The 115343-nt window shown below is 63.5% G+C and carries 99 protein-coding genes, 1 tRNA gene and 1 riboswitch (1 of these 101 running past the window's edge); of the genes, 54 read left to right on the top strand and 46 right to left on the bottom strand.

Translation table 11 applies throughout. The features are described from left to right. The first annotated feature begins 6 nt into the window (after window positions 1–6). Window positions 7–1473, top strand: a complete 1467-nt coding sequence (locus AB0I57_RS13325; RefSeq protein WP_358335545.1) for a nitrate/nitrite transporter — start codon at window positions 7–9, stop codon at window positions 1471–1473. 93 nt (window positions 1474–1566) lie between these two features. Here the strand turns inward: AB0I57_RS13325 and nhaA are convergent, their stop codons facing one another. Next, on the bottom strand, window positions 1567–2889 hold the full coding sequence (nhaA, locus tag AB0I57_RS13330; RefSeq protein WP_358335548.1) for a Na+/H+ antiporter NhaA: 1323 nt from the start codon (window positions 2887–2889) through the stop codon (window positions 1567–1569). A 900-nt stretch (window positions 2890–3789) separates the two neighbouring features. Here nhaA and AB0I57_RS13335 point away from each other — a divergent pair. Beyond that, window positions 3790–4071: a DUF2277 domain-containing protein gene (locus AB0I57_RS13335; RefSeq protein WP_358335551.1), complete on the top strand. Its 282-nt coding sequence runs from the start codon at window positions 3790–3792 to the stop codon at window positions 4069–4071. Here AB0I57_RS13335 and ipdC read toward each other — a convergent pair. From ipdC to echA20, 4 genes are read right to left on the bottom strand one after another with little or no spacing between them, the layout of a single operon-like run. Then, window positions 4063–5142, bottom strand: coding sequence for a (3aS,4S,5R,7aS)-5-hydroxy-7a-methyl-1-oxo-octahydro-1H-indene-4-carboxyl-CoA dehydrogenase (gene ipdC, locus AB0I57_RS13340; protein WP_358335554.1), 1080 nt, complete (start codon window positions 5140–5142; stop codon window positions 4063–4065). The genes AB0I57_RS13335 and ipdC overlap by 9 nt on opposite strands. After that, window positions 5139–5900, bottom strand: a complete 762-nt coding sequence (gene ipdB, locus AB0I57_RS13345; RefSeq protein ID WP_358335557.1) for a cholesterol ring-cleaving hydrolase subunit IpdB — start codon at window positions 5898–5900, stop codon at window positions 5139–5141. The genes ipdC and ipdB overlap by 4 nt, the downstream gene beginning before the upstream one ends. Continuing rightward, window positions 5897–6790, bottom strand: a complete 894-nt coding sequence (gene ipdA, locus AB0I57_RS13350; protein WP_358335560.1) for a cholesterol ring-cleaving hydrolase subunit IpdA — start codon at window positions 6788–6790, stop codon at window positions 5897–5899. The genes ipdB and ipdA overlap by 4 nt, the downstream gene beginning before the upstream one ends. 4 nt (window positions 6791–6794) lie before the next feature. Next, a complete protein-coding gene (gene echA20 / locus AB0I57_RS13355; RefSeq protein WP_358335563.1) occupies window positions 6795–7571 on the bottom strand; it encodes a (7aS)-7a-methyl-1,5-dioxo-2,3,5,6,7,7a-hexahydro-1H-indene-carboxyl-CoA hydrolase in 777 nt (258 codons plus the stop codon). Window positions 7572–7685: 114 nt separating this feature from the next. Here echA20 and AB0I57_RS13360 point away from each other — a divergent pair, with 114 nt between their 5' ends. Continuing rightward, the gene (locus AB0I57_RS13360; RefSeq protein ID WP_358335566.1) at window positions 7686–8462 is read left to right on the top strand and encodes an SDR family oxidoreductase; all 777 of its coding nucleotides are present in this window, start codon (window positions 7686–7688) and stop codon (window positions 8460–8462) included. On the opposite strand, the gene AB0I57_RS13365 is transcribed toward AB0I57_RS13360, so the two are convergent. Both AB0I57_RS13365 and AB0I57_RS13370 read right to left on the bottom strand, forming a co-directional pair. After that, window positions 8443–9012 (bottom strand): transposase, encoded by a 570-nt coding sequence (locus AB0I57_RS13365; RefSeq protein ID WP_358335568.1) that lies wholly within the window; start codon window positions 9010–9012, stop codon window positions 8443–8445. The genes AB0I57_RS13360 and AB0I57_RS13365 overlap by 20 nt on opposite strands. Window positions 9013–9048: 36 nt before the next feature. Next, window positions 9049–9651: a transposase gene (locus tag AB0I57_RS13370; protein WP_358335571.1), complete on the bottom strand. Its 603-nt coding sequence runs from the start codon at window positions 9649–9651 to the stop codon at window positions 9049–9051. 113 nt (window positions 9652–9764) lie between these two features. On the opposite strand from AB0I57_RS13370, the gene AB0I57_RS13375 reads away from it, so the two are divergent. The 5 genes from AB0I57_RS13375 to AB0I57_RS13395 all read left to right on the top strand — a co-directional run bounded on the left by AB0I57_RS13375 (window position 9765) and on the right by AB0I57_RS13395 (window position 14875). Continuing rightward, window positions 9765–10679 (top strand): SDR family oxidoreductase, encoded by a 915-nt coding sequence (locus AB0I57_RS13375; RefSeq protein ID WP_358335573.1) that lies wholly within the window; start codon window positions 9765–9767, stop codon window positions 10677–10679. Window positions 10680–10856: 177 nt separating this feature from the next. Next, the gene (locus AB0I57_RS13380; protein WP_358335575.1) at window positions 10857–11720 is read left to right on the top strand and encodes a TIGR03619 family F420-dependent LLM class oxidoreductase; all 864 of its coding nucleotides are present in this window, start codon (window positions 10857–10859) and stop codon (window positions 11718–11720) included. 88 nt (window positions 11721–11808) lie between these two features. Continuing rightward, entirely contained in the window at window positions 11809–13056 is a 1248-nt protein-coding gene (locus AB0I57_RS13385; RefSeq protein ID WP_358335578.1) for a glycosyltransferase family 4 protein, read from the top strand. Then, window positions 13050–13790, top strand: a complete 741-nt coding sequence (locus AB0I57_RS13390) for a class I SAM-dependent methyltransferase (protein ID WP_358335581.1) — start codon at window positions 13050–13052, stop codon at window positions 13788–13790. Before AB0I57_RS13385 ends, AB0I57_RS13390 begins: the two co-directional genes overlap by 7 nt. Next, window positions 13787–14875 (top strand): prenyltransferase, encoded by a 1089-nt coding sequence (locus tag AB0I57_RS13395; protein ID WP_358335584.1) that lies wholly within the window; start codon window positions 13787–13789, stop codon window positions 14873–14875. The genes AB0I57_RS13390 and AB0I57_RS13395 overlap by 4 nt, the downstream gene beginning before the upstream one ends. Here the strand turns inward: AB0I57_RS13395 and AB0I57_RS13400 are convergent. From AB0I57_RS13400 to AB0I57_RS13415, 4 genes are all read right to left on the bottom strand, one after another. After that, a complete protein-coding gene (locus AB0I57_RS13400) occupies window positions 14851–15513 on the bottom strand; it encodes a class I SAM-dependent methyltransferase (RefSeq protein ID WP_358335586.1) in 663 nt (220 codons plus the stop codon). The genes AB0I57_RS13395 and AB0I57_RS13400 overlap by 25 nt on opposite strands. 99 nt (window positions 15514–15612) lie before the next feature. Beyond that, complete coding sequence (locus AB0I57_RS13405; RefSeq protein ID WP_358335588.1) at window positions 15613–16278, bottom strand: GNAT family N-acetyltransferase; 666 nt, start codon at window positions 16276–16278, stop codon at window positions 15613–15615. A 101-nt stretch (window positions 16279–16379) separates the two neighbouring features. After that, window positions 16380–16871: a nitroreductase family deazaflavin-dependent oxidoreductase gene (locus tag AB0I57_RS13410; RefSeq protein WP_358335591.1), complete on the bottom strand. Its 492-nt coding sequence runs from the start codon at window positions 16869–16871 to the stop codon at window positions 16380–16382. Window positions 16872–16881: 10 nt separating this feature from the next. After that, window positions 16882–18045: a steroid 3-ketoacyl-CoA thiolase gene (locus tag AB0I57_RS13415; RefSeq protein ID WP_358335594.1), complete on the bottom strand. Its 1164-nt coding sequence runs from the start codon at window positions 18043–18045 to the stop codon at window positions 16882–16884. A gap of 163 nt (window positions 18046–18208) precedes the next feature. On the opposite strand from AB0I57_RS13415, the gene AB0I57_RS13420 reads away from it, so the two are divergent. Further along, window positions 18209–19468, top strand: a complete 1260-nt coding sequence (locus AB0I57_RS13420; RefSeq protein ID WP_358335597.1) for a cytochrome P450 — start codon at window positions 18209–18211, stop codon at window positions 19466–19468. Between the two features lie 109 nt (window positions 19469–19577). Here the strand turns inward: AB0I57_RS13420 and AB0I57_RS13425 are convergent, their stop codons facing one another. Genes AB0I57_RS13425 through AB0I57_RS13445 form a run of 5 tightly spaced genes read right to left on the bottom strand, consistent with a single transcriptional unit; the run spans window position 19578 to window position 24149 of the window. Further along, window positions 19578–19991, bottom strand: a complete 414-nt coding sequence (locus AB0I57_RS13425) for a nuclear transport factor 2 family protein (RefSeq protein WP_358335599.1) — start codon at window positions 19989–19991, stop codon at window positions 19578–19580. An 11-nt stretch (window positions 19992–20002) separates the two neighbouring features. Then, a complete protein-coding gene (locus AB0I57_RS13430) occupies window positions 20003–20866 on the bottom strand; it encodes a TIGR03619 family F420-dependent LLM class oxidoreductase (RefSeq protein ID WP_358335602.1) in 864 nt (287 codons plus the stop codon). 14 nt (window positions 20867–20880) lie between these two features. Further along, complete coding sequence (locus AB0I57_RS13435) at window positions 20881–22086, bottom strand: thiolase domain-containing protein (RefSeq protein WP_358335605.1); 1206 nt, start codon at window positions 22084–22086, stop codon at window positions 20881–20883. Further along, on the bottom strand, window positions 22086–23150 hold the full coding sequence (locus AB0I57_RS13440; RefSeq protein ID WP_358335608.1) for a thiolase domain-containing protein: 1065 nt from the start codon (window positions 23148–23150) through the stop codon (window positions 22086–22088). Before AB0I57_RS13440 ends, AB0I57_RS13435 begins: the two co-directional genes overlap by 1 nt. 12 nt (window positions 23151–23162) lie before the next feature. Next, the gene (locus AB0I57_RS13445) at window positions 23163–24149 is read right to left on the bottom strand and encodes an OB-fold domain-containing protein (RefSeq protein ID WP_358335610.1); all 987 of its coding nucleotides are present in this window, start codon (window positions 24147–24149) and stop codon (window positions 23163–23165) included. 73 nt (window positions 24150–24222) lie between these two features. Here AB0I57_RS13445 and AB0I57_RS13450 point away from each other — a divergent pair, with 73 nt between their 5' ends. Continuing rightward, window positions 24223–25260, top strand: a complete 1038-nt coding sequence (locus tag AB0I57_RS13450; RefSeq protein ID WP_358335613.1) for an LLM class F420-dependent oxidoreductase — start codon at window positions 24223–24225, stop codon at window positions 25258–25260. A gap of 154 nt (window positions 25261–25414) precedes the next feature. Here the strand turns inward: AB0I57_RS13450 and AB0I57_RS13455 are convergent, their stop codons facing one another. The 4 genes from AB0I57_RS13455 to AB0I57_RS13470 all read right to left on the bottom strand — a co-directional run bounded on the left by AB0I57_RS13455 (window position 25415) and on the right by AB0I57_RS13470 (window position 28714). Then, entirely contained in the window at window positions 25415–26272 is an 858-nt protein-coding gene (locus tag AB0I57_RS13455; RefSeq protein ID WP_358335616.1) for an Ig domain-containing protein, read from the bottom strand. Between the two features lie 211 nt (window positions 26273–26483). Continuing rightward, window positions 26484–26699: a hypothetical protein gene (locus AB0I57_RS13460; protein ID WP_358335619.1), complete on the bottom strand. Its 216-nt coding sequence runs from the start codon at window positions 26697–26699 to the stop codon at window positions 26484–26486. 137 nt (window positions 26700–26836) lie between these two features. Beyond that, a complete protein-coding gene (locus tag AB0I57_RS13465; protein WP_358335622.1) occupies window positions 26837–27754 on the bottom strand; it encodes a bile acid:sodium symporter family protein in 918 nt (305 codons plus the stop codon). Between the two features lie 135 nt (window positions 27755–27889). Beyond that, entirely contained in the window at window positions 27890–28714 is an 825-nt protein-coding gene (locus tag AB0I57_RS13470; RefSeq protein WP_358335625.1) for a crotonase/enoyl-CoA hydratase family protein, read from the bottom strand. A 79-nt stretch (window positions 28715–28793) separates the two neighbouring features. Between AB0I57_RS13470 and AB0I57_RS13475 the strand changes: the two genes are divergently transcribed. Both AB0I57_RS13475 and AB0I57_RS13480 read left to right on the top strand, forming a co-directional pair. After that, on the top strand, window positions 28794–30458 hold the full coding sequence (locus AB0I57_RS13475; protein WP_358335627.1) for an acyl-CoA synthetase: 1665 nt from the start codon (window positions 28794–28796) through the stop codon (window positions 30456–30458). Then, complete coding sequence (locus AB0I57_RS13480) at window positions 30459–31595, top strand: nitronate monooxygenase family protein (protein ID WP_358335630.1); 1137 nt, start codon at window positions 30459–30461, stop codon at window positions 31593–31595. It abuts the gene before it with no gap. Here AB0I57_RS13480 and AB0I57_RS13485 read toward each other — a convergent pair. Genes AB0I57_RS13485 through AB0I57_RS13495 form a run of 3 tightly spaced genes read right to left on the bottom strand, consistent with a single transcriptional unit; the run spans window position 31580 to window position 35483 of the window. Then, a complete protein-coding gene (locus tag AB0I57_RS13485) occupies window positions 31580–33151 on the bottom strand; it encodes a long-chain-fatty-acid--CoA ligase (protein WP_358335633.1) in 1572 nt (523 codons plus the stop codon). The genes AB0I57_RS13480 and AB0I57_RS13485 overlap by 16 nt on opposite strands. Beyond that, entirely contained in the window at window positions 33148–34269 is a 1122-nt protein-coding gene (locus tag AB0I57_RS13490; protein WP_358335635.1) for an acyl-CoA dehydrogenase family protein, read from the bottom strand. The genes AB0I57_RS13485 and AB0I57_RS13490 overlap by 4 nt, the downstream gene beginning before the upstream one ends. 11 nt (window positions 34270–34280) lie before the next feature. Next, window positions 34281–35483 (bottom strand): acyl-CoA dehydrogenase family protein, encoded by a 1203-nt coding sequence (locus AB0I57_RS13495; RefSeq protein ID WP_358335638.1) that lies wholly within the window; start codon window positions 35481–35483, stop codon window positions 34281–34283. Between the two features lie 247 nt (window positions 35484–35730). On the opposite strand from AB0I57_RS13495, the gene AB0I57_RS13500 reads away from it, so the two are divergent. The 12 genes from AB0I57_RS13500 (at window position 35731) to AB0I57_RS13555 (ending at window position 47688) form a co-directional block, all read left to right on the top strand. Then, window positions 35731–35922, top strand: a complete 192-nt coding sequence (locus tag AB0I57_RS13500) for a ferredoxin (RefSeq protein ID WP_358335641.1) — start codon at window positions 35731–35733, stop codon at window positions 35920–35922. A 103-nt stretch (window positions 35923–36025) separates the two neighbouring features. Further along, window positions 36026–36943: a 3-oxoacyl-ACP reductase gene (locus tag AB0I57_RS13505; protein WP_358335645.1), complete on the top strand. Its 918-nt coding sequence runs from the start codon at window positions 36026–36028 to the stop codon at window positions 36941–36943. 559 nt (window positions 36944–37502) lie between these two features. Continuing rightward, complete coding sequence (locus tag AB0I57_RS13510; RefSeq protein ID WP_358335648.1) at window positions 37503–38267, top strand: ABC transporter permease; 765 nt, start codon at window positions 37503–37505, stop codon at window positions 38265–38267. A 20-nt stretch (window positions 38268–38287) separates the two neighbouring features. Then, a complete protein-coding gene (locus AB0I57_RS13515) occupies window positions 38288–39139 on the top strand; it encodes an ABC transporter permease (RefSeq protein WP_358335651.1) in 852 nt (283 codons plus the stop codon). A 12-nt stretch (window positions 39140–39151) separates the two neighbouring features. Then, the gene (locus AB0I57_RS13520) at window positions 39152–40327 is read left to right on the top strand and encodes an MCE family protein (protein ID WP_358335654.1); all 1176 of its coding nucleotides are present in this window, start codon (window positions 39152–39154) and stop codon (window positions 40325–40327) included. Then, complete coding sequence (locus AB0I57_RS13525; RefSeq protein WP_358335657.1) at window positions 40324–41346, top strand: MCE family protein; 1023 nt, start codon at window positions 40324–40326, stop codon at window positions 41344–41346. The genes AB0I57_RS13520 and AB0I57_RS13525 overlap by 4 nt, the downstream gene beginning before the upstream one ends. Window positions 41347–41348: 2 nt before the next feature. Continuing rightward, complete coding sequence (locus AB0I57_RS13530; RefSeq protein ID WP_358335660.1) at window positions 41349–42404, top strand: MCE family protein; 1056 nt, start codon at window positions 41349–41351, stop codon at window positions 42402–42404. Next, window positions 42401–43684 (top strand): MCE family protein, encoded by a 1284-nt coding sequence (locus AB0I57_RS13535; protein ID WP_358335663.1) that lies wholly within the window; start codon window positions 42401–42403, stop codon window positions 43682–43684. Before AB0I57_RS13530 ends, AB0I57_RS13535 begins: the two co-directional genes overlap by 4 nt. Beyond that, window positions 43681–44943 (top strand): MCE family protein, encoded by a 1263-nt coding sequence (locus tag AB0I57_RS13540; RefSeq protein ID WP_358335666.1) that lies wholly within the window; start codon window positions 43681–43683, stop codon window positions 44941–44943. The genes AB0I57_RS13535 and AB0I57_RS13540 overlap by 4 nt, the downstream gene beginning before the upstream one ends. After that, window positions 44940–46358, top strand: coding sequence for an MCE family protein (locus AB0I57_RS13545; protein ID WP_358335669.1), 1419 nt, complete (start codon window positions 44940–44942; stop codon window positions 46356–46358). The genes AB0I57_RS13540 and AB0I57_RS13545 overlap by 4 nt, the downstream gene beginning before the upstream one ends. Further along, window positions 46325–47143 (top strand): hypothetical protein, encoded by an 819-nt coding sequence (locus AB0I57_RS13550; protein ID WP_358335672.1) that lies wholly within the window; start codon window positions 46325–46327, stop codon window positions 47141–47143. Before AB0I57_RS13545 ends, AB0I57_RS13550 begins: the two co-directional genes overlap by 34 nt. Continuing rightward, entirely contained in the window at window positions 47140–47688 is a 549-nt protein-coding gene (locus AB0I57_RS13555; protein ID WP_358335675.1) for a h domain protein, read from the top strand. The genes AB0I57_RS13550 and AB0I57_RS13555 overlap by 4 nt, the downstream gene beginning before the upstream one ends. 29 nt (window positions 47689–47717) lie before the next feature. On the opposite strand, the gene AB0I57_RS13560 is transcribed toward AB0I57_RS13555, so the two are convergent. Together AB0I57_RS13560 and AB0I57_RS13565 are read right to left on the bottom strand one after the other, a co-directional pair. Continuing rightward, the gene (locus AB0I57_RS13560; protein ID WP_358335678.1) at window positions 47718–49265 is read right to left on the bottom strand and encodes a trehalose-6-phosphate synthase; all 1548 of its coding nucleotides are present in this window, start codon (window positions 49263–49265) and stop codon (window positions 47718–47720) included. A 36-nt stretch (window positions 49266–49301) separates the two neighbouring features. Beyond that, window positions 49302–49472 (bottom strand): hypothetical protein, encoded by a 171-nt coding sequence (locus AB0I57_RS13565; protein WP_358335681.1) that lies wholly within the window; start codon window positions 49470–49472, stop codon window positions 49302–49304. Between the two features lie 167 nt (window positions 49473–49639). Between AB0I57_RS13565 and AB0I57_RS13570 the strand changes: the two genes are divergently transcribed. Further along, entirely contained in the window at window positions 49640–51343 is a 1704-nt protein-coding gene (locus tag AB0I57_RS13570; protein WP_358335684.1) for an ABC transporter ATP-binding protein, read from the top strand. Then, window positions 51340–53088 carry an ABC transporter ATP-binding protein gene (locus AB0I57_RS13575; protein WP_358335687.1) on the top strand — a complete coding sequence of 583 codons (1749 nt, stop codon included), beginning with the start codon at window positions 51340–51342 and terminating at the stop codon, window positions 53086–53088. Before AB0I57_RS13570 ends, AB0I57_RS13575 begins: the two co-directional genes overlap by 4 nt. A 40-nt stretch (window positions 53089–53128) precedes the next feature. On the opposite strand, the gene AB0I57_RS13580 is transcribed toward AB0I57_RS13575, so the two are convergent. After that, entirely contained in the window at window positions 53129–53674 is a 546-nt protein-coding gene (locus AB0I57_RS13580; protein ID WP_358335690.1) for an LpqN/LpqT family lipoprotein, read from the bottom strand. 281 nt (window positions 53675–53955) lie between these two features. Continuing rightward, window positions 53956–54891 (bottom strand): methionyl-tRNA formyltransferase, encoded by a 936-nt coding sequence (locus tag AB0I57_RS13585; RefSeq protein WP_358335693.1) that lies wholly within the window; start codon window positions 54889–54891, stop codon window positions 53956–53958. A gap of 109 nt (window positions 54892–55000) precedes the next feature. Here AB0I57_RS13585 and AB0I57_RS13590 point away from each other — a divergent pair, with 109 nt between their 5' ends. From AB0I57_RS13590 to AB0I57_RS13605, 4 genes are all read left to right on the top strand, one after another. Further along, window positions 55001–55804: an alpha/beta hydrolase gene (locus AB0I57_RS13590; protein ID WP_358335696.1), complete on the top strand. Its 804-nt coding sequence runs from the start codon at window positions 55001–55003 to the stop codon at window positions 55802–55804. A gap of 134 nt (window positions 55805–55938) precedes the next feature. Further along, the gene (locus AB0I57_RS13595) at window positions 55939–72717 is read left to right on the top strand and encodes an amino acid adenylation domain-containing protein (protein ID WP_358335699.1); all 16779 of its coding nucleotides are present in this window, start codon (window positions 55939–55941) and stop codon (window positions 72715–72717) included. A gap of 160 nt (window positions 72718–72877) precedes the next feature. Beyond that, window positions 72878–74227, top strand: a complete 1350-nt coding sequence (locus tag AB0I57_RS13600; protein WP_358335701.1) for a SidA/IucD/PvdA family monooxygenase — start codon at window positions 72878–72880, stop codon at window positions 74225–74227. Next, the gene (locus AB0I57_RS13605; protein ID WP_358335704.1) at window positions 74224–74463 is read left to right on the top strand and encodes an MbtH family protein; all 240 of its coding nucleotides are present in this window, start codon (window positions 74224–74226) and stop codon (window positions 74461–74463) included. The genes AB0I57_RS13600 and AB0I57_RS13605 overlap by 4 nt, the downstream gene beginning before the upstream one ends. 72 nt (window positions 74464–74535) lie before the next feature. Here the strand turns inward: AB0I57_RS13605 and AB0I57_RS13610 are convergent, their stop codons facing one another. Together AB0I57_RS13610 and AB0I57_RS13615 are read right to left on the bottom strand one after the other, a co-directional pair. Next, window positions 74536–76023: a threonine/serine exporter family protein gene (locus tag AB0I57_RS13610; RefSeq protein ID WP_358335707.1), complete on the bottom strand. Its 1488-nt coding sequence runs from the start codon at window positions 76021–76023 to the stop codon at window positions 74536–74538. A 1-nt stretch (window position 76024) separates the two neighbouring features. Further along, window positions 76025–76405: a nuclear transport factor 2 family protein gene (locus AB0I57_RS13615; RefSeq protein ID WP_358335711.1), complete on the bottom strand. Its 381-nt coding sequence runs from the start codon at window positions 76403–76405 to the stop codon at window positions 76025–76027. A gap of 89 nt (window positions 76406–76494) precedes the next feature. On the opposite strand from AB0I57_RS13615, the gene AB0I57_RS13620 reads away from it, so the two are divergent. Further along, window positions 76495–76566, top strand: a tRNA-Thr gene (locus AB0I57_RS13620). Window positions 76567–76730: 164 nt separating this feature from the next. On the opposite strand, the gene lpqV is transcribed toward AB0I57_RS13620, so the two are convergent. Together lpqV and AB0I57_RS13630 are read right to left on the bottom strand one after the other, a co-directional pair. Continuing rightward, window positions 76731–77177 (bottom strand): lipoprotein LpqV, encoded by a 447-nt coding sequence (lpqV, locus tag AB0I57_RS13625; RefSeq protein ID WP_358335714.1) that lies wholly within the window; start codon window positions 77175–77177, stop codon window positions 76731–76733. 171 nt (window positions 77178–77348) lie between these two features. Further along, entirely contained in the window at window positions 77349–77834 is a 486-nt protein-coding gene (locus tag AB0I57_RS13630) for a hypothetical protein (RefSeq protein WP_358335716.1), read from the bottom strand. A gap of 260 nt (window positions 77835–78094) precedes the next feature. Here AB0I57_RS13630 and AB0I57_RS13635 point away from each other — a divergent pair, with 260 nt between their 5' ends. Continuing rightward, complete coding sequence (locus AB0I57_RS13635) at window positions 78095–79315, top strand: helix-turn-helix domain-containing protein (protein WP_358335719.1); 1221 nt, start codon at window positions 78095–78097, stop codon at window positions 79313–79315. Window positions 79316–79515: 200 nt separating this feature from the next. Further along, window positions 79516–80328, top strand: coding sequence for a class II aldolase/adducin family protein (locus tag AB0I57_RS13640; RefSeq protein ID WP_358335721.1), 813 nt, complete (start codon window positions 79516–79518; stop codon window positions 80326–80328). Between the two features lie 53 nt (window positions 80329–80381). Here the strand turns inward: AB0I57_RS13640 and AB0I57_RS13645 are convergent, their stop codons facing one another. Then, window positions 80382–80717 carry a hypothetical protein gene (locus tag AB0I57_RS13645; protein WP_358335723.1) on the bottom strand — a complete coding sequence of 112 codons (336 nt, stop codon included), beginning with the start codon at window positions 80715–80717 and terminating at the stop codon, window positions 80382–80384. Window positions 80718–80788: 71 nt separating this feature from the next. Beyond that, window positions 80789–81103, bottom strand: coding sequence for a multidrug efflux SMR transporter (locus tag AB0I57_RS13650; protein WP_358335726.1), 315 nt, complete (start codon window positions 81101–81103; stop codon window positions 80789–80791). 10 nt (window positions 81104–81113) lie between these two features. Then, a riboswitch (guanidine-III (ykkC-III) riboswitch) is annotated at window positions 81114–81175 on the bottom strand. Window positions 81176–81297: 122 nt separating this feature from the next. Between AB0I57_RS13650 and AB0I57_RS13655 the strand changes: the two genes are divergently transcribed. Next, window positions 81298–82014: a response regulator transcription factor gene (locus AB0I57_RS13655; RefSeq protein ID WP_358335729.1), complete on the top strand. Its 717-nt coding sequence runs from the start codon at window positions 81298–81300 to the stop codon at window positions 82012–82014. 77 nt (window positions 82015–82091) lie between these two features. Continuing rightward, window positions 82092–83474 (top strand): HAMP domain-containing sensor histidine kinase, encoded by a 1383-nt coding sequence (locus AB0I57_RS13660; protein WP_358336427.1) that lies wholly within the window; start codon window positions 82092–82094, stop codon window positions 83472–83474. A 22-nt stretch (window positions 83475–83496) separates the two neighbouring features. On the opposite strand, the gene AB0I57_RS13665 is transcribed toward AB0I57_RS13660, so the two are convergent. Beyond that, complete coding sequence (locus AB0I57_RS13665; protein WP_358335732.1) at window positions 83497–83922, bottom strand: HIT family protein; 426 nt, start codon at window positions 83920–83922, stop codon at window positions 83497–83499. A gap of 129 nt (window positions 83923–84051) precedes the next feature. Here AB0I57_RS13665 and AB0I57_RS13670 point away from each other — a divergent pair, with 129 nt between their 5' ends. From AB0I57_RS13670 to purD, 3 genes are all read left to right on the top strand, one after another. After that, a complete protein-coding gene (locus tag AB0I57_RS13670; protein WP_358335735.1) occupies window positions 84052–85305 on the top strand; it encodes a bifunctional glycosyltransferase family 2/GtrA family protein in 1254 nt (417 codons plus the stop codon). Beyond that, a complete protein-coding gene (locus AB0I57_RS13675; protein WP_358335737.1) occupies window positions 85302–87497 on the top strand; it encodes a glycosyltransferase family 39 protein in 2196 nt (731 codons plus the stop codon). The genes AB0I57_RS13670 and AB0I57_RS13675 overlap by 4 nt, the downstream gene beginning before the upstream one ends. A 114-nt stretch (window positions 87498–87611) precedes the next feature. Then, window positions 87612–88865 (top strand): phosphoribosylamine--glycine ligase, encoded by a 1254-nt coding sequence (gene purD, locus AB0I57_RS13680; RefSeq protein ID WP_358335738.1) that lies wholly within the window; start codon window positions 87612–87614, stop codon window positions 88863–88865. Between the two features lie 11 nt (window positions 88866–88876). Here the strand turns inward: purD and AB0I57_RS13685 are convergent, their stop codons facing one another. Then, window positions 88877–89950 carry a methyltransferase domain-containing protein gene (locus tag AB0I57_RS13685; RefSeq protein WP_358335740.1) on the bottom strand — a complete coding sequence of 358 codons (1074 nt, stop codon included), beginning with the start codon at window positions 89948–89950 and terminating at the stop codon, window positions 88877–88879. A 270-nt stretch (window positions 89951–90220) separates the two neighbouring features. After that, window positions 90221–91057, bottom strand: coding sequence for an alpha/beta hydrolase (locus AB0I57_RS13690; RefSeq protein WP_358335742.1), 837 nt, complete (start codon window positions 91055–91057; stop codon window positions 90221–90223). A gap of 118 nt (window positions 91058–91175) precedes the next feature. Here AB0I57_RS13690 and AB0I57_RS13695 point away from each other — a divergent pair, with 118 nt between their 5' ends. The 4 genes from AB0I57_RS13695 (at window position 91176) to purB (ending at window position 95120) form a co-directional block, all read left to right on the top strand. Further along, the gene (locus AB0I57_RS13695) at window positions 91176–92348 is read left to right on the top strand and encodes a pyridoxal phosphate-dependent aminotransferase (RefSeq protein ID WP_358335745.1); all 1173 of its coding nucleotides are present in this window, start codon (window positions 91176–91178) and stop codon (window positions 92346–92348) included. Window positions 92349–92534: 186 nt separating this feature from the next. Continuing rightward, window positions 92535–92948 carry a DUF1707 domain-containing protein gene (locus AB0I57_RS13700; RefSeq protein WP_358335748.1) on the top strand — a complete coding sequence of 138 codons (414 nt, stop codon included), beginning with the start codon at window positions 92535–92537 and terminating at the stop codon, window positions 92946–92948. A 98-nt stretch (window positions 92949–93046) separates the two neighbouring features. Then, on the top strand, window positions 93047–93676 hold the full coding sequence (locus AB0I57_RS13705) for a TetR family transcriptional regulator (protein WP_358335751.1): 630 nt from the start codon (window positions 93047–93049) through the stop codon (window positions 93674–93676). Window positions 93677–93698: 22 nt separating this feature from the next. Continuing rightward, complete coding sequence (gene purB, locus AB0I57_RS13710; protein ID WP_358335754.1) at window positions 93699–95120, top strand: adenylosuccinate lyase; 1422 nt, start codon at window positions 93699–93701, stop codon at window positions 95118–95120. A gap of 166 nt (window positions 95121–95286) precedes the next feature. Here the strand turns inward: purB and AB0I57_RS13715 are convergent, their stop codons facing one another. The 3 genes from AB0I57_RS13715 to AB0I57_RS13725 form a co-directional block, all read right to left on the bottom strand. Beyond that, window positions 95287–95451, bottom strand: a complete 165-nt coding sequence (locus tag AB0I57_RS13715) for a hypothetical protein (protein ID WP_358335758.1) — start codon at window positions 95449–95451, stop codon at window positions 95287–95289. Window positions 95452–95802: 351 nt separating this feature from the next. After that, window positions 95803–96780, bottom strand: coding sequence for a YncE family protein (locus AB0I57_RS13720; protein WP_358335761.1), 978 nt, complete (start codon window positions 96778–96780; stop codon window positions 95803–95805). A gap of 283 nt (window positions 96781–97063) precedes the next feature. Next, the gene (locus AB0I57_RS13725) at window positions 97064–98158 is read right to left on the bottom strand and encodes a beta-propeller fold lactonase family protein (protein WP_358335764.1); all 1095 of its coding nucleotides are present in this window, start codon (window positions 98156–98158) and stop codon (window positions 97064–97066) included. Between the two features lie 406 nt (window positions 98159–98564). Here AB0I57_RS13725 and AB0I57_RS13730 point away from each other — a divergent pair, with 406 nt between their 5' ends. Both AB0I57_RS13730 and AB0I57_RS13735 read left to right on the top strand, forming a co-directional pair. Then, window positions 98565–99410: a hypothetical protein gene (locus AB0I57_RS13730; RefSeq protein ID WP_358335767.1), complete on the top strand. Its 846-nt coding sequence runs from the start codon at window positions 98565–98567 to the stop codon at window positions 99408–99410. A 31-nt stretch (window positions 99411–99441) separates the two neighbouring features. Next, window positions 99442–99858, top strand: a complete 417-nt coding sequence (locus AB0I57_RS13735; RefSeq protein WP_358335770.1) for an HIT domain-containing protein — start codon at window positions 99442–99444, stop codon at window positions 99856–99858. Window position 99859: 1 nt separating this feature from the next. On the opposite strand, the gene AB0I57_RS13740 is transcribed toward AB0I57_RS13735, so the two are convergent. Beyond that, the gene (locus AB0I57_RS13740) at window positions 99860–100621 is read right to left on the bottom strand and encodes an NRDE family protein (RefSeq protein ID WP_358335772.1); all 762 of its coding nucleotides are present in this window, start codon (window positions 100619–100621) and stop codon (window positions 99860–99862) included. Between the two features lie 111 nt (window positions 100622–100732). Here AB0I57_RS13740 and AB0I57_RS13745 point away from each other — a divergent pair, with 111 nt between their 5' ends. Genes AB0I57_RS13745 through AB0I57_RS13755 form a run of 3 tightly spaced genes read left to right on the top strand, consistent with a single transcriptional unit; the run spans window position 100733 to window position 102871 of the window. Next, window positions 100733–101242 (top strand): MarR family transcriptional regulator, encoded by a 510-nt coding sequence (locus AB0I57_RS13745; protein ID WP_358335775.1) that lies wholly within the window; start codon window positions 100733–100735, stop codon window positions 101240–101242. Between the two features lie 35 nt (window positions 101243–101277). Then, entirely contained in the window at window positions 101278–102096 is an 819-nt protein-coding gene (locus AB0I57_RS13750; protein ID WP_358336430.1) for an ATP-binding cassette domain-containing protein, read from the top strand. Further along, on the top strand, window positions 102074–102871 hold the full coding sequence (locus AB0I57_RS13755) for an ABC transporter permease (RefSeq protein WP_358336432.1): 798 nt from the start codon (window positions 102074–102076) through the stop codon (window positions 102869–102871). Before AB0I57_RS13750 ends, AB0I57_RS13755 begins: the two co-directional genes overlap by 23 nt. Window positions 102872–103016: 145 nt before the next feature. Here AB0I57_RS13755 and AB0I57_RS13760 read toward each other — a convergent pair whose 3' ends face one another. Both AB0I57_RS13760 and AB0I57_RS13765 read right to left on the bottom strand, forming a co-directional pair. Beyond that, window positions 103017–103892, bottom strand: coding sequence for an alpha/beta hydrolase (locus AB0I57_RS13760; protein ID WP_358335778.1), 876 nt, complete (start codon window positions 103890–103892; stop codon window positions 103017–103019). 140 nt (window positions 103893–104032) lie between these two features. Further along, window positions 104033–105481, bottom strand: a complete 1449-nt coding sequence (locus AB0I57_RS13765) for an MFS transporter (RefSeq protein WP_358335781.1) — start codon at window positions 105479–105481, stop codon at window positions 104033–104035. 132 nt (window positions 105482–105613) lie between these two features. Between AB0I57_RS13765 and AB0I57_RS13770 the strand changes: the two genes are divergently transcribed. Together AB0I57_RS13770 and AB0I57_RS13775 are read left to right on the top strand one after the other, a co-directional pair. Beyond that, window positions 105614–106498, top strand: coding sequence for a phosphoribosylaminoimidazolesuccinocarboxamide synthase (locus AB0I57_RS13770; protein ID WP_358335784.1), 885 nt, complete (start codon window positions 105614–105616; stop codon window positions 106496–106498). A gap of 2 nt (window positions 106499–106500) precedes the next feature. Next, window positions 106501–108627 carry a S9 family peptidase gene (locus AB0I57_RS13775; RefSeq protein WP_358335787.1) on the top strand — a complete coding sequence of 709 codons (2127 nt, stop codon included), beginning with the start codon at window positions 106501–106503 and terminating at the stop codon, window positions 108625–108627. Between the two features lie 102 nt (window positions 108628–108729). On the opposite strand, the gene AB0I57_RS13780 is transcribed toward AB0I57_RS13775, so the two are convergent. The 3 genes from AB0I57_RS13780 to AB0I57_RS13790 all read right to left on the bottom strand — a co-directional run bounded on the left by AB0I57_RS13780 (window position 108730) and on the right by AB0I57_RS13790 (window position 111340). Next, window positions 108730–108903, bottom strand: a complete 174-nt coding sequence (locus tag AB0I57_RS13780) for a hypothetical protein (RefSeq protein WP_358335790.1) — start codon at window positions 108901–108903, stop codon at window positions 108730–108732. Between the two features lie 191 nt (window positions 108904–109094). Further along, the gene (locus tag AB0I57_RS13785) at window positions 109095–109784 is read right to left on the bottom strand and encodes a response regulator (protein ID WP_358335793.1); all 690 of its coding nucleotides are present in this window, start codon (window positions 109782–109784) and stop codon (window positions 109095–109097) included. Continuing rightward, the gene (locus tag AB0I57_RS13790; protein ID WP_358335796.1) at window positions 109781–111340 is read right to left on the bottom strand and encodes a sensor histidine kinase; all 1560 of its coding nucleotides are present in this window, start codon (window positions 111338–111340) and stop codon (window positions 109781–109783) included. Before AB0I57_RS13790 ends, AB0I57_RS13785 begins: the two co-directional genes overlap by 4 nt. 164 nt (window positions 111341–111504) lie before the next feature. Between AB0I57_RS13790 and AB0I57_RS13795 the strand changes: the two genes are divergently transcribed. From AB0I57_RS13795 to AB0I57_RS13805, 3 genes are all read left to right on the top strand, one after another. Beyond that, window positions 111505–112887, top strand: coding sequence for a cation:dicarboxylase symporter family transporter (locus AB0I57_RS13795; RefSeq protein ID WP_358335798.1), 1383 nt, complete (start codon window positions 111505–111507; stop codon window positions 112885–112887). A gap of 84 nt (window positions 112888–112971) precedes the next feature. Further along, complete coding sequence (locus tag AB0I57_RS13800) at window positions 112972–113466, top strand: glutathione peroxidase (RefSeq protein ID WP_358335800.1); 495 nt, start codon at window positions 112972–112974, stop codon at window positions 113464–113466. Window positions 113467–113548: 82 nt separating this feature from the next. Continuing rightward, on the top strand, window positions 113549–114253 hold the full coding sequence (locus AB0I57_RS13805; protein WP_358335803.1) for a DUF2334 domain-containing protein: 705 nt from the start codon (window positions 113549–113551) through the stop codon (window positions 114251–114253). 16 nt (window positions 114254–114269) lie between these two features. On the opposite strand, the gene AB0I57_RS13810 is transcribed toward AB0I57_RS13805, so the two are convergent. Further along, entirely contained in the window at window positions 114270–114917 is a 648-nt protein-coding gene (locus AB0I57_RS13810; RefSeq protein WP_358335806.1) for an MBL fold metallo-hydrolase, read from the bottom strand. A 131-nt stretch (window positions 114918–115048) separates the two neighbouring features. Between AB0I57_RS13810 and purS the strand changes: the two genes are divergently transcribed. Continuing rightward, the gene (gene purS, locus AB0I57_RS13815) at window positions 115049–115288 is read left to right on the top strand and encodes a phosphoribosylformylglycinamidine synthase subunit PurS (protein WP_070380942.1); all 240 of its coding nucleotides are present in this window, start codon (window positions 115049–115051) and stop codon (window positions 115286–115288) included. Continuing rightward, window positions 115285–115343, top strand: partial view of a phosphoribosylformylglycinamidine synthase subunit PurQ gene (gene purQ / locus AB0I57_RS13820; RefSeq protein WP_358335809.1) — the 5' end (the start) only. The gene runs 619 nt beyond the window's last position; only the first 59 of its 678 coding nucleotides appear in the window; the start codon lies at window positions 115285–115287; the stop codon falls past the right edge of the window. Before purS ends, purQ begins: the two co-directional genes overlap by 4 nt.

The raw sequence follows: 115343 nt of genomic DNA on the forward strand, positions 1-115343 counted from the left end.
TCGCTGATGACTGCAACCGCAGATGCCATCGTGAAGACAGAACCGGACTTCGAGTATCAGAGAAGGGGACGGTGGCTCGACCACTGGAAGCCCGAAGACGAGCGATTCTGGGCATCAGGCGGCAAGAAGACTGCTTGGAAGAATCTGTTTCTGTCGGTCTTCTCGGAACACCTGGGTTTCAACGTCTGGGTGATCTGGACCATTGTCGTCACCAACATGGGCAATGCCGGGTTCGCGTTCATGCAGGGCGACCAGGCGCTGAACAACGCACTGCTGCTGACGTCCGTGCCGGTGCTGGTCGGGGCGGCGCTGCGGGTGCCATACACCTTCGCGATCCCCAAGTTCGGGGGCCGTGCGTTCACCGCGTTCAGTGCAACCATGCTGCTGTTCCCATGCTTCGGACTGGCGTACTTCATCAACCAGCCGAACACCTCGATGGGCGTGTTCCTGGTGCTGGCCGCGCTGGCAGGTTTCGGAGGTGGCAACTTCTCCTCCTCGATGGCGAACATTTCCTTCTTCTTCCCTGAGGGTAAGAAGGGTGCGGCGCTGGGCATCAACGCCGCGGGCGGCAACCTCGGCGTGGCGGTCACCCAGCTCGCGCTTCCGCTGGTGATCGCGTTGGGTACGACCATCGTTGCGAAGTCGCCGGAAGGCTACCGACTGGGTCTTACGATGGCAGCCCTGATCTGGGTGCCATTCATCGTGATCGCCGCGGTCGGAGCCCTGCTGTTCATGGACAGCATCACCAGCGCCAAGCCGGATGGGCAGTCATACAAGCTGGCGATGACCAACAAGCACAACTGGGTGATGGCGTTCCTCTACGTCGGCACGTTCGGATCGTTCATCGGCTTCTCGTTCGCCTTCCCGACCCTCATCCGGGCCAACTTCCCCGAGCTCGACAACGTCGGAATTCTCGTTGCGCTCGGTAACCTGGCGTTCCTCGGGGCGCTCGTGGGCTCGTTCACCAGGCCGTTCGGAGGTTGGCTCGCCGACCGAATGGGTGGCGGCGCGAAGATCACTCTCGCTGTGTTCGTCAGCCAGGCCGCAGGAATCGGCCTGATCATGGTCGCCCTCGAGTTGCACAGCTTCCCGCTTTATCTGGCAGCGTTCCTGATCCTGTTCGTCCTCACCGGTATCGGCAACGGCTCGACCTACCGAATGATCCCGACGATCTTCAGCGCCCAGTCCAAGAAGCGGGCCGCCGAGATCGGGCAGGATCCAGCGGAAGCTGCTGCGTCGGCGAAGCGGCAAGCCGGTGCGGCTCTGGGAGTGGTCGGTGCGTGCGGAGCCTTCGGCGGGTTCCTGCTGCAGCAAGCCCTGCGCCTGTCCAACATCCACTTGGGCAGCATGACGCCGGCGTTCATCGGCTACGCTGCGCTGTTCCTGCTGATGGGTGGCGTGACCTGGTGGTTCTACCTGCGTTCGGAGTTCGCTGTGCACAGGATTCCGTCACTGGCATACGCAAACGTGTAGCCGTAGGAGAGCGTTAGCACGCGGCCTTCGTCGAAGTATTCGGCGAAGGCCGCTGCTCTTCTCTCGTCCCCCGGAGGGGGTAAGCGGAGCGATTCAGGTCGCGTCTCGATCCCGGGTCTCGTACACGTCGGGGATTCCGTTGTGGTCCGCGTCCAACGCCTCCTGCTCGGCCATGAGTCGATAGGCGCGATTGCGGATCCGCAACAGAATGGCGGCGAGCATCGCGGCGATGACCGATCCGAACAGCACGCCGATCTTTACATAGTCGTCTCGTGGACTGCCGCCACCGAAGGCGAGTTCCCCGATCAACAGTGACACCGTGAACCCGATCCCGGCCAGCATCGCGACCCCGAGGATGTCGATCCACTTCAACCCCGAATCGAGTGTCGCCCGAGTGAAGCGGGACATCAGGAACGTGGTGCCGAAAATTCCGAAGGTCTTTCCGAGCACTAGACCGGCGATGATGCCGATGGTGATCGGGTCGACAAGGGCGTCTCGCAACCCACTGAAACCGCCGATAGTGACTCCGGCCGCGAAGAACGCGAACACGGGCACCGCGAAACCAGCTGAGATAGGGCGAATCCGGTGCTCGAAGTGTTCGGCCAGCCCCGGCCCTGATTCGGCCTCGCCGGAAGCCTTGCCCCGTATTACGGGAACGGTGAAGCCCAATATCACGCCGGCGACCGTGGCGTGCACGCCGGATGCATGGATGAGCGCCCAGGTGGCAAAGGCAAGCGGAAGCAGCAACCACCACGACCGAATTCTCCGTTGTACGGCAAAGGCGAAAGCGGCCAACGGGACCAGAGCTGCGGCCAGTGGTAGCACCGACAAGTGGTCGGTGTAGAAGACGGCGATGATCGTGATCGCGAGTAGATCGTCTACCACTGCCAAGGTCAGCAGAAAGATGCGAAGCGTCGAGGGCAGGTGGGTGCTGATGACGGCCAGGATCGCGACGGCGAATGCGATATCGGTGGCCGTCGGAATTGCCCACCCCTGCAGGGCTCCTTCGCCGGTGCGAAGGTTGATCGAGACGAACACCAGTGCCGGTAGGGCCATCCCGCCGAGCGCCGCGGCGATCGGCAAAGCAGCTCTCGAGGGGTCACGCAGATCCCCGGCCACGAACTCCCGTTTGAGCTCCAGGCCCACGACGAAGAAGAAGATCGCCAGCAGTCCGTCTGCTGCCCACGTCCCCAGGGACAGGTTCAGATGCAGCACCTCTGGGCCGACCGTAATATCCGCGAGGCCGTTGTAACTGTCTTTCCAAGGGGAGTTCGCCCACACCAGGGCGACGACGGATGCCACCAACAACAGTGCACCGCCGACCGTCTCCTTCCGCAGGATCTCGCCGATGCGTGAGGCTTCCGCCCACGATCCACGAGGGAACAGGGGAGTGCGTGCAGTTGGCGAAGTGCTCACAAAGATTCTTTCTGTGCGGGAGGCATAGACGGGACCAGTTCTGCGATGCCGGCCGGTGTTCCCGGCTCCGCAGCACGACCGCAATGTGGGAGGTTGCGGATGTCTACGCCGGGTAGCAACCGCATCCGCCTGTACGAATCATTGGAACTGATCATCCGTTCTCGCTCCCCAGCGCAGACGCTTCCGGACCGGAGGCGGATCCTCCAGCTCGGCTGTGGGCGCGACAGGCCACCGGCAAGGTGATTCCAGGCGGATGTGCTGTACGAGGCAACCGGACCAGCATAACCAACCGACACGGCTGATTCAGTGCGTGGTTGAGACCGCACTTCTTCCTGCCACCCTCGATGCGCCCGCTGCGCGGGTAGGCAGCTCGCCGTGTCTCTGCAGCTCCTGAGCGGGACTGCAGGCAAGGCAGTCATGCACGGCACCCCATGATCGATCGTGATGGGTACAAGCATGCTCGCCGCCAGTACGTGGTAGACAGCCGACCCGCAATGGCCCGGCTCATAAGGGCATAGTGCTCCGGGATGCGCATCATGAGATCCCCATTTCGTCAGGTCATCCAAATTGCCGACCAGACTTCCCGGCGCGCCACTTCCACTCTATCGTGGTCGGCCCGGCGCCCCCCAGTCATCGCATTCGCCAGGATGTCGCTAAGCAGGCGTTGCGGCCCCGGCCTGTATCCTCGGCGCGGATTTGCGGCAGGTAGTCCAATCAAATTGGACGCGTGAGTGATTCGCCAAGGGGCTGAGGGTCGTCATCATATTGCGTGATCGCTCCGGGCAAACGTGCGCGCGGGGGCGGATCGTCACAGCCGAAGATGCCGCGTCGCTCGTCCGAATGTGCTCAGTTCAGGTCAGACGCTCTCCCTCGACCGAGGCGTCGAGCTATCGTCGATCCATGTGCCGAAACATCACGGAGTTGCGCGGACTCGAGCCTGCGGCGACCAGGGAGGAAGTCGAGGCAGCGGCACGCCAGTATGTTCGCAAGGTTGGTGGCGTCCGGAATTTGTCGGATGCCAACCGCGAGCCTTTCGAAGAGGCGGTAGCCGCTGTGACCGAGGCCACTACGAAGCTGCTGGCGACGCTCCCGCCCCGGAAGCAGCCGCCACCGACGTTACCGCCCCTTCGACGGCCGGAGGTCCGGGCGCACATCGCAGCGGACGCCGCATCGTCAGGCTGAGTGCGGCGACGGCCGCGTCGTCAGGCTGAGCGCATCGATGCGTTCGACGGCGTCGGCAACGATCTTTTCGATGAGTTCTTTGCAGGTAGGAAGATCCTCCAGCAGACCGACCACTTGACCGGATGCCAGGACGCCCGCGTGGGTGTTGCCGTCGACGAGCCCGGCTTTGAGCAGCATCGGGGTGTTGGCGGCCATGATGATCTGCTGCCAGGTGCGATCGCTGGACTTCTTCATCGAGAGGCCGTCCCTGACGAGCGTGGACCATTTCATGCCGGTCATGGTCTTGAACTTCGACGCGTTGCGGGCCGCCGCGATCAGTCCACGCAGGTACCCCGAATGTTCGAGGCTGTCGACGAGGTCGGTATTGAGCACCCTGTGCGGCATGCCGTCCACCTTGCGAGAGACGACGGTGTCCTGCAGGCCACGAGCGAGGTACTCCTGTTTCACGGAGTCGGGCACGGTCGATTCCTGGGTGAGCAGGAAGCGAGTGCCCATCGCGACACCGGCGGCGCCGTACGCCAGGGCAGCGGCAAGTCCGCGACCGTCGTAGAAGCCGCCCGCCGCGACGACGGGAATATCGACGGCGTCGAGCACCGACGGCAGCAACAGCGTGGTAGCCACCGGACCGGTGTGTCCGCCACCCTCCCCGCCCTGCACGATCACCGCGTCGGCACCCCACGATGCCACCTTCTTTGCGTGCTTCGCGGCGCCGATCGACGGGATGACCACAACTCCTGCGGCTTTGAGCTGCGCGATCAATTCCTTCTTCGGGGCGAGCGCGAACGACGCGACGCGGACGTTCTCCCGGATCAGCAAATCGATGCGCTGTGGGGCGTCGGCGGCATCGGCGCGGATGTTGACGCCGAACGGCTTGTCGGTGAGCGCCTTGGTCCTCGCGATCGCCGCTTCGAGTTCCGCGTACGTCATCGTCGCCGACGCCAGGATGCCGAGCCCACCAGCGTTGGCGGTGCCTGCGACGAGCCGCGATCCCGCGACCCATCCCATCCCGGTTTGAACGACAGGGTGCTCGATACCGACCAGATCGGTCAGTGCGGTTCGCAGGGTGCTCATACCGAAACCTCCCGGTCTCGCAGGCTGCGCGGGTCGAGTACCTCACGGATCAGCCGCAGTTCTTCTTCGGTGGGTTCGCGGGTTGCAGCGGCCTCGTCCAACCCGGCTACTTCGAACGAGGTGTTGTCTGCGACTTCCCCAGCGGTGACGCCTGGGTGCAGGCTCAGAGCGCGGAAAGTGTGTCCGGGTCCGCCGAAGTCGAAGACTCCGAGGTTGCTGACCACGCGATGGATATGGAGGAACCGGTACGCGGGATTCTCTGGCTCGATACGGTCGTAGCCGACACCGGAGACGATGTCTACCTTTTCACAGAACACTCGTGACGAGTGTTTACCCACCCAATAACTTGTGGGGTGGTTGATGGTGTTTCCGGGTGCCCCTCGGACGCCGAACATCTGGCGGGTCGGATGTTGCAATGGACCGAACGCGGAGAGATTCTGGTTGCCGTGACGGTCGATCTGGTTGGCTCCCATCACCACATGCCGTCGACCCGACGCGACTACATCGAATACCTTGCGGAACGGCATCCAGCCTTCGATCGGAGCTTTCGCGCCGACGGCGGGGGTATCGGCGAAGATCAGCGCCTCGCCGTCGGTGATCAATAGATCGGGTTCGGTGGTCAGCCTGGCGAGTCGCGCACCGATCAAAGGAAGGGTGGCCATCGGGCTGGCCATGATCTCTCCTGCCCCGGAGAAGATTTCGGCGCACGCAACAGCGCAGTACTCTGCTCGCGTGACTTCGGCGATCGTCTGGCTCATGCCTGGTTCTCCTCTGCGAACTTCTTGACTGCCGCCTGGTAGTCGTCCTCGCTGCCGGACAGATAGGTGTCGACGAACTTCTGCCATGCCTGCGGATCCTTCGCCGAGTCGGCATAGTGGCGCTGAAACTTCTCGTCGCGGCCGTAGCTGTCGCCGGCGAGCGTGAAGTGTGCGCCGTTCGGTGCTTCGACAACGCCGTCAACCATCATGCGGTTGAGGATGAGATTCTGCAGTGGAACGGATTTCACCAGTTCCTCTGTCTCGACGATCCGCTCGACCGAGATGAACCTCTTGTCCGCGGCCGCGCAGTAGAGGTCGTCGAAGTACGGATCGACGCCGGCGTAGGCGGCGTTGCCGTGCTTGTCTCCGAGATTCAGATGTACCAGTGCGGCATCCAGTTTCAGCGCAGGCATGGCGACCAGCGTCTCGGTCCGTCCGGAGGCATCGGGATAGGGGGAGGCGACTGTGCGCAACTCATCGCCCCAGAAGTTGCGGACGTCCGAGCCGAGCCCCGCGCGGATCGGTAGGAAAGGTAGCCGCGCTCCGGCTGCTTCGAGCCCGCACTTGAGCATGCCCTCGTCCATTTCCCGGACTTCGATGTCGCCGCTGGTGCGTGCCTTTGCGAACCATGGGTCATAGAACGGGGCCGAGTCGAGCGATACGAAGCCGTAGTACGCCTTCGCGACTTTGCCTGCCGAGCACAGCAGACCCAGGTCGGGTCCGCCATAGGTGACGACGGTGAGATCGGTGATATCCGAACGCAGCAGCGCGCGGACCAGCGCCATCGGTTTGCGGCGGGAACCCCAGCCGCCGATGCCGATTGTCATTCCGCTGCGGAGCTCGCTCACGACGTCGTCGAGCGACATTCTCTTGTCACGCTTATCGGCCATCGAGTCAGCCTTCCCGGGTGTTCGAGTTGGAGCGGGGTTTTCCGGTCTCGACGAACGCGTCGCGGTGCTCATCGGAAACGCCGATCAGATTGAGTTCGAAGGTAAATCCCTGTTCCAGGCGGTAGCTGTTCTTCACATCGACGGGATCGATCCCGTTGATCGCCTCCTTGGCGCGACGGATCACTCGCGTGTCCTTGGCTGCGATTTTGGCTGCGACGTCACGGGCCGCGTCGTCCAGCTTGTCGCGCGGAACCACGTCGTAGACGGACCCGAAGTGCTGCAGTTGCTGCGCGGTGACGTTCTGGGCCGTGTAGTACAGCGTGCGCATCAGGTGTTGCGGGACGAGTCGCGCGAGGTGGGTGGCGGCGCCGAGGGCCCCGCGATCGACCTCGGGGAGTCCGAACACGGCGTCGTCGGACGCGACGATCACGTCCGCGTTTCCGACCAACCCGATGCCACCGCCCACGCAGAAGCCGTTGACGGCGACCACCACGGGCACAGCGCAGTCGTAGACCGCGGCGAATGCGGCGGCGCAGCCCCTGTTGGCGTCGACCAGGGCCTCGTAACCGTCCGTGGCCTGCATTTCCTTGATGTCGACACCGGCGTTGAATCCGCGTCCTTCCGCCCGCAGGATCACCACGTGGGTATCCAGACTCCGGCCAGCGTCGAGTATGGCCTCGGCCAACTCGAACCAGCCGCGTGACGGGATGGCGTTGACGGGCGGGTAGTCGACGGTGACCGTGGCGATGCCGGTTCCGTCGGTGATGGAGGTAATGCCCATGGCATATTCCTAACGTCTTCTACCGAACCAAGCGATTGCTTGGTAAGTTAGCACACATGTGAGCCCGGCTGCTCTGAGCTGGCCTGGCCGGAACACCCAGCGGCGGAGGTATTCGTGATTTCAGGCCTGGACGGTGCGGTCGTGCTCGTGACCGGTGGTGTTCGCGGAGTGGGTGCGGGTATCAGCCGCTCCTTTCTGCGATCGGGCGCGACGGTGGTGACCTGCGCTCGACGGCTGGCGGAGGTACCCGTGGAGGCAGAGGGGCGTGCGGCCGAGTTCCTCACGTGCGATATTCGCGATCCCGACCAGGTGCGTGGTCTCGTCGACCAAATCGTCGAGCAGCACGGTCGCCTCGATGTGCTGGTAAACAATGCGGGGGGATCACCGTTCGCTCTCGCTGCCGAGGCCAGTCCCAATTTCCATTCCAAAATCGTCGAACTGAACCTCCTCGCACCCCTTCTGGTCTCGCAGATCGTAAATACAGTCATGCAGAAGCAAGATTCGGGTGGTTCCATCGTCAACATCTCGAGCGTCAGCGGTTCGCGTCCGTCGCCTGGCACGGCCGCGTACGGTGCCGCAAAGGCCGGCATCGACAGCCTCACCACCAGTCTGGCTGTCGAATGGGCCCCGAAGGTGCGTGTGAACTCGGTGGTCGTCGGTCTCGTACGCACCGAGTTGGCTCATCTGCACTACGGGGACGAGAGCGGCATCGCGGCGGTGGAGGAGACGATCCCGCTGCGCCGCATGGCATGTCCCGATGATGTGGGCAACTGTGCAGTGTTCCTGGCTTCACCGATGGCGGAATATGTCAGCGGATCGAGTCTGACCGTTCATGGTGGAGGCGAGCGCCCCGCATTCATGGCGGCGGCAACTACCGAGGAGAGCAATTAACGGTTCCCCGCGGCTGACGCCGGGGGATTTCACGCTCAGACCGCACACACAACCGACCTGGAGGAGGCTGCGGATGTCTGACGTCGTCAACACGTGTGTGGCCCCGTTCTGCCACAGCCAAAATCACTCTGGCCGCGTTCCGGTCCCGACCATCGGTATGCCCGCAGCATCGGCACCAGAAAATACGTTCGTCGAGTCCGAGTTGCTGCGTGGCTCTTGCGAAGCACCTAGAACACGTCATCGTCGTGTACGCGGACCGCACCAACACCACCTTCCGGCCAGCCCGCCTGCCACGGTCGATCAGGGCACGTTTCGCTGCAGCGATCGCGACATCCGCCGTTTTGCGGGCCATCCTGGACTTCGCCAGGAATTTCGGGGTGAAGTCCTCCACCGCGATCATCTGGTGGTTGTCGACGACCTTCTTCGCCCACACCCGCGAGTCGTGCTGAGTTTGCCGCGCGGCCTTCTTGTGCAGGCGCGCGGCGTCACGTTTCGCCCGCTGGTACCCGTGCGGCTGGGGGCCACGTTTGCCGCTGTGTCGTCTCGCCATTTTCCGTTGGGCTTTGGCCAGTTCGGCGGCGCACCGCTACCGGTGCCCAAGATGGGGCAGGTCGTGGGCCGGGTCGGTGGTGGTGGCCGTGGTCGACACACCCCAGTCGACACCGATCCCGCCGTCAACGTCGGGGGCGGGCACGCTGTCGCGGGACACCACGAACGAGGCGTACCAATGCCCCAGCGAGTCCTGGGACACCCGGACCGACTTCGGTTCGGACGGCAGATCGCGGGACCAGACAACAGGGATGGTCACACCCTTCGGCAGGATGAGTCGACCGTCACGGAGGGAAAATCCCCGGGTGGTGTACTCGAGCGACGGCAACACCCTCTTCCGCGCCTTGAACTTCGGTCGACCCCGGCCCTTCACCGTGAACGAATGGTCGAGGGCCTGCCCGTAGGTCCGCAACATTTGTTGCTGTGCTACCTGGGAACCAGACCGCAGCCATGCGTTCCGGCTGCGGGCCGCGGTGAGGAGCTTCGACAACTTCCCGAACGTCGGCCTGTTCCCCGACTTGTGTTGGTGGACTGCCTCGTTCCACAGGAACCGGCACCGATGCCACTCGGCGAGCAGTGCGCTCTGCGCCCGCGCACCCGGGCGCAGGCGGTAGGTGTAGCGCACCACCTCTATATCCACGGCCGAAAACCTAACCGACCGCACCGACAAAAAGGAGAAGCCATGTCGAACGCATTACCCGACCGTACTTACCTCCCCACGGCGAAAGCCGGGGGTTTCCCAGGCGGTGTTCGATGAGTGGATTGGTCGACGGCCGAGTCGTCATAGTCACTGGCGCCGGACGCGGCATCGGACGTGCACACGCCCTCGCGTTCGCGGCCGAGGGGGCAAAGGTTGTGGTCAACGATATCGGCGCGGGTCTCGACGGCTCGGCTACTGGCGAAAGTCCTGCAGAGCAAGTGGTTGCCGAGATCGTGGCCGCCGGCGGTGAGGCCGTCGTCAACGGTGACGACGTCGCGGACTGGGCGGGTGCGGAGAACCTGGTAAAGACCGCTCTGGACCACTACGGCCGTCTCGACGTGCTGGTCAACAATGCCGGGTTCCTTCGCGACCGCATGCTCGTGGGGATGAGCGAGCAGGAGTGGGACGCCGTAGTACGAGTTCACCTGAAGGGGCACTTCGCAACTTTGCGACACGCCGCCGCATACTGGCGTGCCGAAGCGAAGGCGGGAAACGCTGTCGACGCCCGCATCATCAATACGAGTTCCGGTGCCGGACTGCAGGGGTCGATCGGACAAGGAAATTACGCTGCAGCCAAGGCTGGTATCGCCGAGATGACGATTCAGGCCGCGGCTGAATTGAGGAACTATGGCGTCACGGTCAATGCGATTGCGCCCGCGGCGCGCACCCGGATGACGGTCAGTGCGGGTGGCGCGATGGCCAAGGCGATGGCCGCACCAGAGGAGGGGTTCGACGCGATGGCACCGGAGAATATCTCACCCCTCGTCGTGTGGTTGGGCAGTGCCGAATCGAAGGACGTCAGTGGACGCGTGTTCGAGGTCGAGGGCGGGAAGATCACCGTCGCCGAGGGGTGGCGGCACGGCCCGAGCCAGGACAAGGGTGCGCGCTGGGATCCGAGGGAGATCGGACCCGTCGTCGCCGACCTACTCGGTAAGGCGGAAACTCCGGTTCCCGTATACGGTGCCTGATCTGTCTGATCTGTCTGATCTTCGGGTTCGCAAGAATCGACAAAAGGTGGGATGACGTCATCGACTTGTGACCAGGTCACCTGAAGACTTTCATGAATAGTTATCTAAATACATTGATGTAGCAAGTATTCGGTAATTAATGTGCAAAGTGGAAATAGCTAGAGCCGAGGAGAATTCGTGAAGTTCGGTATCTCGCTGTTCGCAAGTGACCGCGGTATCGGACCTGCCTCTGCTGCGCGGGGTGCGGAGGCACACGGATTCGACTCCTTCTACGTGCCTGAACACACTCACATTCCAGTGAAACGCGTTGCAGTGCACCCACGGACTGGTGACTCCTCGTTGCCCGACGATCGCTATATGCGCACCCTCGACCCATGGGTGGCGCTCGCCACCGCGGCGGCGGTCACCGATCGGATCGAAGTGGGGACTGCGGTGGCCATTCCCGTGGAACACGACCCGATCGCGCTGGCCAAGACCATCGCCTCGCTCGATCACCTCAGTGGCGGCCGTGTGGTTGTCGGTGTCGGATATGGATGGAATCTGGACGAACTTTCTCACCACAATGTTCCGCCGGCGCGACGACGGACGATGCTGCGCGAGTACCTCGAAGCGATGCGCGCCCTCTGGACGGAGGACGAGGCTTCCTTCGAGGGCGAGTTCGTGAGTTTCGGCCCCAGTTGGGCGTGGCCCAAGCCGATCCGCACGCCACCCGTTTTCGTCGGAGCCGCGGGGACCGACAAAAACTTCCGATGGATCGTCAGATCAGCCGACGGTTGGATGAGCACCCCGTTCGAGCCCGACATCGAAGCCCGTGTGGTCACGCTGCAACGGATGTGGCGCAAGGCGGGACGGGACGGCGCCCCGCGGATCGTATTGCTCGACGGCAAACCGGACGTGGACAAACTGCGGCGGTGGAGCGACCTCGGTGTCACCGAGGTCGTCTATGGGCTTCCGGATCGTAGTGAGGAGGACGTCCTCGCTTACCTTGGGCGGCTGGCCGAGAAGCTCGAGGGGTTGCGCGAGACCACAGGCGCGGGCTGAACGAGTGCGGTGAATGGGCTGCGGACGCCGTCGAGCCTGAAGGTGTTTTAGCATTACTTGCCAGCTGCTCGAGGAGAGGCCTAACTCCGTGCGCATTGCACTGCTGTCGTATCGAAGCAAGCCCCACTGTGGCGGGCAGGGTGTGTACGTTCGTCATCTCAGTCGTGAACTGGTCGAACTCGGCCATCAGGTCGAGGTCTTCTCGGGGCAGCCGTACCCTCGGTTGGACCCCGGCGTGACGCTGACAAAGGTGCCCAGCCTCGACCTGTACCGCGAACCCGATCCGTTCAGGACGCCGCACGTGCGAGAGTTGCGCGACGGCGTTGACGTGCTCGAAGTCGTGACGATGTGGACTGCGGGCTTCCCCGAGCCACTCACGTTCAGTCTGCGGGTCGCACGCCTATTGAGGGACCGTGCGGACGAGTTCGACGTGGTGCACGACAATCAGTGTCTCGGATACGGACTGTTGCAAATTCAACGAGCCGGACTGCCAGTGGTGGCAACGATCCACCACCCGATCACCCGTGACCGCGAATTGGACCTCGCGTCGGCCAAATGGTGGCGCAAGATCGCGGTGAGGCGCTGGTACGGCTTCCTGCGAATGCAGAGGCGGGTGGCACGAGCCGTCCCGGCCCTGTTGACGGTTTCGCAAACATCCTCCGAGGACATCAGTGCGGCCTTCGACGTTCCACTGGAGAACCTGCGAACCATCCCCTTGGGAGTCGACACCGAGATCTTCCGTCCGTCGACGTCGGCACGGGTACCGGGCCGCGTGGTCTGTGTAGCCAGCGCCGATATGCCGCTGAAAGGAGTATCGACGCTCCTCGAAGCGGTCGCGAAGGTACACACCGAACGCGCCGTCGAACTCGTGCTGGTCGCCAAGCTCACGCCTGAGGGGCCCACTGCCAAGCTGATCGAGGAATTGGCCATCGGCGATCTTGTCCGCACTGTGTCCGGCATAGACGACACGGAATTAGCCGCGTTGCTGGCCTCGGCAGATGTTGCGTGCGTCCCCTCTTTGTACGAGGGCTTTTCGCTGCCCGCCGTCGAGGCGATGGCGTGCGGCACTCCGTTGGTGGCAAGCCGTGCTGGGGCGATTCCCGAGGTAGTGGGTACTGACGGGAACGCCGGTATCCTGGTCACGCCGGGTGACCCGCAGGAACTCGCGGATGTGCTCGGTGCTTTGCTCGACGACCCGCAGCGCAGATCGGAACTAGGGGCGGCAGGCCGTCGGCGAGTGCTGGAGCGCTATAGCTGGGCGGCTGTGGCGGCGATGACGGCGCAGACATATGTCGGCGCGATTGCGCAGGCTCGTGAAGGAGATCGATCGTGCTGACAGTGGACTTCGCCCGCCTCGGTGTCAGGCCCGGCGACAAGGTGATCGACATCGGAGCGGGTGCAGGCCGACATTCATTCGAGCTGTATCGACTCGGCGCCGATGTCATCGCCTTCGACCAGAACGCCGACGAGCTGGCCGACGTCGAGAAGATGTTCGTCGCGATGGCCGAGGTCGGCGAAGTTCCGAAGGGAGCCGCTGCCCGTGTCGAGGTCGGTGACGCGCTGAACCTGCCTTATGAGAACGCTAGCTTCGACGTCGTCCTGATCTCCGAAGTCCTCGAACACGTGCCGAGCGACGACCGCGCGATTGCCGAGTTGACGCGCATCCTCAAACCGGGTGGTGTCGCTGCGGTGACGGTCCCGCGCTGGTTGCCGGAGAAGATCTGCTGGGTACTGTCGGACGCTTACCACGAGGTGGAAGGCGGACACGTCAGGATCTATCGTGCGAACGATTTGGCGGAGAAGTTGACGGCCGCAGGCCTGAAGGTTCGGGACCAGGATCATGCACACGCCCTGCATTCTCCGTACTGGTGGCTCAAATGTGCTGTGGGCGTAGATAATGACGACAACCCTCTCACGAAGGCATATCATCAAGTGCTGGTGTGGGACATGATGAAAGCTCCGTGGATCACGCGTACCGCCGAGAAGATCCTCAATCCGGTGGTCGGAAAGAGTGTGGTTTTCTACCTCGAGAAGCCGAGGGACTCGAGAGTGGTGAGGGCGCCGCGGTGACGCGGCGGCCGGTTCCGTCGATCCCGAAGGTGGTGTCGGCGAGCCAGGTCAGCCAGACAGCTAGTTCCATTGCAGCAGTGCAAGAGTCGTCTGGTGCGCTGCCCTGGTTTACGGGTGGGCACACGGATCCGTGGGATCACGTCGAATCTGCCATGGCGTTGACCGTCGCCGGTCTGATCGACGAGGCGGAGGGGGCGTACGAATGGTCGCGGAGAACGCAACGACCCGACGGATCGTGGCCGATGAAGTTTCGCAGCTCGGTAGTCGAGAATCATGATTCCGACAGCAACTTCTGCGCCTATCTGGCGGTGGGGGTGTGGCACCACTATTTGATCACCGACGATGACGATTTCGTCGACAGAATGTGGCCGTCGGTGCGAGCGGGGCTCGATTTCGTCGTCAGCATGCAGACTTCCAGCGGTGAAATCTACTGGGCACGAGGGGAGAACGGTCAGGACTGCCCAGAGGCTCTTCTGACGGGAAACTCCAGTATTCACCACAGCCTGCACTGCGGACTGCTGTTGGCCCGGCTGGTCGAGGACCCACAGCCTGAATGGGAATTCGCCAAATACACTCTGGGCCATGCGATCAGGCGGCATCCAGAGTCGTTCGCCATCAAGGCCGAGTACTCGATGGACTGGTACTATCCGATCCTCGGCGGAGCGGTACGTGGTGAGGCGGCATGGGTTCGCATCGAGTCTCGATGGGACGAATTCGTCGTCAGGGGTATCGGAATCCGCTGTGTGAAGCACCGTCCTTGGGTGACGGGGGCCGAAACGTGCGAGTTGGTGTTGGCGCTCGACGCGATGGGAGAACATTCTCGGGCACTCGAGCAGTTCGCCGCGATGCAACACCTCCGCGACCCGGATGGCTCCTACTGGACGGGCCTCGTCTACAGCGACGGCAAACGATGGCCAGTGGAGCGAACCACGTGGACGGCCGGCGTGATGATCCTTGCCGCAGATGCTCTCTCTCGCGCCACGCCCGGGCACGGAATCTTTCGTGACGCCGCGGTGCCCGTGGGACTACCGGTGGGGTCGGACCGCTGTGGCGACCACTGTCAGATCAGCGGCTCACCCGTCTGACCCTCGACTCGTTCGAGAACTCGCAACGAACCGGTAACTGAGACTTCTTTGAATTGACCTGTTGCCAAAGCTTGTTCGTAGATCTCGAACGGAGGGCGCCCGCCGTCTGCAGGGTCCGGAAATACGTCGTGGATCAGCAGGGCGCCACCGACTTGGACCCATGGTGCCCAACCCTCGAGATCTGCAGACGCGGCTTCCGACGTGTGCCCGCCGTCGATGAATACGAAGCCGACGGGGTGATGCCACAGGGCCGATACCGTAGACGATCTCCCGAGGATCGCGACCACGTACTCCTCGAGACCTGAATCAGCCATGGTGTGCCGGAACCGGCCCACGGTGTCGAGTAGACCTGTGTGCGGGTCGACCAAGGCAGGATCGTGGTATTCCCAGCCAGGCTGGTGTTCCTCGGATCCGTGATGGTGGTCGATCGTGACAATTCGGGCACCACGAGCCTTCGCTGCGGCCGCGAGATACAGCGTTGAGCGGCCGCAATACGTACCGATCTCGATGCCTGTGTCGCCCTCGCCCAGGTACTGCGTCGCGGCCCGGTGTAGAGCGATGCCTTCGTCCTCTGGCATGAAGCCCGGGGTTGCGTCGGCGAGTTCGAGCAGTTCACGCGTCAGGTGTTCCGTACTCACAGCTAGTGCTCTCGATTCTTTGTACGGTGCCCGCGCGCGAGTTCGTCATCGAGTCGAGGCGTCCCCCGAGACGGCGACTGCAGTAGGGCGAGATCGGGGTCAGGCGGGAGCGCGGACGACGAGGACGGTTCCCGGAAACTCGGCCGCGAACTCTCGACGACTGTGTTTCACCGCTGCGGTACCGTAGCCCTTCTTCCGGAAGTCGGGGTCGATCCAGATGGCGACGTCCACCTCATGCCCGGTCAGTTCCCCGAAAACCAGTCCCACACCTCTGTTCTCCGCGGTGTCCTCGCAGACGAACCACGCCGCCGACTCATCATCGACACGGCCCAATCCCGCTGTGCGCTCCTTCTCGATTCGATCCTCGGACCACTGGGCACCCACGTCGTCGACCTGCTCGGCGCAGCGGCGCCGGAACAGCGCGGTGTCCGCCTCGCTCCCTGAGAACGGACGTAGGCGGACTTGCCGGCCCGTACTTGCGGGTCGCTCGGCTGCCGTCCATTCCAGCGTGGAGTCGAGGTCGTCGAGTTCTGACTGGGTGCGGCGTCGTTCGACCTTGGTCAGGCGGCGGAACGTCAGATTGAGGACGGCTTCGGCGTAAGCCTCGGACGTGTCGAGCAATCCGGCGACACTCGCTACAGCCTCGGCGTGGTCCTCGCTGTCGACTACTGCGTCGAGAACTTCGTGGCGCAGCTCGAACGCGCGCAGCAGCGCCGCGGTGAGCTCTCGACGATCGTGTGCTCGATCCTGAACTTCGGTACTCATGATTGAAATTCCTCGCGCTCGGCCGTGGTGCAAGTTGCGTATGTGTCCATACTGCAAGATGTTCGCGGCCGCGGCACCCCTTACTCGGCGGTACCTAAGATCTAGCGAGGATCGCAGATGACCACTGGAATCGTGCGGTCCGTCCAGGACTGGTAGCTGTCGAACTCGGGGTACATGTCGACCAGTTGCGGCCACAGGCGAGCGCGTTCATCCGGTGCCGCGACGCGTGCGGTCATCGGACGAACCTGTGATCGCACCTGGATGGTTACCTCAGGGTTCGCGCGAAGGTTGAGAAACCACATCGGGTGCTTCGGCGAACCACCCTGTGAGGCGACGAGGACTATGCGGTCGCCGTCCTCGAGGAACAACAAGGGACTGAGCCGCGGCTCACCGCTCTTGCGGCCGGTCGTGGTGAGGAGACAGACGGGCAGCCCGCGGGGGAAGGCGCTGCCGAACCGAAATTTGGTACCCAGCCGTCCGCCGGTTCGCAGGTACAGCGCGACGTTGATCTTCGACATCCACTTGATGAGGGTGCCCGACCACTTCGGGTTCAGGACGAACGGTCTGCGGGCTGCGCGAGTCGGGGATTCCACGGTCGTCAGCCTAGACCCTCTCGATGATGGTGCCGGTCGCAAGTGCTCCGCCTGCGCACATCGTGATCAGCGCTGTCGACCCGTCGGTGCGCTCGAGCTCGTGCAACGCGGTAGTGATGAGTCGAGACCCGGTGCTACCCACGGGATGTCCCAGTGCGAGCGCGCCGCCGTTGACGTTGACCTTGCTCATGTCAGGGTCGTGTACCGACGCCCACGACAGGGGCACCGAGGCGAACGCTTCGTTCACCTCGAACAGGTCGAGGTCGCCGATCTTCATCCCGCTGCGTTCGAGAACTCGCGCGGTCGCCTGGACCGGTCCATCGAGGTGGAACTCCGTTTCCGATCCGACGAGGGCCTGGGATACGATCCGCGCCCTCGGCTTCAGCCCGAGCTTCCGTGCCTTGTCCTCATCCATCAACATGACCGCCGCCGCTCCGTCGGAGATCTGTGACGAGGTTCCTGCAGTGTGGATGCCACCGTCGAGAACCGGCGCCAGTCTCGCCAGTGACTCCGCTGTGGTGTCGCGAAGACCCTGATCGCGATCGACAACCCGTGTCTCGCCGGTGTGGTTGCCTTCCTTGTCCACGACCGGTGCGGTCACCTTCAGGACCTCGCGGTCGAATCGGCCCTCGTCCCAAGCCTGCTTGGCGAGGCCCTGCGACCGCACTCCGAACGCCTCGACGTCTGCACGGGTAATCCCTCGGCGACGAGCGATGCGTTCGGCGGCTTCGAACTGATTGGGCAGGTCGATGTCCCAGTCGGCGGGCCGACGCGGCCCGGCGTTCTCCCCGACGTTCGCGCCGAGCGGTACCTGGCTCATCGCTTCTATGCCACATGCGATTCCGATGTCGATTGCGTCCGTGGCGATCAGGCCGGCCACCAGGTGGTTGGCTTGCTGCGCCGAACCGCACTGGCAGTCGATCGTGGTCGCGCCGACCTGCCAGGGCAAGCCGGCATGCAGCCATGCGGTGCGGGTGATGTTGTTCGATTGCGCACCGGCCTGGGTGACGCAGCCACCGATCACCTGCTCCACCGCTGAGGGGTCGACCCCGGAGCGGTCGAGGATTCCGCGTTGGGCCGCGCCTAGGATCTCGGCAGCGTGCAATCCGGACAGCCACCCGCCGCGCTTTCCGATCGGGGTGCGTACAGCCTCGACGATTACTGGTGTGCCCACTGGCAGGGCTCCTTTCCTTGTTCTCAGAAACTAGAACAGGTTCAGTCGCACTTGCAAGGTCTGAATGACGTTCCCTTTGCTAGTCGCCTAGCTTGTGATTCAATGCTATTAGAACGTGTTCCATATTACTTGAGTGTGTATGGCTTCAGGGCAGGAGACAGCAGTGGCGCAGCCCAATCTTCCAGAGGGTTTCGACTTCACGGATCCGGACATCTACGCAGAGCGTATTCCCTACAAGGAATTCGCTGAGCTGCGAAAGACCGCGCCGATTTGGTGGAACCCGCAGCCGCCGGAGATCGGCGGATTTCATGACGACGGCTTCTGGGTCGTGAGCAAGCTCGAGGATGTCAAGGAGGTGTCGCGGCGCAGCGACGTCTTCTCGTCGAACGAGAACACCGTGATCGTCCGCTTCGCCGACGACATTGAGCGCGAAGCCATCGATATGCAGCGTGACCATATCCTTATCAACAAGGACGCACCGGAGCACACCAAGCTCCGCAAGCTCATCTCCCGCGGTTTCACCCCCCGAGCGATCAACAGCCTGCGCGAAGAACTCACCGAGCGCGCGGAGAAGATCGTGAAGGCAGCGGCGGAGGCGGGGGCCGGCGACTTCGTCACGCAGGTGGCATGTGAGCTTCCGCTGCAGGCGATTGCGGAACTGTTGGGTGTTCCGCAAGAGGATCGTCTCAAGGTCTTTGACTGGTCGAATCAGATGACGGGGTACGACGATCCCGAATTGGATATCGATCCGCAGGCAGCCTCGATGGAAATTCTCGGCTATGCCTATCAGATGGCCGAAGCACGCAAGAAGTGCCCGGCGGACGACATCGTCACGACACTGATCGAGGCGGACATAGATGGAAACGAACTTTCTCCGGAGGAGTTCGGGTTCTTCGTCATTCTGCTCGCCGTGGCGGGTAACGAGACCACGCGCAATGCCATCACGCACGGCATGATCGCCTTCCTCGACAACCCCGAACAGTGGGAGCTGTACAAGAAAGAGCGTCCGGCCACCGCCGCCGACGAGATCGTCCGGTGGGCCACCCCGGTTACCTCGTTCCAGCGGACCGCCCTCGAGGACTACGAACTCGGGGGAGTGCAGATCAAGAAGGGGCAACGGGTCCTCATGCTGTACGGCTCCGCCAACTTCGACGAAGACGCCTTCGATCATCCCGAGAAGTTCGACATCATGCGGGAAGACAACCAGCATGTCGGCTTCGGCGGGACTGGTGCGCACTACTGCGTGGGGGCGAATCTTGCCCGGCTCGAGATCGACTTGATCTTCAATGCGATCGCTGATCATCTGCCCGACATCAGTAAACTGGGCGATCCGCGACGACTGCGGTCCGGATGGCTCAACGGAATCAAGGAGTTTCAGGTCGACTACAAGACCGGTTCGGGTGGTTGCCCGGTCGCTCACTGACACCGCGATTCGCTCACTGACACCACAATCGAGTACGGCCCCGATCCTGCCAGGATCGGGGCCGTACTTGCACCGTCATCGAACGTGACTGTTCGTCGACTTGGCTGCCTCACACTTGGCGCAGCGTCTTCATTGCCCGGTCAACCTCCCAGAACGCACGCAGGGAGATGATCTTTCCGTCCTCGTTCACCCGATAGATGAACACGCCCTCGGCGTCGATCTGCGCGCCTGCGATCGTGGATCGGACCGTTCCGATGTTCACGTTCTCGTTTCCGCACACCAGCGAATCATCGATGAGAAATTCGAGTGACTCCGTGGTCCCGATCGTCAGATCGTAGAACCGGGAGATCGCCTCGATACCGTGGTGCCCCTTACCCTCCGGGTCGAAAGCGGAAGGGCCTACAGGATCTTCCACGCACGCGTCCTCGGCGAAGAGCGCCAGCCATTCCGCCTTGCGCTTGCCTGCGGCCGCCTCTCGGGAAGCCTGTCCCGCGAGACGAGCGGGATGGTCGGTAGTCGTCATTTCCACACCCCCTATTCGATGTACTTGTCGGCGAACTTTCGTAGCGATTCCTGCTTGGCCTCCAGTGGGCCGTCGAAGCCGATGCCGTCGAAGATCCAGGGGACGACGATCGTGTCGGTCACCCCGGCATCGGCTAGTTGCGAATAACCGTCCTTACCGAAACGGTCTACGCAGACGGCCTGGATCTCGAAGGGTTGGCCGGCTCGACCGTACTTCTCACGAAGCTCGCCCAGGCGGGAAATGATCTGAACGAGATCGTCGAACTTGATCATCGCGGACGTCCATCCATCGCCGACGCGGGCGGCCCTGCGCAGTGCCACGTCCGTGTGCCCGCCGACGTAGAACGGCACCGGACTGGTCGGCGCAGGACTCATCTGCAAGCGATCGAAGTCGAAGAACTCACCGTGATACTCGACCATTCCGCCGTCGAGGATCAGTTTGATGACTTCGATCATTTCGTCGACGCGGGCCCCTCGGTTCTTGTAAGGCACTCCGCACCACTCAAATTCTTCAGGTGCCCAGCCGATTCCGACGCCAAATCCGAAGCGATTGCCGATGAGGTTGGCCACCGACCCCACCTGGCGCGCCAGGAGGACCGGGTTGCGCGACCCCAACTTGAGTACCTGAGTGTAGAACCTGATCTTCGACGTCACCGCACCTAGCGCCGCCGCCGCGATCAGTGGATCAACCCACGGGGTTTCCTCGTTCCACATTCGAGAGCCATCGGGGGTGTAAGGGTAGGCGGCGCTCTGCTTCTCCATGAAGAACAGCGAGTCGGGCAGCGCGATCGACGAGTAACCGCATTCCTCGGCAGTTTGCACCAGAGCAGGCAACTGATCGAGGGGATTCATGGCGATGCCAACCGTGAACTTCATGTTCGTACCCCCTGTTAGTTGTTCGGCCGGTCGGAGCCGACCACCCACATCGAGAAGTACTGCGAACCGCCGCCATAGGCATGACCGAAGGCTTTGCGTGCGTTCTTAACCTGATGATCCCCGGCGCGGTGCATCACCTGCATCGCCGCTTCGGCGAAGCGAATCATGCCCGACGCACCGATGGGGTTGGACGACAGGACACCACCGGATGGGTTGACCGGAAGTCTGCCACCAATGGCTGTTTCGCCTGCCTCGGTCAGCTTCCAGCCTTCTCCCTCCGGCATGAAGCCGAGGTTCTCGAGCCACATCGGCTCGAACCAGGAAAAGGGGACGTAGATTTCGGCTGCGTCGATTTCCTCGAGCGGATCAACGATGCCTGCGTCCTTCCACAGTGCGGCGGCGGCGTCACGGCCTGCCTGTGGATTTACCTGGTCGCGTCCAGCGAACGTGGTGGGCTCGGTGCGCAGTGCGGTGGCGTGGATCCATGCGACTTCCCGGCCCTGTGCCGTCACCTCCGACGCGGCCTCCTCGTTGCCGATCACCATCGCACAGGCACCGTCCGATGACGGGCAGGTCTCGTCGTAGCGGATCGGGTCCCACAACATCTGTGAGGCCTGTACGGATTCAAAGGTGATGTCGGGTTGCTGCAGGTGGGCATAGGGGTTGAGGCTGCCGTTGAGTCGGTCTTTCACCGCCACCATCGCGCCGATGTGTTCGGGCGCGCCGGAGCGTCGGATGTACGAGCGGACGTGTGGTGCGAAGTATCCACCCGCGCCGGCACCTACCGGCATGTTGAACGGGATGGGAATCGACAACGCCCACATAGCATTCGACTCGGACTGTTTCTCCCAGGCCGCCGTCAGTACGCGCTTGTGCACACCGGCCTTGACGAGGCTGGACGCGACGACCGCCGTCGATCCACCCACCGAGCCCGCCGTGTGCACGCGCAGGAGAGGTTTGCCGTTCGCGCCCAGAGCGTCGGACATCGCGAGTTCGGGCATCATCGAACCCTCGAACAGATCGGGAGCCTTGCCGATCACCACGGCGTCGATGTCGTCCCAGCCAACCCGCGCATCCTCCATTGCGCGGTCGATCGCTTCACGTACGAGACCGGACATGGATACGTCCTGGCGCTTCGCCACATAGCGGGTCTGACCGGTGCCGAGCACCGCGGCCAATTGCCCTTTTCGGGCCGGACGAGAAGTAGTGTTGTCGGACATCAGTTCCGCCCCTCCAAGACTGCGACCAAATTCTGCTGCAGCACAGCGCCACTGGTAGCGTGCGCCAACGCTCGTCCGGCGTCGCCGTCCATGATGGCCTTGGCTGCGTAACCTATGCGTTCGAGACCTGCGGCGAACATCGGATTCCCACTCAGTGGGCCACCCGACGGGTTGATCGTCGTCGCATCGGTGAGTCCGATTGCCTCACGCAAGATCAGTTCCTGATGGGTGAAGGGTCCGTGTAGTTCCGCGACGTCGAAGCCGCCGAGGTCGCCTCCTGTCGCGGCTCGCGCGGCAGTGGCCGTCGACGGTGAGACCGTGAGGTCGCGGGCCCCGAAATTGGGGGAGTCGATCCGGTGGTCGATCCCGGTGATCCACGCCGGACGCTCGCAAAGTTGCCGGGCGCGATCGCCCGATGCGAGCACGATCGCTGCCGCCCCGTCCGTAATCGGTGCACAGTCGTGCGCGCGAAGGGGGTCGGCAAGGAAAGGGGTGGCGAGCAGAGTTTCGATATCCACCTGTCCCGACAATTGTGTGTTCGGATTCGTCTCTGCGGCCGCCCTGCTTCGTACGGCCACCGCGGCCATGTCTTCGGCCGTCCATTTACCCGACTCGAGTCCGAGTCGGGCTTGTAGTCCGGCGATGGACACCGAGTCGAGTCCGAGTGGCGTCACCAGATAGGGGTCGAGTTGCATCGACAGGGTCCTGCGAAGGTTGCCCGCCGAGGACTTTCCGAAGCCGTAGACCAGCGCGGTATCGACCTCGCCGGTCATGATCTTGATCCAGGCCTCGTAGAGGGCCCATGCGGCATCCATCTCGACGTGCGATTCGTTGATCGGTGGCACCGCGCCGATGGAATCGACGGCGGAGATGAACGAGAATGCTCTGCCTGCCAGGTAGTCCGATGATCCAGAGCACCAGAACCCGATGTCGGACTTCGTGATTCCGAGTTCTTCGTAGAGCTTCTGGAAACAGGGGACCAGCATCTCGACGCCGTTGGTGGTGCCGGTGGTCTCGCGCACGTGCGGTGCGTGCGCGAATCCGACGACTGCGATATCTGTCATTGTGTCGCGCCCCTACAGGTGGTGTTTGAAGGTTTCGTAGTCGGCGTCGGGCTCGCCCGTCGGCCTGAAGTATTCGATGTTTTCTAGGGTGTAGCCCCACTCCTCGCGAGGTTTCCACTTGGCTTCCACGCGCATGCCCATCCGAACGTCTGCGGCGTCGCACTCGAGGATCAGGTGCAAGAACGCGATGTCCGCACCGTCGAGCAGCACGTAGGCGGCCACGTACGGGGGCTTGATCCGCTGTCCGAGGAAGGGGACGTTGACGATGCAGAACGTGGTGACAATGCCTCTGTCCGGCAATTCCACCTGTTCCTTGGTCGGGATGCCGTCGGTGGGGCTAGCGCTCCGCGGCGGGATGTACACCTTTCCGCCAGGTCCGGTGCGGCCTCCGATCAGCTTCCCCTCCTTCAGGCCTCGGAGGTAGAAACTCTCCTCCGCGGAGGCCGAATGCCGGTAGTCGAGGTCGACTGGCGTCGTGATCATCGTGACCGGCTCGGTGGCTCCGGCGGCCGCGTGCTCTCCGGTCGATTCACCCGGTTCGAAGCACACGATGTCCTGGATGCGTCCGACACGCTCCTCGGCCCATCTCGCGCGCACCCTCATTCCCGTCCTCATCCTGGCGGGAGAGCCGACGTCCACCGCATGCAGGAGTGAGGTGTCGGCGCCATCCAGCATGATCAGGGCCCAGGCGAACGGAGTGCTGAGGGGCTGACCGGGAAAGGGTTCCGGCATCCACGTCCAGCTCACCACGGTCCCGGCATCGGAGACCTCGACGAAATCGGTGAGGGGTTCGGCTGTGTGCGCGTCGAATTCGGGCGGTGGTACGTAGATGCGCCCGTCCGATCCACGGGCGCCGATGACCCTGCGGTCACGGAGCGCAGTCACGAAGGCTCCGATCGTCGGCCCCACCGATCGCGTGTAGTCGAACTGAAGTCTCAGCGGTGCGCTCAATGGTGCATTCGAGAACTTTTCTGTCACGGCACTCTTTCCCAGGCTCACAACTTCGAGTAGAACAGGTTCTAGTGTTTGTGGCAAGAGCCACTTCTGACGATGGACGAGACGGAGGCATTTGATGAAGCTCGGGTTGCAACTGGGGTACTGGGGAGCGCAACCGCCGGCCAACGCGCCGGAGTTGATTGCCGCCGCCGAAGCAGAAGGGTTCGACGCAATCTTCGCGGCGGAATCATGGGGTTCGGACGCGTTCACCCCGCTCGCCTGGTGGGGGTCGAGCACCGAACGGGTCAGACTTGGCACGTCGGTCGTCCAGATCTCCGCGCGAACGCCCACAAGTGCCGCGATGCACGCACTCACGCTCGATCACCTCAGCGGCGGCCGGGCCATCCTCGGGCTCGGTGTGTCGGGGCCGCAGGTGGTCGAAGGGTGGTATGGGCAGCCGTTCCAGAAACCCCTCGCACGCACGCGCGAATACGTCTCGATCATCCGCAAGGTACTGGCCCGGCAGGAGCCGGTGACCAACGACGGTCCGCACTTCCCGCTGCCGTATACCGGCCCCGGTAGCACCGGCCTGGGTAAGCCCCTGAAGCCGATCACCCATCCGCTACGCGACGATATCCCGATCTGGCTCGGTGCAGAAGGTCCCAAGAACGTGGCCCTGACCGCCGAGATCGCCGACGGTTGGCTCGCCATCTACTACACCCCGCGCCTGGCCCCGATGTACAACGAGTGGCTCGACGAGGGTTTCGCGCGAGCGGGTGCACGTCGTAGCCGGGAGGACTTCGAAGTGGCCGCCACCTGCCAGGTGATCGTCACCGACGACCGCGCCGCCGCCGTGGCCGGACTCAAGCCCATCACCGCTCTCTACGTGGGTGGGATGGGCGCCCCCGAACTCAACTTCCACGCGCAGGTCTACACACGCATGGGTTATGGCGAACAGGTCGAGGAAATCGGCCGGCTCTTCCGCGCCGGCCGCAAGGAAGAAGCCGCCGCCGTCGTTCCGGACGAAATGGTCACCGAGACCATGATCATCGGCAATCTCGACGAAGTCCGCGCCGACGTGAAGCGCTGGGCCGACGCCGGGGTCACCATGCTTCTCGTCACCTGCCACGACGCCGACCACGTCCGGCAGCTGTCGTCGGCTGTTCTCGGCTGACCCCTCGCACCGCCGGTGATCACCAGCCGCCCGGCGAATGTACCTTGCGACCAGCGGCCCGTTGGATGTCGGTCAGAAAGATCGTTAGTGGTCCGAGGCTTTCTGAACTAGGGGAGATTGAGTTGTCCGCAGCAGAATAGCCGCAGGTATAACGTCAGCTGCCGAAGATCGAGCCGAGGGAGCCGAGGGATCCGGTTGCGGACGCTTCGACGGTGACCGTTGCTGTGAGGCGGACGGGGGCACCGACACCGTTGTCGGCGGTGAGAGTGAACGTGTAACTGCCTGCGGCGGTGGGTGTTCCGGACAGGGTCGGAACACCTGTGGCGGGATCGTTCGCGAACGTCATTCCGGGCGGAAGCTTCGCCGGGTCGACGACGGTGACAACAGGGTCCGGTGTCCCGGTGGCGGTGAAGGTGCGGGTGAGACTAGTTCCGACGGTGCCGGTCAATGCGACGGGTGTAGTGTCGACGAACGTTGGATCGACAAGATCAGGGATGGTAGGCGCCGGGACGGTCGCAAAGGTCGCGCCGCAGCAGCGCTCGAGAGCCATCCACCAGCCCTCACCGCTAGCAGGGCGCTCGAATACCACACCATTGACCTCCACCACCTCGGTGAGACGGGCCGCTATGCCGGATGAGGGGTTCCATCCCGCGAGACGGACCCAATCGCCCTCGCTGAGGTCTGTGCGCACGACGGTGTGACACCACATGCCCTTGCCCTGGGTGTTGGAGACGTCACCGGCTTCGACCCACGTGTCGAACGTGACGTTCGAAATCCACTGTCCGTGCCAGGTGTCCTCGGGCGCGTTTTCTCTCGGCTTGCCCTCATTCACCTGGAAAGCGATGGTGTTTCCGTCCTTCGCGTCTGAGCAGAACCGAGCGTGGTAGGAGACTGTGGTGTCGGCGGAGGCGGTACCGGCTCCGCCGGCGAGTGCTATGGCTGCGGTCGCAGCAAGGAGAGCGGCGACGATACGGCCACGTCGTGTGCGGCGCAGTGGATCAGGTGTTGTCACGGTTGGTGTGCCTTTCCAGCAGAATCCGCAGGGGTACGGAGCGGCCACGGGAAGCAACCACGAGAATGGAACATAGCGGACACTCGCCTCGAGTATTGAGTTCGGTGGCGATTGGTCGCGGTAGCGCCTGTCTCGGAATCGAACGGTTTCGAGGACATCCTCGACTCTGGCTTGTCGGAAGTGGTACACCTCGAGGCCGTTCAGTCAGCGCCTACAGGGTGCGGTATTCGCGGATGTGGGGGCGGGGGTCGTCGAGTCTGATTCCGAGGGTGGGGAATTGGGTGGCTATCTGTCGGTCGGTCAGGGGTGGGGTGACGGCGACATCGGCGTAGCCGCGGTCGGCGCCGTTGCCCCAGGTGGCGGGGTCGTTGACGGCCGAGACGCCGGATCGTGTGCGCTCGAGTTGCACATGACTCGAGTTACACATGAGAAGTCCTCACTGCTTCGGCGCCAGATGCCGGTCGAGCGAGTCGATGTCCAGGGAACGCCACCTAATCGATCCCGCAGTCCGTCGGTGAATGTACCTGTCGGCGCATCAAAGGCGCCGACAGGTACATTCACCCGCTAGTGTTTCTTGGATGCTTTTTCGGTCTCGTGTTGGACTGGGAGGGCTTTCGCCGGTACGGTCCCTCTGCCCCGGCTGATCAGCCACCCGACGACAGCGGCGGCCGGGAACATCACGATGCCGTACACGGCAGCGGGTACTGCGATATCGACGCTGGACAGGACACTGATCGAGATGGCGATGGCGAGTGCACTGTTATGGATACCGATCTCCATCGAGCACGCGATCGCCTGCCGTTTGTCTGCGCCGAGAAGCTTCGGAATCCAGTAGCCCACAGCAAGGCTCACGAGGCAGAACAGGATCGTGACCGCCCCGACGTCGGCTAGGTAACTCCCCACGTTCTCCCGCTCTGCGGCTATGGTGCCGACGATGACGAGCGCCAGCACGAGGGCCGATGCGATTCGCACGGGACGGTCCATGCGCCTTGCGAAGTCGACGCGATTGGCGCGTACCAGCATGCCGATCACGACCGGGACCAGCACGATCGCAAACACCTGCAGCACCTTCGTGAACTCGAGGCCCATGGTTCCGGTTGTGGAAGGTTCGAAGTACCCCAGAGCGAGGTTCGCGATCACCGGCAGGGTCACGACCGCGATCACCGAGTTCACCGCGGTAAGAGTTATGTTCAGCGCCACGTCACCTCGGTAGAGGTGACTGAAGAGGTTCGCCGTGGTGCCGCCGGGCGAGGCGGCGAGCACCATCATGCCGACCGCGAGCAGCGGTGGCAGATCGAACAGCAGCACCAAGCCGAACGCGACCACGGGCAGAATCAGCAACTGGCAAGCCAGAGCGATTGTCACGACGCGGGGATGCCTTGCGACGCGGGCGAAATCGGCGACTGTCAGCGACAGCCCGAGTCCGAACATGATGATCGCCAGCGCCGCCGGTAGGGCAACAGTGGCCAGGGGTGAATCCAAGTCGATCGCCGTCCTCGTGTGGGGGTGTCTCGCGCACGCTAGCGGGACCGGAACGCTCGTGTGGTCGATTCGCCGGAATTCACCACGCCTACCCTGCGAGGCGAACTCGCCCCAGCCGTGCGCGATCCCCCAGTGCTACCGCCCTTCGAACTTCGGCGTGCGCTTTTCGGCGAAGGCGCGTGGGCCTTCCTTCGCGTCGGCACTCTTGAAGACTTCAGCACCGAGGGCGGCATCGATCCGGAAGGCCTCTTCCTCGTGCATGGCTTCGGTGTCGCGAATGGTCTTCAGGATCGCTTGAACCGCGATGGGGCCATTGGCGGCGATGAGGTCGGCGATCTCGAGGGCCTTGTCGAGCGCCTGCCCGTCCGGGACGACGTGCCCGATCAGGCCGATCTCCTTTGCCTCGGGTGCCTTGATGTGACGGCCTGTGAGCAGGATGTCGGCTGCGACCGTGTACGGAATCTGCCGGACGAGACGCACTGCTGATCCACCGAGGGGGAAAAGTCCCCACTTGGCCTCGGAGACGCCGAATTTGGCGCTCTCGCCGGCGACGCGGATATCGGTGCCTTGGAGGATCTCTGTGCCGCCTGCAATCGCAGGACCCTCCACGGCGGCGATGAGCGGCTTGGTTAGGCGTCGGCCCTTGAGGAGTGCCTCGATCTTGGACAGGTCCCAACCGCCACCGGAGAAGGAATCGCCTGGATGTTGCGTGGTCATGGCTTTGAGATCCGCTCCCGCACAGAAAGCTCCACCCGCACCGGTGAGGATGGCGACTCGGATGTCCGGGTCGGAGTCGACCTGATCCCACGCGTCCCGCATGATCGCCATCATCTCTCCGGACAGCGCATTCTTCGCCTCGGGGCGGTTCATCGTGACGATCAGAACGTGCCCGCGCTTCTCGACGAGGCAGTGCGGCGACTGCGCAGCAGTATCGGACTTTTCGGTCGTTGTGGAGGGCACTGAAATCTCCCGAAGATTGTGTGAGCTGGATCTCGAATTGGGTCTTGCCAGAGACGGTAACACGTTCTACTTTGTTGCTGTGGCCCTAAACATCGCAGACCTCGTAGAGCACACAATCGACCTCGTTCCCGACCGAGTCGCGCTGCTGTCCGGCGACCGCGAGGTGACGTATGCGCAGTTGGAGGAGAGGGCCAATCGCCTCGGCCACTACCTGCGTGAACACGGCGTTCGGCCCGGGGACAAAGTAGGCATCTACTGCCGCAACACCATCGAAGCGATCGAAGCGATGGTTGCGGTCTTCAAGATCCGCGCGGTAATGATCAACGTCAACTACCGCTACGTCGAGAACGAGTTGCAATACATCTTCGACAACTCGGACATGGTTGCGCTCATCCACGAGCGTCGATACTCCGACAAGGTGGCGGCAGTACTGCCCAAGACGCCCCTGCTGAAGACCACCATAGTCATCGAGGATGGCACCGACCTCGAGTTCGACGGGGTCGAATACGAGGCTGCGTTGGCGGAGGCGTCGCCCGACCGTGATTTCGAAGAACGCAGCAACGACGACCTGTACATGCTCTACACCGGCGGAACCACAGGGAAGCCCAAGGGCGTCATGTGGCGTCAGGAGGATGTCTGGCGAGTGCTCGGCGGCGGCATCAACTTCCTCACCGGCGAATACGTCCAGGACGAGTGGGAACTAGCCAAGACTGGCGCTGAGAACCCCAGCATGATCCGATTCCCGATTCCGCCGATGATCCACGGTGGCAGTCAGTGGGCAGTGTTTCACAGCCTGTTCGGCGGCGGTACGTGCGTCATGAATCCGGAGTTCGACGGTCACGGCGTGTGGCAGACCATCGACAAGTACAAGGTCAACCTCATTTTCATCACGGGTGATGCGATGGCGCGCCCCATGCTCGATGCACTGCTCGAGGGCAACAAGGAGACCGGCGAGCCGTACGATTTGTCGTCGCTGTACGTGATGGCGAGTTCGGCGGCGCTGTTCTCGCCGAGCATCAGGGAGAAGTACCTCGAACTGCTGCCCAACCGGATGATCACCGACTCCATCGGTGCATCCGAGACTGGCTTCGGCGGCCTCGCTGTGGTCACCAAGGGTGAGTCGCACGGAGGCGGTCCGACTGTGAAGATCGACGCGTCCACTTCCGTTCTCGACGAGGACGGAAACCCGGTGGAACCGGGTTCAGGGGTGGTCGGGGTCCTCGCGCGGAGGGGGCACATCCCGATCGGCTACTACAAGGACGAAGAGAAGAGCAGGGCCACATTCAAGGAATTCAACGGGATCCGCTACGCCATTCCCGGTGACTTCGCACGGGTGGAGGCGGATGGCACCGTCACGATGCTGGGTCGCGGTTCGGTGTCGATCAACAGCGGCGGCGAAAAGATCTACCCCGAAGAAGTCGAAGGTGCCCTGAAGTCGCACCCCGACGTCTTCGATGTTCTGGTCGTCGGGGTCCCCGACGACCGGTTCGGTCAGCGAGTCGCCGCGGTGGTTCAGGCACGCGAAGGTGCCCGGCCGAGCCTGCAGGAGATCGCCGCTGCGGCGCGCAAGGAGATTGCCGGATACAAGGTTCCACGCAGTCTGTGGTTCGTCGACGAGATCAAGCGTTCGCCGGCGGGCAAACCCGACTACCGCTGGGCCAAGGAACAGACGGAGGTCCGTCCGGCCGACGACCATAACGGTAGCGGTGAGCCCGAGCCAAGCACGCAGGGTCGGGGCGAGTAGATGCACACATCGTTGAGCGAGAAGTTCGGCATCGAGTACCCGATCTTCGGGTTTACGCCGTCCGAACATGTAGCCGCAGCGATTTCCCGAGCCGGCGGCCTGGGCGTCCTGGGGTGCGTCCGCTTCAACGATCCCGGTGAACTCGAAGAGGTTCTCACCTGGATGGACGAGAATACCGACGGCAAACCTTACGGCGTCGACGTCGTGATGCCCGCGAAGGTCCCGACCGAGGGCACGCCGTCGGATCTCGATTCCCTGATCCCGCCCGAGCACCGAGCGTTTGTCGACCGGACGCTCACGGAACTGGGTGTACCGCCACTGGATTCGGGCATCGAACACGCGGAGGGTGTACTCGGTTGGCTGCACTCGGTGGCGCGCTCACATGTGGATGTGGCGCTGGGTCACCGCATCGCGCTGATCGCCAATGCTCTCGGATCCCCGCCGAAGGACGTGATCGACCGCGTTCACGAGAAGGGCGTGCCGGTGGCGGCGCTTGCCGGGGCGGTCGAGCATGCGCGCAGGCACGTCGAGAAGGGTGTCGACATCGTCATCGCGCAGGGTTACGAGGCCGGTGGACACACTGGTGAGATTGCATCGATGGTGCTTGTTCCCGAGATCGTCGATGCGATTGGCGATTCCGCAGCAGTCCTCGCAGCCGGGGGAATCGGGAGTGGGCGTCAGGTGGCGGCGGCGTTGTCACTGGGTGCTTCCGGTGTGTGGATGGGGTCGTATTGGCTCACCACGTCCGAGTACAAGCTAGGCGGTGCGTCGCCCGAGGGCCCGTCCGCCGTCCAGCAGGCATTCCTCCGCGCCACGTCCTCGGACACGGTGCGGTCGCGGATCTACACTGGCAAACCTGCCCGGCTGCTCAAGACCAAGTGGACAGAGGCCTGGTCGAAGCCGGACGCACCGGCACCACTGCCCATGCCCCTGCAGAACCTCTTGGTCAGCGAGGCGCATCAACGGATCGCTGCCTCCGAGGACCCGGATGTGGTGGCGATGCCGGTGGGTCAAATCGTCGGCAGGATGAACGAGATCCGTCCGGTGGCCGAAGTGATGGACGAACTCGTCGCGGGCTTCGACTCGGCGGTCTCTCGCCTCGACGGCTTCAGGGACCGCAGTCACATAGGGGAGTAACGACCGTCGTCGCGAATCCAGACAGGATCGCTGCAACCCTCCGCCTCGGCGCTCAACACTCGGGTGAGAACCTTGAATGTCGCGGTCCGTGGAAACTCGGTACACACCCGGATCAGGCTCGGGCGTTGCTTGGGCCCCAGATCGGACTGCGCATCCAAGAAATCGGCAAAGGCGAGGGGATCGAACTCGCGGGTCGGGACGACTGCCGCCATCACGCGATCTCCGACCTCGTCGTCGGCTACCGCGTACACCGCTACCTGGGCGAATCCGTCGTAACGCTGCAGGATGCGCTCGATGGGGGCGGAACCGATGTTCTCGCCATCGACTCGCAGCCAGCCAGAACTGCGTCCGGCGAAGTAGACGAATCCATCTGCGTCCCGGTAGGCCAGGTCGCCGCTCCAATACATGCCGGCGCGGACCCGTTCGGCATCGGCCTCAGGGTCGTTGTAGTAGCCGGCGAACGCCCCTGGGCCGACAGTGTTGACAAGTTCCCCTGTCGCAGCTTCTGCGTTGACCAAGCGGCCGAATTCGTCGAATTCTGCTGGGGGGCAGGGCTGCCCGGTCTCGGTGTTCAGTATCGCGATTCCATCCGGAAGCCTTCCCAGAGAACCCGAGGGCGCTCCGGGCGTGGAGGAAATGGCGATGCCACCCTCCGTGGAGCCGAACCCGTCGACCACCGCAGTCCCGAACCGGCGCGAGAACGCGGACACGGCGTGGGCAGACCCCTCGTTGCCGTACATCAACCGGAGGGTGTTCTCAGCGTCGTCCGGCAACTCGGGAGTAGCCAGCACGTACGACAGCGGCTTGCCGACATAGTTGGCATACGTAACGCCGTACTTGCGGACGTCGCTGAGGAAGTTCGACGCTGAGAACTTGCGCCGCAACGCGATCGAGCTGTGCCCTGCCAGTGCGACGGACCACGCTGCCATCATGGCGTTGGAATGGAACATCGGCATCGACATGTACACGACGTCTTCAGGTGACAACCCGAAGCGCTCCGCAAGCATGACCCCGGGACCGGCGATCTTCGCGTGAGTGCAGCGAACCGCTTTCGGATCACCGCTCGTGCCCGACGTGAAGATGAGCATGAACAGGTCGTCCGGGTCTGCTGTCCGAGGGGTGAATTCGGTGCGCTCCTCTGCGAGCAAGGCCGACCACCGCGCCGAATCCACATCGATGACCGGCACAGCGAGATCGAGTCCCTCCAGTAGCCCTGAGCTTCCGCGTTCGGTGAAAATCACCTGGCAATCGGCGACTTCGATGTCGCGCGCCAGCGCTTCCCCCCGTCGGGTGGTGTTGAGACCCACCAGCACGACGCCGGAGAGCGCTGCCGCGGCCGCGAGGAGTGAGAACTCCGGAACGTTGTCCATCAGCACGCCGAAGTGCGGAGGCTTGTTCGCATCGAGCAGATCCTCGAGAATCGCTGCACGCCGCGCGCTCGACCGCACGTGATCGGACCACGACAAGAAGTGGTCTTCGAAGTGCAATCCGTGCTCGTCGTCGTTGGCGACGTCCAATAGTAGATCCGTCACCGTGGGCGCGAGCACCGCCGTCATGAGGGGACGGTGGCCAATTCGGTACCGAGGGTTCGCAGTTGCGCAGTGGCCGAACCCAATCGGAACTCGAGGGCCTTGGCTGCCAGGAAGTATCGGTGCACGGGATGGTCTTCGTCGAGTCCCACACCGCCGTGGACGTGGATGACGGTATGAGAGACCCGGTGCCCTGCATCGGAGGCCCAGAATTTGGCGGTTTGGACGTCTCCCTCGCCCGTCAGTCCCTCGCTGAGCCGCCATGCGGCCTGCCACAACGTGAGCCGGACACCCTTGACGTCTATGTAGGCGTCGGCGAGCCGTTGCGCCACGGCTTGGAAACTACCGATGGGGCGGTCGAACTGCACTCGTTCGCGAGCGTATGCCGCGGTGAGTGTGAGTGCCTGGTCGAGCACTCCGTACTGATACGCGCAGGCTCCGAGCGAACCACGCTCGACGAGCCAGTCGACGATCTCACCGCCTTGCTCGATGGTTCCGAGAAGTCGGTTCTCGTCCACCACAACCCCGTGAAGGGCCAACTCGCCGACGCTGGACAGATCGACGGTCTGCTGGCGGGTGACGGTAACACCTGCATCGTCGGGTCGGACGAGGAAGGCCGCAACACCGTCCGAGGTCGCGGCTGGGACCAGGAACAAATCGGCCGACGGCGCCGCGTCCACGACGACCTTGGTTCCGTCGAGCGTCCACCCCTGCGGACCGCGTTCGGCGCGGGTGGCTGGTGCGCCCGGGGTATCGCACAGCTCTTCGTCGAGCGCGACCGCGAGGATCTTCGTACCCTCTGCTGCCGGCGCTCCCCATTCGGAACGCTGCTGCTCGGTGCCGAATTTCGCGATGGCACCCGCAGCCATGACGATCGTGGAGAGGTAGGGGACCGGTGCAACCGCGCGTCCGAGTTCGATGAGGATGCTGCACTGTTCGAGCACGCCGAACCCGTCGCCGCCTACGGACTCCGGGAGCGCCGCACTGAGAATGCCGGACGCCCCCAGCGCTGACCAGAGACGACGATCGAGCCGGTCTTCCGCGGCGTCGAGTTCGCGCAGCCGATCGTTTGTGACGAGTTCTCCGACGATGCCGCGAGTGAGCCCGGCCAGGTCCTGCTGGGCCTCGGTGTGGGTGAAATCCATGGTCGTATGTCCTAACGCTTGGCTGGGGGGAGGCCGAGGGCGGTCATGCCGATGATGTCGCGTTGCACCTCGTTGGTTCCGCCGCCGAAAGTGAGGATCAGCGACGAGCGATGCATCCGTTCGAGGCGTCCGCGCAACAAGACGCCGGGAGAGTTTTGGCGCAGTGTGGCCGAAGGCCCGAGGATCTCCATTAGGAGCCGGTATGCCTCGGTGGCGAATTCGGTGCCGAACACCTTGTTGGCGGACGCGGCTTCGCGACCGGGAGCGTGATCTGTGGTCGAGCCGTCCGCCGAAGTGCCGGAAGCGATCTCCCAGTTCATCAACTTCAGGTACTCGGCCTTGGCATGAACCCGGGCCAGGTTGATCTGGACCCACTCCTGGTCGATGACCCGGCGACCGTCGGGCAACTTGGTGTTCTGCGCCCATTCGCGCACTTCGTGCAAGGCGGTCAGGACCGGTCCAGCGGACGTCAGCGCGACGCGTTCGTGGTTGAGCTGATTGGTGATCAGAGCCCAGCCGCCGTTCTCGGGGCCCACGAGCGCCGTCGAGGGAACGCGCACGTCTTGATAGTAGGTGGCGCTCGTGTCCGGGCCTGCCATCGTGTGGACCGGGGTATACGAGAAGCCTTCCGCTGTCGTCGGAACGATCAGAACGCTGATTCCCTTGTGCTTCTTGGCTTCGGGGTCGGTGCGGCAGGCCAGCCATACGTAGTCGGCGTAGGCGATCAGGCTGGTCCACATCTTCTGGCCGTTGATGATGTACTCGTCGCCGTCCTTGACGGCGGTGGTTCGGAGTCCGGCGAGGTCGGTCCCCGCTTCCGGTTCGGAGTAGCCGATGGAGAAGTGCAGTTCACCGGCAGAGATCTTGGGCAGGAAGAAGGACTTCTGTTCGGGGGTACCGAAGTGCATGATCGTCGGCGCGACCGAGTTGATGGTGAGGAAGGGGACGGGCGCGCCCGCGATGGCTGCTTCGTCGGTGAAGATCAGTTGCTCCATCGCCGAACGCTCCTGGCCGCCATACTCCCTGGGCCATCCGAGGGTCAGCCAGCCGTCCTTGCCCATCTGGGCGACGACGTCGCGGTAGACATTGCCCGCGCCGTATTCTCCGGTCGTGGCGGCCAGGGCTTCTCGACGCTCCGGCGTCATCAGCTTCGCGAAATACGCGCGCAGTTCTTCCCTCAGCTGTTGTTGCTGCGGCGTGTACGTGATGTGCATCGAAATACCTCTCCGGTCGAGAGCTGGAATCAGCAAAATCTGGCACAGGTTCCAGTCACTGCGTCGCAATGGCGGAATCGGTCCCGCCCCGGTTCCGAAGCGAGTCAGGTGGACCGCTCGCAGTCGTGAAACGAATCATTGCACACGACTGGAACAGGTTCTAGTGTAATTGGAGGAACGCTGTATGCCACACATCGGTTGCGCACGCGGCTGTCAATGACGCGACAAAGAGAAGAGGGAATCAAAAATGGAGGTCAGAGTCGATTTCGACCGCTGCGAGGCCAATGGTGTCTGTGTAGGGATCGCGCCGGATATCTTCGAGCTCGACGACGACGAGCAGCTGCACATCACGAGTCCTGTTCCCCCCGCTGACCGGGAAGATGACGTGCGCATGGCGATCGCCCAGTGCCCGAGGGCCGCTCTCACGGAGCATCCCTGACCACTGTTGCCCGGAATGAGAACACGTTCTACAGTTGTTGCGACCTGCCGTTCAGGCGGGTTCCCGACATGCGTCGAGTGCGCGGAACCAGGAGAACGTGTTCATGAATGGTGTGACTGATCGCGATGTGAACCTGGACGGCAAGGTGGGCGTCGTGACCGGCGCCGGATCCGGCCTCGGAAAGTTCGAGGCGATCGAACTTGCACGCGCGGGCGCGAGCATCGTAGTCAACGATCTGGCCGCCGGCGACGCTGTGGAGGAGACCCTCGAGGAGATCCGGAGACTGGGCGCGAAGGTCGAATTCGTGGCCGGTGACATTGGCGAACGGTCCACCGCGGATGCGATCATGGAGGCCGCACACGACCGCCTCGGCGGCCTCGACATCCTCGTGAACAATGCCGGCATCACTCGGGATCGCATGCTGTTCAACATGTCCGACGAAGATTGGGACATGGTGCTCAAGGTTCATCTGCGCGGCCACTTTCTACTGTGCCGGTCCGCGGCGGCATTTTGGCGGGGCAAATCGAAGGAGGCGGGGGCGCCGGTATACGGCCGGATCATCAACACGTCCTCGGAGGCGGGCCTGCTGGGTCCGGAGGGGCAGGCCAACTACGGCGCGGCCAAGGCCGGAATCACGGCATTGACGCTGTCGGCTGCCCGCGGGTTGTCCCGCTACGGCGTCCGCGCCAACGCGATTTGCCCGCGCGCCCGCACATCGATGACCGAGAAGGTATTCGGTGAGGCGCCCGCCGAAGGGGTCGATCCATTGTCGCCGGATCACGTCGCCACCCTTGTCGCATTCCTCGCATCGCCTGCGGCGGACACCGTCAACGGGCAGGTCTTCGTTGTGTATGGCCCGATGGTGGCGCTGATGGCGGCACCAGTCGTGGAGCAACGCTTCGATGCGGCGGACGGGCAGTGGACGCCCGAGGCGCTCGCGGCCGAACTCGGCAGCTATTTCGACGATCGTGATCCGTCCACCATGTTCTCGGCTTCCGCAGCTCTACGTGAGCTAGGTTGATCTGACTCTCCGGGGTGGATCGCGACACGAAGTCGGCAATCCGCACAGCCTTCGCGGGCGATGCGCTCCGGATGGCAGATAATGACGGCAAGCAGACAGCGGCTCGGAGGGGGGTCAGCAGGCCGCCTGTCGGAGTGCGTCGAAGGTGTGCCGGCATCGATCAGAACGTGTTCTATTTTTTGCCTGAAATCGTCGGTACTCGTCGGTCGTGAGGCACCTCGTCGATAGTCCGATATTCGCCCCGAAGCGCGCACTATTTGTCGGTGCCGATTTTCCGGTGCGTGGCTGGTACTACCGATGAATATCGATCAATATGTCTGCGCTATATCATATTTAGGATATTGGTCCGAAGTCGTTCACCATCAAACTACTGCTCGTTTGTCGGATTTATACAAGGTGATATCCGGCCGAATCCGCTTCGTTGATCGGATGATTCTTGTTGATGCGTGACCATCTTTTGACAGGTAAACACGTTCTCATTAATATGATCCGAATCACAAGCCGTGGAGGCTTGTGCAACAGTCTGCGCCAGGCGCGATCGTGAAACGAGGAGGGGCGGATGGTGGACCTCCTCGAGGTGCCGCTACGTGCGGTCGGCGGGTTCTTCATGATGTCGGGCGAAACGTTGAAGGCAGTCTTCTCGAGACCCTTCCAGCGCCGCGAGTTCATCGACCAGGCCTGGTTCATCGCCCGGGTCTCGATGGTGCCCACGGTGTTGGTCGCCATTCCCTTCACCGTCCTGGTGAGTTTCACGATCAACATCCTGCTCCGCGAGATCGGCGCTGCAGACCTCAGCGGCGCCGGTGCCGCACTCGGAACGGTGACTCAGGTCGGTCCTATCGTCACCGTGCTGATCGTGGCCGGTGCCGGCGCGACCGCGATATGCGCGGATCTTTCCGCCCGCACGATCCGCGAAGAAATCGACGCAATGCGAGTGCTGGGTATCAATCCGATCCAACGACTGGTCGTGCCCCGGGTGTTGGCCTCGACCGGGGTGGCGCTCCTACTCAACGGCCTTGTCTGCACGATCGGTATTTTGGGCGGCTTCGTCTTCTCGGTCTACATCCAGGACGTCAATCCGGGCGCATTCGTCAACGGCATCACTTTGCTCACCGGATTCGGTGAGCTCATGATCTCGGAAATCAAAGCAGGCCTGTTCGGCATGATCGCCGGTCTCGTTGCCTCCTACCTGGGCTTGAACGTCAAGGGCGGCGCGAAGAGTGTCGGTGACGCCGTCAACCAGACGGTCGTGTTCTCGTTCATGGCATTGTTCGTGGTCAACGTTCTCGTCACTGCCGTCGGCATCAAGCTGACGAGCGGGTGACGGATATGGCGGTTGAGTAGATGGTTCTGGCTGCGACGGGGCGCTTTCCCCGTACTCGCCGACGATTCGCGTCGGCATCGCGTTCGATCGATCGACTCGGGGAACAGGCGCTGTTCTTCGCGAGAGCCATCGGTTGGGCACCGCGCGCCTTGATTCACTACCGACGGGAGACACTGCGGCTGATCGCCGAGATCAGTATGGGCACGGGTGCGTTGGCCGTCATCGGTGGCACCGTCGTGATCGTCGGGTTTCTGACACTGTTCACAGGCGGAACCATCGCCGTGCAGGGGTTCAGTTCGCTCGGCAACATCGGTGTCGAGGCACTCACCGGCTTTTTCGCGGCATTCATCAACGTGCGCATCGCGGCTCCCGTCATCGCGGGAATTGGGCTGGCGGCAACGATCGGTGCCGGCTCCACCGCCCAGCTCGGGGCGATGAGGGTCTCGGAGGAAATCGATGCGCTGGAGACGATGGCGATCCCATCGATCCCCTACCTGGTGAGCACCCGCGTGATGGCGGGAATGATTGCGATCATCCCGCTATACGCTTTGGCGGTCATTGCATCGTTCGTTGCGAGCCGATTCGCTACGGTCGTGCTCTATGGCCAGTCACCCGGCGTGTATGACCATTACTTCTCGACGTTCCTGATACCAACCGACATCTTGTGGTCGTTTGCGCAAGCCATCGTGATGGCGATCGCGATCATGCTCATCCACACCTACTACGGCTTCAACGCCTCCGGCGGTCCGGTCGGAGTCGGTGTCGCTGTCGGTAACGCGGTGCGCTCCTCGCTGATTGCCGTCGTTACCGTTACCCTGCTCATCTCGCTCGCCATTTACGGCGTGTCCGGCAACTTCAACCTCTCGGGATAGGACCGCCGGCAGATGACTGACTCTGGATTGAAGAAGAAGCTCGCAGCGTTGGTACTCGTGGTGAGTATTCTTGCGATCGTCGGGGTTTCCTTGGCAATGTTCAACGGGACCTTCACCAAGTCTGTTCCTGTCACCGTCACCTCCGACCGCGCCGGACTGGTGATGGACCCTGACGCCAAGGTCAAACTGCTCGGTGTCGAGGTCGGTCGCGTCGGATCAATCGAGCACATCACCGACGGCGCAGAGTTGAATCTCGACATCTACCCCGACATGATGTCGTTGATTCCCTCGAACGTGTTGGTGGACATCTCTTCCACCACCGTGTTCGGCGCAAAGTATGTGAACTTCACGATGCCCGCCGAACCGGCGCCCACTCATCTCGAGCCGAATGCAGTAATTGCATCCGATAGTGTCACCGTCGAGTTCAATACCGTCTTCCAGGATCTTTCCGATGTGCTGGCCCAAGTGCAGCCCGAGAAGCTGAACGCCACGCTCGGCGCCATCTCCACTGCGCTGCGCGGGCGAGGTGATGAACTGGGCGCTCTCCTCGAGCAGGGAGACGAGTATCTGACGAAGATGAACCCGACTCTTCCCCAGCTGCAAGAAGATCTGTCCAAGGCGGCCCAGGTTACCGCCGTGTACGCCGATACCGCTCCTGACCTGCTGAAGACGGTCGACAACGCAACGGTGACCAGCCGCACTCTCATCGACGAACAGGGCAACCTGGATGCGGTGCTGCTCAACGTCATCGGACTGTCCGATACCGCCAACACGCTGCTCAGTGAAAACGAGCAGAATGTGGAATCCGTCCTCGACCTCCTTATCCCGACGACGGGACTGCTCAACGAGTATTCGCCCGGTTTCACCTGCTTCATCGTCGGACTGAATGACCTGATCCCACTGGCGGAAGAAATAATCGGAGGCAATCAGCCGGGCATCGCCATGAATGCCGGCTTCGTGTACGGGCAGGAGCCGTACACCTATCCGAAGGACCTGCCGAAGGTCAATGCGACAGGGGGTCCGGCTTGCCATGGGCTTCCGAATCCCGACCCGAATGTGAATGCGAAGTTCGTGGTGGCCGATACCGGAACGGTGCCGTTCGTGCCTTCGACCGAGGTCCAGGTGAACTTGCCGAAGGTGTTCCAGCTGCTGTTTCCGGGCGTGTATCCCGAGCAAGGCGGGCGGTGACTGTGCGAGCAACCTCGGTCAAGCTGCTGATCTTCGCGACGGTGATGTCGACAATCTTCGCCGGCCTCGCCCTGGTGTTCAGTCAGTACCGGTTCGGTAGTTCCCACGGCTACCATGCCGTGTTCACGAACGTCTCCGGACTCACGGCCGGCGACAAGGTGCGAATCGCGGGCGTTCCGGTCGGCGCCGTCGAAAAGGTGAGTATTGACGACGACAACCGTGCCTCGGTCGATTTCACCGTCGACACCAAGTATTCGCTGTTCGACGGAACCAAGGCGACGGTGCGGTACGAGAACCTGGTCGGCGATCGCTACATGGAACTTCTCGAAGGCGCGGGTTCGGTGGAACCACTGCCCCCCGGCGCAACGATCCCGGTCGAGAACACCTCTCCCGCCCTTGATCTCGATCTGCTCCTCGGTGGGTTCAAACCGCTGCTGCGGGCACTCGATCCGCAGCAGGTCAACGACCTGTCCGCGGCGCTGGTTCAGGTGTTCCAGGGGCAGGGGGGAACGCTGGTGTCGTTGCTCGGCAGCACGAGTTCGTTCACGAACACTCTGGCCGACCGGGACGAATTGATCGGCGATGTGATCGAGAACCTCAATGAGGTCCTCGGCACGATCAACGAGCGTGACGACCAGTTCGGATCGACATTGGACTCGTTGCAGCAGTTGGTCAGCGGACTTTCGCAGGACCGTGAGCAGATCGGCGACGCGATCCCCCGAATTTCCGGGGCCACCGGGGATCTCGCGAATCTACTCGAGGGCGCGCGACCCCCGCTGCAAAGCACGATCGCCGAAGCCAACCGGACCGCCACTCAGCTCCAGGCGGGAGAAGCGGACGTCGATTGGGTTCTGCAGAACCTGCCGGAGGCCTACCGGAAGCTCATCCGAATCGGCACGTACGGCAGCTTCTTCCAGATGTATGTCTGCACAGTCAGGTTCAAGTTCTCCGGACCCGACGGAGCTGATCTGCTCCTCAACCTGCCGGGTGGTCAGACGACGGGGAGGTGTGCACCATAGCCATGAAGAGGCAACGCGATCCCGTACAGGTGGGAGTCATCGGTCTGGCCGTGACGGCCATGGTCGTGATCGCCACCCTGCAATACGATCAGCTGCAATTCCTTTCGGGTGGGACGCAGTACTCGGCCAGTTTCGAGGATGCGGGTGGGCTGTTGGCCGGTGACCCTGTGACGCTAGCCGGCGTCGACGTCGGGAGTGTTGCGGACGTCGAACTCGACGGACAACAGGTGCTCGTCACGTTCACAATCGAGGATGACCTCACCTTGGGTGATGCCACCGAAGCCAACATCAAGACCAATACCGTCCTCGGACGCAAGTCTCTCGAGATCACATCTCGCGGTCACGACACCATGCCGGTGGGGTCGACGATTCCGTTGGAACGCACCAACTCTCCCTACTCGTTGAATGATGCGCTCGGTGATCTCACGACGACTGCGGCAGAACTGGATACCGACGAGCTCAACGCGGCGCTGGATGCGATGTCCGGCGCGCTGGAGAATACGCCGCCTGAACTACGCACTGCCCTGGACGGGATGACCCGGCTGTCCGAGAGCATCAATTCTCGGGACGAGAGTCTGCAGCAACTACTCGAGCGCGCAGAGAACGTGACAGGAATCCTCGCCGAGCGCAGCGATCAGATCAACTCCCTGATCATCGATGGGAATCTGTTGTTCGCCGAACTCGACGCGCGCCGAGCGGCGATCAGCCAATTGATCGTGAATATTTCAGCGGTGTCGCGGCAACTGACCGGTCTCGTCCTGGACAACCAGGAGCAGATGAAACCGACACTCGACAAACTGAACTCGGTGGTCGACGTTCTGCAGAGGAACAACGACAACATCGCGCAGGCTCTAGAGGGTCTCGCACCGTACGCGACTCAGCTCGGTGAGACGGTAGGTAGCGGACCGTTCTTCATGGCCTACGTCTACAACATCGGCATCGGCAATCTACTCCAGGGGCTGAGCGATGCGGTGACCTGGCCGGAGCACCTTCCGAATGACCTCGAGGCCTTCACGGAGTCGGGTCCGTCCTTCGAGTTGAGAGAGCCCCCGCGATGACGAACACGGATGCTGGTCGCACGAGGAGAACGTGGTGGATCAGGGCGGGAGTTGCTGCTGTCGCGGTGTCGCTGGTTGTTGGCGCCGCGGTGATCTTCGTGCCCAGGCTCTTCCAGAGCACGATCACCGCGGACTTCCCGACCACGACCGGTCTGTATGCCGGAGACGACGTTCGCGTCCTGGGTGTCAAGGTGGGCACGATCGACAGCATCGAGCCAGGCACCGACTTCGCGCGGGTCACGATGTCCGTGGACAAGAGCGTCGAGATTCCAGAGGACGCCTTGGCCGTCATCGTCGCGCCCAGCCTGGTGTCGGGACGGTTCATCCAGTTGACGCCCGTGTACGAGGACGGGCCGACGATGAGCGACGGCGCGAGCATCCCGATCGACCGCACCGCGGTGCCCGTGGAGTGGGACGAGATCAAGGCAGAACTGACCAAGCTGTCGGAGGCGCTCGGTCCTCAGGGCGCCGACCCTCAGGGCGCGCTGGGTACGTTCATCGACACTGCTGCCGAGAATCTCGAAGGAAACGGTGAGTCGCTGCGCAGCACCCTACGAGAGTTGTCGGAGACCATGCGGATCCTGTCGGACGGCCGTACCGACCTCTTCTCGACCGTCCGCAACCTGCAGACGTTCGTGTCGGTGCTGTCGTCGAGCAACGAGCAGATCGTTCAGTTCGAGGGCAGGCTCGCATCGGTATCGAGCATGCTCGCCGACAACTCCGATGAACTCGGAACAGCTCTGAACGATCTCGACATTGCGATCGGTGACGTCAACCGGTTCGTGACGGAGAACCGGGCAGGCCTGAGTGAACAGGTGGCCCGTCTCGCCGACGCCACCCGGGTGCTCGCCGACAAGCGGCCGCAACTCGAACAGGTTCTCCACGTTGCGCCTACGGCGCTTGCCAACTTCAGCAACATCTACAAGCCGGCGCAGGGGTCGGTGGTCGGTGCCATTGCGTTCTCCAACTTCGCGAACCCCGTCAACTTCATGTGCGGCGCCATCCAGAGTCTGGAAGCCAATCAGTCAGACCGGAGCGCGGATCTGTGTACGCAGTACCTGTCCCCGGTGCTGAACTCGCTGACGGCGAACTACCTTCCCGTTCTGACCAACCCGACCACCGGGCTGAATGCCTACCCGGACCAGATCGTGTACTCCCCGCCCAGCTTGGAGGCATCCATACCGCCGCAGTCCGCCCCGCCTATGAGCTTTGCAGGGATGCCTACGGTCGACATATTCGCGGACCTGCAAGACCTGCTCTTGCCGGGAGGTGGGCGATGACGATGCATGCGCGCGCTCGTCGAACCGGCTTCGTAGCGGCTGCGGTTGCGTTGTCCCTTACGTTGAGTGCTTGCGAGTGGGAAGGATTGAACTCGCTTCCATTGCCGGGCACGGAGGGACGGGGCGACGATGCCTACACGGTCGAGATCCAGATGCCCAATGTGACTACGCTGTCGCAGAACTCACCGGTGCGAGTGAACGACGTAACGGTGGGCACAGTGACGGGAATCGAAGTTCAGGACTGGCATGCTCTCGTGTCCGTCTCGATCAACGGTGACGTCGAGTTGCCCGCCAACGCGACTGCCAAGATCGGTCAGACGAGCCTCCTCGGCTCGCAGCACCTAGAACTGGCTCCGCCTGTCGACACCGAGCCCGAAGGAAGGCTGGAGAACGGTGATGTCATCCCGATCCAGCGGGCAGGTGCCTACCCGACGACGGAGCAGACATTGTCATCGTTGTCGGTGGTACTCAACGGGGGTGGGATCGCCCAGATCCGTGACATCACGCAAGAACTCAATGCCGCACTGGACGGGCGAGAAGAGTCGATCCGGGATCTGCTCCCACGGCTCGATGAGCTCGTCACCAGCCTCGACCAGCAAAAGGGCGACATCATCGGTGCGATGGAGGGGCTCGACCGGCTGTCGGGCACGGTCAATGCCCAGAAGGACACCCTTGACGCGGCACTGGAGAGCATCCCGCCCGCACTGGACGTGTTAGTGGACCAACGCCAGAATCTCACGACCGCTCTGGTCGAGGTGGGCAAGCTCAGTGACACCGCGAGTCGGCTGGTAGAGAGCAGTGGTGGGAATTTGACAGCGAATCTGCGCAATCTCACACCGGTCCTGCGGGAACTTGCGGACTCCGGGAGCGCGCTCACCGAGGTGCTGACCCTTCTGCTGACGTACCCGTTCCCGATGAAAACGTTGGACAGAGTGATCAGGGGGGACTACGCGAACCTCATGATGACGATCGACATGACCAACGAGCGCATCGACAAGAACTTCCTCTCAGGGACGGCGCTCCAGGGGTCACTCGGTGGCGTCGAGGGTGCCGTGGGTGCGCTTGCCGGAGTGGCTGGTGAGTCGAGCGATCCGTTGCGAGCGCCGCTGCTGCCGCCGGCGGATCCGGCACCTGCACCGCCGGCGATTCCCGGGCTACCGCAGATACCGGGACTAGAGCAGATACCGGGACTAGAGCAGATACCCGGACTGCAGATACCCGGGTTGCCGCCGCTACTGGGAGGGGTGCCGGCACCATGAGAATGACGCGGTTCGTCCGAATTCAGTTGATTCTCTTCTCGATTCTCACCGTCATCGGCTTGACGGTGATGTCTATCCAATACGTGAAGGTGCCGATGTTGCTCGGCATCGGGCGCTACGAGGTGTCTGTGCAACTGCCTGCGACGGGCGGACTGTACCCAAACGCGAATGTCGCGTATCGCGGCACCAACATCGGCGTCGTCGAGGAGGTCACACTCACCGGTGCCGGTGTCGATGCACGAATGTCGCTCGACAGCAACTACAAGATTCCGGCCGACGTCGACGCAGCCGTCAAGAGTGTGTCGGCGATCGGGGAGCAGTATGTCGATCTGATTCCGCGAGTCGACGACGTCGATGCCGACGGACCGTATCTCGCGGACGGAGATGTGATCCCAGAGGACCGCACGAGTATCCCGCAGGATGTCGGCGAGATGCTCGACCAAGCAGACGTTCTGCTTGCAAGCATTTCGGATACTCGTCTCCAAACGGTGATCGATGAAGCTTTCACCGCGTTCAATGGGTCAGGGCCCGAGTTGCAGCGACTCATCGACTCGGCGCGACTCTTCGTCGAGGAGGCGGACGCGAACAGTGAGGAAACCCGAGACCTGATCAATCAGGCAGCCCCCTTGCTCGATACACAGATCGTCAGCAGCGACGCGATCCGTTCTTGGACACGGGATCTGACGACCTTCACCGATCAGCTGCGGGCAAGCGATCCAAATCTGCGGTCTGTACTCGAGAAGGCACCGGGAGCGACGCAGGAAACCACTCAGTTGTTCCAGGACTTGCAGCCGACCCTGCCGCTCCTGCTCCGGAATCTGGTGAGCGTCGCTCAGGTCGGGGTCATCTACAACAAGAGCATCGAGCAGGTTCTGGTGATCTACCCGCCCCTGACCGCGGCGCTCGTGACATCGGCGACAGGTGGGCCGGTCGAGGACGGTGCGATCGTCGACTTTGCCCTTCAACTGACCGACCCTCCGGCGTGTACCACGGGATTCCTGCCCGCGGACCAGAGGCGTAGCGGCGACCAGACGAACGTGATCGACACACCGAACAACCTGTACTGCAAGGCCGCCCCGGACGACCCGTCCGTCGTGCGCGGTGCGCGGAATTTGCCGTGCATGGAGTACCCGGGTCGCCGCGCACCGACCGTCGAGGCATGCCGTGACGGTGGCTGGGAGGCGGTGGGCAACAACCCACCCTACGGGCCGGTCATGCCCCCGGATGTACCTTCATACATTGCGGTTCCGAGTTCCTACGAAGGTGACGCAGGTGCACCGGTCTCAACGGTTCCCTACGATCCGGCTACCGGTAGGTTCATTGGTTCGGATGGAAAGACGTACACCCAACCGGATCTGGCGGGGCAGGGAAAGGATTCCACGTGGCAGACGATGATGATCGGTCAGCAGCTCTGAGTGTCGCCACAGATGGGCGCACAGCGGGCTCCGAGGAAGAGTCGCTGATGGTGGAGACGACCACGCGGAAGAGCCGGAGCAGGCGAAGGGCCGTCCGTCACGCGGGTCCGCCGGTGGGGGCGACGGAGGCTCCGAAGCCAGTCGTGCTGACGAAATCGGCTGATCCGATCGGTGAACCCTCTATCCCTGAAACCGCGACGGGGCGAATTGCGACGAATGGGACATCTTTCGCGTCAGTTGCGGCACCGATGGCGCCGCCGGCCGGCAGCGCATCGCCGGCTGCGGAAGAGAGGCCCCACAGTAGGCCGAGGTCGTCTCTCGGGTGGGGACTGACCGGATTGCTGATTGTCGCGCTCCTCGCCGCAACGGTGGTTCTGCTGTTCGATCACCGTTCCGCGCAGGAGCGAGACAATCGCCGCCAAGCGTTCGTCGACACCGCCCGGCAAACCGTACTGAACCTCACCACCATTCACCCCGAGACTGCGAAGGAAGACGTCGACCGGATCGTTGCCGGTGCGTCCGGCCAGTTCCTCGAGGAGTTCCAGGGCCGTGAGGAACCGTTTGTGGATGTCGTGAAAGCCGCTGATGTGACCACAGACGGCGAGATCATCGAGGCGGGCATCGAGTCGGAGACGAAGATCTCGGCGAATGTACTGGTGGCCGCCCGAACAATGGTGACCAGTGCGGACCAACCGGCACCCTCACCGCGCGACTTCCGAATGCGAGTGACCGTCAGTGAAGTCGATGGCAAATTGACCGCATCGAAGGTGGAGTTCGTCCCATGAGTGAGAACAATGCTGGGAGGCCGACCGAACCAGTGGCCGTCGGAGGCTGGGCGAAGTTCGCTGGGAACAACCAGATGGCGCTGAAGATTGCTGCGGTGGTTGTGGTTGTCGCACTCGCTGCGGCGGTGGGTCTTCTCTCGTTCAACCGTTGGCAGGACGGGTTAACGCAGCAGGCACGCACCGATGCCGTCGAGGCCGCACGGGATCAAGCCGTGGCGATGCTGGCGTACGACTTCACCGACGTCGACAACCAGTTGGCTTCTGCTGCAGATGGACTCACGGGCGAGTTCCGTGACGAGTACACCAAGCTCGTGCAGGAGACCATCGCTCCAGGTGCCAAGGAGAAGCAGCTCACCGTGCAGGTATCCGTCCAGGCTGCTGCTCCTGTGTCGACTACGCCGACCGAGGCTGTGGTTCTGCTGTACCTCAACCAGATCACCACGAGCGCCGAGGCCCCCGAGGCCAGGACGTCGGGCAGCCGGGTTCGCATGTCGTTGGAGAAGGTCGGAGATCGCTGGCTCGTCGATCAGCTCACCCCGGTGTAGAGCGGCGTCCGGTCACTCGGTGCGCCGAGTCAGTTCCTCTCGGTGGTGCTTTCGGAGTAGCTGGATTCGGCGGCCTCGTCAGGCTCGATCAATGCCGGACCCGCAATGCCGCTGTGAGCGAGGGCGTTGAGGAACGACTTGGCCCACCTGTCGACATCGTGGGTCAGGACCTGCCTACGCAGGGCACGCATGTGGCGGCGGCCGTCGTCGCGCGATTGGAACAGGGCCTGCTCCATCGCATCCTTGACGCTGTCGAGGTCGTGGGGGTTGCACAGGAACGCTTGGCGCAGTTCGGCCGCTGCGCCGGTGAACTCGCTGAGCAGCAGGGCCCCACCGAGATCGCTGCGGCACGCCACATACTCCTTGGCGACGAGGTTCATGCCGTCGCGTAGCGGTGTCACGAGCATCACGTCGGCGGCGACGAAGAATGCGATCAGATCGTTTCGGGGGATCGGCCGGTGCAGGTAGTGCACCACCGGTCTGCCGACCTCCGCGTACTCGCCGTTGATCCGCGAGACCATACGCTCGATGCCGTCGCGCATCTGCACGTAGCTGTCGACTCGTTCGCGGCTCGGCGTGGCAAGCTGCACCATCACCGTTTCGGCTGGATCGAGCCGATTCTCGTCGAGTAACTCCTTCAGTGCCGAGAGACGGACGTCGATGCCCTTGGTGTAATCGAGGCGATCGACGCCGAGCATGATGTACTTCGGGTTGCCCAGTTCCTTGCGGATCTCTCGGGCACGGTCCCGGATGGCTTTGGACCGCGACATCTCGTCCAGCTGCCCGGAGTCGATGGAAATCGGAAACGCACCGACACGTACCGTGCGGAAACCTACCTGCACGACGCCCAGCTTGGAGCGGACACCTACGTTGGCGCGGGATGTCTGCTGCCCGGCCAGTCGCCGCGCCAGGAAGAGGAAGTTCTGAGCGCCGCCCGGCAAGTGGAAACCGATCAGGTCAGCGCCGAGGAGACCCTCGACGATCTCGGTGCGCCATGGCATTTGCATGAACAGTTCCACCGGTGGGAACGGAATGTGCAGGAAGAAGCCGATGGTGAGATCTGGGCGCAGCATCCGCAGCATTTTCGGCACGAGCTGCAACTGGTAGTCCTGGACCCAGACTGTGGCGCCTTCGGCTGCAGCCTTCGACGTGGCCTCGGCGAAACGGCGGTTGACCTCGACGTAGGTGTTCCACCAGTCACGGTTGTACTCGGGCTTGACGATGACGTCGTGGTAAAGCGGCCACAGGGTGGCGTTGGAGAAGCCCTCGTAGTATTCCGCGATCTCCGCCGAGCTCAGTGGAACCGGGTAGAGCTCGAGTTCGTCCTCGACGACCGGATCGAGTTCGGCGTCTGCAACGCCCGCCCAACCGACCCACGCGCCCTTGTTGCGCCGCAGGATCGGCTCCAGCGCCGTGACGAGACCACCCGGGCTGCGTTTCCAACGTGTGGTGCCGTCCGGAAGGCGTTCGAGATCGACCGGGAGTCGGTTCGCCACGACGACGAAACTGGCTTGCTCGGAGACAAGATCAGCTCCCGAGCTCGAGGACGGTTCTGACGATTCCGAGCGTGCGGCCACAGGCTTCCTTCGTAGTCGAAGTAGAGGAGGACTATCTCAGTCGAGCTTCGTGGGTCCGATGCCCAGCATGGCGAGCAGCATCCTGCACTCGTCCGCGTTATCGGCGTAAGCAGCAACAACGCGCTGCGCCTGGTGGGCGGTCTCGTCGGCCAGGGGTTCGAGTTCCTCGTCCACGGTGTCGTCTTCGGCGGCCGTCTTCGCAACCATCATTATTCCTCTCGGGCTTACATCTGCGTCGCGCGCAGAAGTGCGTACCGGCGACTCTATGAGAACCGGGCACGTCGACGCCAGTTGTGTATCGGCTAGGGTTCATTCGGTTAGGGTCCACTTACTTTATTGGTGGGCGTGAGACCCCGGTGTTTGGAGTAGTGCGCGTGAGAACTGGTGGCACCGCAATTCTGTATCGCAGCCTCGTACGGAACCGCGGTCGGCTCGGGATCGGCACCGTTCTGGTCTGCGCCCATCAGGTGGCAGAAACACTGGTCCCGGTGTTGATCGGGGTGATCGTCGACCGGGCCGTCGCGACCGGCGACGTCTTCGCCCTGACGGTGTGGCTGTGCGCTTTGGCGCTGCTGTTCCTCGTCCTGACGGTGTCGTGGCGTTTCGGCGCACGCTTCGTCGTCGTGGCCATGCAGAACGAAGCGCATCAGCTGCGAATGGAGGTGGCGCACAAGATCCTCGACCCTCGTGGTGTGCGGACCGATTTGCGGTCGGGCGAGTTGCTATCCGTATCCACATCCGATGCTGACCGGGCCGCCTGGATCGCGGATATCGCACCACGTGCAGCCGCGGCCCTTACCGCGGCAATCGGGTCGGCCATCGCCCTGCTGGTAATCGACGTGCCGCTGGGACTCCTCGTTCTGATCGGTACCCCTGTCATTCTCGGACTCCTCCAACTTGCGGCGCCGTTGATCACTCGCAGAGCCACCGAACAGCAGGCTGCAGTCGCACGGGCATCCGCAATGGCTACAGATCTGGTGAGCGGCTTACGTCCATTGAGGGGAATCGGTGCCGAGGGGCCTGCGTCTCGGCGATACCGGAAGGCCAGTCGTGAGGCCCTGGACGCCACCCTCCATACGGCGAAGAGTTCCGCGGTCTTCACTGGGGTGTCGATGACAGTCAGCGCTCTGCTGGCCGTCGGGGTCGCTGGTGTCGCGGGCTGGTTCGCACTGGAAGGCCGCATCACCATCGGCGAGTTGATCACCGTCGTAGGACTGTCCCAGTTCTTCATCGAACCGCTCGGCGAACTGGCGGGCCTGCCCGGACTCCTGGCAATCGCACGCGCGTCAGCGGGGCGTCTCGCGCTGGTCCTGGATGCACAGCCAATGCTCCCCGCCGGGTCCGGACAGACACTCGACGGCAGTGAACTGAGGCTGACCGGTGTGTCGTACCGGTCGCTGAGTGCCGTTGATCTGCAGGTCGCGCCCGGCGAGTTGCTCGGCATCGTGGCCTACCGTCCCCAAGATGCCGAGGCCCTGGCTGCGTTGCTTTCCGGACAGGTTCCGCCCGACCGCTACGACGGTGAGTTGACGGTTGGAGGAGTGCGCTTGTCGGATGCGGATCTCGCGCAGGCACGTCGGACGTTACTCGTCGAGCCGCACAACGGTGACTTGTTCTCCGGAACACTCGCGTCGAACGTGACCGCGGGCAGACCGGACGCCGTGTCATCCGAAGTGCAGGCGGCGCTTGTCGCCTCCGCCGCAGGCGACGTAGTCGAAATCCACCCCGCAGGACTCGACCATGAGGTAGCCGATCGTGGGTCGTCCTTGTCCGGCGGGCAGCGCCAGCGGGTGGCTCTCGCGCGCGCACTCGTGTCGAGGTCCCCGGTGATGGTGCTGCACGACCCGACGACGGCCGTGGATGCGGTCACCGAGCACGCGATCGCACGGGGGATCGCGGATCTGCGACATCGCGACAGCGCGAGGGGACAGACCACGATCCTCGTCACCAGCAGTCCTGCCCTGCTGTCCGTGACCGATCGGGTCGTGGTGCTCGACGGGGGGATGGTCATCGCTGAGGGTGTGCACGCCCAATTGGTCAAGGAAGACGCACACTACCGGCAGGCGGTCGTGCGATGAGTGAGCTGCTGCCAGTCGCAAACGCACGCGGAACCTGGGGTTGGCTCGCTTCGGAACTGGGCAGGCGGCGAACCAGGAGCTTGTGCACCCTGGTGGTAGCCGCCACAGCGGCCGGCATGGCGCTGGTGCCCGTCTACGTGTTCGGTGTTCTCGTCGACCGAGTTCAAGGCGGTGCGCCGCCGTCGACCATCGGCTGGGTCGTTGCGATAATCGCGGGGGCCGCGATTGTCGGCGGTGTATGTGCCGGGTTCGCAACCTTCCTGATCCGCAGTGTCGGCGAGAGAATCCTCGCGGATCTGCGCGAGCGCGCCGTCCATCGGGTGTTGCGGTTGCCGATTCAGACCGTCGAACGTGTGGGTAAAGGTGACCTTCTGTCGCGGGTAGGCGATGACGTCGCGGTTATCGGCAAGGCAGTGACCGATGTGGTGCCCAACCTGGTAACCGCCGTCCTGCTGGTAGTGCTGAGCATGATCGCAATGCTCGGCATCGATTGGCGGCTCGGTCTTGCGGGCATGGTGGCGCTGCCCATGTACGCAGTGGCGATGCGCTGGTACCTACCACGGTCCGCGCCTGTCTATGCCGCGGAACGCGTCGCGATGGGTGACCGCTCCCAGGCATTGATCAGCAGCATGCAGGGCGCCCGCACCGTGCGCGCCTACAGTCTCGAAAAGAGCCATCTGGCGCAGATCGACGGCGCGTCGGGCAGAGCGCGCGACTTGTCGGTCGGCGTGTTCTCTTTGTTCACTCGGCTGGTGGGGCGCGGCAACCGTGCCGAGTTCGTGGGGCTGGCTACCATTCTCGCCACCGGTTTCGCACTGGTGAACGCGGACATCGTCACCGTCGGGCAGACCACCGCCGCCGCACTGCTTTTCCACAGGCTGTTCAACCCGATCGGCATGTTGATGTACACGTTCGACGAGGTGCAATCGGCGGGCGCCAGCCTGGCGCGGCTCGTTGGCGTCGTGGACCTCGAAGACGAATCCGGCACGGAAGCGACCGTGGTTGAACCGAACAGGGATGCGTCGCTCGAACTCGTCGACATTCGCCACTCCTACGACGGTTGCCATGAGGTGGTTCACGGCATCAGCTTGTTCGTGAAGCCTGGTGAACGAGTCGCCTTGGTCGGCTCGACCGGAGCGGGAAAGAGCACCGTCGCGGCGATCGCGGCAGGGTCGATCTCCCCGACTTCCGGTTCGGTGACAATCGGCGGAACTGCCCTGTCGGATCTGGAATCGACGACTCTCCGGCGCCGGGTTGCCATCGTCAGCCAGGAAGTTCACGTCTTCGCTGGACCGTTGATCGAAGACCTTCGGCTCGCGGCCCCGGACGCTTCAGAGGAGGATGCGGCGATCGCGCTGAAGACTGTGGGCGCGGGCGCTTGGGTGAGCGCACTCGATGACGGTATTCGGACCGTGGTCGGAGAAGGCGGGCACGAACTCACCGCGGCGCAGGCACAGCAGCTGGCCCTGGCCAGGCTGGTTCTTGCTGATCCCGCTGTTGCTGTTCTGGACGAGGCCACCGCAGAGGCCGGCAGCGCAGGCGCGCGTGAGCTGGAGGAGTCCGCTCTAGCCGCGACCCGCGGACGGACGACGTTGGTTGTCGCTCACCGATTGACCCAGGCGGCCAACGCCGATCGGGTCGCGGTGCTCGAACACGGGCGGATCGTCGAAGAAGGATCGCACGCACAGCTCGTCGCGTCAGGCGGTCGATATGCCGAGTTGTGGTCGGCTTGGGAGGGGCGGTAGCCACCGCGTTGTCGGAGCTGCTGGGTCCCCGCGGTGTGCGTCAGTCCACCGTGATGGTCAGTCCCACGTTCATGGTGTTGACGTCGGCATCGAGGTCGCCGGCCTGGTCGTGCAGCGTGGTCACGGTCAACTGCGTCAGGTACTGCTGTGAGCTGTCGGTGATGACGGTGTAGCGCGTGGTGGCGGACAGCGACCATCGATCGGCTGTGTAGACGCCCCGGATGAACGCTGATGGGTGACCTTGGTAGGGAAAGCGATTCCACTCGGACTCGCGCCAGTCCCGAAGTCGTCGGGAGTCGGTGAGTGCGCACGCCAGTAGCTGGTCGGTATCGACTGTCGGTGAGAGCGCACCGTGCATGAGGGCGGCATTGGGGAACCAATTTTCCGCTTTGTGAGCGGGATTGACGAGGACGGTGTGGGCACCCGGCGCCAATGCAGGTGGGACGAGTATCCATCCGGGGAGTTGGGGAATGGAGACCGCGACGGAATCGGCGGCGTCGGGCTCGCATGGGGTACACGTCACCTGGTGTTCGTCGAGATATTCCTGCATGGTCATCTCGTCAGAAGCGGTCGGGAATTCACGCATTGGATACAGCCTTTTTCGCTTGTCGTGTGGCCGTCAGCCCAGCGACCGCGGTACCACCAAGGGCGGTGATCAGTGGCAACCCAGTGTCAGGTAGGCGCATTCGTGCACTGTCGTGGCTCGAGGCAATCGCGGAGGTCTCCAGGTCCTCGTCCTCCCGAGATCGAGAAGATTCCCGAGTTGTCGGATTCACTGCCTCGGCGAATCGCGGCAGCATCTCGACATCGACGTTCAACGAACAGCCCCCCAAGTTCGGTTACCCCGGCGGATAACCTAGCAGGGAGCTACTTGCAGTAACCCCCGCCGTGTGGGAAGAAGTCGGTTCCCGCGAGTTCGGTGCCGTCGTCGAGGCGGACGCGCTGAATCTTCAGTCCTTTGTTCTTGCCGGTGCGGGCGTCGGGGCCGGCAACAATGACCATGCCGTCGCCTTCCCGGATGAAGACACGCCCGGGCGTCCCGCCGTAGTTTCCCTTGGATACCGCGGCCTTCAAGACCCGGATGCGCTGTCCCTTGTAGTGGGTGAACGCGTTCGGGTACGGATCGGACTGTGCGCGGACGAGGCGCTCGATGGCGTCGGCGGGCCAGGTCCAGTCGATGTGGCTGTCTTCGGGTGCGCGCTTGTGGAAGAACGTGGCTTGCGACCGGTCCTGTGGTGTCCAATCGGTGCGCCCGGACGCGATGAGGTCGAGTGCGTCGAGGGTGATCGGGCCGATCATCTCGACCGTGCGGTGGAACAGGTCGGTGACGGTGTCTGTCGGTCCGACAGGTGTCGACCGCTGCAAGACGATGTCACCGGCATCGAGTTCCTCGTCCATCAAGTGTGCGGTGAGGCCGACCTCTTCCTCGCCGTTGATGAGTGCCCAGATCAGCGGAGAGAACCCGGTGTACTTGGGCAGCAGGGAGTCGTGGATGTTGAGGGTGCCGTAGCGCGGGGCGCCGAAGACGTCCCTTGGCAGCCATGTGCGCCAATTGTTGGCGACGAGGATGTCGGGGTTGGCTCGCTCGAGCGCTGCCTTGAAGCCTTCATCCGGTTTGGTTGCGATGTGGACCGGAACCTCGTGTGCGGTGGCCAGATCAGCGACCGAGTCTGCCCACATCTGCTCGTAGACATGATCACTCTTTGGATGCGTAATGGAGAGGACTACGTCGTGTTCCGACTCGAGGAGGGCCTGCAGGGTACGGTGACCCCAGGTTTGATATCCGAGTGTGGCGACTCTCAACACAGTCCTCCTGGACGAGCTTGTCGATCAAGCCGCATATGAGCGGCAGCGGAGCCAGCTTAGGCTATCCAACCTAAATTGGTGAATCGCCGCTTGGAAGGAAGTAGACATGACGATCGCTACGATCAACGGAATTCCTCTGAACTACCAGGTCAAGGGGTCCGGCGATCTTGTGGTGCTCATCATGGGAACCGGCAGTCCGGGCCGCGTATGGGATTTGCATCAGACGCCGGCGTTGATCGATGCGGGCTACAGCGTCTGTACGTTCGACAACCGTGGCATTGCACCGTCGGGGGAGAGCGTCGACGGGATCACCATCGAGGACATGGTCGCCGACACGGCGGGGTTGATCGAGCATCTCGGTGGCAGACCGGTTCGCGTCGTCGGCACGTCGATGGGTGCCCGTGTCGCTCAGGAACTTGCGTTGTCGCGCCCCGACCTGGTGCAGAAGGCGGCGTTTCTCGCTGGTCATGCCCGGATGGATTACTTCCAGAAGACGTTGAGCGAGGGTGAGCGCGCACTGTACGACAATGGGATCGAGTTGCCGGCCAAGTACCAGGCGGCGGTTACCGCGGTGATGAATCTGTCGCCTGCCTCGCTCGTCGACCCGCATACCGCCCGCGACTGGCTCGATCTCTTCGAGTTCAGTTCCGGCAAGATGTCCGACGGAGTGCGCGCGCAGATGGAGATGGACCGTTCCTTCGATCGGCGCGAGGCGTACCGGGGGATTACCGTGCCGTGCCTGTCCGTCGGGTTCGCCGACGACCGCATGATTCCGCCGTACCTCTCGCGAGAGGTGGCCGAGGCCATACCGTCCGCGCGATACTACGAGATCTCGGATGTGGGTCATTACGGCTACCTCGAACAACCCGATGCCGTGAACAAGGTGCTGTTGGAGTTCCTCGCAGGGTGAAATAGTGCCTGGGTGACGACTCTCGCACAGGTCCGGACGCTGCGAACCGGGTTGGTATCGATGGGTAGCCTAACCTAAACTCCTTGAGGGACTCGTCGTGCGGCGAGTGCTCTCGACGGACGATCGGATCACCCATGTCACCGGACCACGCGCCCGCTGCCCACCTGCAGGCGTTCTCCGCCATGCCCGTTTCGACGCGCACACCGCTCCCATTGACTGCCGCCCAGACCGAGGTGTGGGTCGGGCAACGGCTGCATCCGGAGAGTCCCGTCTACAACGTGTCGATGGCCGGAGAAGTCAACGACCCGATCGATATCGATCGTTTGATCACCGCGATCCGCAGGACTGTGGAACGGACCGAAGCCGTGCACGTGCGCTTCGAAAAGGGTGAGGGCAGGGAACTGAGACAGGTTCCCCGCGATGCCTGGGATTGGACGCTGGAAGTAGTCGACCTGCGCGGCGAAGAGAATCCCGACGCGAGCGCTCGTGCATGGATGGATCGCGACATGAGAACCGTGATCGACCTCGGTGCAGACGCGCCCATGTTCCGGCAGGCTCTGCTTCGTACCGGCGACGAATCGCTGGTGTGGTACCAGCGTTATCACCACGCCATCATGGACGGCTACGGGGTCGCCTTGCTGGTCGCCGAAGTAGTCGAGCGATACGACAGCCCTGACTTCGAGGTCGAGCCTGTCCCTTGGCCTCTCGACGCTCTCGTCATATCCGATCACGAGTACCGTGCATCGAAGCGCTTCGCCGCTGACCGTGACTTCTGGATCCAGCAGGTGATCGATGCGCCCGAGCCGCCGAGGCTGCTCCCGCACGTCGTGGACGGCTCCGCTATCCCGATCTCCGCCTTGGTCGAGATTGACGGTGAAGACGCCGACCACCTCTACGCCTACGCCGCGGACGCCGGTATCAGGCGGACTCGCTTGCCGATGGCTGCCGTCGTGGCATACATCCACCGCATGACGGGTGTACGCGACCTCATGCTGTCGTTACCGATGACCGCCCGGGTGGGCCGCGACATGCGCCGCATACCCGGAATGTGCTCGACGATCCTGCCGCTACGTGTGCAGGTCGATCCGGACATGACAGTGGGCGAGTTGGCGAAGCGGATCGACACCACCCTCATTTCGGTTCTGCGCCATGGCCGCTATCGTGGTGAGGATCTCGCCCGCGATATTCGGTCGATCGATCCGGATCGCCAGATATTCGGTCCCGGAATCAATTCCATGATGTTCGAGCATCCGTTGACGATCGGAGGCTTCCCCACGCGGGTGCGAAGCTCGGCCACCGGGGTGGTGCGCGACCTCGACTTCTCGATTCGCGGAGGGCAGGATTCCGAGCCCATCGAGATCGACCTGCGGGCGCCTGCCGGGCAACATGTCGAACTCGAGGAGCACCGTCGTAGGCTCTCGCACTTCTTGAGTCAGTTCGTCGCCGAACCTTCGCTGAGCATTGCGTCGCTCGATCCGATGACGCTCGATGAGCGCAGGCAGTTGCTCGAAGAGTTCAACGACACTGTCGCTCCACAGGAATCGGCGACAGTCTCTGCGTTGTTCGAGGCGCAGGTGGCCAGCACCCCGGATGCCGAGGCGCTCGTCTCGGGTTCGGTGCGCCTCACCTACCGAGAACTGGGAGAGCGTGTTGCGCAGCTTGCGCATCACCTGCGGTCGCGGGGCCTGGCATCGGAAGAGGTTGTGGCGGTGGGTCTGCCACGATCAGCCGAGATGGTGATTGGGCTGCTGGCCGTCATGTGCGCCGGGGGTGCGTTCGTACCGCTCGACCCGTCCTGGCCGCTGGATCGGCGTAGGTCGGTGCTCGCGGATGCCGGGGCTTCACTCGTTCTCACCGGCCCCGGTGGCGTAGCCGACGCTGGGGAGTGGGCAGTGCCAGTCGATCTCGAGGATTGGGCGTATGCCGCGCAGCCTCCGGGGCTTCCTGTTGAGGCTGTTCAGGGTTCTTCACTGGCCTACGTCATCTTCACCTCAGGTTCGACGGGCCGCCCGAAAGGTGCCATGATCCGGCACGAAGCCGTGTGCGCACGACTGCTGTGGCAGCGCGACGAGATCCTGCACTTCGGCCCCGGGGACGCGTCGCTGTTCAAGGCCCCGCTTTCGTTCGATATTTCCGTGAACGAGATACTGCTGCCCCTCGTGTCGGGTGGGCGATTGGTCGTGGCCGAGCCAGGTGGTGAACGTGATCCCCAGTACCTCCTGGATCTGATCGCACGCGAGTCGGTGACATTCGTCTACCTGGTGTCCTCGATGCTCGACGTCTTGCTCGAACTGTCCCGTGGAACGGATCTGCTGTCCGTGCTGAAACACGTGTGGTGCGGTGGCGAGGTTCTCACCCCGGAACTGTTCGAGAGATTCAGGGCCCAGCTCGCGACCACGCTGTATCACGGCTACGGCCCGGCGGAGGCGACTATCGGTGTGTCGCATGTGATCTATCGATCCGAGGCGGCACGGATCGCGACGTCGATCGGCCGGCCGAACCCGAATACCCAGCTGTACGTGCTGGACGAGCACTTGAACCCGGCGCCGATCGGCGTCGGTGGTGAATTGTATGCGGGCGGATTCCTCCTCGGGCGCGGGTATGTGAGTGCGCCCGGGCTCACGGCAGCCCGGTTCGTTGCCAATCCCTTCGCATGCGACGGGTCGCGCCTGTACCGGACGGGCGACCGAGCACGATGGACCGCGGACGGATCACTGGACTTTCTCGGCCGCGCCGACAACCAGGTCAAGATCCGGGGCATGCGCCTGGAACTCGAGGACGTCGAGGCGGGGCTGGTGTCGCATCCGAGTGTCCGGCACAGCGCCGTCGTCGTTCGCCAGATTCCTTCCGGCGCGAAGTATCTTGCGGCATACGTGGTCGCGGAACAGGGCGCTGACCTGGATATCGCCGACCTGAGGGTGTGGGCGTCGTCGAAGTTGCCCGAGTACATGGTGCCGTCGGCGTTCGTCATCCTCGACAGCTTCCCGCTCACACCCAATGGGAAGTTGGATCGCAGGGCACTCCCTGAACCCGACCTTGCTGCGGCGAGCGAGGACTTGGCGCCGCGAACCGCGGTCGAGGAAAGGCTGTGTGCGCTCATTGCCGGCGTCCTCGGGGTGGAGACGGTAGGCGTCACGGACGACTTCTTCGCCCTCGGCGGTGACAGCATCATCGCGATCCAATTGGTGAACCGGGCTCGACAAGAAGGGTTCTCGATCAGCCCCCGAGAGGTCTTCCAGCTCCGCACGGCCGAGGCCCTCGCCCGGATACAGGACGGCCGCGTTCGAGTCGAGGTCGACTCGGAGGATGTCGCGGTTGGCGAGGTGCAATCCACCCCGATCCTGGCGCGTACCGGGAAGCGAGGCGCCGACGTCGCGGCGTTCCACCAGTCGGTGCTCGTGCAGACTCCCGCCGATCTGGCCGCGGAGACCGCCCGTATCGCCCTGGCCGCAGTCCTCGAAAGGCACGACGCACTCAGGGCCAGACTCGTTCGCGGTGCGCGCTGGATGCTGTCGGTGCCGGAGTGGGATCCGGCTGCAGCCCACGACGTGCTTCGCGTCGTCCAGTTCGACGGCAGTCAGGCGCAACTCGATTCGGAAACCCGTGCGGCTGTCGGTCGCCTCGATCCCGATGCCGGGGCAATGGTGCAAGCGGTCCTGTTCTCCGCCCAGGACGGTCCCGGGCGAATGTTGCTGGTTGCCCATCACTCGGTGGTAGACGGGGTGTCCTGGCGCATCATCCTCGAAGACCTTGCGAGCGCGGCCATGTCGGCGATGGCGGGTGACACCCCCGAACTCGCCAAGGCCGGGATGTCGCTGCGATGGTGGTCGGAAGTGCTGAACGAGCATGTGAGGGAGGGCGCGTTCGACCACGAGTTGCCCTTCTGGGCCGAAGCGATCGCCACTCCCGATCCGAACATCGGTTCGCGGGCATTGGATCCGCTGCTCGACAAGGCCGGAGACGCCGAATCCCTCACCGTGGCATTGCCATCGGAGTTCACACACCCGCTTCTCACATCCGTACCGGCGGCATTTCACGCCCAGGTGGGCGATGTGCTGCTCACTGGGCTTGCCGTGGCGCTACGAAAGTGGCGTGCCGCGAGCGGAGCCGGCACGGATTCGGGCGCGGTACTTCTCGACCTCGAGGGCCACGGACGCGAGGAAGAGGCGCTTCGTCGCGACGACGGAGGAGTGGTCGACCTCTCCCGAACCGTCGGGTGGTTCACCACCGTCTACCCGGTGGCGATCGACCCGGGGACGACGACAGCAGAGGTGGACCGCGAAGCGAACATGGCTCGCGCCCTGAAGGCGGTCAAGGACCAGCTGCGCCGGATTCCGGGGTCCGGGTTCGGCTACGGGGCGCTGCGCTATCTCGGCATGCCGAGACCGGAACTCGAGCGGGCACCGATCCCACAGGTGCTGTTCAACTACCTCGGCCGGGTGCCGTCGGCGGTGGACGTCGACTGGCTTCCTCGTGCCATGAGCGGCGCCGACGACCCGCGCATGCCGCTCGGCCATGTGCTGACCTTCGATGTGATCGCGGAGGAGGGCCCAGACGGCCCGGCCCTGACCACCACGATGACCTGGGCGCCCGGGATTCTCACGCGCGTTAGCGTCGAGGCGCTTGCCGAGGAGTGGACAGCTGCGCTCCGGGTACTGGCCGGAGCGCAGCGCCACGGTGGGCATACGCCCTCGGACTTCCCGCTGGTCTCGCTGACCCAAGTGGACGTCGACGCACTGGCAGAGCTGACCACGCCGGCGGCGCCGACAAGACTGGTGGAAGTCTTGCCGCTGACGCCGTTGCAGGAGGGGATCTACTTCCAATCGGCTTTCGAGGACGCCAATTCCGATCCCTATGTGGTGCAACAGGTGATCGAGCTGACCGGACCCGTCGATGCGGCAGCGTTGCACCGTGGACTTCAGACAGTCGTCGACCGGCACGCCGCTCTCCGCGTCGGAGTTCAGGCGGTGTCGGACGGCCGGATCGTGCAGGTTGTCCGGGACGACGTGCGTGTGCCGATGGAAGTGGTGGACCTGACCGCAGAAGCGGAACCGGCACAGCGGGTGGATGAGTTGCTGGCCGCCGACCGGGCCATCGGGTTCGACCTCGGACGCGCGCCCCTGGTGCGCTACACGCTTGCAAGGATCGCCGACAGGGATATGGACGGAGTCGCGGCACAGAAGTTCCTTCTGCTGCAGTCGATCCACCACGTCGTCGCGGACGGCTGGTCGGTACCGGTCATGCTGCGTGAACTGATGGCGCTCTACAGCGCCGAGGCAACACCGCCGACACTCCCGACACCCACGCCGTACCGTAGCTACCTCGAGTGGCTCGGGGCCCGGGACCGTGCGGCATCGCTTGCCGTGTGGCGGGAAGTACTCGCCGATCTACCGGAACCCGTGGAGCTTCCGAATCCACTGCTGCAGGGCCAATCCGGTATCCGCAAGATACGGATGCAGCTTCCGTCGGAAGATACTGCCGCACTGACCGCAATGGGTCGCGCTCGCGGACTGACGCTCAGCACGCTAGTCCACGGAACGTGGGGACTGGTTCTGGGACGGTTGACCGGCTCGGAGGACGTGGTGTTCGGGTCGACGGTATCTGGTCGTGGAGGCGATCTACCCGGTATCGCGACCATGGTGGGCTTGTTCATCAACACGATTCCGACCCGGCTGCGATACCGGCCCGCCGACACGGTGGTGGAGACCCTCGCCCGGTGGCAGCACGAGCAGTCGACGCTGCTCGACCACCAATATCTCGGTCTGTCCGACCTGCGCCGGGAAGCCGGACTGCACAACCTCTTCGAGACGCTGGTCGTCTTCGAGAACTATCCGCTCGGGGAGGGCGCCCTCACCGATCCCTCCGGTGCCGTGCAGGTGACGGACATTCGATTCGACGAACGCCCGCCGTACCCCATGACCTTGATCGTCGTTCCCGGCGGCGAACTCACGCTCGACCTCGAGTACGACGCGGCGCGCATCGACGAGACGACCGCGATCCGGTTCGCGGAGTCGACGGTCGCATATCTCACCGAGTTGACCAGCGACATGGACCAGAGTGTGTCACGAGTCGCGCTGGCCTCGCGTGAGTCGATCGACGTGGCACGGCGCGAAGTACGGGTGGGGTTCCCCCGGACGACGGTGACGGCCCTCCTCGATGAGCAGGCGAAGCGGACACCCGACGCCGTGGCGGTTGTGAGCGAGGACGAGCAACTCACGTATGCGCAGTTGCATGAGCGGGCCAACCGTCTGGCCCGGTTGCTCGTCGAGCGAGGGGTGACACCGGAGTCGAAGGTGGCGGTGGCTTTGCCCCGTTCGCTGGACCTGATGGTCGCTCTCCTGGCGGTCGGGAAGGCGGGCGGTGCATACGTGCCACTCGATACCAGCTACCCCGTAGACCGATTGTCGTACATGCTCGATGACGCCGAACCGGTGTGCCTTCTGACCGACTCGGCTGCACCATTCGCCGGTGTCGACGTTCCACAGGTCCGGGTTTCCGATGCCGTGGGCTACTCGTCCGAGCCGTTGTCCGGTGTCGCGCTCGCTCCGCAGCACCCGGCTTACGTGATCTACACCTCGGGATCGACGGGTCGCCCCAAGGGGGTTGTCGTACCCCATTCCGCAATCGTCAACCGATTGCTTTGGGAGCAGCGCTTCCGGCCGATGACGCCCTCGGACAACGTGTTGCAGAAGACTCCCTCGAGTTTCGATGTGTCGGTCCCGGAGTTCTTCGGGCCGCTGCTGTCCGGCGCGACACTCGTCCTGGCGAGGCCGGACGGTCACAAGGATCCGGCGTACCTCGCGGATGTCATCATCCGGCGGTCGATCACACGGGTGCGGTTCGTCCCGTCGATGCTCGAGGCGTTCCTCGCCGAGCCTGCCGCAGCCCGATGCACCGGATTGCGAATCATCTCCTGCAGTGGGGAAGCGCTGCCGGTGACGTCGGCCCGGCGAGTCGCCGAAGTTCTGCCCGGAGTGGAACTCGACAACCTCTACGGTCCTACCGAGGCGTCGGTCGAGGTCAGCTTCGCGGCGTCCGTCCAGGGAATCGAAGCCTCGGCGCCGTCTGTGCCGATCGGCCTGCCGACATCCAACACCGGTCTGTACGTGCTCGACCGCTACCTGCAACCGGTGCCGGATGGTGCTTCGGGTGAGCTGTATCTATCTGGGGCGCAACTGGCCAGGGGGTATTTGGGCAGGCCCGCACTCAGCGCCGAGCGTTTCGTGGCTGACCCATTCTCTGCTACGGGATCTCGGATGTACCGCACCGGTGACATCGCTCGAATCGGCGCGGGGGGTGCTGTCGAGTACGTCGGTCGGGCAGACGATCAGGTGAAGCTACGAGGCTTCCGCATCGAACTGGGTGAGATCGAAGCTCAGATGGCCGCGTGCCCCGGTGTGCGGCAGGCGGCCGCAATCGTGCGCTCGGATCGGCCGGGCCTGCAACAACTGGTCGGGTATCTTGTCGGTGACGCCGATCCGGACGATGTTCGACAGCGCCTGACTGCCACCCTGCCGGAGTTCATGGTGCCGGTCGCGTTCGTCACGCTGGCGGAGTTCCCGGTCAGCCCGAGCGGCAAGCTGGATCGCAAAGCCCTGCCTGCGCCAGACTTCTCGGCGCATGTCACTACCACGCAGGTTGGCGTGGCAACGGTTGACCAAAGTGGTGTGGCAGCGGTGCTGGCCGGCCACTATGCCCAGATCCTCGGCCTTGAAGCAGTGGGCCGCAGTGATGACTTCTTCGCGCTCGGCGGCGACAGTATCCTTGCCATTCGCCTGGTGAATCTTGCTCGCCGCGAAGGGATCACGATCACTCCGCGGCAGATTTTCGAGCATCGAACGCCGTCTGCACTGGCAGGAGTGGTCAGCGGGTCCGACATAGCCCCGGTCGCCGCAGTGGACGACTCCGGGACCGGCGTCGCGTGGCCGCTTCCGGTTGTGCACCGGCTCTCGGAGTGGAGCGGCGGAAAGAACCGTTTCAATCAGGCGGTACTCCTGAACACTCCGGCCGGCACCAGCACCGAGGTGCTCCGGCGCGCCCTGCAGGCGGTACTCGACCACCACGACGGCCTGCGTCAGCGGCTCACTCGGCACGCGCCGGGGGTGTGGTCGCTCGAGATCACCGAATCAGCGGAACTGTCTCTGCGACGCATCGATGTCACCGGTCTCGATGACGCCGCGCTGCGTGAATCGGTGTCGGCGGAATCCGATGCGGCCACCGATCGCCTCGACCCCGACAGCGGAGTCATGCTCTCTGCGGTGTGGTTCGACGCCGGTCCGGACGACCTCGGGAGGCTCCTGCTCGTCGCTCACCACCTCGTGGTCGACGCGGTGTCGTGGCGGATCCTGGTCGAGGACCTGGCCATGGCGTGGGTGGCCGCCGACAACGGTCAACCCGCGGCACTCGACCCGGTGGGCACGTCGCTGCGCGGATTCGCGCGCGTACTCACCGAGCAGGCACACGAACCCGCCCGGCTCGGGGAGCTCGATCACTGGCTGCAGGTCACCGAACCCGGTGCGGAACTGGTACCCGGTGCCACCGGTCATGCGGTTGTCAGCAGCGGAGCACGGCGCACCGTATGTGTGGACGCCGAGCTCACGAAGACCCTGTTGACCAAGGTTCCAGGAGTCGTCGGCGCCGATGTCACCGATGTGCTGCTCGCGGGGCTGGCTCTGGCCGTCGACCGGTGGTTCGCCGGCCGCGAGCACGGTCCGGACCTGCTGGTGGACCTCGAGCGGCACGGACGCGAGGAGTTGGCCCGGGGCGTGGATCTTTCCCGCACCGTCGGCTGGATCACCAATGTCACCCCGGTCCGGTTGGGCAGTCAGGGAGATGCACTAGAGACCCTGAAGGACGTCAAGGAACGGTTGCGCGGCGCGCCCGACGGCGGAATCGGCTACGGGATGCTCCGGTACGTCAACGCCAGTACCTCGAGAGTGCTCGCGGCAAGGTCGGAGTCGCAGGTGCTGTTCAACTACCTTGGCCGCATGCCGCAGGTGGAGACCGGTGTCTGGACGAACGCTGCCGAATCCGATTCCTTGGCAACCGATCCCGACGGAGACTTGGGCGGACCCTATAGGCTCGTGATCAACGCGCTGTGCGAGGAAGCCGAGCACGGCGCCGAACTGCAGGCCGTGTTCGCCTGGTCGGAGGACGACCTGAGCGAGGACGATGCGATCGCGATCAGCGACGGATGGGTGAGGGCGCTGCGTGATCTCGCCGGCGCCGCGGCCGCACACGACGGGCCGGCGATCTTGACCCCGTCCGATCTCCCGCTGGTGACGCTGCAGCAGCGAGAGATCGATCGGATAGTGGCGGCCAGTCCTACCGGGGTCGACACGATACTGCCGCTGTCGCCGCTGCAGGAGGGCCTGTACTTTCAGGCCGGGTTCGACGCCGGATCCGACATCTACACGGCGCAGTTCACCCTCGACTTCGGGCATCGCCTCGACATCGAACGCCTCGCCGGCGCCCTACGAACTCTTCAGCGCCGCAATCCCACTCTGAGAGCGGGTTTCGTCAGCGAAGGACTCAGCGCGCCTGTGCAGTTCGTCGCTTCCGGCCTAGACATTCCGATCGTCGAGTTCGATCTCCGTGGACTCGATGAGGGCGATCGAAACGCCCGCGCTGCCGAGTTGGCGGCACAGGATCGGCTGACGCCGTTCGATCTCACCTCACCCCCGCTGTGGCGGGTCATGGTTCTGCGTCTGACGGACACGCACGATCGCCTGGTGGTCAACCGCCAGTTCCTGCTGTGGGACGGATGGTCCAATTCGATCGTGGTGAGCCAATTGCTGGCTCTCTACGAATCGGGTGGCGACGACTCCGGGTTCGGGTCCCCCGAAGGTACATTCGAGGACTATCTGATCTGGCTCGCCGCGAGGGACACCGGCGACGCCGAGGCCGCATGGGCCGAGGCGCTGCGCGGGCTCGAGGAACCGACACTGCTCGCGGTGAGTTCCCCAGCGGATCCGCAGCCGCCCCGCCAGTATGACGCGGTTCTGCCGGAGGAGCTGAGCGAGCGACTGCGCGCGAGCGCAAGGGGTGCAGGCGTCACGCTCAATGCGGTGCTCAGCGCAGCTTTGGCCGTCGTTCTCGGGGTCGAGACGGGGCGGCAGGACCTGGTCTTCGGCACCACCGTCGCCGGTCGCCCGCCGGAGGTTCGGGGGCTGGACGGGGTGGCTGGAATGTTCTTAAACACCGTTCCCGTCCGGATGACGTTGCGTCCGAACGAGAGTGTGGTCGACCTACTGCGCCAGACACAGTCCGACCGGTTGTCGCTGAGCCCCTACGACTATCTCGGGTTGGCATCCATTCAGCGGGTCACCGAGCATCGCCGGTTGTTCGACGTGTTGTACGTGCTGCAGAACTTCGTGGACGAGAAGCAGGTGTCGGCCCTCAACGATGCGCACGACATCAGTGGCGGCGACAGCATCGATCACACCCACTACCCGGTCACGGTCGTCGTGACGCCGGGGACGAGTGTGAAAGTGAAGTTCGAGTTCCACCCCGAGACGGTCGCGGACTATCGCGTCGAACGCATGCTGTCGCGGTTCGTGTCCGTGCTCGAGCAATGGTCCACCGACATAACGGGCTCGCTCGCAGGAATCGCGGGAGCCGCGGATCCATTGCTCGCCGAGCCGAGGCCGCTACCCGACGCGACAGTTGCAGACTTGCTCGGGGATATCGCGCGCGTTCAGCCCGACGAGACTGCGCTGGTCTTCGGCGACCGGACCGTGAGCTACGCCGAACTCGATGCCGATGTGAATCGGATGGCCAGGCTCCTGCTCGGTCACGGGGCAGGTCCCGAACAGATCGTGGCTCTTGCCCTGCCCCGGTCGGTGGAGATGGTGGTGGCGCTGTTCGCGGTACTGCGCAGCGGTTCGGCATACCTGCCGCTCGAACTCGATCACCCGGCAGAGCGCTTGATCGGAATGCTCGAGGACGCGGGCCCGACCACACTGGTGACCACGTCGTCGCTCGCGCAGACCCTGGCCGCGGCCGCGGTGGACGTGCTGGTCCTCGACGAAGTGGACTTCGAGGCAGTCCCGTCCGCGCCACTGTCCGATGCCGAACTCCGCGGTTTCGCGCCCGGAAATCCCAGGCGACTCGAGCACCCGGCATACGTCATCTACACCTCGGGATCGACGGGCAAGCCGAAGGGTGTCGTGACCGGGTACCGCGGTCTGACCAATATGCAGCTCAATCACCGTGAGGCGATCTTCGACCCCGTGGTGAGAGCGACGGGTGGACGGCGACTGCGAATCGCGCACACCGTGTCGTTCGCCTTCGACATGTCGTGGGAAGAGTTGTTGTGGCTGGTGGAGGGCCACGAGGTACACATATGCGACGAGAACCTCCGACGCGATGCCGAGGCCCTCGTCGCCTACTGCGACGCCCGCGAGATCGACGTCGTCAATGTGACGCCGACGTACGCGCAGCATCTCTTCGAGGAGGGGCTACTCGAAGACAGCCTGGGCCGCCACCGGCCACCCCTGGTGCTGCTCGGCGGCGAGGCAGTGTCGGATTCGGTGTGGAACCGGTTGCGCGACACCGACGGGACCTTCGGATACAACCTGTACGGCCCGACCGAGTACACGATCAACACTCTCGGCGCGAGTACCGCGGACAGTGCCACGTCGACGATCGGCGCGCCGATCTGGAACACGTCAGCCTACGTGCTCGACCCTTGGCTTCGTCCGGTTCCCGACGGTGTCACCGGCGAGTTGTACATCTCCGGGGTCGGGTTGGCCCGAGGCTATCTGGGCCGATTCGCGCTGACGGCGGAGCGTTTCGTGGCGAACCCGTTCGAGGAGTCCGTACGTATGTATCGGACGGGCGATCTGGTGCGTCGCCGCATGGACGGAAACCTCGACTACCTCGGCCGCACCGACGATCAGGTGAAGATTCGTGGTCATCGGGTGGAGTTGGGCGAGATCTCCTCGGCGCTCGAATCGTTGGACACTGTGCGCCAGGCGGCTGTCGTGGTCGATTCGGGCCCCGGTGGATTCACCCGATTGGTCGGGTACGTGGTGCCCGCAAGCCCTCGTGGCTCGCAGGGTGCCGACCAGTACCGTCCGGCGCTGCGTGGGCTGTTGCCCGACTACATGGTGCCGGCTGCGATCATCGAGGTCGACAGCCTGCCGATGACGATGAACGGCAAACTCGACGTCAAGGCGCTGCCGTCCGCGGATGAGGTTCTGGGTGCCCGCGGCGGCGAACGGACGCAGCCGCGCACCGACACCGAACGCATCCTGGCGGGTCTGTTCGGAGAGGTTCTCGGGATTCCGGTTCCCGGCGTTGACGACAACTTCTTCGATCTCGGTGGTCATTCGCTGCTCGCGACGAGGCTGATCAGTCGTGCACGGAGTGCGCTCGAGGCGGACTTGACCATGCGTGATCTCTTCGAGGCACCCACTGTCGCGGAGCTGGCTTCCCGCATCGGCAACGACACGAGCTCGAAACGGCCCGCCCTGGTAGCACGGCCGAGGCCCGAGCATCTGCCGCTCTCTGCTGCGCAACAACGACTCTGGCTGTTGCAGCAGATCGACGGGGCATCTGCTGCATACAACTTCCCGATCGTCCTGCGGCTGCAAGCAGCACTCGACCCGGAGTTGTTCGAGCAGGCACTGACCGACGTGGTGATGCGACACGAGTCTTTGCGGACGGTCTTCGGGGAGCACGACGGCGAGCCGATTCAGTTGATCCTGAACGATGTTCGCCCCGAGGTGACCGAGTGCGACGCCACGGAAGCCGAACTCGCCCAGTTGGTCGCGGAGACCGTGGGCCGCCCGTTCGACCTGGGCGCGGAGATCCCGATCCGGGCACGGCTGATCACGGTCGCGGGGGAGCAGGTGCTGGCGATAGTGCTGCACCACATCACCACCGACGAGTGGTCGGACCGCCCATTCCTGCGCGATCTGATGACTGCGTACTCCGCCCGGGCGCAGGGAGCGGCGCCATCGTGGGAACCGCTCGGCGTGCAGTATGCCGACTACACGCTGTGGCAACGAGATCTGCTCGGTGACCCGGACGACCCCTCGAGTGTCATGAGCGGTCAACTCGGCTACTGGGCGAAGACACTCGATTCGATCCCGGAGGAATTGGCGCTCCCCACCGATCACACTCGTCCCGCCTGGCCGAGTTTCGCGGGCGGAGCAATCGAGATGGCACTCGACGCCGCGACCACACGGGCCCTGCGGTCTCTCGCACGGGCGTCGGGAGCCACCATGTTCATGGTTCTGCACGCGGCGTCCGCAGCGCTGCTGCACCGGTTGGGTGCGGGCGATGACCTGCCGCTCGGCGCGCCGGTCGCCGGGCGCAGTGAGCAGGGACTGGACGAGCTGATCGGCTTCTTCGTCAACACCGTGGTGTTGCGGACCGACGTGTCGGGCAATCCCACGTTCGACGAACTGCTGGCTCGAGTCCGCGACATCGACCTGGCGGCCTTCGCGAATGCGGACGTCCCCTTCGAAACCGTTGTGGAGAGGGTGAATCCCGCACGCACTCCGGCCCGGAACCCGCTGTTCCAGGTGATGGTCGGCTACCACACCCGGGCGTCCGACTCGGTGGTTGCGGAAGGGGCCGTCCCGGTCTCGTTCGAAGAGCGCACGGCCAAGTTCGATCTGGTGTTCAACTACACCGAGTATCTGGACGCCGAGCGGGTGGAATTGCGCCTCGAGTACGGCTCCGACCTCTTCGATCGCGATACCGCGACGAAGATCGCGCGCCGTCAGATCGCGGTGCTCGATGCACTGGCGTCCGATTCCGGTGTGGTGATCGGTGATCTCGACGTCTTTGTCGACGACGAGCGTGATCTGGTGTTGCACGGGTTCAACGACACTGGGCAGGAGGTACCGGAGGAGACGTTCTTCGAGGCGTTTATGCGCCACGTCGCGTCGACCCCGGAGGCTGTCGCTGTGATCGACTCGCACGGTCAGGTGACATATGCAGAACTGAGTGACCGAGCCGAGCGCATTGCCGCACTGTTGCATCGGCGCGGTGTATCCGTCGAAAGCGTGGTGGGATTGGCGCTACCGCGGTCGATCGAGATGGTGGCGACAGTCGTCGGTGTGCTCAGGCTCGGAGCGGCGTACCTGCCGCTCGATCTGAACCACCCGGCAGAGCGCATCTCCTACATGCTTGCCGATTCGGCCGCGCAGGTGTTGGTGACAACGGTGCGGGAGAGCACCTACATCACCGAGGCAAACACACTCGACCGTGTTCTCCTCGATGATCCGTCGATCATCGCCGAACTCGACGCCGCCGGTGGTGTGGACCTGCCACAGCCGCCGAGCGGCCTGAACCATGCCGCGTACGTCATCTACACATCTGGTTCGACCGGCAAACCCAAGGGCGCGGTCCTTACTCACGACGGAATTCCCAGCCTCGTCGCCACGGCCGAGGAGAGAATGCGACTGGTTCGCGGCTCGGTGGTGATGCAGTTCGCCTCGATCGGATTCGACGTCGCCGTATTCGAGCTGTCCATGGCGCTGTGCACGGGTTCGCGTTTGGTGATCGTGCCGGACGAGTCCCGTGTGGCGGGCCCGGAGCTCACCGACTTCATGGCCGAACACGCTGTGACGCACGCGATCATTCCGCCGTCGTTGATGGCGGCGCTACCGCCCGGATGTGACGTCCCGGCAGGATGCACGGTGCTGGTGGGTACGGAGACCGTGCCGCCCGAGCTGATCGGCCGCTGGGCCGAGCGGCTGAATCTGTTGGCGGCATATGGTCTCACCGAAGCCACCGTCAACAACACCCTGTGGCAGGCCCGGCCTGGATGGGACTCGGCAGTACCGATCGGAATTCCTGATCCCAACGAGCAGGCGTACGTACTCGACGATCTGCTGAATCCGGTTCCGCCCGGAGTGGCGGGCGAGTTGTACATCGCCGGACGCGGTCTCGCACGCGGATACCTGGGAAAGTCTGCCCTCACAGCCGGACGATTCGTATCGAACCCGTTCGGTGAGGCTGGATCTCGGATGTACCGGACCGGTGACCGTGCGCGTTGGCGGGCGGACGGAAACATCGACTTTCTCGGACGTGTCGATGATCAGGTGAAGATTCGCGGATTCCGTATCGAACTCGGCGAGATCATCGCGGCCCTCGGTAGCCACGCCGATGTGAAACAGTCGGCGGTGGTGGCAGATCGAGAGAGCGACATAGTCCGGCTCATCGGCTACGTGACCGTGCCCGATGGTCGTGGTGCCGAGCAGGTGGATCCTCAGGCAGTCCGCGAACACACCGCCACCCGATTGCCCGACTACATGGTCCCGACCCTGGTCGTCGTTCTCGATGGCGATCTGCCGCTGACACCCAACGGTAAGCTCGACCGCAAGGCGCTTCCGCGCCCGGACTGGTCGGCGCTGATCGGAGACGGCGTCGCGCAGACCCCGGAGCAGAAGGAGATCGCCGACGTATTCGCCGAGATCCTTCACCTCCCGTCGGTCGGAATCCACGACAACTTCTTCGAACTCGGCGGAAACTCCATGGCGTCGATGAGGCTGGTAGGCCGCCTTCGTCGGCGGTTCGGTGTCGAACTGAGTATCCGGGACGTGTTCGACAGCTCCACTGTGGCTGGTCTCTCGGCGATCGTCGCCGACGCGGGCAGATCCGGCCTGCCGGTGTTGTCGCCCGCAAACCCCAGGCCGAACGCGCCGGCGCTGTCCGGACCGCAACGGCGGTTCTGGAAGCAGTTCCGTGCGGACGGCGCAGAGGCGCAGGCAAGCCATGCTCTGTCGGTGCAGATTCGCGGTGCGGTGGATCCCGAGGCCCTGGCGCGGGCGCTCGACGATGTCGTATCGCGGCACGAACCCCTGCGCACCGTGTATGTCGACGTCGGCGACTCCGTGGTCGCGCAAGAAGGGGCTCGTCCGGTTCTCGAAATCGTCGACGTCGGCGACGGTGACGTGCACAGGGCGGTCTTCGAGTTGGCGCAGGAGCCGATGGACCTCACCGAACAGGCACCGCTGCGTGCGCATCTCGTGGGGGCTGCGGACGGTACGCAGGCGCTGCTTCTTGCGATGCACTACATCGCCGTGGACGAATGGTCGGTGGTGCCGCTGCTCGGTGACCTGATGGGCGCGTACGTCTCCAGATCGGATGGCCACGAACCCGACTGGGAGCCACTGCCCGTCGAGTACAGAGATTATGTCGTCTGGCAAGAGGCACTGTCCGGCGACCCTGCCGATCCGGGCAGCCGGTGGTCTCGCCAGCTCGCTTACTGGCGTCAAAGATTGGAGGGCATGCCGCCCCGGCTTGCGCTACCGGAACCGAAAGGGTCGCGAACCCCGACGTCGGAGATTGTTCCGGTCGAGATCGATGCAGAACTGCGCACTTCGATCGAAGCGTTCGCGCGCGATACGGGAACCAGCCTGTTCATGGTGCTGCAGGCGGCTCTCGCGACCGTGCTGACCCGCCACGGTGCCGGCACGGACATTCCGCTGGGATCGCTCGTCGCAGGCCGTTCCGAGGAAGCGCTCGATGCGATGGTCGGCTGCTTCTTCAACATCGTTGTGTTGCGGACGGATACGAGCGGAGATCCCGGTCCGCTGGAGCTTCTGCGGCGAATCCGCGAGTCGAACCTCGAAGCGCTGGACAACCAGGACGTGGCTTTCGCGGACGTCGTGGATGCCATGGGTGAGATCGCACCGGTGTTGCGCCCGCAAGTCATGCTCATCCACCACGAGCAAGCGAGGCTCGGTCATCTCGACGCGCTAGGTGCCTTGATGCCTGTGCCGGTGGGTGTTCCGGATGCGGATCTGACGCTGAGCTTCTACGAACCGGTCGCCGACGGACCCGTGCACGCATACTTCTCGTTCTCCTCCGAAGTCCTGGACGTCGAGACGGTCCGTTGCTGGGCGTCGGAGCTGTCGGCGCTGGTCGTGGAGTGGGCTGGAGACTGTGGATGATCGAGGGTGATCGAAGCCTCAATTCCTGTGAAGAATTGGGTCTGAGTTGAACGATTTGCGGCTTGTTACTGAACCCTAAATAAGGATAGGCTTCGCTACAGTTTCCAACGGACGGTGGCTGGGCCCAGTGCGGCACGGCGTCGAGGACGGATTGCGAATTATGAGTGAATCACCGGGAATTGTCGGTACCGATCATCTTCCAGTGCGGGATATCGTCGGTGTCGGGTTCGGGCCCGCGAATCTCGCACTGGCCATCGCCATCGAGGAACACAACGCCTCCTGCGCGTTCAGCGAGCGAATCAGCGCACAGTTCTTCGAGGCGCGGGACCGATTCGACTGGCATCCAGGAATGCTGCTCGACGGTGCCACGATGCAAATCGCTTTCCCTAAAGATCTGGTGACATTCCGCAATCCCCGTAGTGAGTTCACGTTCTTCAACTACCTCTTCGAGCAGGGACGTCTCGTCGACTTCGTCAATCACCAAACGTTCTTCCCGACGCGGCACGAGTTCAACGACTACCTGCAATGGGCGGCGAGGCGAGTCGAAGCCGACGTACGTTACAGCACCGCAGTGGAGGCAGTGCGCGGAATCCGGGATCAGCGCGGGGTCGTGGACCGGCTCGAGGTCAGGGCAGCCGACGGCACCTCGGTTGTCGCGCGCAACGTGGTGATGGGCTTGGGCCTTCAGGAGCGAGTCCCCGAGTGGGCCAATCTCTCGGCGCGCTGTTTCCACAACCATCAGTTCCTCTTTCGTGTCGGTGAGATGCCGGCCCCAGTCCATCAGCGGTTCGTCGTCCTCGGTGCAGGGCAGAGCGCAGCGGAAATTGTTCAGTACCTGCACAGCAACTATCCCGAAGCTGAAGTCCACAACGTCTTTTCGCGCTTCGGCTACAGCCCGGCCGACGACAGCCCCTACGCAAACCGCATCTTCGACCCCCAGGCCGTCGACGATCTGCACGGCGCGCCCGAGGCAGAGCGGCTGCGCTTGCTGGACACTCACAGGGGAACCAACTATTCGGTTGTCGACATCGAACTCATCAACGAGATCTACGCGACCGAGTATCAGGAACGGGTCCGCGGACATAGGCGTCTGTTCATGCGGCGTGCCTCGGAGGTGGTAGCTGTCGAGGAAACGTCGGACGGGATCGAGGTGGCTGTGCACAGCGCACTCGACGGCCTGACCGACACGCTCACATGTGATGCCTTGATCCTGGCTACCGGGTTTGCGCCTGCACCTCTAGAGCCTCTTCTCGGTGACCTGGCGCCGAGAACCGAGCCGCCACACGCCGTGGGCCGCGATTACCGGTTGGCGGTTTCGCGTGAGATCGAAGCGGGAATCTATATGCAAGGCGGGACCGAGAAAACGCACGGAATTACGTCGTCGCTCCTGTCGAACGTGGCCGTGCGGGCAGGAGAGATCGTTACATCTGTTGTAAGAAGGCGTGGTCGTAGCGGCACGCTTGCTACTGTGAATGCACAGGACACGTACGCGACAAGCGAGGCGAGATGAGCACCAATCCGTTCGATGACGAAGAAGGCCGCTTCTACGTGCTGGTGAACGATGAGGACCAGCACTCCCTGTGGCCCACGTTCTCTGAGGTGCCAGCAGGCTGGCGAGTGGTTTTCGGGGAAGAAAGTCGGGCCGCGTGCCTCGAGTACGTGGAGAAGAACTGGACAGATATGCGGCCGAAGAGCCTGCGTGAGGCCATGGAGGCGGACGAGAAATCCAGAGTCGACAAGAGCTGAGTTCTTGTCGACGCCGCCTCGCTTCGACGTCGTCGGACGACCGTCGGGTTAGACACCGGCGGTCGTTTGCGTTCATTTGTGGGGCGGCAGAGTCCGATTTGTCACGACGGGGAAGCTGCGTCGCTGTTCATACCACGATTCGGTTTTCGAGCGGTCTCCGTCGACGTTCTTGAAGACAGGGCGCCGGATGTCGTCTACTCGCCGCAAGATGCGCGGTTTCCGCATGGTCCGGGCAATCCATTCGCCGAATGTGACACCCGCTGCCAGAGCGCAGCCGATACCGAACGCAGACAGCAACGCACTGAGTCCGATCAGCACTTCATCGTTCAGCAGGGAGTACAGACCCCGATACAGAGACAGCCCAGGCAGTAGTGGCGTGATCCCGGCCACCACGACCACTAGAGGCGGCGTCAGTGCGCGGCGGGCAATCAGACCACCGGCGAATCCAACTACCGTGGCAGCGAGTGCGGAAGCGATGACCGGTCCGACACCGAACCGCTGCGACACCATGAAGACCAGAGCACCGGCGGCACCGCCGATCCACGCGGCTGTGAGCGCACGTTTCTCGGCATAGCAGGCCAGCGCGTAGAACAGCGATGCGAATGCACCAGACATCACCAGGATGGGCAACCGAGCGGGCTCAGCGACCTCGACATTGACAGGTGGCAGCGTCGAGCCCAGCAAGCTGGTCAGACGAAGCGAGAGGGCCACACCGGCGATGATGCCGCCGGTCATCATGAGAACCTCGAAGAACCGGGCCGACGCGGTGATCGGTGCGCCGGTAATCGCGTCCTGTACGGAGCCGACCAATGACAACCCGGACAGCAGCACTACCACGCCCGCGGCGATGATCTGCGATGGTCTGATATCCACACCCAGCTGTTCCTGGAACGTGTACAGCGTCGCGGCAGGGGTAGCTGCGATGAGACCTCCCACCACCTGCTGGAAGAAGAACGGCAGACCAATGCGATTGAGTACTAGGTTGACCCGGTAAATCACCATCGTCGTCAGGAAGGCGACGGATGCGACCAGCGCGCCACCACCGACCAACACAGAGATCGACGCCGCCATCGATGACCAGGCCAATGTTGCGATCCACCGGTTGTACGGGTGTGGGGCAGTCGTCAACCTGTTGAGGGACTCGAGCGCTTCTCTCGGAGTGACGGCTTCCCGGCGGATCCGTCGTGTGAGTCGGTCGACGGCCGCGAGCCGGGTGAAGTCCATCGACCGGTAGCGCACGATCCTCATGGTGCTCGCCGGGGGGAGTGTCTGCCCGCGATGCGCGGACAGCACGATGGAGTTGTACGTGACATCTACGTCGCACTTCGCAAGCCCGTAGGTCGCGGCGATGAACCGCACGTGCTCAGCGGTGTCCATCGCGCCGGTGCCCGACGCGAGCGACACCTCACCGATGCGAACGGCGAGGTCGAGCACTTCGGCTACCGCCGCGTCATCGGTGAGATCGATCGGTTGCAGAGGAGACGGTGCAGCTGTGACCACATCGACGGTGGCGCGACTGTTACCCGTCAGGCACTGAAGAGATTCTGTGAGTTTTGCCATACTATGCGTCGGAGACAAGATCTTTCTCGGTCAAATCGGTGCTGGAGAGTGCAAGCTCGAGGGTGTCGTGGCGAAACGTGGAAATCACCTGATCATGGACGACACGGAATGCGGACGCCACGATACGCGATTCTGCGGGATTGGTGGTTGACGTGGCTTCTTGCTCGACCACCAGAACGCCGTTGTAGTAATACATCCTCTTGGGAATCAAGGTAATTCCGGCCGTCGATGCCCACTCTCTCAGCGCGGGAAGCCCTTGGCTGGCGCCCGTCGGGCCACCCATCTCGATGTCATCGCTCGACAGGGAAAGCAGTGTGTCGATATCACCGGCGTTGAGGGCGTCGTGCCAGGCGAGAACGGTGGCGATTTCCGAGGTAGTCATGGCTTCAACGCTATCCAATATGGGCGAAAGTAGGCGACGTTGTTGCTATGGATATGATGGGCGCGCACGTACGCCTCCAGCGCACGTACGCCTCCTTAGCTCAGTGGTAGAGCACTCGCCTTGTAAGCGAGCGGTCGTCAGTTCAATCCTGACAGGGGGCTCCGCTTCTGCGGCAGAAAATCCGCAGTCAAGGCCCGGTTTCCTACAAGGAAGACCGGGCCTCACGCATTCTCTGCCACACATTGCTGACCCAGGCCGTCGACATGACAAGCGGCCCGCCACCTCACCCGAGGCGGCGGGCTATTTCGAGTCTCGGGAGCTAGGTTCAGCACTCGCCATTCGCGGCCGCATGCAGCGACGCAATGATCGCAGCCTGCTCGCTGGGCGTACTGTCGCCCCACGGATCGCCCTCGGTATGCACCGTGAAGTTCTCCGTCGAATCTTCCGCCGTCATCTGAATTAGCGCGAGGACCATCTCGACGTCGTTGGTATTCAAGGCCGACAACGTGGCCTTCGCCTCGGTGCATACCTCCGCCATCTTGTCCGCCGACTCGGTGATTGGCGCGTTCACCGCTGTCGTGAGGCCGGCCTCCGTTACCTCATAGATGCCCGTGGGCTCCTCGGGCGGAGTCGCACTCGTAGTCACTGACTCGGTGGTTGTCGCTGCGACGGGCGTAGCGCTGGAATCAGCCACGTCGTCGGCCCCACCCGACGAGCAACCCGCGAGGAGCAGTGCTGCGGGGGCGAGGAGTGCGAAAATTGTCCGTTTCATCCGGGTATCAAACCATTCGGTCTGCCCTCACGATTATCCTCCCCTCGCGATCTGGCGCGTGAAGCCTTGCGCGTCCTTCTCGGAACCTGTGAATGCCTCACCCCCAGGAAGGTTCGGAGTTTCGACGACCATCGGAAGCGGACCGGTTGGGGCGCTTCGGCGGCTCGGGGTTCAGTACCCCGCGAGGTCGACCACGCACCGATCGACCGCCTGTACGCGCGGGTCACTCGTTTGTATACCCAGCGAGTCGCTTGCGTCAGGCCAGTTCGAGTCGCTTCGTGCAGAACGTGTCGACGAGTAGGCCTGGCCCTCTAACACCACCCACACATCCCCTCGACTCTGTATGTTCCCGCCCGTGTCCACGATCGTTGCGCCGAAGAAAGTGAGGCGTCCGTCTTCGATCACCGTTCCGTTGGTCAGACTCTGATTAGGTTTCGTCAGACCAGACGCGACGAAGTCGACGAGTGATTGGTCTGCGGGTTTGCATCGCGGATCGGACATTGAATCAGGAGCCTGTGCCGCGGCGTCGGTGTCATCCACCGGCGGGTCAGCCATCAGCATGACGATAGCGAAGATCGAAAACGCGATTGCCAAACCGAACAGTACTTTCTGCCAGATCGGACGTCTCTTCCCCGGATCGCCTCGAGTCTCGGTCATGCGCGTATCAAACCATGTGTCCTGTTACGTCGTAGGGAAAATGAGAGCGTCAAGTCATCTTCGATGCCTCCCACGCCGTATCCGGCTGGTCACTGGCAGTAGGAGCCGTGATTGCAGACTATTGACAATAGTTGGAACCAGATATCAGATGATCCGAAACGTGCTTCGACCCAAAGTCGATTGTGGGTTGATTGCCGGCCGGGTGGCGTTGGGTGTTTGCTTCCCTTTCGCGCGCCACAGCTTGTCTGAGGAGTGAGGTGTTGCGGACGCACGACTTACAGGAGTTGGTCGATGGTCTCGCGGCGCGGCTGCAGCGATCCGTCACTGTCACCGACCCGGAGATTCGAATTCTTGCCACTAGCGCCCACTTCGGCGACGAGGACGAGGCCCGGGTTCGGGCCGTGCTGGCTCGGGTTGCCGTACCCGAGGTCTATCGACACATCCATTCCTTCGGGGTCCGCAGTTGGAGCGAGCCCGGTACCGTTGCTGCCGCGCCGGCGTTGGGCTTCAAGCAGCGATTCGTGATCCCGATCCGGCAGGGAAGAACCCTGCTGGCGCTGCTCATGATTATCGATCGAGCCGAGAGCGGCCTCACCGACGTCGAACTGAATACGGCGATGCAGACGACTCGAACGATGGTCGGCATTCTCGATCGCGACCAAGCAGACCTGCAGCGCCGCCGGGCGCACCGGTCCAAACTCCTCTCCGACCTTCTCAGTGACAACGACGCCGCCCGAGAGCAGGCTCGCTCACAGGCAGCCCAGATCATGGGCGGTCCTGTCGAACATGCCGTGGTCATGACGATGAAGATCGGTAGCCCTTCGCAATACGGCGCTGAGCTTGCTCTAGAGGTCGACGCCGGACTGGCGAACGTGGAGCTGAGAGAGGGCTCTCGACTGGCTCACATGTGCCAGGACGGAATTGCGACGATTTGCTCAGTTGCCGAACAACCACCAAGCAAGGCCGGCATTCGCGAGCAAGCAAGGCGCATCCTGGGCTCGGTGAGCTCACTTCTCAACGAGAGTGTTTGTTGCACAATGGGATTGTGCGATGATCCGACACGGTTGAGCATGATGCGTACGGCGCAGCAAAAATCACGGTTGGCCGCTGAGGCCGCAACTGTGCTCCCGCAGTTCCGACCGTTGGCGGCGTTTTCCGATCTCGGTGTATTTTCCGTCCTCTTGCGGCTGCGGCGCGAGGATCTCGAGGACGTAGTTCCGTCGAGTCTGCGCCGACTTCTCGAGGACGACCCTCACGGTGTGCTCGGTGAGACGCTGACGCTGTACCTGGCCTCGGGCGGATCGATACCCGCCACCGCCCATCGCCTCAGGTTGCACCGGACGTCGCTTTACTACCGGCTGAACCAGATTGAAATGCAGCTCGAGCTGAGCCTCCACGATGGCGAAGCACGCCAAATTCTTCACCTCGGACTCAAGGCGATGGAACTACTGGACGCGTACTCCCGCTTGCAAGAAAAGTAAGCGCGAGAGCCACCTTCGTGATCGACTTCACAACCGAAGTGAATGTGGATCGACGAGGGCATTGCTACGAACCGTGGAAGTCGCAGTCCCCATCTCGCGACAAAACGCGGTGGTACGTCCCACCTCTCGCGCCGACGATTGCGGTAGGCATCCAGACAGGTTGCGAACACGACATCGAGCCGGCGAAAAGGAGAGACGTCATGACCAAGACGGCGGTGCGCCAATCCATCTACCAACCCGTGCAACCGGGGCTGAAGTTCCCCGACCTACCTACGTTCAAGTCTGCGGAGGAAGACCGTCGTCATCGAAAGGAACGCCTGGCGGCAGCGTGCCGCGCTTTCGACAAGTTCGGCTTCAGTTACGGGACCGGCGGTCACCTCACGGTCCGCGATCCTGAGAACCCCGATCTCTATTGGACGAATCCCTTCGCTGTGCCGTTCGCGCAGGTCAAGGTGTCAAACCTGATCCTCGTCGATCACAGCGGCACGGTCGTAGAAGGTAACTACGCTGCGAACCGGGCCGGCTTCGTCCTGCACTCGGCAATACATGAGGCCAACCCTGACATCGTGGCATCGTGCCATGCCCACACGGTTCATGGAGCGGCATGGGCGGCCATGGGGCGACTGCTACCGCCAAACACCCAAGACGTCTGTGTGTTCTTCGAGCACCACACCGTCATCGAGGAAGAAGCCGGTGCGATCGTGGTCGAAGTCGAGGCGGGCAAGGCTGTCGGCTCGAGGTTCGGCGACAACAAGGCCGTCATCCACCAGAACCACGGGCTGTTTTCGGCAGGAACGCACAGCATTGACGAAGCGGCCTGGTGGTTCATCGCCCTCGAACACGCCTGCCGGGTACAGCTGTTGATCGAGGCATCGGCAACGCCGCCGAAACCGGTCTCACCGGACGCAGCGAGGCACACCCGCCAACACTTCGGGACCCCGTACATGGGGTGGCTCAACTTTCAGCCCATCTACGACAGTCTTGTCCACGAGCAGCCCGATCTGTTGACCTGACGGGCACTCCGACCCTGAACCCGCTACCTTGCGGCGCGAAGTCCTCGGCAGATTCAGCAGACGCCGGTTTTCGCGGCGTCGTACGCCTTGATCATCTGATCCTTGCGTTCCGGTGTAGCTTCTTGCCATTCCGGTGTCTCGGCTGACTGATCGAAGAGGTTGTCGAGGGCCGTCGTCCGGTCGAAGGTCTCCCCGTTCTGTTGCGCATGCTCCTCCGCAGCACTCGCGTACTGAAGCAGGCTCTCGCACAGGGCTTGTTCGGCGAGGGAATCGGCTGACGCCTCGGCGGTTGCATTTGCCGCGCTCTCGGTGTCGTTGTCGGGTTCGGAACTACATGCCCCGAGTAGAACAGTGGCAGTGGCCAGCATTGCAACGACGGTTCGCATCATGCGCAAATTCATACCATGCGCAATACTCACCTTCTTGCCGGCCACTGCCACAACCCCTCGACTGAGACAGGTCAGTGCAGAACCTTCAGGCCAACCACACATCCCACGATGCCTACGATCAGCAGGACCTTCACGAGCGATGCGCTCTCGCTGCCCGTCAGCATCGCGTAGGCGACAGTCAACGAGGCGCCGATTCCCACCCAGACCGCATAGGAGGTTCCGATGGGAAGTTCGCGCATCGCGTATGCCAGACCCGCCATGCTGAGGATCAGCCCGACGCCGAAGACAACGCTGGGGCCGAGTTTGGAGAAGCCTTCAGATCGGCCGAGAGCAGTGGCCCAGACGGCCTCCAGAACTCCCGACAGTACTAATACGATCCATGCCATGACAAGCTCCCGTGCACCGTCTTTTCGCTGGCCGGGTACGGTGCGCTCGTCCGGATGTCGTATCGACGAGCCCTATGCTACACAACCGATACGAGGGGTGTCCGCGACGGCCTAGGCGCCGCGGACTGGATTTTCTCGAGTTCACAGGAAGTTCCCAGGGACCTGCCAGTGAGCGGGCAGCATTGTGGGTGACGATGATGGCCGTGAATGAGAAGCCTGCCGAAGCTCGTATCCTCGTCGTGGACGACGAGCCCAACATCGTCGAGCTACTGACTGTGAGCTTGCGATTCCAGGGGTTCGAGGTCGCCAACGCATCGACTGGCGCAGAAGGTCTGGACACTGCTCGCAGGTTCCGACCCGACGCCGTGATCCTCGACGTGATGATGCCGGGTGTGGATGGGTTCGGGCTTCTCAAGCGACTACGCGCCGACGGCGTCGATGTGCCGGTGTTGTTCCTCACCGCCAAGGACGCAGTGGAGGACAAGATCAATGGCCTCACGCTCGGTGCCGACGACTACGTGACCAAGCCGTTCAGCCTCGAAGAAGTCGTCACGCGTCTGCGAGTGATCCTTCGCCGCGCAGGCAAGTTGTCGGAGGAGGAGCGGTCCTCGCGTATCAAGTTCGCCGACATAGAACTTGACGACGACACCCGCGAGGTGTGGAAGTCCGGCGACCCAGTATCGCTGTCGCCCACCGAGTTCACGCTCCTCCGCTACTTCATGGTCAACGCGGGCACCGTGCTGAGCAAGCCCCGCATCCTCGACCACGTCTGGAGCTACGACTTCGGTGGCGAGGTCGGCGTGGTCGAGTCGTACGTGTCGTACCTGCGACGGAAGGTCGACACCGGTGAGAAGCCCCTCATCCACACCCTCCGGGGTGTGGGTTATGTCATGCGCGAATCGAAACGATGACCACCCCTGTAGACGGTGATTCACCGGCGGAGTTTCCTGACGCCGAGAGTTCGCGGCCCCGTCGCGGGATCAGGGCCCTGCCGTTGCGGATCACCCTCGTCGGCGCTGTCCTGTTGGTGACCGCACTGGGCCTCCTGGCGTCGGGAGTGGCGGTGACGACAGCGCTCGACAATTCCCTCATGCGCCGCATCGATCAACAGCTCGAGGATGCAGCGCAGGGGTGGGCGAAATCACATGAGGCGCGCCCGGCGCCGCGGCGGGTCCCACCCGATCCGGACCGGCCCCCGAGCCCCTTCTTCGTGCGCAGTGTGCTGCCGAACGGCATGGTCGTGCGCGAGATCAACGACGAATCCGCATCACCCGATCTACTGGCGAATCCCGGGAACAGCCCCGTGACGGTGGGTTCCGTGGACGGTTCCGACGTGCGCTGGCGTGCTCTGACCACCACCGCACCGGACGGTGCTCAGACCACTATCGCGATTGCACTGACCCCGACGGATCAAACAGTGTCCCAGCTCATTGCGCTCCAGTTGGGCATGGGCGTGGTCATCTTGATCGTCGCCGGTGTTGCCGCGTACTTCGTTGTTCGACGCAGCCTCCGCCCACTTGTCGAAGTGGAGGAGATCGCTGCCGCCATCGCGTCGGGCGACCTACACCGGCGCATCCCGGCCCGCGATGACCGCACAGAGATCGGGCGGCTGTCGGCGGCACTGAACGGCATGCTGGCACAGATCCAGCAAGCGTTCGCCGCCACCGAGGCGTCTGGGAAGTCGGCCAAACGCTCCGAGGAGAAGATGCGGCAATTCGTTGCCGACGCCAGTCACGAACTCCGCACGCCGCTGACCACGATCCGCGGTTTCGCCGAGTTGTACCGGCAGGGCGCGGTGACCGACGCCGAATCTCTGATGAGTCGCATCGAGGGGGAGGCGTCCCGGATGGGCCTGCTTGTCGAAGACCTGCTCATGCTCGCCAGGCTCGACACCGAGCGACCGCTCGAGAGCAGGCCTGTCGATCTCCTGCCAATGGCCGTGGACACCGTTCACGGTGCGCGTGCCGTCGCCCCCGAGCGGTCCATCGAACTCGACGTTCGGCCCGGACCCGGCACCCTCGAGGTGTCGGGTGACGAGGCCCGGCTCAGGCAAGTTCTGGGTAATCTGGTCGCCAACGCGACCAAACACACGCCCACTACTGCCGATGTCGTTGTGCGCCTGTGCCCCACCGAGGAATCGGTGATCCTCGAGGTCGCCGACACCGGTCCGGGCCTCAGCGAGGAAGACGCGGCGCGGGTGTTCGAACGCTTCTACCGCGCCGATGCCTCGCGAACCCGTAAGAGTGGTGGCAGCGGGCTGGGGCTGTCCATCGTTGCGGCGCTCGTTGCCGCGCACAAGGGCACCGTCTCCGTCGAGACCGCCCCTGGCGAAGGGGCCACATTCCGGGTCGAACTGCCGCGGTCCCGCTAGACGCAAGACACGGCTGCGCGCTTCAGCCCGGAACGGTGTCGACGTGCCCGAGTTCGCGCAAGGTGGCCTTGATCTTGGAGGCGGCCTCGTCCAGCGACTCCGCGGACGGGTGCGGGTCGGCCTTGCTGATGTCGAAGTCGCCGAGACCGTAGGCGGGGAACACATGGACGTGTAGGTGAGGGACCTCCATTCCGGCGACCAGCAGACCCGCGCGAGGCGCCGCGAATGCAGGACGGACGGCACGGCCGATTGTGCGGGCTACATCCATGACCTTGTTCCACAGTTCAGCGTCGACGTCCTGCCACTGATCGACCTCCTTGCGCGGGACGACCAGTGTGTGACCCTGGGTGACCGGTGCGATGGTGAGAAACGCGACCACATCCTCGTCCTCCCACACGAACCGACCGGGCAGATCTCCGTTGATGATTGCGCTGAATACAGATGCCATGAGGCGAGCGTATGCGCTCGCGCCCGAGAGTGCGTTCCAGGCGGCCGGGAATATGCCCGTGGCGGACTCACAGGAAGTTCGCAGGCAGCATCCAGGGTTCTGGGAGCCTGTGAGGCGAATCTTGTTTCCATGACGACGAACTCCCTTCCCCGCGCTGTGGGCGATACGAGTCGACTCGAGATTCCCGAGACCTCCGCAACGGCACCTGTGCTCGACGTCGTCGTGCCGGTCTACAACGAGGAAGCTGGACTCGAGAACTGCGTACGCCAACTCAAGCAACACCTCGACCGGAGCTTTCCTTACACCTCGCGCATCACCATCGCGGACAACGCCAGCATCGACTCCACGCTCCTGATCGCGACACGGCTGGCAGAAGAGTTGGATGGGGTGCGGGTGGTTCACCTGGAACAGAAGGGGCGGGGTCGGGCGCTGCGCGCCGTGTGGAGCGACTCGGACGCCGAGGTGGTGGCGTACATGGACGTCGACCTCTCGACTGACCTCAATGCCCTCATGCCCTTGGTTGCTCCCCTGTTGTCCGGTCACTCGGATATCGCGATCGGCTCCAGGCTTGCACGCTCGTCACGGGTGGTGCGAGGGTTGAAGCGTGAATTCATCTCGCGCAGTTACAATCTCATTCTGCGCGGCGCACTGCGCGCACGCTTCTCGGATGCGCAGTGTGGATTCAAGGCGATCCGCGTCGATGTTGCGCGGCAACTGCTGCCGTTGGTCGAGGACCACGGCTGGTTTTTCGACACGGAATTGCTCGTACTCGCCGAGCGTGCGGGACTTCGCATCCACGAGGTCCCTGTCGACTGGATCGACGACTCGGACAGCCGCGTCGATATCGTCACCACAGCAGTCGAGGACCTCAAGGGAGTCTGGCGAGTTGGCCGGGCATTGTCCACCGGGTCACTGCCTCTGACAGCGTTGCGTAGGAGCTTCGGTCGCGAGCCGCTGGTGCCGGGTGTGCCGCGGGGAATGGTCGGTCAGCTGGTTCGGTTCGCGGTTGTCGGCCTCGTGTCCACCATCGCGTACGTGCTGCTGTACATCAGTCTGCACCCGATGGTCGGCGCGCAGTGGGCCAACGCCGTCTCGTTGCTGATCACTGCCGTACTCAACACGGCTGCGAACCGAGCCTTCACCTTCTCTGTCCGCGGACCCGAGGGCGTCGCACGACATCAGATCCAGGGTCTGATCATTTTCGCCTATGGCCTGTCGTTGACCAGCGGTGCCCTGTTCCTGCTTCACTCCGCTGCACCCGACGTATCCAAGCACGTCGAACTCGCGGTGCTCGTCGTCGCCAATCTTGTTGCCACCGTGACCCGTTTCATCGCCCTTCGCTGGGTGTTCCGGAACGCTCGATCCGAAGGAGCCCCTGCATGACCACAACCTTGGAGATGCCCGCAACCGAGGCGTCGGAGGCCCAGACGCGTCGACGCTGGGAGCGCTGGGCACTCGCCGCGCTGCTGCTGGGCACCGCCGTCGCATACATCTGGGGTCTCGGTGCCTCCGGCTGGGCCAACCCGTTCTACGCCGCCGCCGTGCAGGCGGGTTCGGTGTCGTGGAAGGCGTTCTTCTTCGGCTCGTCCGACGCGGCCAACTCGATTACCGTCGACAAACCGCCGATGTCGTTGTGGCTGATGGCGCTGTCGGCGCGGATCTTCGGGATGTCCTCCTGGGCGATGCTGTTGCCACAAGCGTTGCTGGGTGTGGGATCGGTTGCGCTGCTCTACGCGACCGTGAAGCGGTGGTTCGGTGTATCCGCCGGTCTTCTCGCCGGCCTGGTGCTGGCGCTGACTCCCGTTGCGGCGCTGATGTTCCGATTCAACAACCCCGACGCACTGCTCGTGCTGCTGATGATCGCCGCCGTGTGGGCGATGCTGCGGGCCGTCCAGGACGGGCGCACTCGGTGGCTCGTCCTCACCGGTGTGTTCGTCGGCTTCGGCTTCCTCACCAAGCAGTTGCAGGTGATGCTCGTCGTGCCACCACTTGCCTTGACCTACCTCATTGCCGGACCGCCGAAGTTCGGCAAGCGCCTTGCCCAGTGCTTCGCCGCGCTCGGCGCCATGATCGTCTCGGCAGGTTGGTGGGTGCTGACTGTGGAGCTGTGGCCGGCATCCTCCCGGCCGTGGATCGGTGGGTCACAGAACAATTCGATCATCGAACTCACACTCGGGTACAACGGCCTCGGCCGGCTGAACGGCAACGAGATCGGCAGTGTCGGGCCCGGCAGCGCGAATGGGGCGGGCGGTGCCGGTGCCGCATTGACAGGCGCTCCGGCTCGCGGCCCGATGGACAGGATGTGGGAAGGCCCTGGCATCACTCGAATGTTCGACCCTGCGCAGGGTGGGCAAATCGCCTGGCTGATCCCGGCCGCGCTGATTCTGCTGGTAGTCGGACTCGTTCTGCGCGGCAAGGCTCCGCGCGTCGATGGCCAGCGGGCGTCGTTCGTCGTGTGGGGGCTGTGGCTGCTCGTTAGCGGTCTGACCTTCAGTTTCATGGCCGGGATCTTTCACGCGTACTACACCGTCGCGCTCGCACCGGCAGTCGCGGCTCTCGTCGCGATCGGCTCGGCTACGGCGTGGAGACACCGTGGCACACCGTGGGTGCGTGCGGTGATGTCCGCGACCTTGCTCGTCACGGCCACCACCGCATGGATATTGCTGAACCGCAGTGCATCCTTCATGCCGTGGCTGAAGTGGGTCGTGGTCGCCACTGGTGTCGTGGCCGCCGCCTTGGTGGTGATCCCCGCGTCGACACGTGGTCGAATCCCAGTAGTCGCCGTGCTGTGTTCCCTGTTCACCGGTCTCGCCGGACCCACCGCGTACACGCTCTACACGATTGCCGACGCGCAGCAGGGGTCGCTCGTCTCGGCCGGCCCCGAAGTCGACAACGATGACAGGGGTTTCGGCGGCATGCGCGGTTCTGCGACGACGGACGGCATGGGGATGCCGGGGGGCGCCACGGGGGTACCCGGCGGCACGAGACCAGACGGTGCCGGGATGCCTACCCCGCCAGGTGGCATGGGACCCGACGGTGCCGGCATGCCTACCCCGCCAGGTGGCATGGGACCCGACGGTGCCGGCATGCCTATCCCACCCGGTGGCATGGGACCCGACGGTGCCGGCATGCCTACCCCGCCCGGCGGCATGGGACCCGACGGCGGCACCGCAATCCAGGGCGGGGGAATGGGAGCCCCGAGCAGCGGAGCGGCTGGTGGCCTGTTGAACGCCAGCACCCCGGGCGAGGAGGTCGTCGCACTACTAGAGGCCGACTCGGATCAGTACACGTGGGTGGCGGCGACCATCGGATCCAACACCGCGTCCGGCTATCAATTGGCCACGCTGGACCCGGTCATGCCGATCGGTGGCTTCAACGGCACCGACCCGTCGCCGACACTGGATCAATTCCAGCAGTACGTCGAGGAGGGGCAGATCCACTACTTCATCGCAAACCCCGGCAGGCTGAGAGGGCAGGGACCGGCCTCGGAGATCTCCGCTTGGGTGGCGGAGCAGTTCACAGCGACCACCGTCGAAGGGGTGACTTTGTATGACCTCACTACCGACGGTGGGTAGTTGGTGATCCTTCCCAGCCCAAGTGGATGCGGGCGGGCTACGCCGACAACGTAGCCCGCCCGAGGCCCACGCCCTGGCCTCCCCTCGCCAGGGCGTGGGCCGTAGGCTGACCTCGTGCGCGTACTTGTTATCGGTTCCGGAGCCCGTGAACATGCCCTCCTTCTCGCTCTCAGTCGTGATCCGAGTGTCACTGCCCTGATGTGCGCACCCGGCAACGCCGGGATCGCCAAGGTTGCCGAGCAGCTCCCCGTTGACATCGCGTCGGGTGAGGCAGTGGCCGATCTGGCAGTGAAGGTGCAGGCCGACCTCGTCGTCATCGGCCCCGAGGTACCCCTCGTCCTCGGTGTCGCCGACGCTGTCCGCGCGGCCGGGATCGCCTGCTTCGGTCCGTCCGCCGCCGCCGCTCGTATCGAGGGGTCCAAGGCGTTCGCCAAGGATGTCATGGCAGCAGCCGGCGTCAGAACCGCACACAGTGAAATCGTCGACAATCCGGCCAAGCTGGATGAGGCTTTGGATCGCTTCGGACCCAACTGGGTTGTCAAGGACGACGGCCTGGCGGCGGGCAAGGGCGTCGTGGTCACCACCGATCGCGACACCGCCCGAGATCACGCGGCCGAATTGCTCGAGAACGGCCACCCCGTCCTCCTCGAATCCTTCCTCGATGGGCCCGAGGTGTCGCTGTTCTGTGTTGTCGACGGCGAGACCGTGGTGCCGTTGCTTCCCGCCCAGGATCACAAGCGCGTCGGCGACGGCGACACAGGACCCAACACTGGAGGCATGGGCGCCTACACGCCGCTACCGTGGCTGCGCGACGAGACGGTGACTCGCATCGTCGACGAGGTGGTCAAGCCGGTCGCCGCCGAACTCGTCGCACGCGGTTGTGCCTTCAGTGGTCTGCTCTACGCCGGGCTGGCGATCGGCAGGGAAGGCCCCGCCGTCGTCGAGTTCAACTGCAGGTTCGGCGATCCCGAGGCTCAGGCGGTTCTCGCGCTTCTGGAGAGCCCGCTCGGTGAACTACTGAACGCGGCGGCGACCGGAACATTGGATCAGGTTGCACCGCTCGAATGGCACGACGGCTCTGCGGTGACCGTGGTGCTCGCAGCTGAGTTCTACCCGGCAACGCCGCGCACTGGCGATGTCATCACAGGGTCGGATGGCGACGGAATTTTGCACGCTGGTACGAAAATAGTTGAAGATCAAGTAGTTTCGGCGGGAGGCCGGGTTCTCAGCGTTGTCGGGGTCGGCCCCGATCTCACGGCCGCACGCGACGAGGCTTACAGCAAGATCGCCACCATCAAACTGCCGGGAAGCCACTTCCGCAAGGACATCGGCCTCGCCGCAGTCGAAGGGCGAATTGCTGTGCCGTGACGGCGAATGTCTCAGCAGCAGGAGCTGGCCTGCGCTCCCGCGGCTTCAGCTGAGGTGGTGAACGGGACGTCGGTGCCACAGCCCGCGAAGATGCCGTAGTGGTGTGAGAAGTCTCCAAGGAACTGGAAGTACGGAGCAAATCGCGTGTCGGCGAGCATGCGCCACGTGTTGCCGCACACGGGAAACACTTTGCCGGTTTCGATCTCGTGATGCTTGTCGAGCAGAAAACTCCCCGGCTGCCCGGCTATACCGCCGTTGTAGACCACCGCCTGGCCGTAGTCTTCGCAGGCGGTCTCCAGGCCGTCCAGTTTGAACAGGCGGTAAGTCGCCGAATGGAAGCCGATGTTTCCGATCTTGGAGGCCACCTCGGCGTTGGTGATGTCGAGCGGACGATCGGTCACCAGGCGAGGATCGGCGAATCCGGAGGCTTTGGCCAGGGTCAGGAAATCGTTCCAGTACAAGGCGCCACTCAGGCACTCTCCGTACAGCACCTCGTCCTCACGAAGTGTTTCGGGCACCCTGCGATCGGCGTAGACATCCGAGAAGTAGAACTCACCGCCGGGCTCGAGCAGTCGGAACACACCGCGAAGCACGGCCTCCTTGTCGGCGGCTAGGTTGACGACGCAGTTGGAAACGATGACGTCGAAGCTGCCGGGCTCGAGGGGAAGCTGGTCGAGTTCCTCGATATAGCCTTTCAGAAACTGTGTGTTGTCGAAGCCGAAACGTTGGCTGTGCCAGTCCTGATATGTGCGCGCCACATCGAGCTGTTCATCAGTCATGTCGACGCCGGTGACACGACCCTCACTGCCCGCGAGTTGGGCCAGGGCATAGACGTCACGCCCGGTTCCGCAGCCGAGATCGAGAATGCGACGGCCATCCAGCAAAGCAGGGGACACCAGTCCGCAACCGTAGTAGCGGGCGAGCACTTCGGGGTGGATGGCGGAGAGGACCGGTTTCAGCCATTCGGGGACGTTTTCCGCGTCACAACAGGCGCTGGTCTTGAGGTCGTCGGTGCCTTGAAGCTGTCGACCGTAATAGTCGCTGACGGAACGCCGCAGATTGTCCACGGCGAGGGACTGGTTCATGATGGTTGTGCTCCCGATTGTCCGGTTTCCGAATCTGGCTACGGTTGTGCCGACTGCGGCCGACCATTCTGGGCTATTCCGGGCATAACCGCCGCCCCCACCCTACGCTCGAAAAAGCTGTGCTGCCTGGGACGATCGGGAAGGTAGGCGAACCGCCGTAAACTCTTCGATCTCTTCACTACCGCCCTCCTCGACGAGGAGGAGTTGCTTCCATTTCGGTGCATCCGCTCTCACGAAGCAACCGTTCGGCAAGTCCGGGGTGTGCGCCAGCTACCGTTGCACGATCGATCTGTCTGCCAGGGCCTTGACCGCGTCGACGACTTCGGAGCCGAACATGACCGGGTCGTTGTGGCCCGCGCCGTCGAGCCTGACGAGGTCGACAGGTCCGCCTGCCGCTTCGGCGACGGCGATGCTTTGCGCGGGCGGCACCAGTTCGTCGGCGCTGCCGTACACGACGGTCGTCGGTACGTCGATTTGCGCCACGTGTTCGGCTACCTCGAATCGATCGAGCAAGAGGAACCCGATGGGCAGTCCGAAGAACATTCGCCGTGCCAGCGACTCGAGATCGGTGAACGGCGACCGGAGCAACAGTCCAGCAGGGGGGTGCTCCAGCGCTAGTTCGCTCACCACAGCTGTGCCGAGGCTCTCCCCGAAGTACAGCATTCGGGCAGGTGACACCTGCTTCTGCTCGACGAGAAATCGGTATGCCGCCTGCGCGTCCAACGCGAGCCCCGCCGAGGTCGGTCGTCCGGGGTTGCCGCCGTACCCCCGGTAATCGAACAGCAGCACCGCAAATCCTTCGGCCGCGAGTTCGCCGGCCAATGGTGCTCGATCAGAGCGGTTCCCTCCGTTTCCGTTCGCGATCAGTACGGTCACATCACGGTCCGCGGCGGTCGGCGGCACGTACCAGGCGCCGAGTTCGAGCCCGTCGGATGTGGTCAAACGGACGTCCTCGGCCCCGGGCAGCACCTGCGATGCCGGAGGGACGGGCGTGGAGTCGGGAAAGTAGATGAGTCGCCGTTGAAACACCCACAGCGCCGCGATCAGTGCAAGCACCAGCACGAGAACGACCGCCAGAACGCGCAGCGACGTCGATGCGGGCACCATCATTCCAGTGTCGTCTCAACGTGTCGCTGTGGACAGTCCCCAGGGCGATCAGCCCAACAGTCGAGCTGTATCGAGACACTTTGGTCCACACGTAGGCGAGCCGCGATAGCGTCAATGGGTGCACCACGAATCTCAGCGGTCCAACATTCAAACCTTCCATGTCATGGACGTGTGGAAGGCGGCGATCGAGCGGCAAGGCACTCACGGCGACGTGCTTACGTTAGCTGCGGGGCAGCCGTCCACCCCGGCGCCTCAGCCGGTTCTGCGAGCATCGCGCGAAGCGCTCGGCAAGCACCTACTCGGCTATACGGAGACCTTCGGAATCGTGCCGCTGCGCGAGGCCATTGCCGAGTACCACTCCAGCAAGTCGGGCATCGATGTCGATGCGGACGACGTGGTCGTGACGACAGGTTCGTCGGGGGCTTTCACGCTGGTGTTCCTCGCGGCCTTCGACGTCGGCGACACGGTAGTGATGGCTCGCCCCGGCTACCCGGGCTACAGGAATACGCTTGCCGCCCTCGGCTGCAAGGTCATCGAGATCGATTGCGGACCCGACACCCGATTCCAGCCGACGGTTGCAATGCTCGAGGACCTGCCACAGCCACCCGCCGGCTTGATCGTCGCGAGCCCCGCCAACCCGACCGGCACTGTGATCGACGCCGATGAGTTGGCCGCCCTGGCTCGCTGGTGTGACGATCACGGGACACTGCTGATCTCCGATGAGATCTATCACGGCATCGGCTACGGCGACCAGGTGATGACCAGCGCATGGGAGACGTCCCGCGAATCCGTTGCCGTGGGTTCGGTGTCCAAGTACTTCTCGATGACGGGCTGGAGACTGGGCTGGATGCTCGCGCCGTCGGGACTGCGCCCGGCATTGCAGCGCCTCTCGTCGAACATGACCGTGTGCCCGCCTGCCATCTCCCAGTACGCGGCGATCGCCGCGTTCACCCCCGAGTCGAGGTCCGAACTCGACAGTCACGTCCAGCGCTATTCCGTCAATCGTGAACTTCTGCTTGCAGGCCTGCCGGAGTTGGGTATCAGCGATCTCGCCCCTGCGGATGGTGCGTTCTACGTGTACGCCGACATCGGACACCTGCTCGACGAAACCCGCGCCGAGACATCGACTCAGTGGTGCTCGCGCCTGCTCCAGGACACCGGTGTGGCGCTGGCGCCCGGCGTCGACTTCGACACGGTCCGTGGCAATCGCACGGTCCGGCTGTCTTTCGCCGGCGCCACCGCGGAGATCCGTGAAGCGTTGGTCCGGCTGGGCCGCTGGATTCAGCCGTAGTCGGCGACGCCAGTACTTGCGGTGCAATCTGCGAGGTTGTTCGATGGAGACGGGCGCATTTTCGGGCGGTGAAGAAGGCCGGGAGGGCCGGGAAGGCACGGAAAACGTCGACGTGACCTGCCGCAGAAGAAGCGACCGTGAGTATGATTACAGTATTACAGGAACCTCGGGCATAAAGGCGACGACATGAGCGACAGCAGTCATCCACAGCCACCCGTTCCTGGTGGAGTACGTATCGGAACAGTGGAACGGGAGAAGGCCGCGGCCACTCTCGCCGAGCACTACTCTGCCGGGCGCCTCGACACCGACGAGTTCGACACCCGAGTGCGCAAGGCGTACCTCGCCAAGACAGTCGGGGATCTCACGCCCTTGTTTGCGGATCTGCCGGACAGACCGCACTTCGGCGCCGACTCCCAGCAGGTGAAGCGAAGTCCGGAACGTGATACCGCACCACTACGAATGCTGGTGTTCGTGCTGGCCGTGCTCGCTGCCATCCTGTGGGTCGTCACGGTCCGTGTGCCGCCACTCGTGTTCCTGCCCATAGTCTGGCTCGTTCTCGCCCGGGTCTACGTCGGCCGACGGTCATGCGGTGCGGGGTGAGGGGAAAAACTCGAGCTAACCCCGAGCACGTCCACTGACTTTGCAGTCTGTGCTCGAATTTGCCCTGGTGCGACGCTCTCAGCTGGGAAGATGAATCTGTGTCTACCGCGGTAACTCCCAAAGGCGAACGACGCCGTCAGGCGCTCGTGGAGGCTGCCGCCGATTTGCTTCTCGAGGGTGGTTTCGACGCGGTTCGCCACCGTTCGGTCGCGACACGCGCAGACCTGCCGCTGGCGTCGACCACCTATTACTTCGAGTCCCTCGACGACCTCATCGCGAAGGCAGTCGAGTGCAACGGAAACCGCGACCTCGCAGTCATGCGGTCACGCGTCGAGGATGTCACGCACCGTCCCCGTGGGCCGGAATCTACCGTTGATCTCCTCCTCGATCTTCTTATCGGACCCTCGTTGATCAGCGTGGATTGCCGTGATCGGCTGATTTCGCGGTACGAGCGTTTCACCGCGTGTGCGCGCCACCCCGAGTTGCGTGACGTCCAGGTGCGGTTGGGCGTGCAACTCCATGACTTACTCTCCGAGGCGTTGCGCCGCTCCGAACGGGACGTCCGGCAAGAGCAGATGCGCAGACTCGTCGCGGTGGTCGACGGCGCAATGCTGACCTCGCTCGGTGAGCATGACGCCGACTTGCGCACACTCGCCCGAACCATGCTGCTCGACGTCGTCGACATCGTGGCGCCCTCGGTGGACAAGCCGGACCACATTCGACCGTAGGGTCGCCGTAAGCTGAGGACTCGTGAGCCGCATCCCGAATGTCCTTGCCAACCGTTATGCCAGCCCCGATCTCAACGAGCTGTGGTCGCCGGAGCGCAAGATCGTGCTCGAGCGTCAGCTGTGGCTGGCCGTGTTGCGTGCTCAGGCCGAACTCGGGATCGATGTGCCCGCCCAGGCCCTCTCCGACTACGAGCGGGTGCTGGAGAACGTTGACCTCGAGTCGATCGCCACTCGTGAGCGCGTGACCCGTCACGACGTGAAGGCGCGCATCGAGGAGTTCAATGCCCTCGCCGGCCACGAGCACGTTCACAAGGGCATGACCAGCCGCGATCTCACCGAGAACGTCGAGCAGCTGCAGGTGCTTCGCTCGCTCGAGCACGTATACGACCACGGTGTCGCCGTCGCCGCCCGTCTGGGCGAGCGGGCCGCCGAGTACACCGGCATCGTGATGGCAGGACGCTCGCACAACGTCGCCGCGCAGGCCACCACACTCGGCAAGCGTTTCGCGTCGGCGGCCGACGAACTGCTGGTCGCTCTCACCCGTGTGCGTGAGCTGATCGACCGCTACCCGTTGCGCGGCATCAAGGGGCCTATGGGCACTGCCCAGGACATGCTGGACCTCCTGGGCGGTGACGCCGCGAAGCTCGAGCAGCTCGAGGCCAAGGTCGCCGAGCATCTCGGCTTCGCGCACGTGTTCACCAGCGTCGGCCAGGTGTACCCGCGCTCGCTCGATCACGATGTGCTGTCCGCGCTGGTCCAGGTCGGTGCCGCGCAGTCGTCGCTCGCCCACACCATCCGCCTGATGGCCGGCCACGAGCTGGTCACCGAGGGCTTCCAGCCCGGTCAGGTGGGCTCGTCCGCGATGCCGCACAAGATGAACACGCGCTCGTGCGAGCGGGTCAACGGCCTGCAGGTGGTGCTGCGCGGCTACGCCTCGATGGCCGCCGAGCTGGCCGGTGCCCAGTGGAACGAGGGCGACGTGTTCTGTTCGGTCGTCCGCCGTGTCGCGCTGCCCGACGCGTTCTTCGCGATCGACGGCCAGATGGAGACGTTCCTGACGGTGCTCGCTGAGTTCGGCGCCTACCCGGCCGTCATCGAGAACGAGCTGGCCCGCTACCTGCCGTTCCTCGCCACCACCAAGGTCCTCATGGCGGCCGTTCGCGCCGGGGTGGGGCGCGAGACCGCGCACGAGGTCATCAAGGAGCACGCCGTCGCCGTCGCGCTCGGGATGCGTGAGGAGGGCAGGGAGCCCGACCTGCTCGACCGCCTCGCCGCCGACGAGCGTCTGGGGCTGGATCGGGCCGCACTCGACGAGGCACTTGCGGACAGGAGCGCGTTCGTCGGTGCTGCGGGTGCACAGGTCGATTCGGTGGTCGCCGAGGTGCAGAAGCTCGTCGACGCCAATCCCGACGCCGCTCGATACGTTCCCGGAGCTATTCTGTGACAACGAATTTCGAAATCGGCTCGTCTGATCGTCGCAGCCAGCAATGTAGAACCGGCCTGTGACACGGTCGGCCCTCCAGTCCACCCGACCACCGCCGACTCCCTCCACACCGGACGACACCGTCATCCTCACAGTGACGGCATCATCCGGGTCAATCGGTGGGGTGTCAGCTGAACGTGCTGCCGGCCCCGGAGCCGCTGCCGGTGAGTGAGCCGAGGTCGAGGCACAGCGAGCCGAGGCATTGGTCGATCTGGTCGATGGCGATTACCGACACCGTGCCATCGTCACGGTTGGCGACGTAGGCGAAGGCCCCGTCCGGGGTGATTGCCACCCCGACCGGGGCGAGTCCGACGGTGACCGAAACGTGGGATACCTGCGGAAACTACTGTGGTGATGCACATTTTCTCCTGCCTGAGAGGAACAAAACGGATCAACCGTGCAGAGGGGAGAGCCGGCGGTCGGAATGCGAGCACCGGCAGCCCATCAGATGTTAACCATCAGATAGCTATCTCGATCTCGGACACGCCGGAACGTCCACGGTCGCAACGCACACGAGGCTGGATCGAGCGCCGGGACCGTACCCAGAGCCCTGTTTCGCCGCTCATGCGCGTGGACGAACCGGATGACGCCACCACCGGTACGGTCACCGGTGATGGCATCATCGGCGTGCGCTGTGCGAGTGTCAGCTGAAGGCGCTGCCAGCCCCGGATCCGCTTCCGGTGAGCGAGCCGAGGTCAAGGCACAGCGAGCCGAGGCACTGGTCGATGGCGATTACCGACACCGTGTCGTCGCCATTGTTGGTGACGTAGGCGAAGGCCCCGTCCGGGGTGATCGCCAACCCCCCCGGGGCGACCCCGACCTGGACCGTGGTGACCACCATGTTGGTGGCGGTGTCGATCACATCCACCGTGTTGGCAAGACGGTTGGTGACGTAGGCGCGGTCGCCGTTCGGGGTGATCGCCACCTCGAACGGGTCGGCCCCGACCGGGACGGTGGTGGCTACAGTGTTGGTGGCGGTGTCGATCACCGACACCGTGTCGGCATCGAAGTTGGTGACGTAGGCGAAGGCCCCGTTCGGGGTGATTGCCACCCCGGCCGGGGCGGCCCCGCCCCCGACCGGGACGGTGGTGGCCACCATGTTGGTGGCGGTGTCGATCACCGACACCGTGTCGGCACCGAAGTTGGTGACGTAGGCGAAGGCCCCGTCCGGGGTGATCGCCACCCCGAACGGGGCGGCCCCGCCCCCGACCGGGACGGTGGCGACCACCATGTTCGTGCCTGTGTCGATCACCGACACCGTGTTGGGACCGAAGTTGGCGACGTAGGCGAAGGCGCCGTTCGGGGTGATTGCCACCCCCTGCGGGGCGGCCCCGACCGGGATGGGTGCGCCGACGACTATGTTGGTGGCGGCGTCGATCACCGACACCGTGTTGGGACCAGTGTTGGCGACGTAGGCGAAGGCACCGTCCGGGGTGATCGCCACCCCCTGCGGGAACGAGCCGACAGGGATGGTGGCGATGACGGTATCGGCTGCCGCGGCCCCCGCCCCCACACCGGCCATACCCAGCACCATCGCAACGACGGCGGTCAACCCGAGCACCAGACGCCGAACACGTGACCGAAACGTGGGATACCTGCGGAAACTACTGTGGTGATGCACATTTTCTCCTGCCTGAGAGGAACAAAACGGATCAACCGTGCAGAGGGGAGAGCCGGCGGTCGGAATGCGAGCACCGGCAGCCCATCAGATGTTAACCATCAGATAGCTATCTCGATCTCGGACACGCCGGAACGTCCACGGTCGCAACGCACACGAGGCTGGATCGAGCGCCGGGACCGTACCCAGAGCCCTGTTTCGCCGCTCATGCGCGTGGACGAACCGGATGACGCCACCACCGGTACGGTCACCGGTGATGGCATCATCGGCGTGCGCTGTGCGAGTGTCAGCTGAAGGCGCTGCCAGCCCCGGATCCGCTTCCGGTGAGCGAGCCGAGGTCAAGGCACAGCGAGCCGAGGCACTGGTCGATGGCGATTACCGACACCGTGTCGGCATTGTTGTTGGTGACGTAGGCGAAGGCCCCGTCCGGGGTGATCGCCAGCCCGCGAGGGTCGTTCCCGACCGGGACGATCTCGATCACCGTGTTGGTGGCGGTGTCGATCACCGACACCGTGCCGTCGACGGCGTTGGTGACGTAGGCGCGGGTTCCGTTGGGGGTGATCGCCACCCCCTCCGGGTTGACTCCGACCGGGATAGTGGCGACCACCATGTTGGTGCTGGTGTCGATCACCGACACCGTGTTGGCACCAGAATTGGTGATGTAGGCGAAGGCCCCGTTCGGGGTGATCGCCACCCCGAACGGGGCGAGTCCGACCGGGACGGTGGCGACCACCATGTTGGTGGCGGTGTTGATCACATCCACCGTGCCGCCAGCCCCGAAGTTGGTGACGTAGGCGAAGGCCCCGTCCGGGGTGATCGCCACCCCGAACGGGGCGAGTCCGACCGGGACGGTGGCGACCAACATGTTGGTGGCGGTGTTGATCACATCCACCGTGCCGCCAGCCCCGAAGTTGGTGACGTAGGCGAAGGCGCCGTCCGGGGTGATCGCCACAAAGACCGGAGCGAGTCCGACCGGGATGTTGGCGACCACCATGTTGGTGCTGGTGTCGATCACATCCACCGTGCCGGCACCGAAGTTGGTGAGGTAGGCGAAAGCCCCGTCCGGGGTGATCGCCACCCCGACCGGTTCGGCCCCGACCGGGATGGTGGCGACCACCATGTTGGTGGCGGTGTCGATCACATCCACCGTGTTGGCACCAGCGTTGGCGACGTAGGCGAAAGCCCCGTCCGGGGTGATCGCCACCCCGAACGGGTCGATTCCGACCGGGATGGTGGCGATGACGGTGTCCGCCTCTGCTGCAGATGTCCCCACACCGGCCATACCCAGCACCATCGCGACAGTGGCTGTCAGCCCGAGTACCAGACGCCGAACACGTGCCCGAAACGTGGGGTACCGGCGGAAACTACTGTGGTGATTCACATTTCTCTCCTGGCCCAGAAGAACAAACGGATCGACCTTGTAGCGACACTGGCTCGCAATCAGTTTCCGATCACCAGCCCGTCAGAGGCTAACAACGGATATCCCGATTTCGCCTCAGACTCGCCGACGCACTCACTGAGCGCCCCCCGGCACGACAACCTAGTGAACAAGACGGCCGGGGAGTTGTGCCGGCCGCGAGGGTTGGCCTTCGTGAGGGCGACTCCGGGCTGACCCCGGCGGCGTCCGCGGCACCTCGTCGCGTCCACAGGACTGCAGCCGACCCTCCCTGGTGTCGCCCTGTCTCCGCCCGGTTTGTCGGTGCCGTGTGTGACTCTCTTCCCCCGAGAGAACGGCCGAGTCCAATTTTCGACGGGATCGGCGCATATGTGGGAGGCAAGAGAAATACGTGGGGGATATCTTTTCCGCGATCGTTCTGCTGTTTGTGATCACATCGTTGGCGTTGTGGGTCCGGCGGTTGGCTCGCAACTCTGTACACCGCGCCGATTACGTGGGGACTGTGCGAGCGATACGTTGGTGGATGGTGCCGGGGGCGATCGCGCAGCTCACTCTGGTGGGCACGACCTTTTGGGCGCTGACCACCTTCGTGCCGTTCACGAGGTTCGGCTGGTGGATTGCCCTTGGCGGAAGCGGCAACGTAGCGCTCGGTCAGACAGGCAAGGATGGCATCGGCTGGATGTTGCTCGCGGTCGCCATCCCCCTGGGCGTGACGTTGCTGATTCCCCTTTTCGCCGTTAATGAGGAGCGCATGTTCCGTGCCGGTGCCGAAGGGTGGACCGCCGGTCGTCGGATTCGGAAGCAGGTCACCTTCGGCCTGATCCATCTGACGATGGGTATACCGGTGGCGGCCGGGCTTGCTCTCGTGATCAGCGGGTTCTACTTCGAGTGGGTGTACTTGCGTTCGGTACGGCGTCACCGTTCGGAGATCGATGCCCTGCGGGACGTGCCGCCCCCTGCCGAGGAGGCTTGTCCTCCGCTGCCTGTCGGTGCCCCGTACGACCCAGAAGAATGGGACCGCATCCAGATGCTCCGATCCGAGGTTCGGGCACGCAATCGGCAACGTCGCCTGGACTGGGAGGTCAGCGTCCTTAAGGAGAGTCGGCGGCCGCGGGGGCAGCAAGCCGCACTCCAGGCCTCCGCGGTAACGACGGCGGCCGCGGCCCATGCCACGTCCAACTGGATCATCTGCGGGGTCTTGCTCGTCGCCGTGGTCTCTGAACTGTTCGGTCTCTGAACTGCTTGCCCGCCGAATACCATCGTCCAGCATGAGCCACTGCGTCTTCTGTTCCATCATTGCGGGCCAGGCCGAGTCGAGCGTCGTGCACGACGATGCGCACACCATCGCCTTCATGGACATCCGCCCGTTTACTCGCGGGCACCTGCTCGTGGTCCCGAAGACGCACGCGGCGAACCTGGCCGAGTTGGATCCCGTCGACGGTGGCCGCCTGTTCCAGGTGGGTCAGCGGGTGGCGGCGGCGTTACGGGAGAGCGCCGTTGCAGCGGAGGGGATCAACTTCTTCCTGGCCGATGGGGTGGTGGCCGGCCAAGAGGTCTTCCACGTGCACCTGCACGTGGTCCCGCGGAAGGTGGGCGACGGGTTCGGGCTACGCGGAGCACCTAGTTCGCCGAGCCGGATTTCGCTCGATCAGATGGCGGGCGTCATCCGCTCGTCCCTCACCTGACTCACCCTTTCGGAAATCGGATCTCGCCGGTCGACCCGTTCTCGTCGAAGCGGCGCTCGGTGATGTCGTAGGTGCCATCCGACCGGACCCTCAGCAGGGTGCTGGCGCGTGTCCCGTAGGCGTAGTGGCGAATGAACCGGGACGACAGTGCGCGTTCGAGTTCCGGTCCGACGCCGGTGTCGGGTAGCGCCTCCCACGGCGCGGGTTCGGCATCGGCGAGCACCTCGAAGTACGCCTCAGGATCCGAGTCGACGGTGCCGTCGTCCGCGTCGAGTGCGGCGGCGAGGGCACTCGTACCACCGGTAACTTTCGGCCACGGGGTATCGAGTTCGGCATTGGACAGTCCGTGGATTCCTGGTTCGACTCGCTGACGGCGACCGCTCGGCCGATTGGTGGTCCACCACAACTCGTCGCGATCGCCGACGAGAAGGTTGAAACTGCCGTAGTCGGCGCCGGTAGCGGTGAGCTGCGCGGCATAGTCGGCGGGGGACGACTGGGCGCGGAGATACTCGACGGGCAATGCGCCCCGAGAGCGGGGTCCTTGGGTGAGGTCGCCGTCACGGACGTTGGTGACGGCCGCGAATCGGAGGCTGTCGGTAATGCCCATCCAAGTTCCCCCGGCGAGCAGGTCGCGACCGGCCAGGAAACCGTCGTCCCAGCGTTGGAGTGGTTCGGTGGGACGGGCGTAGAACTCGTCGCGGTTGGCTGCGATCACGAGGGGAAGATCGGGACGGGTATGCCAGGCGAACAGAACCAGGCACATGAACATCCCCTCGGTGAACTCGGCTGCCCGGACCGCTATCCGGACACGGCTTAGGACTTACGAGCTTAGTCGCCCTCGTATTACCTCTGAAACAGAGTTATATTGATTGGCATGGCACAGGCAGAGACTTTCGACCACTCGAAGATGCCACCAGGCGAGCAACTCTTCGCCGCAATCGGACTGCTGCGGCGGCATACCCGGCGAAGAGTGGGTCAGCCCTGGACGGAAACCCCGTTGACCGAATCTCAAATGGAGTTGGTGCGGTTGCTCCGGCGTCGGCCGGGGACCTCGGTCGCCGAGGCGGCAGCAGGTTTGGGTCTCGCGGCGAACACTGTCTCTACGCTTGTGCGCCAACTCATCGATGCGGGACTCGTCGAACGCGTGCAGGACGAGTACGACCGTCGGATCGCAAGACTCGCGTTGACCGCCGCGGCGCGTTCGCGAGTTGAACACTGGCGTGACCGTCGCAATGTGGAGGTCGAAGCAGCCTTCGCCAATTTGAGTCCCGAGGATCGGGCCGCCATCGAATCCGCCATTCCCGCGATTACACGTCTTGCCGACGCACTTCATCCGGACCAGGACGACGCCGGGCAATCAATGTCACAGGAGGTCGGAATATGAGGTTTCAGCACCGCGGCAATCGGTCACGGCAGTTGATGCACTCGGGTTCGCCGCAGGATGCACTGTCGTTGTCGAACGTGACCTACCGCTTCGGCGACTTCACGGCGGTGGAGGATCTGAGCCTCGTGATCGAGGCGGGGGAGTGCTTCGGACTACTCGGCCCGAACGGGGCGGGAAAGACCACGACCATCAGGCTGCTCACTACCCTGCTTCCGTTGCAGGACGGTCACGTGCGCGTCTTCGGGAAGGACGTGCGCACACAGTCCATGGCGGTACGCCGACTGCTCGGCTATGTGCCCCAACAGTTGTCGATCGAAGGCGCGCTGACCGCACGCGAGAACGTCACCTGGTTCGCGCGGCTGTACGACGTGCCTCGATCGGAGCGGCGCAGTCGGGTGAACGAGGTGCTCGAGATGGTCGACCTCGGCGACGTCGCCGACCGGCTCGCGTCCAGTTTCTCGGGCGGCATGGTCCGGCGCCTCGAACTCGCGCAGGCGTTGGTCAACCGTCCGTCGTTGCTGGTTCTCGACGAACCGACGGTTGGCCTCGACCCGGTCGCGCGGGAGTCGGTGTGGGCCCGGGTCACCGACATGCAGGAGCAGTACGGGGTGACGGTGTTGCTCACCACTCACTACATGGAAGAAGCCGAGGCGCTGTGTGATCGGGTTGCGTTGATGCACCGGGGCAAGTTACGGGCACTCGGTTCGCCGCCTGGACTCGTGGCCGAACTCGGACCGAATTCGACGCTCGAAGACGTCTTCCGTCACTTCACCGGTGACAGCCTCATCGAGTCGGAGAAGGGAGGGCTGCGCAGTGTCCGTAGCACCCGCAATGTCGCACGACGTCTGGGTTGATGCATCGACCCGAGGTGCCCGTCTGCTGTCACGTATCGCCACGTTCTGTCTGGTCGAGTTGCAAAGGCTTCGCCATGACCGATCGGAGTTGATGACCCGAGCAATTCAGCCGATCCTCTGGCTCGTCATATTCGGTGAAACCTTCACCCGCATTCGTGCCATTCCGACCGGCGACGTGCCTTATCTCGACTACCTCGCGCCGGGAATCATCGCCCAGTCAGCCCTTTTCATCGCCATCTTCTACGGCATCCAGATCATCTGGGAACGGGACGCAGGGGTGCTGACCAAACTTCTCGTCACCCCCACTCCCCGCGCCGCTTTGGTGACGGGCAAAGCCTTCGCGGCGGGCATCCGTGCGGTGTCGCAGGCTGTTGTCGTCGTGATCGTGGCAGCGCTGCTCGGCGTCGGTATGACATGGAATCCGTTGCGTCTGTTGGCCGTGGTCGTCGCTGTGGTGCTGGGTGCCGCGTTCTTCTCCTGCCTGTCGGTTGCCATCGCAGGGGTGGTGCTCAAGCGCGACCGGCTGATGGGAATCGGTCAGGCCATCACCATGCCGCTGTTCTTCGCGTCGAACGCGCTGTACCCGGTGGATGTCATGCCAGGCTGGTTGCAGGTGGTCAGCCACATGAATCCATTGAGTTACGAGGTGTCCGCGCTGCGGGGTCTGTTGATCGGTCAGCCCACCAACTATTGGGTGGACTTCGGGGTGCTTGCCGTGGCGGCGGTGCTCGGTATCGCGCTTGCCTCGTTGCTTCTGGGCAGGCTGTCTCGGTAGGTTCTCGAGCAGTGGCATCTACAGAGTCACGATTCGACGAACTGCAAATGCGATGAACATTCCGTCATGACCTCGAGTCCGGAATTCGGTAAGTCCTGCTTTCTCAATCACGTTGGCCCCTAATGGCCCTGCTTCGAACGGCAATCTACTTGTCGTGTGAGCGGATGAAGCGCATGATTCTGGGCACCACGGTCTCCGGCATCTGCCACAGCAAACTGTGCCCGCCTCCGGGGAATATCTCGGTCTCGGCGTGGGGGACGTTGTCCGATATCCGCTTTGCCCCCGTTTCGGGATCCGCCAGGACTGTTTCGGATCCGAAGAACGCGTAGGTCGGAGTCTTGATGGACTGCAACTCGGCGTCTGTCAGCGGTGACTGCCAGGGTGTTCGACGACGATAGCCCAGGGAGGCTTTCGCGCATCTCGTCTCCGAATCGGTCAGGACCAGACCGGGCGACAACCACGCGTTGAACTTCGCGAAGTTCTTGTCGGTCGGCCGGATTGCCAGCCAGAGCATCTTGAACAAGATGCTCTTTCGAACCTGGGAAACGGCTGCGCCGGGCTCACCCAGAGTCAAGCTCGCGAGACGGTGAGAGATGCCGGCTCCGACAAGCGCCCCGTGCCATGCGCCTTCCGAGTAGCCGAGCAGGTGAACCCGTTCCAGTCCGAGGCCCGTCAGAACGTCGTCGACCCACGTTGCGTAGTCGGCACCGGTCGTCATCGGCGCGGTCTGGACGCTCTTGCCTGCTGTTCCGATGGTGTCGAGCGCGTAGACGACTCGATCGCCGGCAAGTTCCTCGATGAACCGGTGCCAGCCGAGGCTGTTTCCGGAGATGGGATGGATCAGCACCAGGGGGACGCCTTGCCCGCTTCCACACCTGCGTACATGAGTCGTCCCGAACGATGTCTCGACCTCGAGTTCTGTGGTCGGCAGCGCGGCCGGCCACAACTTCTCGAGTTCGTCGTATGCGCGCAAGTACTGCTCACGAGCGCGGTCATTCTTGAACTGTCCGATCTTTGCCATGAACGTCCCTTCAACCAGTTTTGATGGTACGAACATATAACATAAATGGTATGGATGTATCACCTAGCCCTGCGTGAACGTTCCACGAAACGACTCTTCCGTCCGTGTGAACTCGGGTCCTTCCACGTGAACTCGACTGGTCAGTGTGAACTCTCTGACACCGGCGCGATCGACACCGAGTCGGGCTTCGGGGGGAACTTCGGCATAGACGCCGAAGCGAGAACGAGCATGACGGCCGCACCCAGGATGGCCACGAACACCAGGTGCAAGGCCCCGGCCAGGGGTGCGGGTGCGGGGTTGTCGGCGCCTCCGAGTCGGGTGTTGACGAGCGCGCCGAACAGGGCAACACCCATCGCGCTGCCGATGGCCCGGCCGAACATGTTGGTGGACGTCACGACACCTCGTTCCGACCAGCCCACGCTCGACTGTGCGGCGATCAAGGTCGGGCTCGCCACCAGTCCGAGGCCGCAGCCGATGACGAAGCAGAATATCGCTGCGTGCCACACCGGCGATTCGAAGGATAGCGACAAGGTGAGTGCAGCGCCGGTCACGATGATCAGACTTCCCACGGTGGCGGCGAAGCGGAATCCCAAGCGAAGGTAGACCCGTCCGGCTTGCCCTGCGACGAGGGGCCAGCCGATCGTCAGCGTGGCAACAGCGAAGCCCGCGGTCACAGCACCGGTACCGATCACACCCTGCGAGAAGGTCGGGACATATGTGGTCAGGCCGAGCACGATTGCGCCGACGAGAAGCGAGCAGAGGGTGCTCGCCACGAGAACGCGCCGGGTGAGTACCCACAGCGGCAGAATCGGCTCGGTTGCGCGCCGTTCAACCAACACGAACAGGACCAGGAAGACGCCGCCCGCCGCGAAGATCCCGAGACTGGTCGGCGAACTCCACGCCCACTCGTGTCCACCTGACAGTAGGCCCAGGATGATCAGCGTGGTGCCGGCGGCCAGAATGGCCGCGCCGGCGTAGTCGATCGACCTTTGCACCCGCACCGGCTTCTCATTGAAGCTGCGAATCAACATCACCGCTGCGAGAAAGCAGACAGGGATATTGACGAAGAAGATCAACCGCCATGACAGGTACTCGGAGAACATGCCACCGACGGTCGGGCCGATCACCGAAGATATGGCCCAGACACTGGACAGGTAGGCCTGGGCCTTCGGGCGTTCCGTGGGCGAGTAGATGTCTCCGGCGATGGTCAGGCTCATCGGTTGCAGGGCCCCGCCGCCCAGGCCTTGCAGTGCCCGGAAAGCGATCAAGGCGGGCATGCTCCACGCAAACCCACACAACATGGAACCCATACTGAATACAGCGATGCCGAGCAGCATCATCGGTTTGCGGCCGAAGATATCCGCCAACTTGCCGTAAATCGGCACCGAAATGGCCTGGGTAAGTAAGTAGATCGAGAACAACCACGGGAACTGCGCAAATCCACCGAGTTCGCCGGCGATGATGTACACCGAGGTCGAGATGATCGTCGAATCGAGCGCGACCAGAGCCATTGCCAGCATGAGCGACACGAGGACGGGCCCGCGGTCCGAGCGTAAGCCGATTCTGGCCTTGGCCGTTTTCACCGCCATGATGCTCCCGTCGCGTGGTCGTCCACATCACAAACTCCCTTCCTAAGCTAACTAAATCAATGTCTGCGCTATTCCGGGCGCCGATCGGTGCCCGTCCCGCCACAGCCCGCCTGAGCGATAGGCTGGTTCACCGTGCGCCCCTCACTCGATTCATATCCCCATCTGGCCGGTGGAAAGGTCCGCGATCTCTACACAATCGACGACGAGCACCTGCTGTTGGTTGCGAGCGACCGGATCTCCGCATACGACCACGTCCTCAGTACGCCCATTCCGGACAAGGGGCGCGTGCTCACTGCAATGAGCGTCCTGTTCTTCGGCATCCTTGACGCCAACAACCACCTGGCGGGGGAGCCCGACGACAGCCGGATCCCCGAGGCTGTGCTCGGTCGCGCACTGGTGGTCCGCAAGCTGGACATGATTCCGATCGAGTGCGTCGCTCGTGGGTACCTCACCGGGTCGGGGCTGATCGATTACGAGGAGTCCGGCGCGGTCTGTGGAGTCGAATTGCCCGCAGGTTTGGTGGAGGCGAGCCAGCTACCCGACCCGATCTTCACCCCTGCCAGCAAGGCGGACGTCGGCGCACATGACGAGAACATCACGTTCGACGCAGTTGTCGGGAAGGTGGGTCAGGACCTGGCCGTCAAACTGCGCAATGACACTCTCGACATCTACGGCCGGGCCTCCAACTTCGCGGCCGACCACGGCATCATCCTGGCTGACACCAAGCTCGAGTTCGGCCTGGACCAGGACGGAAATCTGGTGCTGGCCGACGAAGTCCTCACGCCCGACTCCTCGCGGTACTGGCCTATAGAGGGCTACGAGGCAGGCAAGGTTCAGCCGAGCTTCGACAAACAGTTCGTCCGCAACTGGCTCACCAGCCCGGAATCCGGCTGGGATCGGGCTTCGAACACCCCACCTCCGCCTCTGCCGGCAGAGATCGTGGCAGCGACACGAGACCGCTACATCGAGGCCTACGAAAGACTGTCGGGACAGTCGTTCGACGAGTGGTTGGGATAGACATGACGGCTGAAAGCTCTGGGCTCACCCCTCCCGTGGCGAAGACCGTTCCGAGCGAACGCGTTCATCACGGTCACACCTTCGTCGACGAGTACGAATGGTTGCGTGACAAAGACGACGCCGAAGTGATCGCGTATCTCGAGGCTGAGAATGCCTACACAGAGCAGGAGACCGCGCACCTCGAACCGATGCGGGATCAGATCTTCCAGGAGATCAAGTCTCGCACTCAGGAAACCGACATGTCGGTACCCACCAGGATGGGCGACTGGTGGTACTTCGCGCGCACCATCGAGGGCAAACAGTACGGCGTGCAATGCCGGGCGCCGATCACCGACTCGGAGGACTGGACTCCACCGGAGTTGACTCCGGGTGTCGAGCTCCCGGGTGAGCAGATCCTGATCGACGGAAACGCGGAGGCAGAGGGCCACGACTTCTTCTCCATGGGTGCCTTCGCGCTCAGTCATGACGGCACATTGCTCGCCTATTCGGTGGACGTGGTCGGCGACGAGCGCTACACGCTTCGCTTCAAGAACCTCGAGACCGGTGAACTCCTACCCGACGAGATCACCGGCACTGCGCCCGGCGTTACGTGGGCCATCGACCACAATCACGTCTTCTACCTGACGGTGGACGAGTCCTGGCGTCCAGACACCGTGTGGCGGCACGAACTCGGCACGGACCGCGCGAACGACATCTCGGTGTTCCACGAACCGGATGAGCGGTTCTGGGTATCGGTGGGGTCCACAAGGAGCAAGAAGTACCTCATGATCTGGGTGGGGTCGAAGATCACCACCGAAGGGTGGGTACTGGAATCGGACGACCCCGAGGGCGAGTTCCGAGTAGTGATGCCTCGACGGGAGGGCGTCGAATACACGGTCGAGCACGCGGTGGTAGCAGGGGAAGATCGCTTTCTGATCCTGCACAACGATACGGTCGACGGTGAGAAGGCGGAGAACTTCGTCCTCGCCGAGGCGCCTGTCTCGAATCCGGCATCACTGACGACGTTGATCGCACACAAGTCCGATGTCCGCTTGGAGGAGGTCGACGCGTTCGCCGATCACTTGGTGCTCAGCTACCGCCGCGAAGCGCTGACTCGGCTCGCGATCTGGCCGCTCACCGCGGATGGCTACGGCGAGTTGACGGAGATCGAATTCGACGAGGAACTGTTCAGCGTCGGCCTCGGCGCCAATCCCGAATGGCGGCAGCCGACGCTACGGATGGCCTTCACGTCTTTCATCACCCCCGGCCAGGTGTACGACTATGTGCCGGCGACGGGTGAACTTGCACTACGTAAGTCGCAACCCGTGCTCGGCGACTTCGATGCGAACAACTACGAGCAGCAGCGGGACTGGGCCACCGCTGAGGACGGGACCAGGATTCCGCTGTCCATCGTGCGACGGAAGTCGGATCGTGCCAACGGTCCTGCCCCACTACTGCTCTACGGGTACGGCTCGTACGAGGCGAGCATGGACCCCGCCTTCTCCGTCGCGCGGCTCTCGCTGCTCGATCGCGGAGTCGTGTTCGTGGTCGCGCATGTGCGCGGGGGCGGCGAGATGGGCAGACACTGGTACGAGAGCGGCAAGACCCTCACGAAGAAGAACACTTTCACCGACTTCGTCGCGTGCGCACGCCACTTGATCGAAACTGACCGCACCACGGCGCAGCAGATGATCGCCGACGGTGGCAGCGCCGGTGGCCTGCTGGTGGGTGCAGTGGCGAATCTGGCTCCCGAACTGTTCGCAGGCATCCTCGCCAACGTGCCGTTCGTCGACCCGCTCACCTCGATCCTCGACCCGTCACTGCCGCTGACCGTCATCGAGTGGGACGAGTGGGGCAATCCATTGGAGAGTCCCGAGGTTTACGAGTACATGCGCTCGTACAGCCCGTACGAAAATGTCGAGGCCAAACGCTACCCAGCCATACTGGCGATCACCAGCATCAACGACACGAGGGTGCTCTACGTGGAGCCGGCCAAGTGGGTCGCGAAGCTTCGTGCCACCAAGACCGGCGACGAACCATTGCTCCTCAAGACCGAGATGAGCGCAGGACACGGTGGAGTGAGCGGACGCTACGAGAAATGGAAGGAAGTAGCGTTCGAATTCGCGTGGGTGCTCGACACGATCAGCTGACGGGGCACCATGGTGCCCCGCACAGAAAGTTCTATATCGGCGTCAATTACCGCTGCGGCGAAGCGAGTTCGCAGCGTGAGACGACGTGCTGACTCAGCGGGTTCAGACGCAGAAGCCGACGAAGAGCGATCCCACCGGCACGCTGAAGCAGATCGCAAGCGAACCCACGGCCGGGGTGGCCTCCGCAGGTGCGGCTGAGGCCGTAGGAGCGGCTAGGGTGCTGAAGGACAGGGCCATTGCGATCGCCGCGAGTGAGGTGGCGATTTTCCTAGACATTGCGAAGATCCTTGTGTGAGTGAATTCGAGCCATCGGTGGCTCACTTCAATCGAACACCGATGTGACGTCGATCACAACCCTGGGCATGTTCACTGCGAGTGTCACCTTCCTAGGGGTGGCGATGTCGATGTGCAGATTCCACCCTTGGAGTGGGTCCGTAGGCAACGCAAACGGAACCGGTGGGCGGTAGTCAGCGGATCGTGTACCTGATCTTCGGCCTGCCTGCACGGCCATACTCGGTGTGCCGGGCAAGGACGCCGGCGTCGGCGAGCCGTTCGAGGTACCGCCAGGCAGTGACCCGCGAGACACCGACGGCAGCGGCCACCTCGGCCGCCGTCATCGGTCCTTCCGCCACGCGGATGCAATTCGAAACGTTGTCGAGTGTCTGTGGTGCAACACCTTTCGGCGATACTGCGCGTTCGTCGAAAGTGCGAAGTGCTGATATCGCGCGGTCGATATCGTACTGGCTCAGTGCGTTACCGTCGGCAGGTAATGCATCGCGAAATTCTCGGTAACGTTCGAGTTTGTCGCGGAACGCGGCGAATGTGAATGGTTTCAGCAGATACAGCGCGACTCCCCGCGTCACTGCTGTCCGGACGATCTCCAGGTCGCGGGCCGATGTCACGGCGATGACGTCGGGGCTCGGCCGAATCGCACTCAGTGCCGCGGCGACGTCGAGTCCGCTGGCGTCCGGCAATCCGATGTCGAGCAGGACCAAGTCGATCGGGACGTCGCTGCCGCTTGCGGCCGCGACCGTGCGGATGGCTCCGCTCCCGTCGTGGACGACGGTGTGCACGGAAAACCCTGGTACCCGTTCGATATAGGCGCGATGGGCTTCGGCGATCAGTGGTTCGTCTTCGACGATCATCACCCGGATCACGACGTCGCTCCCTCGAGGGGAATCTCGACGACGACCGTCGACCACGGTGACGGCTCGTTACGGATCGTTCCACTGTGCCGGGCCACCACCTGCGCAACGAGCGCCAGTCCCAGTCCGCGCGAACCGGATTTCGTCGAATAGCCTCTAGCGGCAAACTTGTCGAGATTTCGGTTTGGGAAGCCGCGTCCGCTGTCCGCCACGCGGACCACCATCATCGAGCTTTCTTCTCGAACAGTCACTTCCACCCATGCGTCGTCGCATGGGGAATCGGTTGCAACGTGGGCCGCATCAATGGCGTTGTCCACGAGATTGCCTACCAGCGTTACGAGTTCACGCGCACTGGGTTGCGCTACAGGACCTAGGGCGGTGTCGTCGGTGACTGTCAGGTCGACTCCGCGTTCGGCGGCCGCTTCGACCTTGCCGAGTAGAAGTGCGGCGAGCGCGGGCTCGTGCACGGCCGCCATGAGCCGGTCGATCAGTTCCTGCGACAACCGCAGATCTTCGGTCGCGAACGCGACCGCGTCCTCATAGCGGCCCAGTTCCACCATCGTGATAATCGTGTGCAGGCGGTTTGCGGATTCGTGAGCCTGCGACCGGAGTGATTCCGCGAATCCACGCATGGAATCGAGTTCGCCCATGATGCTTTGTAGCTCGGTGCGATCGCGCAACGTCAGCACGGTACCGACGTGATGGCCGTTCCGTTCGACTGGCTCTCGGCTGACCAGCAGTACGCGGTCGGCGGTCAGGTGCGTTTCGTCCCGAGAGTCACCTGCGCGTGCGTGTCGCAGTGATTCGGGTAGTGCAGACAGCCGGATCGGGCCTTCGGGGAGGTCGAGCAGCCGCCGAGCCTCGTCGTTGACGACTTCGGCTTCCGCGTAATCACCGGTGTCGCGGCCGATTACCACCAGGCCCTCACCGATCGAGTGGAGAACAGCGTCGTGATGCTCGTACATTCGACGCAGTTCGTCGGGCGCCATACCCAGCGTCTGACTGCGCAGGCGCCGGCTCAGCATGAACGCTCCGAGCGCCGATACCGCCAGCCCGATCGCGGCTACCGAGAAAATGGTCGGCAGACTCCTGACGAACTGGTAGCCGATCTTCTCGCGAGTGACTCCCGCTGAGACCAGGCCGACGATCCGGCTGTCGTCGTAGACCGGCGTGACCGCCCGGACCGACGGGCCGAGCGAGCCGGTGTACGTCTCGGTGAATGTCTCTCCGGCGAGCGCACGTACGGTGTTGCCCAAGAAAGTGCCGCCGATCAACTGTGGATTGGTGTGGGTGTACCGGACGGCTGCGGGTGTCATCACCACGATGAAATCGATGCCGGTAGCGAGACGGATTCGCTCTGTCTCGGGCTGCAGGACCGCAGTCGGATCGGGGGCCCGCAGACCCTCGACTGTGCTGTTCGAAAGCGCGAGTGTCGTCGCGACAGTCGTCACTGCACGCTCGGCGGACTCATCGTTCTCGTGGCGCTGATCGATCACGGCAAGTGCCGTCCCCGCCCCGATGACCAGTATCAATACGACGAGTTGTAGGAGAAAGAGCTGCCCGGCCATGCTCGTGGGCCATCTAGTCGGATGGTTGGGCACTGCAGTTCTCCTGAACGAAATGAACACAAACTTCTCGAGCCCACCGATCGCCTGCAAGATTCCCCGAGACGTGATCGCGGTCACTACCCGGCTCGCCGATCAGCTTGCCATTCGGACTCGAGGAGGACTCTATGATCAGTGCCACAGCGAAGAAAAGACAGGACAGGACCCACTGGTTGTACATCGGGGTCATCGTCGCTGTGGTCGCCGGGATCCTCGTAGGCTGGCTCGCGCCCGGGGTCGGCAGGTCGGTCGGCGTGCTCGGCACCATGTTCGTGGACCTGATCAAGATGATGATCAGCCCGGTGATCTTCTGCACGATCGTGCTGGGCGTCGGATCGGTGAAGGCTGCAGCCAAGGTCGGCAAGGTCGGCGGGCTCGCGTTGACTTACTTCATCGGTATGTCCACCGTTGCCCTCGGCATAGGGCTTCTGGTGGGAAACCTGCTTCAGCCCGGTTCCGGACTGAACATCGATGCGGACGTCGCAGGAAGCGGTGCGCAACTGGCAGAGGAAGCTCATGGCGCCGGTGGCACCGTCGACTTCATCTCGTCGATAATCCCGACCTCATTGCTGTCTTCGCTGACCGCGGGCAGCGTTCTGCAGACACTGTTCGTCGCCTTGCTCGTCGGCTTCGGCGTGCAGGCCCTGGGCATACAGGGTGAACCGATCCTGAGAGGTGTCGGCTACGTCCAGAAACTCGTGTTCAAGATCTTGTCGATGATTCTCTGGCTGGCGCCGATCGGTGCCTTCGGTGCGATCGCCAATGTTGTCGGGCAGACCGGTCTTTCCGCTGTGGTCCAGCTCGCGACTCTCATGCTGGGCTTCTACCTGACCTGCCTGATCTTCGTGTTCGGAGTACTCGGAGCGGTCCTCCGTGCCGTAGCAGGTGTCTCGATCTTCAAGCTGGTGAAGTACCTGGCTCGCGAGTACCTGCTGATCTTCGCCACGTCTTCGTCCGAATCGGCCCTGCCCCGGCTGATTGCGAAGATGGAGCACGTCGGCGTCGAGCGCACCACCGTCGGCGTGGTCGTTCCTACCGGCTACTCGTTCAACCTCGATGGCACCGCGATCTATCTGACCATGGCGTCGATCTTCATTGCGGACGCGATGGGCAGGCCGCTGTCCTTCGGTGAACAGCTCTCGCTGCTGGTGTTCATGATCATCGCATCCAAGGGCGCTGCCGGAGTCACCGGCGCCGGTCTCGCCACCCTCGCCGGCGGGCTGCAGAGTCACCGCCCGGAGCTACTCGACGGTGTCGGCCTCATCGTCGGTATCGACCGGTTCATGTCCGAGGCCCGCGCGGTTACGAACTTCTCCGGCAATGCCGTTGCCGCCCTTCTCGTCGGCTCCTGGACCGATACCGTCGACAAAGAACGTGTCCGCATCGTTCTGGACGGCAAGCTGCCGTTCGACGAGGAGACCATGGTCGATGACGACCACGGTGAGGTCTCCGAAGGGTCGGCGGTCGATGCCACCGTCGCGGACGCCAGGCGTGTACTCACGAAGGTTTGACAACTACTGTCCCGAGCAAGCCGTGGGCGCACTGGCGATTCGCAACCTTGGGCGTACGGCGGCTCGTTGGTTAGGTTGGTCCGCATGACCACTCCTTTGCAGAACATCGGCATCAACACCCTCGATGGCAAGCCGACTTCACTCGGCGAGTACGACGGCCGCGCCGTGCTCGTGGTGAACGTCGCCTCGAAGTGTGGGCTCACTCCCCAATACAAAGGCCTGGAGAAGCTGGCCACCGACTACGCCGACCGTGGACTGACCGTGGTCGGGATTCCGTGTAACCAGTTCATGGGGCAGGAGCCAGGCACTGCGGAGGAGATCGCGACCTTCTGCTCCACGAGCTACGGGGTCACATTCCCGTTGCTCGAGAAGATCGAGGTGAACGGCGAGAATCGGCATCCGTTGTACGGCGAGTTGACCAAGGCAACGGACAGCGAGGGTGCGGCGGGCGACATTCAATGGAACTTCGAGAAGTTCCTCGTCGCTCCTGACGGCACCGTCGTGAACCGGTTCCGTCCCCGCACCGAACCTGATGCTCCGGAGGTCATCGCCGCGATCGAGGCCGTTCTGCCTCGGTAGATGGTTGCCCCGCCGGGCAGAATTTCCCACGGCGACCACCTGGGTTGGGTCCTCGTTCACGTGTTTCGGTGAGAGTGGGTTCATGACCGGACAACTGATCGTTTCTGTGTCAGGCATCAGGGACGAGACGCGTGAGTTCGCGGCGTCGATGGCCGAGGAGATGGACTCGCGCGGAGTGCCGCTGTCGTTGCTCGTTGCCCCGCGCATGAAGGACAAATATCGACTGGTGAGGGACCCGGCGACTCAGAATTGGCTTCGGACGCGTCGGTCTCTGGGTGACGCCGTCCTCTTGCACGGATACGACCAGGCGGCAACGAAGCGTCGGCGGGCCGAGTTTGCGGCGCTGCCCGAGCACGAGGCGCGACTGCGTCTGCTCGCGGCCGATCGTGTCATGGAGCAGGTCGGTCTGCGCACGCGACTGTTCGCCCCGCCGCGCTGGGTGGCATCGCCGGGCGCGGTTGCGGCACTTCCGTCCGTGGGCTTCCGGTTGCTGGCCGGGATGACGGCCATACACGACCTCACGCGTGAGACGTCGGTTCGTTCACGCGTGCTGAGTATCGGTGGGGGATCTCGTACCGAACCGTGGTGGTGCAGGACACTCGTACTCGCCGCCGGGCGGACTGCCCGGCGCGGAGGAATAGTGCGCCTCTCGATCACCGCCAAACAGCTGGGAACCTCCGGCCCCCGGCAGGCTCTGCTCGATGCCGTCGACCTCGCACTCCACCACGGTGCGCAGCCGACGGTTTATCGCTGGAAGCCTCGAAGCCCGCGTATCGGCGTCGCATGAGTACCGCGAGCTGTGATCAGGCGACCTCGATGCTCGACTCTTCTGGCATGGTGCGAAAGTCGGTTCCGCTACCCGCCATGTCGGCGAAGCGGGCGTAGAAGATCCCGGTGGCCTCGTTCGCGATGATGGCTTGGTGGATGGGCACCGCCACTCGTGGTGCTACGGCGCGCAGGTAATCGATGGTCTCGGACATCTTCATCCACGGAGCTGCCGCGGGCAGTGCGAGGACGTCAACCTTCTGCTCGGGGACGAACAGTGAGTCGCCCGGATGCATGAGCTGTGCGGGGTCAGTGGCGTCGCCGAGCAGAAATGCCGTGTTGTCGATTACCGGGATGTCGGGATGGATCACAGCGTGCGTCCCTCCGGTTCCAGTTATGTGCACATTGCCGACGTCGAATTCGTCGCCGGCGTGCACTGCCCGCCACGCACCACCGAGTTGGGCAGCGGTCTGCGGGTCCGAGTAGAGCGCTGCCTCAGGGTTCGCCTCGACGAGTGCGGGTAGTCGCTCCTGGTCGACATGGTCGGCATGCTGGTGCGTGACAAGGATCGCGTCCAGGCCGGTGATGCCCTCGAATCCGTGGGAGAAGTTGCCGGGATCGATGAGAATTGTCGATCCGTTCAACTCGACGAGAACGCAACTGTGGCCGAAGTGAGTCAGTCTCATGTATTCGAGTATGCGCTTGTGTGCATGCCTCGTCCCGCTCGTCCGATGAGGAGGTCAGTCGGCCAGCCCGGTAAACTTCCGGGTGCCCGGTGCTCCGCTCTGGGCTCGCGTACAACTACCGAGGAGAGCACGTGGCGCGTGTCGTCGTCGAAGTCATGCCCAAGGCCGAGATTCTCGACCCTCAGGGCCAGGCCATTGCTGGAGCGCTGCCCCGCCTCGGCTTCGCTGGAGTTTCCGATGTCCGTCAGGGCAAGAGGTTCGAGCTCGAGGTCGACGGCAGCGTCGACGACGCTCAACTCGAGAAGATCGCTGAGGCACTGCTGGCGAATACCGTGATCGAGGACTGGACCGTCAGGCGAGTCGAGGCATGAGCGCCCGCGTCGGAGTTATCACTTTCCCCGGCACACTCGATGACGTCGACGCCGC

This window comes from Rhodococcus sp. NPDC049939 (assembly GCF_040656415.1).
Lineage (GTDB): Bacteria > Actinomycetota > Actinomycetes > Mycobacteriales > Mycobacteriaceae > Rhodococcus_F.

Excerpts from the sequence above, each read along its gene's own strand:
- AB0I57_RS13425 (WP_358335599.1), bottom strand. The coding sequence starts at position 19,991 with ATGACGACTACCGACCATCCCGCTCGTCTCGCGGGACAGGCTTCCCGA.
- AB0I57_RS13750 (WP_358336430.1), top strand. The coding sequence starts at position 101,278 with ATGCACTCGGGTTCGCCGCAGGATGCACTGTCGTTGTCGAACGTGACC.
- AB0I57_RS13495 (WP_358335638.1), bottom strand. The coding sequence starts at position 35,483 with ATGCACATCACGTACACGCCGCAGCAACAACAGCTGAGGGAAGAACTG.
- AB0I57_RS13755 (WP_358336432.1), top strand. The coding sequence starts at position 102,074 with ATGTCGCACGACGTCTGGGTTGATGCATCGACCCGAGGTGCCCGTCTG.
- AB0I57_RS13650 (WP_358335726.1), bottom strand. The coding sequence starts at position 81,103 with ATGGCATGGATCGTATTAGTACTGTCGGGAGTTCTGGAGGCCGTCTGG.
- AB0I57_RS13765 (WP_358335781.1), bottom strand. The coding sequence starts at position 105,481 with ATGGCGGTGAAAACGGCCAAGGCCAGAATCGGCTTACGCTCGGACCGC.
- AB0I57_RS13760 (WP_358335778.1), bottom strand. The coding sequence starts at position 103,892 with ATGGCAAAGATCGGACAGTTCAAGAATGACCGCGCTCGTGAGCAGTAC.
- AB0I57_RS13775 (WP_358335787.1), top strand. The coding sequence starts at position 106,501 with ATGACGGCTGAAAGCTCTGGGCTCACCCCTCCCGTGGCGAAGACCGTT.
- AB0I57_RS13605 (WP_358335704.1), top strand. The coding sequence starts at position 74,224 with ATGAGCACCAATCCGTTCGATGACGAAGAAGGCCGCTTCTACGTGCTG.
- lpqV (WP_358335714.1), bottom strand. The coding sequence starts at position 77,177 with ATGAAACGGACAATTTTCGCACTCCTCGCCCCCGCAGCACTGCTCCTC.
- AB0I57_RS13325 (WP_358335545.1), top strand. The coding sequence starts at position 7 with ATGACTGCAACCGCAGATGCCATCGTGAAGACAGAACCGGACTTCGAG.
- AB0I57_RS13610 (WP_358335707.1), bottom strand. The coding sequence starts at position 76,023 with ATGGCAAAACTCACAGAATCTCTTCAGTGCCTGACGGGTAACAGTCGC.
- AB0I57_RS13795 (WP_358335798.1), top strand. The coding sequence starts at position 111,505 with ATGATCAGTGCCACAGCGAAGAAAAGACAGGACAGGACCCACTGGTTG.
- AB0I57_RS13655 (WP_358335729.1), top strand. The coding sequence starts at position 81,298 with ATGATGGCCGTGAATGAGAAGCCTGCCGAAGCTCGTATCCTCGTCGTG.
- AB0I57_RS13435 (WP_358335605.1), bottom strand. The coding sequence starts at position 22,086 with ATGTCCGACAACACTACTTCTCGTCCGGCCCGAAAAGGGCAATTGGCC.
- AB0I57_RS13485 (WP_358335633.1), bottom strand. The coding sequence starts at position 33,151 with ATGACGGCGGTGCTCGCGCCCACGGTGACGGATCTACTATTGGACGTC.
- AB0I57_RS13460 (WP_358335619.1), bottom strand. The coding sequence starts at position 26,699 with ATGTGTAACTCGAGTCATGTGCAACTCGAGCGCACACGATCCGGCGTC.
- AB0I57_RS13365 (WP_358335568.1), bottom strand. The coding sequence starts at position 9,012 with ATGGCGAGACGACACAGCGGCAAACGTGGCCCCCAGCCGCACGGGTAC.
- AB0I57_RS13670 (WP_358335735.1), top strand. The coding sequence starts at position 84,052 with ATGACGACGAACTCCCTTCCCCGCGCTGTGGGCGATACGAGTCGACTC.
- AB0I57_RS13645 (WP_358335723.1), bottom strand. The coding sequence starts at position 80,717 with ATGATGCGAACCGTCGTTGCAATGCTGGCCACTGCCACTGTTCTACTC.
- AB0I57_RS13430 (WP_358335602.1), bottom strand. The coding sequence starts at position 20,866 with ATGAAGTTCACGGTTGGCATCGCCATGAATCCCCTCGATCAGTTGCCT.
- ipdC (WP_358335554.1), bottom strand. The coding sequence starts at position 5,142 with ATGAGCACCCTGCGAACCGCACTGACCGATCTGGTCGGTATCGAGCAC.
- AB0I57_RS13590 (WP_358335696.1), top strand. The coding sequence starts at position 55,001 with ATGACGATCGCTACGATCAACGGAATTCCTCTGAACTACCAGGTCAAG.
- AB0I57_RS13535 (WP_358335663.1), top strand. The coding sequence starts at position 42,401 with ATGACGAACACGGATGCTGGTCGCACGAGGAGAACGTGGTGGATCAGG.
- AB0I57_RS13505 (WP_358335645.1), top strand. The coding sequence starts at position 36,026 with ATGAATGGTGTGACTGATCGCGATGTGAACCTGGACGGCAAGGTGGGC.
- AB0I57_RS13810 (WP_358335806.1), bottom strand. The coding sequence starts at position 114,917 with ATGAGACTGACTCACTTCGGCCACAGTTGCGTTCTCGTCGAGTTGAAC.
- AB0I57_RS13630 (WP_358335716.1), bottom strand. The coding sequence starts at position 77,834 with ATGACCGAGACTCGAGGCGATCCGGGGAAGAGACGTCCGATCTGGCAG.
- AB0I57_RS13640 (WP_358335721.1), top strand. The coding sequence starts at position 79,516 with ATGACCAAGACGGCGGTGCGCCAATCCATCTACCAACCCGTGCAACCG.
- AB0I57_RS13480 (WP_358335630.1), top strand. The coding sequence starts at position 30,459 with ATGCACACATCGTTGAGCGAGAAGTTCGGCATCGAGTACCCGATCTTC.
- AB0I57_RS13800 (WP_358335800.1), top strand. The coding sequence starts at position 112,972 with ATGACCACTCCTTTGCAGAACATCGGCATCAACACCCTCGATGGCAAG.
- AB0I57_RS13515 (WP_358335651.1), top strand. The coding sequence starts at position 38,288 with ATGGTTCTGGCTGCGACGGGGCGCTTTCCCCGTACTCGCCGACGATTC.
- AB0I57_RS13780 (WP_358335790.1), bottom strand. The coding sequence starts at position 108,903 with ATGTCTAGGAAAATCGCCACCTCACTCGCGGCGATCGCAATGGCCCTG.
- AB0I57_RS13555 (WP_358335675.1), top strand. The coding sequence starts at position 47,140 with ATGAGTGAGAACAATGCTGGGAGGCCGACCGAACCAGTGGCCGTCGGA.
- AB0I57_RS13575 (WP_358335687.1), top strand. The coding sequence starts at position 51,340 with ATGAGTGAGCTGCTGCCAGTCGCAAACGCACGCGGAACCTGGGGTTGG.
- AB0I57_RS13335 (WP_358335551.1), top strand. The coding sequence starts at position 3,790 with ATGTGCCGAAACATCACGGAGTTGCGCGGACTCGAGCCTGCGGCGACC.
- AB0I57_RS13490 (WP_358335635.1), bottom strand. The coding sequence starts at position 34,269 with ATGGATTTCACCCACACCGAGGCCCAGCAGGACCTGGCCGGGCTCACT.
- AB0I57_RS13565 (WP_358335681.1), bottom strand. The coding sequence starts at position 49,472 with ATGGTTGCGAAGACGGCCGCCGAAGACGACACCGTGGACGAGGAACTC.
- AB0I57_RS13615 (WP_358335711.1), bottom strand. The coding sequence starts at position 76,405 with ATGACTACCTCGGAAATCGCCACCGTTCTCGCCTGGCACGACGCCCTC.
- AB0I57_RS13685 (WP_358335740.1), bottom strand. The coding sequence starts at position 89,950 with ATGAACCAGTCCCTCGCCGTGGACAATCTGCGGCGTTCCGTCAGCGAC.
- ipdA (WP_358335560.1), bottom strand. The coding sequence starts at position 6,790 with ATGGCCGATAAGCGTGACAAGAGAATGTCGCTCGACGACGTCGTGAGC.
- AB0I57_RS13595 (WP_358335699.1), top strand. The coding sequence starts at position 55,939 with ATGTCACCGGACCACGCGCCCGCTGCCCACCTGCAGGCGTTCTCCGCC.
- AB0I57_RS13440 (WP_358335608.1), bottom strand. The coding sequence starts at position 23,150 with ATGACAGATATCGCAGTCGTCGGATTCGCGCACGCACCGCACGTGCGC.
- AB0I57_RS13520 (WP_358335654.1), top strand. The coding sequence starts at position 39,152 with ATGACTGACTCTGGATTGAAGAAGAAGCTCGCAGCGTTGGTACTCGTG.
- AB0I57_RS13540 (WP_358335666.1), top strand. The coding sequence starts at position 43,681 with ATGACGATGCATGCGCGCGCTCGTCGAACCGGCTTCGTAGCGGCTGCG.
- AB0I57_RS13375 (WP_358335573.1), top strand. The coding sequence starts at position 9,765 with ATGAGTGGATTGGTCGACGGCCGAGTCGTCATAGTCACTGGCGCCGGA.
- AB0I57_RS13805 (WP_358335803.1), top strand. The coding sequence starts at position 113,549 with ATGACCGGACAACTGATCGTTTCTGTGTCAGGCATCAGGGACGAGACG.
- AB0I57_RS13600 (WP_358335701.1), top strand. The coding sequence starts at position 72,878 with ATGAGTGAATCACCGGGAATTGTCGGTACCGATCATCTTCCAGTGCGG.
- AB0I57_RS13405 (WP_358335588.1), bottom strand. The coding sequence starts at position 16,278 with ATGAGTACCGAAGTTCAGGATCGAGCACACGATCGTCGAGAGCTCACC.
- echA20 (WP_358335563.1), bottom strand. The coding sequence starts at position 7,571 with ATGGGCATTACCTCCATCACCGACGGAACCGGCATCGCCACGGTCACC.
- AB0I57_RS13500 (WP_358335641.1), top strand. The coding sequence starts at position 35,731 with ATGGAGGTCAGAGTCGATTTCGACCGCTGCGAGGCCAATGGTGTCTGT.
- AB0I57_RS13690 (WP_358335742.1), bottom strand. The coding sequence starts at position 91,057 with ATGGTGCCCGCATCGACGTCGCTGCGCGTTCTGGCGGTCGTTCTCGTG.
- ipdB (WP_358335557.1), bottom strand. The coding sequence starts at position 5,900 with ATGAGCCAGACGATCGCCGAAGTCACGCGAGCAGAGTACTGCGCTGTT.
- AB0I57_RS13745 (WP_358335775.1), top strand. The coding sequence starts at position 100,733 with ATGGCACAGGCAGAGACTTTCGACCACTCGAAGATGCCACCAGGCGAG.
- AB0I57_RS13735 (WP_358335770.1), top strand. The coding sequence starts at position 99,442 with ATGAGCCACTGCGTCTTCTGTTCCATCATTGCGGGCCAGGCCGAGTCG.
- AB0I57_RS13545 (WP_358335669.1), top strand. The coding sequence starts at position 44,940 with ATGAGAATGACGCGGTTCGTCCGAATTCAGTTGATTCTCTTCTCGATT.
- AB0I57_RS13790 (WP_358335796.1), bottom strand. The coding sequence starts at position 111,340 with ATGGCCGGGCAGCTCTTTCTCCTACAACTCGTCGTATTGATACTGGTC.
- AB0I57_RS13665 (WP_358335732.1), bottom strand. The coding sequence starts at position 83,922 with ATGGCATCTGTATTCAGCGCAATCATCAACGGAGATCTGCCCGGTCGG.
- AB0I57_RS13450 (WP_358335613.1), top strand. The coding sequence starts at position 24,223 with ATGAAGCTCGGGTTGCAACTGGGGTACTGGGGAGCGCAACCGCCGGCC.
- AB0I57_RS13580 (WP_358335690.1), bottom strand. The coding sequence starts at position 53,674 with ATGCGTGAATTCCCGACCGCTTCTGACGAGATGACCATGCAGGAATAT.
- AB0I57_RS13700 (WP_358335748.1), top strand. The coding sequence starts at position 92,535 with ATGAGCGACAGCAGTCATCCACAGCCACCCGTTCCTGGTGGAGTACGT.
- AB0I57_RS13675 (WP_358335737.1), top strand. The coding sequence starts at position 85,302 with ATGACCACAACCTTGGAGATGCCCGCAACCGAGGCGTCGGAGGCCCAG.
- AB0I57_RS13530 (WP_358335660.1), top strand. The coding sequence starts at position 41,349 with ATGAAGAGGCAACGCGATCCCGTACAGGTGGGAGTCATCGGTCTGGCC.
- AB0I57_RS13510 (WP_358335648.1), top strand. The coding sequence starts at position 37,503 with ATGGTGGACCTCCTCGAGGTGCCGCTACGTGCGGTCGGCGGGTTCTTC.
- AB0I57_RS13740 (WP_358335772.1), bottom strand. The coding sequence starts at position 100,621 with ATGTGCCTGGTTCTGTTCGCCTGGCATACCCGTCCCGATCTTCCCCTC.